The 112847-nt window shown below is 61.0% G+C and carries 115 protein-coding genes, 2 tRNA genes and 9 pseudogenes (1 of these 126 running past the window's edge); 44 read left to right on the plus strand and 82 right to left on the minus strand.

Annotated elements, in window-relative coordinates; genetic code table 11:
- The 4 genes from IHE30_RS10910 to IHE30_RS10925 form a co-directional block, all read right to left on the minus strand.
- On the minus strand, positions 1-576 hold a 576-nt coding region (locus tag IHE30_RS10910), incomplete at its 3' end, for an FAD-dependent oxidoreductase (RefSeq protein WP_337690564.1).
- Positions 577-594: 18 nt separating this feature from the next.
- On the minus strand, positions 595-2142 hold the full coding sequence (locus tag IHE30_RS10915; protein WP_337690566.1) for an FGGY family carbohydrate kinase: 1548 nt from the start codon (positions 2140-2142) through the stop codon (positions 595-597).
- The gene (locus IHE30_RS10920) at positions 2139-3602 is read right to left on the minus strand and encodes an MFS transporter (RefSeq protein ID WP_337690567.1); all 1464 of its coding nucleotides are present in this window, start codon (positions 3600-3602) and stop codon (positions 2139-2141) included. The genes IHE30_RS10915 and IHE30_RS10920 overlap by 4 nt, the downstream gene beginning before the upstream one ends.
- 148 nt (positions 3603-3750) lie before the next feature.
- Positions 3751-4155: a hypothetical protein gene (locus tag IHE30_RS10925; RefSeq protein ID WP_337690569.1), complete on the minus strand. Its 405-nt coding sequence runs from the start codon at positions 4153-4155 to the stop codon at positions 3751-3753.
- 754 nt (positions 4156-4909) lie between these two features.
- Between IHE30_RS10925 and IHE30_RS10930 the strand changes: the two genes are divergently transcribed.
- Positions 4910-5785, plus strand: coding sequence for a helix-turn-helix domain-containing protein (locus IHE30_RS10930; protein ID WP_337690571.1), 876 nt, complete (start codon positions 4910-4912; stop codon positions 5783-5785).
- Here IHE30_RS10930 and IHE30_RS10935 read toward each other — a convergent pair.
- From IHE30_RS10935 to IHE30_RS10960, 6 genes and pseudogenes are all read right to left on the minus strand, one after another.
- Complete coding sequence (locus IHE30_RS10935) at positions 5782-6561, minus strand: SDR family oxidoreductase (RefSeq protein WP_337690572.1); 780 nt, start codon at positions 6559-6561, stop codon at positions 5782-5784. The genes IHE30_RS10930 and IHE30_RS10935 overlap by 4 nt on opposite strands.
- On the minus strand, positions 6558-8264 hold the full coding sequence (locus IHE30_RS10940; protein ID WP_337690754.1) for an ATP-binding response regulator: 1707 nt from the start codon (positions 8262-8264) through the stop codon (positions 6558-6560). The genes IHE30_RS10935 and IHE30_RS10940 overlap by 4 nt, the downstream gene beginning before the upstream one ends.
- A gap of 118 nt (positions 8265-8382) precedes the next feature.
- The gene (locus IHE30_RS10945) at positions 8383-8883 is read right to left on the minus strand and encodes a molybdopterin-dependent oxidoreductase (protein WP_337690573.1); all 501 of its coding nucleotides are present in this window, start codon (positions 8881-8883) and stop codon (positions 8383-8385) included.
- Entirely contained in the window at positions 8880-9674 is a 795-nt protein-coding gene (locus IHE30_RS10950) for a class I SAM-dependent methyltransferase (protein WP_337690575.1), read from the minus strand. The genes IHE30_RS10945 and IHE30_RS10950 overlap by 4 nt, the downstream gene beginning before the upstream one ends.
- Positions 9675-9937: 263 nt before the next feature.
- Positions 9938-10258, minus strand: a pseudogene (locus IHE30_RS10955) (transposase); the annotation flags it as partial.
- 173 nt (positions 10259-10431) lie between these two features.
- On the minus strand, positions 10432-10695 hold the full coding sequence (locus IHE30_RS10960) for a type II toxin-antitoxin system RelB/DinJ family antitoxin (protein ID WP_337690576.1): 264 nt from the start codon (positions 10693-10695) through the stop codon (positions 10432-10434).
- Between the two features lie 84 nt (positions 10696-10779).
- On the opposite strand from IHE30_RS10960, the gene IHE30_RS10965 reads away from it, so the two are divergent.
- Together IHE30_RS10965 and IHE30_RS10970 are read left to right on the plus strand one after the other, a co-directional pair.
- Complete coding sequence (locus IHE30_RS10965; RefSeq protein WP_337690577.1) at positions 10780-11595, plus strand: DUF6216 family protein; 816 nt, start codon at positions 10780-10782, stop codon at positions 11593-11595.
- Between the two features lie 431 nt (positions 11596-12026).
- Positions 12027-12140: pseudogene (locus IHE30_RS10970) on the plus strand (integrase core domain-containing protein); the annotation flags it as partial.
- Between the two features lie 194 nt (positions 12141-12334).
- Here IHE30_RS10970 and gyrB read toward each other — a convergent pair.
- The 3 genes from gyrB to dnaA form a co-directional block, all read right to left on the minus strand.
- Entirely contained in the window at positions 12335-14818 is a 2484-nt protein-coding gene (gene gyrB / locus IHE30_RS10975) for a DNA topoisomerase (ATP-hydrolyzing) subunit B (protein WP_337690578.1), read from the minus strand.
- Between the two features lie 99 nt (positions 14819-14917).
- Positions 14918-16024 carry a DNA polymerase III subunit beta gene (dnaN, locus tag IHE30_RS10980; protein WP_337690579.1) on the minus strand — a complete coding sequence of 369 codons (1107 nt, stop codon included), beginning with the start codon at positions 16022-16024 and terminating at the stop codon, positions 14918-14920.
- A 367-nt stretch (positions 16025-16391) separates the two neighbouring features.
- Positions 16392-17945 carry a chromosomal replication initiator protein DnaA gene (gene dnaA, locus IHE30_RS10985; protein WP_337690580.1) on the minus strand — a complete coding sequence of 518 codons (1554 nt, stop codon included), beginning with the start codon at positions 17943-17945 and terminating at the stop codon, positions 16392-16394.
- A 424-nt stretch (positions 17946-18369) separates the two neighbouring features.
- On the opposite strand from dnaA, the gene rpmH reads away from it, so the two are divergent.
- The 8 genes and pseudogenes from rpmH to IHE30_RS11025 all read left to right on the plus strand — a co-directional run bounded on the left by rpmH (position 18370) and on the right by IHE30_RS11025 (position 24291).
- Positions 18370-18504 carry a 50S ribosomal protein L34 gene (gene rpmH / locus IHE30_RS10990; RefSeq protein ID WP_006998755.1) on the plus strand — a complete coding sequence of 45 codons (135 nt, stop codon included), beginning with the start codon at positions 18370-18372 and terminating at the stop codon, positions 18502-18504.
- A 98-nt stretch (positions 18505-18602) separates the two neighbouring features.
- A pseudogene (gene rnpA, locus IHE30_RS10995) lies at positions 18603-19031 on the plus strand (ribonuclease P protein component); the annotation flags it as partial.
- A 178-nt stretch (positions 19032-19209) separates the two neighbouring features.
- Complete coding sequence (yidD, locus tag IHE30_RS11000; protein WP_337690603.1) at positions 19210-19440, plus strand: membrane protein insertion efficiency factor YidD; 231 nt, start codon at positions 19210-19212, stop codon at positions 19438-19440.
- Positions 19441-19470: 30 nt separating this feature from the next.
- Entirely contained in the window at positions 19471-21135 is a 1665-nt protein-coding gene (yidC, locus tag IHE30_RS11005) for a membrane protein insertase YidC (RefSeq protein WP_337690605.1), read from the plus strand.
- A 442-nt stretch (positions 21136-21577) separates the two neighbouring features.
- Positions 21578-22969: a tRNA uridine-5-carboxymethylaminomethyl(34) synthesis GTPase MnmE gene (mnmE, locus tag IHE30_RS11010; protein ID WP_337690756.1), complete on the plus strand. Its 1392-nt coding sequence runs from the start codon at positions 21578-21580 to the stop codon at positions 22967-22969.
- Between the two features lie 385 nt (positions 22970-23354).
- Positions 23355-23687: a DUF4148 domain-containing protein gene (locus IHE30_RS11015; protein WP_337690607.1), complete on the plus strand. Its 333-nt coding sequence runs from the start codon at positions 23355-23357 to the stop codon at positions 23685-23687.
- Positions 23688-23886: 199 nt separating this feature from the next.
- Positions 23887-24021 (plus strand): hypothetical protein, encoded by a 135-nt coding sequence (locus tag IHE30_RS11020; protein WP_443193654.1) that lies wholly within the window; start codon positions 23887-23889, stop codon positions 24019-24021.
- A 96-nt stretch (positions 24022-24117) separates the two neighbouring features.
- Positions 24118-24291: a hypothetical protein gene (locus IHE30_RS11025; RefSeq protein WP_337690608.1), complete on the plus strand. Its 174-nt coding sequence runs from the start codon at positions 24118-24120 to the stop codon at positions 24289-24291.
- Here the strand turns inward: IHE30_RS11025 and IHE30_RS11030 are convergent.
- A complete protein-coding gene (locus IHE30_RS11030; protein WP_337690765.1) occupies positions 24285-24533 on the minus strand; it encodes a hypothetical protein in 249 nt (82 codons plus the stop codon). The two genes, IHE30_RS11025 and IHE30_RS11030, sit on opposite strands and share 7 nt — an antisense overlap.
- A gap of 643 nt (positions 24534-25176) precedes the next feature.
- On the opposite strand from IHE30_RS11030, the gene sap1 reads away from it, so the two are divergent.
- Complete coding sequence (gene sap1, locus IHE30_RS11035; protein WP_337690609.1) at positions 25177-25527, plus strand: surface attachment protein Sap1; 351 nt, start codon at positions 25177-25179, stop codon at positions 25525-25527.
- Positions 25528-25696: 169 nt separating this feature from the next.
- Here sap1 and IHE30_RS11040 read toward each other — a convergent pair.
- Positions 25697-25772: transfer RNA gene (locus IHE30_RS11040), tRNA-Lys, on the minus strand.
- 394 nt (positions 25773-26166) lie between these two features.
- Between IHE30_RS11040 and IHE30_RS11045 the strand changes: the two genes are divergently transcribed.
- Positions 26167-26313, plus strand: a complete 147-nt coding sequence (locus tag IHE30_RS11045; protein ID WP_337690610.1) for a hypothetical protein — start codon at positions 26167-26169, stop codon at positions 26311-26313.
- Positions 26314-26548: 235 nt separating this feature from the next.
- On the opposite strand, the pseudogene IHE30_RS11050 reads toward IHE30_RS11045, so the two are convergent.
- Positions 26549-26635 (minus strand): annotated as a pseudogene (locus IHE30_RS11050) (IS6 family transposase); the annotation flags it as partial.
- A 190-nt stretch (positions 26636-26825) separates the two neighbouring features.
- Between IHE30_RS11050 and IHE30_RS11055 the strand changes: the two are divergent.
- Positions 26826-27836, plus strand: a complete 1011-nt coding sequence (locus IHE30_RS11055) for a DMT family transporter (protein ID WP_337690613.1) — start codon at positions 26826-26828, stop codon at positions 27834-27836.
- Between the two features lie 391 nt (positions 27837-28227).
- Here the strand turns inward: IHE30_RS11055 and IHE30_RS11060 are convergent, their stop codons facing one another.
- Complete coding sequence (locus IHE30_RS11060) at positions 28228-29241, minus strand: D-2-hydroxyacid dehydrogenase family protein (protein ID WP_337690615.1); 1014 nt, start codon at positions 29239-29241, stop codon at positions 28228-28230.
- Between the two features lie 369 nt (positions 29242-29610).
- Here IHE30_RS11060 and IHE30_RS11065 point away from each other — a divergent pair, with 369 nt between their 5' ends.
- Together IHE30_RS11065 and IHE30_RS11070 are read left to right on the plus strand one after the other, a co-directional pair.
- On the plus strand, positions 29611-31473 hold the full coding sequence (locus IHE30_RS11065; protein WP_337690616.1) for a phosphoenolpyruvate carboxykinase (GTP): 1863 nt from the start codon (positions 29611-29613) through the stop codon (positions 31471-31473).
- 213 nt (positions 31474-31686) lie between these two features.
- Positions 31687-32844: a LysR family transcriptional regulator gene (locus tag IHE30_RS11070; protein ID WP_337690617.1), complete on the plus strand. Its 1158-nt coding sequence runs from the start codon at positions 31687-31689 to the stop codon at positions 32842-32844.
- 309 nt (positions 32845-33153) lie between these two features.
- Here the strand turns inward: IHE30_RS11070 and IHE30_RS11075 are convergent, their stop codons facing one another.
- The 3 genes from IHE30_RS11075 to dprA all read right to left on the minus strand — a co-directional run bounded on the left by IHE30_RS11075 (position 33154) and on the right by dprA (position 38274).
- Entirely contained in the window at positions 33154-35832 is a 2679-nt protein-coding gene (locus IHE30_RS11075; RefSeq protein ID WP_337690619.1) for a DNA topoisomerase III, read from the minus strand.
- Between the two features lie 217 nt (positions 35833-36049).
- A complete protein-coding gene (locus IHE30_RS11080) occupies positions 36050-36427 on the minus strand; it encodes a thioredoxin family protein (protein ID WP_337690621.1) in 378 nt (125 codons plus the stop codon).
- 152 nt (positions 36428-36579) lie between these two features.
- Complete coding sequence (dprA, locus tag IHE30_RS11085; protein WP_337690623.1) at positions 36580-38274, minus strand: DNA-processing protein DprA; 1695 nt, start codon at positions 38272-38274, stop codon at positions 36580-36582.
- A 74-nt stretch (positions 38275-38348) separates the two neighbouring features.
- Here dprA and IHE30_RS11090 point away from each other — a divergent pair, with 74 nt between their 5' ends.
- The 10 genes and pseudogenes from IHE30_RS11090 (at position 38349) to IHE30_RS11135 (ending at position 46910) form a co-directional block, all read left to right on the plus strand.
- Complete coding sequence (locus IHE30_RS11090) at positions 38349-38507, plus strand: hypothetical protein (RefSeq protein WP_337690625.1); 159 nt, start codon at positions 38349-38351, stop codon at positions 38505-38507.
- 6 nt (positions 38508-38513) lie between these two features.
- Entirely contained in the window at positions 38514-39017 is a 504-nt protein-coding gene (gene def / locus IHE30_RS11095; protein WP_337690627.1) for a peptide deformylase, read from the plus strand.
- 8 nt (positions 39018-39025) lie between these two features.
- On the plus strand, positions 39026-40039 hold the full coding sequence (gene fmt / locus IHE30_RS11100; protein WP_337690629.1) for a methionyl-tRNA formyltransferase: 1014 nt from the start codon (positions 39026-39028) through the stop codon (positions 40037-40039).
- A gap of 9 nt (positions 40040-40048) precedes the next feature.
- Positions 40049-40691: pseudogene (locus IHE30_RS11105) on the plus strand (LysE family translocator).
- 81 nt (positions 40692-40772) lie between these two features.
- Positions 40773-41630: a zinc metalloprotease HtpX gene (gene htpX, locus IHE30_RS11110; RefSeq protein ID WP_041753928.1), complete on the plus strand. Its 858-nt coding sequence runs from the start codon at positions 40773-40775 to the stop codon at positions 41628-41630.
- Between the two features lie 9 nt (positions 41631-41639).
- The gene (gene rsmB / locus IHE30_RS11115) at positions 41640-43010 is read left to right on the plus strand and encodes a 16S rRNA (cytosine(967)-C(5))-methyltransferase RsmB (RefSeq protein ID WP_443193646.1); all 1371 of its coding nucleotides are present in this window, start codon (positions 41640-41642) and stop codon (positions 43008-43010) included.
- A complete protein-coding gene (locus IHE30_RS11120) occupies positions 43007-43600 on the plus strand; it encodes a DUF4390 domain-containing protein (RefSeq protein ID WP_337690632.1) in 594 nt (197 codons plus the stop codon). Before rsmB ends, IHE30_RS11120 begins: the two co-directional genes overlap by 4 nt.
- A complete protein-coding gene (locus IHE30_RS11125; protein WP_337690634.1) occupies positions 43590-46034 on the plus strand; it encodes a sensor histidine kinase in 2445 nt (814 codons plus the stop codon). The genes IHE30_RS11120 and IHE30_RS11125 overlap by 11 nt, the downstream gene beginning before the upstream one ends.
- Positions 46035-46721 carry a response regulator transcription factor EsaR gene (gene esaR / locus IHE30_RS11130; RefSeq protein ID WP_337690635.1) on the plus strand — a complete coding sequence of 229 codons (687 nt, stop codon included), beginning with the start codon at positions 46035-46037 and terminating at the stop codon, positions 46719-46721.
- A gap of 113 nt (positions 46722-46834) precedes the next feature.
- Positions 46835-46910: transfer RNA gene (locus tag IHE30_RS11135), tRNA-Phe, on the plus strand.
- 124 nt (positions 46911-47034) lie between these two features.
- Here the strand turns inward: IHE30_RS11135 and IHE30_RS15185 are convergent.
- From IHE30_RS15185 to IHE30_RS11170, 8 genes and pseudogenes are all read right to left on the minus strand, one after another.
- A pseudogene (locus IHE30_RS15185) lies at positions 47035-48087 on the minus strand (tyrosine-type recombinase/integrase); the annotation flags it as partial.
- A 743-nt stretch (positions 48088-48830) separates the two neighbouring features.
- Complete coding sequence (locus IHE30_RS11140) at positions 48831-51623, minus strand: toprim domain-containing protein (RefSeq protein ID WP_337690638.1); 2793 nt, start codon at positions 51621-51623, stop codon at positions 48831-48833.
- A 251-nt stretch (positions 51624-51874) separates the two neighbouring features.
- Positions 51875-52066 (minus strand): hypothetical protein, encoded by a 192-nt coding sequence (locus tag IHE30_RS11145; protein ID WP_337690640.1) that lies wholly within the window; start codon positions 52064-52066, stop codon positions 51875-51877.
- 43 nt (positions 52067-52109) lie between these two features.
- Positions 52110-52313 (minus strand): hypothetical protein, encoded by a 204-nt coding sequence (locus IHE30_RS11150; RefSeq protein ID WP_337690641.1) that lies wholly within the window; start codon positions 52311-52313, stop codon positions 52110-52112.
- 5 nt (positions 52314-52318) lie between these two features.
- Positions 52319-52537 (minus strand): hypothetical protein, encoded by a 219-nt coding sequence (locus IHE30_RS11155; protein WP_337690642.1) that lies wholly within the window; start codon positions 52535-52537, stop codon positions 52319-52321.
- 86 nt (positions 52538-52623) lie between these two features.
- Positions 52624-52862: pseudogene (locus IHE30_RS11160) on the minus strand (ogr/Delta-like zinc finger family protein).
- Positions 52863-53092: 230 nt separating this feature from the next.
- The gene (locus IHE30_RS11165; RefSeq protein ID WP_337690643.1) at positions 53093-53290 is read right to left on the minus strand and encodes a hypothetical protein; all 198 of its coding nucleotides are present in this window, start codon (positions 53288-53290) and stop codon (positions 53093-53095) included.
- A gap of 14 nt (positions 53291-53304) precedes the next feature.
- Positions 53305-53520, minus strand: a complete 216-nt coding sequence (locus IHE30_RS11170) for a hypothetical protein (protein ID WP_337690645.1) — start codon at positions 53518-53520, stop codon at positions 53305-53307.
- Positions 53521-53581: 61 nt separating this feature from the next.
- Between IHE30_RS11170 and IHE30_RS11175 the strand changes: the two genes are divergently transcribed.
- Together IHE30_RS11175 and IHE30_RS11180 are read left to right on the plus strand one after the other, a co-directional pair.
- The gene (locus IHE30_RS11175; RefSeq protein WP_337690646.1) at positions 53582-54091 is read left to right on the plus strand and encodes a helix-turn-helix domain-containing protein; all 510 of its coding nucleotides are present in this window, start codon (positions 53582-53584) and stop codon (positions 54089-54091) included.
- A 555-nt stretch (positions 54092-54646) separates the two neighbouring features.
- Positions 54647-54940 (plus strand): hypothetical protein, encoded by a 294-nt coding sequence (locus IHE30_RS11180; protein ID WP_337690647.1) that lies wholly within the window; start codon positions 54647-54649, stop codon positions 54938-54940.
- Between the two features lie 3 nt (positions 54941-54943).
- Here IHE30_RS11180 and IHE30_RS11185 read toward each other — a convergent pair whose 3' ends face one another.
- Entirely contained in the window at positions 54944-55144 is a 201-nt protein-coding gene (locus IHE30_RS11185) for a hypothetical protein (RefSeq protein WP_337690648.1), read from the minus strand.
- A gap of 191 nt (positions 55145-55335) precedes the next feature.
- Between IHE30_RS11185 and IHE30_RS11190 the strand changes: the two genes are divergently transcribed.
- Together IHE30_RS11190 and IHE30_RS11195 are read left to right on the plus strand one after the other, a co-directional pair.
- Positions 55336-55800 (plus strand): helix-turn-helix domain-containing protein, encoded by a 465-nt coding sequence (locus IHE30_RS11190; protein WP_337690650.1) that lies wholly within the window; start codon positions 55336-55338, stop codon positions 55798-55800.
- Positions 55801-56099: 299 nt separating this feature from the next.
- Positions 56100-56597 (plus strand): helix-turn-helix domain-containing protein, encoded by a 498-nt coding sequence (locus IHE30_RS11195; RefSeq protein ID WP_337690651.1) that lies wholly within the window; start codon positions 56100-56102, stop codon positions 56595-56597.
- Positions 56598-56821: 224 nt separating this feature from the next.
- Here the strand turns inward: IHE30_RS11195 and IHE30_RS11200 are convergent, their stop codons facing one another.
- The 16 genes from IHE30_RS11200 to IHE30_RS11280 all read right to left on the minus strand — a co-directional run bounded on the left by IHE30_RS11200 (position 56822) and on the right by IHE30_RS11280 (position 69452).
- Positions 56822-57097, minus strand: a complete 276-nt coding sequence (locus IHE30_RS11200; RefSeq protein WP_337690653.1) for a BrnA antitoxin family protein — start codon at positions 57095-57097, stop codon at positions 56822-56824.
- Positions 57069-57350 (minus strand): BrnT family toxin, encoded by a 282-nt coding sequence (locus IHE30_RS11205; RefSeq protein ID WP_337690655.1) that lies wholly within the window; start codon positions 57348-57350, stop codon positions 57069-57071. Before IHE30_RS11205 ends, IHE30_RS11200 begins: the two co-directional genes overlap by 29 nt.
- A gap of 349 nt (positions 57351-57699) precedes the next feature.
- On the minus strand, positions 57700-58776 hold the full coding sequence (locus tag IHE30_RS11215) for a phage late control D family protein (protein ID WP_337690657.1): 1077 nt from the start codon (positions 58774-58776) through the stop codon (positions 57700-57702).
- Positions 58773-59204: a phage tail protein gene (locus tag IHE30_RS11220; RefSeq protein ID WP_337690658.1), complete on the minus strand. Its 432-nt coding sequence runs from the start codon at positions 59202-59204 to the stop codon at positions 58773-58775. Before IHE30_RS11220 ends, IHE30_RS11215 begins: the two co-directional genes overlap by 4 nt.
- A 7-nt stretch (positions 59205-59211) precedes the next feature.
- Positions 59212-59745 carry a hypothetical protein gene (locus tag IHE30_RS11225; RefSeq protein WP_337690659.1) on the minus strand — a complete coding sequence of 178 codons (534 nt, stop codon included), beginning with the start codon at positions 59743-59745 and terminating at the stop codon, positions 59212-59214.
- A complete protein-coding gene (locus tag IHE30_RS11230) occupies positions 59717-61927 on the minus strand; it encodes a hypothetical protein (RefSeq protein ID WP_443193647.1) in 2211 nt (736 codons plus the stop codon). Before IHE30_RS11230 ends, IHE30_RS11225 begins: the two co-directional genes overlap by 29 nt.
- Positions 61924-62037 (minus strand): GpE family phage tail protein, encoded by a 114-nt coding sequence (locus tag IHE30_RS11235; protein ID WP_337690661.1) that lies wholly within the window; start codon positions 62035-62037, stop codon positions 61924-61926. Before IHE30_RS11235 ends, IHE30_RS11230 begins: the two co-directional genes overlap by 4 nt.
- A gap of 8 nt (positions 62038-62045) precedes the next feature.
- A complete protein-coding gene (locus tag IHE30_RS11240; protein ID WP_337690662.1) occupies positions 62046-62417 on the minus strand; it encodes a phage tail assembly protein in 372 nt (123 codons plus the stop codon).
- 60 nt (positions 62418-62477) lie between these two features.
- Positions 62478-62987 carry a phage major tail tube protein gene (locus IHE30_RS11245; protein ID WP_337690663.1) on the minus strand — a complete coding sequence of 170 codons (510 nt, stop codon included), beginning with the start codon at positions 62985-62987 and terminating at the stop codon, positions 62478-62480.
- A 15-nt stretch (positions 62988-63002) separates the two neighbouring features.
- Positions 63003-64175: a phage tail sheath protein gene (locus tag IHE30_RS11250; protein WP_337690664.1), complete on the minus strand. Its 1173-nt coding sequence runs from the start codon at positions 64173-64175 to the stop codon at positions 63003-63005.
- A gap of 45 nt (positions 64176-64220) precedes the next feature.
- Positions 64221-64964 (minus strand): tail fiber assembly protein, encoded by a 744-nt coding sequence (locus IHE30_RS11255; RefSeq protein WP_337690665.1) that lies wholly within the window; start codon positions 64962-64964, stop codon positions 64221-64223.
- A 21-nt stretch (positions 64965-64985) separates the two neighbouring features.
- Entirely contained in the window at positions 64986-66947 is a 1962-nt protein-coding gene (locus IHE30_RS11260; protein WP_337690666.1) for a hypothetical protein, read from the minus strand.
- A gap of 1 nt (position 66948) precedes the next feature.
- A complete protein-coding gene (locus IHE30_RS11265) occupies positions 66949-67491 on the minus strand; it encodes a phage tail protein I (protein WP_337690667.1) in 543 nt (180 codons plus the stop codon).
- On the minus strand, positions 67484-68389 hold the full coding sequence (locus IHE30_RS11270; RefSeq protein ID WP_337690668.1) for a baseplate J/gp47 family protein: 906 nt from the start codon (positions 68387-68389) through the stop codon (positions 67484-67486). Before IHE30_RS11270 ends, IHE30_RS11265 begins: the two co-directional genes overlap by 8 nt.
- Positions 68386-68757 carry a GPW/gp25 family protein gene (locus IHE30_RS11275; protein ID WP_337690670.1) on the minus strand — a complete coding sequence of 124 codons (372 nt, stop codon included), beginning with the start codon at positions 68755-68757 and terminating at the stop codon, positions 68386-68388. The genes IHE30_RS11270 and IHE30_RS11275 overlap by 4 nt, the downstream gene beginning before the upstream one ends.
- On the minus strand, positions 68754-69452 hold the full coding sequence (locus IHE30_RS11280) for a phage baseplate assembly protein V (protein WP_337690671.1): 699 nt from the start codon (positions 69450-69452) through the stop codon (positions 68754-68756). The genes IHE30_RS11275 and IHE30_RS11280 overlap by 4 nt, the downstream gene beginning before the upstream one ends.
- A 139-nt stretch (positions 69453-69591) precedes the next feature.
- Here IHE30_RS11280 and IHE30_RS11285 point away from each other — a divergent pair, with 139 nt between their 5' ends.
- Positions 69592-70335 carry a DNA-methyltransferase gene (locus IHE30_RS11285; RefSeq protein ID WP_337690672.1) on the plus strand — a complete coding sequence of 248 codons (744 nt, stop codon included), beginning with the start codon at positions 69592-69594 and terminating at the stop codon, positions 70333-70335.
- Between the two features lie 17 nt (positions 70336-70352).
- Here the strand turns inward: IHE30_RS11285 and IHE30_RS11290 are convergent, their stop codons facing one another.
- Complete coding sequence (locus tag IHE30_RS11290) at positions 70353-70601, minus strand: phage virion morphogenesis protein (protein ID WP_337690759.1); 249 nt, start codon at positions 70599-70601, stop codon at positions 70353-70355.
- Between the two features lie 152 nt (positions 70602-70753).
- On the minus strand, positions 70754-71335 hold the full coding sequence (locus tag IHE30_RS11295; RefSeq protein ID WP_337690674.1) for a hypothetical protein: 582 nt from the start codon (positions 71333-71335) through the stop codon (positions 70754-70756).
- Between the two features lie 105 nt (positions 71336-71440).
- Here IHE30_RS11295 and IHE30_RS11300 point away from each other — a divergent pair.
- A protein-coding gene (locus IHE30_RS11300; RefSeq protein WP_337688634.1) for an IS3 family transposase occupies positions 71441-72561 on the plus strand; the annotation gives its coding sequence in 2 pieces (ribosomal slippage) (positions 71441-71699 and positions 71699-72561; 1122 coding nt in all).
- 586 nt (positions 72562-73147) lie between these two features.
- Here IHE30_RS11300 and IHE30_RS11305 read toward each other — a convergent pair.
- The 15 genes and pseudogenes from IHE30_RS11305 to IHE30_RS11375 all read right to left on the minus strand — a co-directional run bounded on the left by IHE30_RS11305 (position 73148) and on the right by IHE30_RS11375 (position 83194).
- On the minus strand, positions 73148-74560 hold the full coding sequence (locus IHE30_RS11305) for a hypothetical protein (RefSeq protein WP_337690675.1): 1413 nt from the start codon (positions 74558-74560) through the stop codon (positions 73148-73150).
- 166 nt (positions 74561-74726) lie between these two features.
- Positions 74727-75200, minus strand: coding sequence for a phage virion morphogenesis protein (locus tag IHE30_RS11310; protein WP_443193648.1), 474 nt, complete (start codon positions 75198-75200; stop codon positions 74727-74729).
- Positions 75188-75637, minus strand: coding sequence for a phage tail protein (locus IHE30_RS11315; RefSeq protein WP_337690677.1), 450 nt, complete (start codon positions 75635-75637; stop codon positions 75188-75190). Before IHE30_RS11315 ends, IHE30_RS11310 begins: the two co-directional genes overlap by 13 nt.
- Positions 75630-75893, minus strand: a complete 264-nt coding sequence (gene lysC, locus IHE30_RS11320; RefSeq protein ID WP_337690680.1) for an Rz1-like lysis system protein LysC — start codon at positions 75891-75893, stop codon at positions 75630-75632. The genes IHE30_RS11315 and lysC overlap by 8 nt, the downstream gene beginning before the upstream one ends.
- A pseudogene (locus tag IHE30_RS11325) lies at positions 75817-76170 on the minus strand (Rz-like lysis system protein LysB); the annotation flags it as partial. The gene lysC and the pseudogene IHE30_RS11325, both read right to left, overlap by 77 nt.
- Before the next feature lie 24 nt (positions 76171-76194).
- The gene (locus IHE30_RS11330; RefSeq protein WP_337690681.1) at positions 76195-77001 is read right to left on the minus strand and encodes an N-acetylmuramidase family protein; all 807 of its coding nucleotides are present in this window, start codon (positions 76999-77001) and stop codon (positions 76195-76197) included.
- The gene (locus tag IHE30_RS11335; protein WP_323073191.1) at positions 76998-77273 is read right to left on the minus strand and encodes a phage holin family protein; all 276 of its coding nucleotides are present in this window, start codon (positions 77271-77273) and stop codon (positions 76998-77000) included. Before IHE30_RS11335 ends, IHE30_RS11330 begins: the two co-directional genes overlap by 4 nt.
- Before the next feature lie 2 nt (positions 77274-77275).
- Positions 77276-77620, minus strand: a complete 345-nt coding sequence (locus IHE30_RS11340; protein ID WP_337690684.1) for a putative holin — start codon at positions 77618-77620, stop codon at positions 77276-77278.
- 18 nt (positions 77621-77638) lie between these two features.
- Positions 77639-77845, minus strand: coding sequence for a tail protein X (locus IHE30_RS11345; RefSeq protein ID WP_337690686.1), 207 nt, complete (start codon positions 77843-77845; stop codon positions 77639-77641).
- Positions 77845-78336 (minus strand): head completion/stabilization protein, encoded by a 492-nt coding sequence (locus tag IHE30_RS11350; protein WP_337690687.1) that lies wholly within the window; start codon positions 78334-78336, stop codon positions 77845-77847. The genes IHE30_RS11345 and IHE30_RS11350 overlap by 1 nt, the downstream gene beginning before the upstream one ends.
- Positions 78337-78669: 333 nt before the next feature.
- The gene (gene istB, locus IHE30_RS11355) at positions 78670-79476 is read right to left on the minus strand and encodes an IS21-like element ISRme20 family helper ATPase IstB (RefSeq protein WP_337690689.1); all 807 of its coding nucleotides are present in this window, start codon (positions 79474-79476) and stop codon (positions 78670-78672) included.
- On the minus strand, positions 79476-80507 hold the full coding sequence (gene istA, locus IHE30_RS11360; protein WP_443193649.1) for an IS21 family transposase: 1032 nt from the start codon (positions 80505-80507) through the stop codon (positions 79476-79478). Before istA ends, istB begins: the two co-directional genes overlap by 1 nt.
- Positions 80508-80543: 36 nt before the next feature.
- Positions 80544-81245 (minus strand): phage terminase small subunit, encoded by a 702-nt coding sequence (gene gpM, locus IHE30_RS11365; protein ID WP_337690692.1) that lies wholly within the window; start codon positions 81243-81245, stop codon positions 80544-80546.
- Complete coding sequence (locus IHE30_RS11370; RefSeq protein WP_337690694.1) at positions 81242-82303, minus strand: phage major capsid protein, P2 family; 1062 nt, start codon at positions 82301-82303, stop codon at positions 81242-81244. Before IHE30_RS11370 ends, gpM begins: the two co-directional genes overlap by 4 nt.
- A 36-nt stretch (positions 82304-82339) precedes the next feature.
- Positions 82340-83194, minus strand: a complete 855-nt coding sequence (locus tag IHE30_RS11375) for a GPO family capsid scaffolding protein (protein ID WP_337690697.1) — start codon at positions 83192-83194, stop codon at positions 82340-82342.
- Between the two features lie 151 nt (positions 83195-83345).
- Between IHE30_RS11375 and IHE30_RS11380 the strand changes: the two genes are divergently transcribed.
- Together IHE30_RS11380 and IHE30_RS11385 are read left to right on the plus strand one after the other, a co-directional pair.
- On the plus strand, positions 83346-85112 hold the full coding sequence (locus IHE30_RS11380) for a terminase ATPase subunit family protein (RefSeq protein WP_337690699.1): 1767 nt from the start codon (positions 83346-83348) through the stop codon (positions 85110-85112).
- Positions 85112-86179 (plus strand): phage portal protein, encoded by a 1068-nt coding sequence (locus tag IHE30_RS11385; RefSeq protein WP_443193655.1) that lies wholly within the window; start codon positions 85112-85114, stop codon positions 86177-86179. Before IHE30_RS11380 ends, IHE30_RS11385 begins: the two co-directional genes overlap by 1 nt.
- On the opposite strand, the gene IHE30_RS11390 is transcribed toward IHE30_RS11385, so the two are convergent.
- The 9 genes and pseudogenes from IHE30_RS11390 to IHE30_RS11425 form a co-directional block, all read right to left on the minus strand.
- Positions 86176-86448 (minus strand): BrnA antitoxin family protein, encoded by a 273-nt coding sequence (locus IHE30_RS11390; protein ID WP_337690703.1) that lies wholly within the window; start codon positions 86446-86448, stop codon positions 86176-86178. The two genes, IHE30_RS11385 and IHE30_RS11390, sit on opposite strands and share 4 nt — an antisense overlap.
- Positions 86435-86713 carry a BrnT family toxin gene (locus tag IHE30_RS11395; RefSeq protein ID WP_337690704.1) on the minus strand — a complete coding sequence of 93 codons (279 nt, stop codon included), beginning with the start codon at positions 86711-86713 and terminating at the stop codon, positions 86435-86437. Before IHE30_RS11395 ends, IHE30_RS11390 begins: the two co-directional genes overlap by 14 nt.
- A 471-nt stretch (positions 86714-87184) precedes the next feature.
- Entirely contained in the window at positions 87185-87544 is a 360-nt protein-coding gene (locus IHE30_RS11400; RefSeq protein ID WP_337690707.1) for an addiction module antidote protein, read from the minus strand.
- Between the two features lie 2 nt (positions 87545-87546).
- Positions 87547-87843: pseudogene (locus tag IHE30_RS11405) on the minus strand (type II toxin-antitoxin system RelE/ParE family toxin).
- A gap of 1101 nt (positions 87844-88944) precedes the next feature.
- On the minus strand, positions 88945-89226 hold the full coding sequence (locus IHE30_RS15190) for an ImmA/IrrE family metallo-endopeptidase (protein WP_443193650.1): 282 nt from the start codon (positions 89224-89226) through the stop codon (positions 88945-88947).
- Positions 89108-89800, minus strand: coding sequence for a hypothetical protein (locus IHE30_RS11410; protein ID WP_337690708.1), 693 nt, complete (start codon positions 89798-89800; stop codon positions 89108-89110). The genes IHE30_RS15190 and IHE30_RS11410 overlap by 119 nt, the downstream gene beginning before the upstream one ends.
- A 328-nt stretch (positions 89801-90128) precedes the next feature.
- Positions 90129-91472 (minus strand): hypothetical protein, encoded by a 1344-nt coding sequence (locus IHE30_RS11415; RefSeq protein WP_337690710.1) that lies wholly within the window; start codon positions 91470-91472, stop codon positions 90129-90131.
- A 665-nt stretch (positions 91473-92137) separates the two neighbouring features.
- A complete protein-coding gene (locus IHE30_RS11420; protein WP_337690711.1) occupies positions 92138-92518 on the minus strand; it encodes a type II toxin-antitoxin system VapC family toxin in 381 nt (126 codons plus the stop codon).
- Positions 92515-92721, minus strand: coding sequence for a type II toxin-antitoxin system VapB family antitoxin (locus IHE30_RS11425; RefSeq protein ID WP_235091378.1), 207 nt, complete (start codon positions 92719-92721; stop codon positions 92515-92517). The genes IHE30_RS11420 and IHE30_RS11425 overlap by 4 nt, the downstream gene beginning before the upstream one ends.
- Before the next feature lie 202 nt (positions 92722-92923).
- On the opposite strand from IHE30_RS11425, the gene IHE30_RS11430 reads away from it, so the two are divergent.
- The 6 genes from IHE30_RS11430 to IHE30_RS15195 all read left to right on the plus strand — a co-directional run bounded on the left by IHE30_RS11430 (position 92924) and on the right by IHE30_RS15195 (position 96923).
- Entirely contained in the window at positions 92924-93136 is a 213-nt protein-coding gene (locus tag IHE30_RS11430; protein ID WP_337690716.1) for a transposase, read from the plus strand.
- Between the two features lie 314 nt (positions 93137-93450).
- A complete protein-coding gene (locus IHE30_RS11435; RefSeq protein WP_337690718.1) occupies positions 93451-94716 on the plus strand; it encodes a glycosyltransferase in 1266 nt (421 codons plus the stop codon).
- 122 nt (positions 94717-94838) lie between these two features.
- Positions 94839-95573 (plus strand): 7-cyano-7-deazaguanine synthase QueC, encoded by a 735-nt coding sequence (queC, locus tag IHE30_RS11440; protein ID WP_337690720.1) that lies wholly within the window; start codon positions 94839-94841, stop codon positions 95571-95573.
- Positions 95574-95595: 22 nt separating this feature from the next.
- Complete coding sequence (gene queE / locus IHE30_RS11445; RefSeq protein ID WP_337690721.1) at positions 95596-96237, plus strand: 7-carboxy-7-deazaguanine synthase; 642 nt, start codon at positions 95596-95598, stop codon at positions 96235-96237.
- Positions 96238-96255: 18 nt separating this feature from the next.
- Positions 96256-96702, plus strand: a complete 447-nt coding sequence (gene queD, locus IHE30_RS11450; protein ID WP_337690722.1) for a 6-carboxytetrahydropterin synthase QueD — start codon at positions 96256-96258, stop codon at positions 96700-96702.
- Positions 96703-96740: 38 nt separating this feature from the next.
- On the plus strand, positions 96741-96923 hold the full coding sequence (locus tag IHE30_RS15195) for a hypothetical protein (RefSeq protein ID WP_443193651.1): 183 nt from the start codon (positions 96741-96743) through the stop codon (positions 96921-96923).
- Here IHE30_RS15195 and rodA read toward each other — a convergent pair.
- From rodA to IHE30_RS11480, 5 genes are read right to left on the minus strand one after another with little or no spacing between them, the layout of a single operon-like run.
- Positions 96909-98057: a rod shape-determining protein RodA gene (gene rodA / locus IHE30_RS11460; RefSeq protein ID WP_337690723.1), complete on the minus strand. Its 1149-nt coding sequence runs from the start codon at positions 98055-98057 to the stop codon at positions 96909-96911. The two genes, IHE30_RS15195 and rodA, sit on opposite strands and share 15 nt — an antisense overlap.
- An 8-nt stretch (positions 98058-98065) precedes the next feature.
- The gene (gene mrdA, locus IHE30_RS11465; protein ID WP_337690724.1) at positions 98066-100468 is read right to left on the minus strand and encodes a penicillin-binding protein 2; all 2403 of its coding nucleotides are present in this window, start codon (positions 100466-100468) and stop codon (positions 98066-98068) included.
- A 16-nt stretch (positions 100469-100484) separates the two neighbouring features.
- Positions 100485-100997, minus strand: coding sequence for a rod shape-determining protein MreD (gene mreD / locus IHE30_RS11470; protein WP_337690725.1), 513 nt, complete (start codon positions 100995-100997; stop codon positions 100485-100487).
- Positions 100994-102004, minus strand: coding sequence for a rod shape-determining protein MreC (gene mreC / locus IHE30_RS11475; protein ID WP_337690726.1), 1011 nt, complete (start codon positions 102002-102004; stop codon positions 100994-100996). Before mreC ends, mreD begins: the two co-directional genes overlap by 4 nt.
- Positions 102005-102039: 35 nt before the next feature.
- Positions 102040-103083: a rod shape-determining protein gene (locus IHE30_RS11480; protein ID WP_076785893.1), complete on the minus strand. Its 1044-nt coding sequence runs from the start codon at positions 103081-103083 to the stop codon at positions 102040-102042.
- A gap of 333 nt (positions 103084-103416) precedes the next feature.
- Between IHE30_RS11480 and gatC the strand changes: the two genes are divergently transcribed.
- The 4 genes from gatC (at position 103417) to IHE30_RS11500 (ending at position 107724) form a co-directional block, all read left to right on the plus strand.
- Positions 103417-103716 carry an Asp-tRNA(Asn)/Glu-tRNA(Gln) amidotransferase subunit GatC gene (gatC, locus tag IHE30_RS11485; protein ID WP_337690729.1) on the plus strand — a complete coding sequence of 100 codons (300 nt, stop codon included), beginning with the start codon at positions 103417-103419 and terminating at the stop codon, positions 103714-103716.
- Between the two features lie 22 nt (positions 103717-103738).
- Entirely contained in the window at positions 103739-105232 is a 1494-nt protein-coding gene (gene gatA / locus IHE30_RS11490) for an Asp-tRNA(Asn)/Glu-tRNA(Gln) amidotransferase subunit GatA (RefSeq protein WP_337690731.1), read from the plus strand.
- 2 nt (positions 105233-105234) lie between these two features.
- The gene (gatB, locus tag IHE30_RS11495; RefSeq protein ID WP_443193652.1) at positions 105235-106704 is read left to right on the plus strand and encodes an Asp-tRNA(Asn)/Glu-tRNA(Gln) amidotransferase subunit GatB; all 1470 of its coding nucleotides are present in this window, start codon (positions 105235-105237) and stop codon (positions 106702-106704) included.
- Positions 106705-106935: 231 nt separating this feature from the next.
- Positions 106936-107724, plus strand: a complete 789-nt coding sequence (locus tag IHE30_RS11500; protein ID WP_337690733.1) for an exodeoxyribonuclease III — start codon at positions 106936-106938, stop codon at positions 107722-107724.
- A gap of 40 nt (positions 107725-107764) precedes the next feature.
- Here IHE30_RS11500 and IHE30_RS11505 read toward each other — a convergent pair whose 3' ends face one another.
- From IHE30_RS11505 to argB, 6 genes are all read right to left on the minus strand, one after another.
- Positions 107765-108733, minus strand: coding sequence for a M48 family metallopeptidase (locus IHE30_RS11505; protein WP_337690735.1), 969 nt, complete (start codon positions 108731-108733; stop codon positions 107765-107767).
- Positions 108718-110001 carry an AmpG family muropeptide MFS transporter gene (locus IHE30_RS11510; RefSeq protein ID WP_337690737.1) on the minus strand — a complete coding sequence of 428 codons (1284 nt, stop codon included), beginning with the start codon at positions 109999-110001 and terminating at the stop codon, positions 108718-108720. Before IHE30_RS11510 ends, IHE30_RS11505 begins: the two co-directional genes overlap by 16 nt.
- 26 nt (positions 110002-110027) lie before the next feature.
- Complete coding sequence (gene metW / locus IHE30_RS11515) at positions 110028-110636, minus strand: methionine biosynthesis protein MetW (protein WP_337690738.1); 609 nt, start codon at positions 110634-110636, stop codon at positions 110028-110030.
- Positions 110633-111778: a homoserine O-succinyltransferase MetX gene (metX, locus tag IHE30_RS11520; protein WP_337690739.1), complete on the minus strand. Its 1146-nt coding sequence runs from the start codon at positions 111776-111778 to the stop codon at positions 110633-110635. Before metX ends, metW begins: the two co-directional genes overlap by 4 nt.
- Positions 111779-112051: 273 nt before the next feature.
- Complete coding sequence (locus IHE30_RS11525) at positions 112052-112780, minus strand: pyrimidine 5'-nucleotidase (protein ID WP_337690740.1); 729 nt, start codon at positions 112778-112780, stop codon at positions 112052-112054.
- A gap of 2 nt (positions 112781-112782) precedes the next feature.
- Positions 112783-112847, minus strand: the 3' end of a protein-coding gene (gene argB / locus IHE30_RS11530) for an acetylglutamate kinase (RefSeq protein ID WP_337690743.1). 835 nt of this gene lie beyond the right edge of the window; 65 of the gene's 900 nt are visible here — the last part of the coding sequence; its start codon lies off the right edge, out of view; the stop codon is at positions 112783-112785.

Below are 112847 nucleotides of genomic sequence, written 5' to 3' on the forward strand. Positions count from 1 at the left end.
ATCGTCCACGCGCGCATCGAAATACAGGAAGCCGCCGGTCAGATACGCTTCGTTGAACGTTGGGCAGTGCGACAGCACTTCGGCCTTGGTTAGTTTCTGGTGCAGGATGCCTTCGCGCCAGCCGCCAGCGAGGTCATACGTCCACAACAGGCTCTCGAAGGCCTTCGCCAGGCGCTTGTCGAACACGCCGTCGCGCTCCATCACCGGGAACAGGAACGGCAGCCGTTGCACCAGGTGGCGCGCATTGCGGCGCAGGCGCTGCCGCTCCAGCAGCGAGTGGCGTACCAGGCTAAGGTTGCCCTGCTCGATGTAGCGCAGGCCGCCGTGAACCATCTTCGAGGATTTGGACGACGTCCCGGATGCAAAGTCGCTCTTCTCGACTAACGCGACGCGATAGCCGCGCAGGCTCGCGTCCAGTGCCGCGTAGGCGCCGGTGACGCCGCCCCCGACGATCAACATGTCGAATGTGTCATCGCTTAGGCGCGCGAGCTGTTCCTCGCGTACCACGCGCAGTGGCGACGTGGTCGTCATCGCAGCCCGATCCTGCCTGGGCCGTCTGGATGGCAAGAAAATCATACTGGAGAATCTCCGTACTCAACCGTGATCGAAATCGGCTGCATGAGCAAGCTCAGATTGGATGCGCGCGTGCCATTTCGCGCGCCGCTGTTGCCGCAAGCCGGTGTCGGGCGACGGCTCGAACACCGCGTCGGTGACCAGCGTGGCACGGGCCGCGTCCAGCGAGCCCCACAGCAGGCCCGAGGCGCCGGCTAGAAACGCCGCGCCGCGCAGGCTCGCGCGGTCGCTCTCGCGGATACGCCGCACCGGCAGGCCGCTCAGATCCGCCTGGATCTGCAGCAGCACGTCGCTGCCCGACAGGCCGCCGCCGACCACCAACTCATGCACGTCGATACGTGCCAGTGCCTGGTTCGCCTCCATGCATGACGCCACCGAATGGCCAATGCCCTCGAGAAGGGCGAATGCGATCTCTTCCCGCGTGGTTGCAATCGATACCCCGGACAGCGATGCGCGGGCGCGAGGCTCCATCCGCGGCACGCGCAACCCGGTCAAGGCGGGAACGAACAGCACGCCGTGCGCCGACGATACGGTGCGGGCCAGGGCGCTGATTTGCTCCGGATGATCGAACCAGCGCAACGTGTCGCAAACCCAATTCAGCGCGGAGCCCGTCGTGGCGACGAAGTTTTCGAGCGAATAGTGGGAAACGCCGCCATGGCGGCGCGCTGTCATGGCCAGCGTTGCGCCGTATGATGGCGGGTGCTCATGCTCATCCACGCGCGTGGTGCACGGTAAGGCCGGGCCCGTTAGCAGATCGACGAAGCTGCCCGTGCCGTGCACGCACATCGATTGCCCACGGTCGAGACACCCGAGTCCGACCGCGCCGGCAAGCTGATCGCCCGCGCAGGCCAGGATCGGCACGTCGAGCCCGAGTAACTCGGGCTGGGTGCGGCCGAACGTGTCCGCGTCCTCGCGCAACGCCGGCAACAACTCACGCGGAAAGCCCAGCGCATCGACCCAGGCGTCAAAATACCGGTGCTCGGCCAGTAGATAGGCACCAGCCGAAGTCGCATTAGTCGGCGTGGTCACGCATGTGCGTTCGGTGGACAGGTGCCACAGCAGCCAAGTGTCGATCGTGCCGAACGCGAGGCGGCGTGCGCGGAACGCGTCGGCGACCGCTGGCACCGTGCGCAGTTGATGAGCGGCCCATCGATACGGCGAGCGCACGCCGGCGGGCCGGCCCACGCCCGCCATCAACCTGCGGTCCCAGGTGGTGGCTAGGCGGTCAAGCTCGGCCGCATGACGCGTGTCCTGCCAGACCATCGCAGGGACCAGTGCCCGTCCCGTATGCGTGTCCCATAGCACGGCCGTCGCCCGCTGGGTGGCGAGGGCCGCCGCGACGACACGTACCCTCTGCTGTGCGGCCTGTGCCAGCGTCGCGCGGCAGACCGCGACGGTCTTGTCCAGGATCGCATTCGCATCCTGCTCGACGACCCCTGGCTGCGGGCTGTCCACGCGCAGTGGCAGATATTCGAGGCAAGAGACGTGTCCACTGGCGTCGACTAGCGCGGCCCGTGTGCCAGACGTGCCTTCGTCGATCGCAAGGATGGCGTTTCGATACGCGGTCATGGCTGGGTTTTCTCAATGGCAGGGTTCGTGAGCGCCGGCTTGGGCGATGGGACGTCCTTGAACTGGGGGGCGTTTGGCTCGTTATCCGGGTTGATCGTCGTACGCGTGGGATCCCAGCGAATTGCAAAACAGATCGCGCTAGCGGCAAGCGGCACGACGGCCAGAATCAGAAAGGTCTGCTCCAGGCCGTAGCGTTCCAGGAGCAGCGGGAAGACGAGCAGTCCCAGCGCCGCACCGATCGAGCCGATCGCGCCAACAACGCCGTTGGCGCTGGCGCGCAGCTCGCCGCGGAACGACAGCGACGACAGACTCTTGCCATTCGCCCCCGGCCCGCCGGAATGAAACAGAATGAACAACGATGGAATGACCACGCACGCCCACAGCGGCATCCGGGCATGAAATAGGCCCAGTATCAGCAACATCGCAAAGACCGCTACAAATCCGATGGCCGACGCGTGCCGCAAGCCCAGCCGGCGTGCGATCAGCGGCGAGGCGAAGCCGCCCACGATACCGAATACGTTGAACACCAGTGCGCCGAGCGTCGCGTACACAAAATCCTTGCCGAACAGCGCCGCGCTGATCAGCGGTAAATACCAACCGATGGCGAAGTACTCGATCGATTGTCCGATCTGTACGGTGGCCGCCAGGACCGTGCGCGGCAGGTACACGCCGCGAAAGATCAACAGCACGTTGGCCAGCCCGCGCGTTGCCGGGTTGACCAGCGGCACGCGCTCATGTAGCGGCGCAGCGACGAATGGGCGAGCATAGATTTTCGCCATCGCACGGGCCGCATCATCCAGTCTGTTCCTGCGGGCGAGCCAAATCGGGCTTTCAACCAGGAATGCAAACTGCATGAGCAGAATGGCGAAGCCGAAGACGGCAGTGGCCGCCACCGAGTAGCGCCAGATCGCCTCCCCGACATTCCATGAGTGGAACAGCAACGCCAGCAACAAGTTCGTGCATACCGCCGTGTACCACATGCCTTGCCACACGTTCAGACGGCTTTTTAAGCGTGCTGGCGTGAACTCGGCCAGCATCGCCATGGCGATCGCGAAATCGATGCCGTATGCCATGCCGACGAAAAAGCGTCCCAGCAGGATCACTTCGAAGCGCGGCGCGAACACCACCAGCACCGCGCCGAGTACTGACAGCAGCTTCGCGATGATGAGGGGACGGATTCGGCCCCAGCGGTCCGCCATCCAACCGCCGACTGGATTGAACGCAATCGCCACCCACGATGCGAACGACGTCATCAGCGCCACCTGCGCCGCCGTCAAATGAAGCTCGTGCGTCATCGACCCGAGGCCCGCGCTCAGCGCTGAATTGGCGAATGCGTCGAGAAACAACCCACCGAGCGACAGCCACCAAATGAGGCCGGCTCTGCCCGCGATGCCGGACCGTGAGTCGAGGAACGATATGATGTCTTCAATGCCACGAATCTTGATCGCGATTGCTTGCACTGCCGGCCTCCATTCTCATGTTTCTGTAAGAGGCCTGAACAGACAACGCGATCGATGCGCGCAAGAGACCATCTTACAGATAGTCTCTTATCTAAATCTGTGCGCCCACTTTAAGGCGAGTGTGGGCGGCGTGTCAAGCGCGGCTGAACTAGCTGGGTCCCGCGCCCATGGATTGACGATAGTGCCGCAAAACGTCGATGTCGTGGCCCGTCAACGCACGTGGCTCGTCCTGGATGGCCTGGCAGTAGGCCATGACTTGCGCATCGTGCCGCATCCCCTCCAGCAGCAGCGTGGCAGTCGGTTCGTCATCCCTGCTCAGCGGCTGATATCGATTGCTGCGCATTGCGCGCAAAATGGCCCAGAGCACGGCTAGATGGCCGATCAACAACGCCGCGGCGATTTTCCACTGGCCGCCGCGACCCGCGTCGATATCCTGCAGCGCGCGGTAGATAATCATCATGCACAGCAGTACGGTCAACGCCGCCGCGCCGATATGCAGCCATTTGGTCACCTCAAATGCGATGGCACGGCGGTTGAGCTCGTCACGTGTCAACGGCCGTTCCAAGACGGCGCTCGCTCGTGTACCTGATTCGAAGCTCATGCCGCCACCCCCGATGCCGCTATATCCCGCCTTCGGCATCCATGGCGCCCGACCCGCAAAGGCGGGGCCGGTCCGTTCGTGTCTCGCTGTACTGTCGCCTGCTGTCCAGGCCTGCCTGCACTACGCTCGTTCATTGTCAGCGTTGTTGCCTCCACGTTAAGGGGAACGGCCACGTGGCTTTTGCTTTCACATTGGCCAGCATGCTCGAACCGTAAAGATAGGGTTGCGTCCATCGGGAGCGGTTCGATGTCGTAGACGCGCCTCGTGGTTTGGATGAACCCGGCGGCGCAACGCGGCGATTACTGCCATGCAACGAATTGCATGGCCCTTTGCGTTATCAATCGTTTGGATTGCATAAGATTCGTCAATTGAGGGCAGTAGGCTGCACAGTCCATTCAGGCATACGTCCTACTGCTGCACTATCGGCTCATCGAGTCTGCGGCGGGCCACGCTGAATCGACGCGAGCACGGGCCATTCGATCCATCATGGTCAACTGCATCTAGGCAGCCATGTCGGATTGCGTTGCATTTCTGTCTAATATCTTGTGTGTCCAGCAATAACACATCAAATCGTTGTACGGAATGCAAGTATTAAGGCCTAAATCTCGTGTGTCAAGCAATATATTGTTGAATTTCTTAAGATGTCATTGCATGGGATGCACGTTTTCTTCTAAAGTGCGGGGCGAGCAGACGAACCAGACATTACATGTTTTCAAGCGAAGACAAGGTTTCAGAAGAGTCGCTGGCGATTGCCATGCGAATCCATGATTTGCTGAACCGGCATGGTGTGGGCAAACGCCAGCACGCGGTGGAGATTCAGCGCATTCTCGGGCTGAGCTATTCGCAGGCCCACCGGAAAATGAAGGGGGCCAATCCGTGGACCATTGCGCAGGTCAAGGCGGTGGCGCAAGCGTATGGCGAATCGGCGGCGATGCTGCTCGACGGTATCGACTCGAGCGAGCCGGTTGGCGCCATAGCCGCGAAGATGCAAGAAGCGGTGTTTTATGTTGGCGAGGCTGTCTATCGTTGCCTAGCCGAGATTGGAGAGCGGGCGCATGACGTGTCGGGGCTGGAGTTCGTGGCGCTCAAGGAGGGCAATCGATGGAAGGTGTTTCCACTCGAGTCGGCGCCTGGGGGCGACTATTTCGTGGTCGAGCAGATCTTGATACGCCCTCGAGGCGCGCCCGAGTCGAGCCCGGTCATTGCGATACTCGATGACGATGCGCTATTGACTGCCGAGATGTGCTCGTATTTCCACTCTCATGGCTATGTTGCGCGGCCGTACAACACGGAGGCGACGTTTCGCGCGGCGCTTCGCGAGAACGTGTTCGATGGCTTCATTGTTGACTGGCTACTGGAAAGCGGCACGGCAGAGCAGACCATTCAATCGATCCGGCAGTCGCGCCACGGCGACGCGCCCATTTTGCTGCTGACCGGCAAGCTCGTGACGGGCGAGGCGAACGAGGACGATGTGGCGCGGGTGATCCAGCAATACGATGTGAAGCCCTTTGAGAAGCCGGCGCGACTGAACTGGGTGGCGGTGGAGCTGGCGCGGCGGCTCAAGGCGGGGGCGCCCGGCTAGGACCGTGGAGCGCGATGCAGATAGATGACGTCTTGCTGCACGGGTATCAGGTTCTGGCCGCTATCGACGACGAAATCGGTGCCGTTGTAGGCCGGGGAAGCCAGCAGCAGGACCGCCGCTGCGACATCGGCCGGGCCGGCCACTCTGCCCAGCAAGTTGGACTGGTGGGCCGCGTACTGAAAGTCTGCATCGGTCTGGCTGTCGCTGGGCAACATCAGCCCGGGAAAAACCGCGTTAATGCGTAAAACCGGCGCAGCCGAGATCGCAAGCATTTGCGTCAGGTTGCCGAGCGCGGTCTTTCCGACCGTATAAGTGAAGTGGTCGCGGTGAAAGTTGCCTTTCACCTTTTGGTCCACGACATTGACCACTGCGCCGGTTGCACCCGCGGCCTTCGCGCAGTCGTGGAAGGCCCGCGTCAGCAGGATCGGCGCTCTGCAGTTCACCGCCCATGCCTGATCCAGCGCTTGCACGGAGAAGTCGCTGAAATCGTCTTGCCAAAAAACCGCTGCGTTGTTGACCAGCAGGTCCAGCCGGCCGAAGTGCGCGAAGACATCTTGGATGAGCGAGTCGATCTGAGCGGCGTCCTGCAGGTCAGCGTTGAAGGCAAGTGCGTCATATCCGGCATGCTGCAGCGCCAATGCGGCCGTTTCCGCCTCGTCGCGCGCTGTGTGCGCGTGCACCGCCAAGCGATACCCGTTTTTTGCGAGATGCTCCAGGATTTCCCTGCCCGCCCGTTTGGCCGAACCGGTCACCAGTGCTACCTTACCGACGCTCATGAAGGTTCTCCATCCAGCAGTTTTCCGAATGCGGTGCGCAGCGCGTCAATCCGGATCGGTTTCATCAAAAGATCGTCGAACATGGCCAATTGCGTTTCACTGAGCAGCTCCGGCGCCGATGCGCTCACGCCAATCAGCTTTGAATGAGGCGCGCCGGTTTTCCGGATCCATCGTGCCAACGAAGCGCCGTCTTCCCCCGGCATCTGCAGGTCAATGAGCGCGACATCCACTTCCCGCTGGCTGAGCATGACTCTGGCTTCCCACGCCGAGTCCACGGCGGTAACGGCCAGGCCCAAGCTGCGCATGAGCGCGGCCAGCGCGTCCCGCATCTGGGGCTGGTCATCTACCACCAGCGCCTGCTTGCCGCTCAGCGGCGTGTCCGGCAGCGCGCTTTGCCTGTCGTCGTTGGACTGCCCGCGACGTATCAACGAGTCGGTCGGTTCGCGAAACGTGACTTCGAACGTTGATCCAACGCCGAGCGCCGACGTAACGGTAATATGGCCGCCGAGCAGTCGCACCAGCCCCTCGACAATGGCCAGACCCATGCCGATGCCCGTGTGGCTGCGCGCGTTGCCGTCGTCAAGCTGCACGAACGGCTCAAACAACTTTTCCTTAGCCTGCTCCGGGATGCCGATGCCGTGGTCGGTTACCGCGATCCGCGTGATGCACTCCGATGCAGCAATGTGCTGCGTCGCACGGATTAGCACGTCGCCTTGAGTCGAATACTTGATTGCGTTGTCGACTAGGTTGAGCAGGATCTGCCGTATCCGTTGCTGATCGGAGTGAATCAACCATACGATGCCGCACGTGTCGATCTGCACAGACAGCTGTTTGAGCGCGGCCATTGGCCGCATCTGTGTGGCGACCTGCTGCACAATATCGATTAAATCCACCGGCGCGATGCGCAACTTGAGCTTGCCCGCGTCAAGCCTTGCATAATCAGCCAGGTCGCGCAATTGCGCGTCGATCTGTTCGGCCGCCTGCTCCATTCGCAACACGGCGCGCATGCTCCTTGTCGACAGTTCGGCATCCGCAAGACTCGAAAGACCGGCCGATATCGTTTGTAACGGCGTGCGGATCTCGTGCCCGATCGCTCCCAGGAACGCACTCTTGGCTTTCAATGACGCATTGGCCGCCGCCGTCGCGCTTTGCTCAGCGATTCTCCAGGTCCGCTCCCGCCGGGCGGCGCGCATGCCACGATACGTGGCGATGGTCAATGCGATTAAGAACGAGCTCGTCAACGAAGCTGCAACGATACTGCTCGCCCACAGTACCCGGCGCTTGTGTCGAAAATCCTCCAGCGCAATGTCGCGACGTTTGTTTTCCGCTTCGCCAATGCCTTGCGCAAATTGAAGGGTTGACTCGTCCAGCGCGTGCAGGTGGTCGGCGATGACGCGCGCCGTCGACCTGTCGCCCGGCTGCAGATTGACGATGAGCGGATCGATCGTTTGCAGGCAATGTTGGATGGCCGCTATGGCCTGCACGTAGTCCGGCACGCTCAGTTGTACCTGGGTGGTATCCGACGGCTTCGAAATAAGCGAAAACTTTGACACCAGGATCTCATAGGAACGCTGGATCTCGTCCAGGTCCTGGCTGTCGCCGCTCGCATACCGCAAAAGCAGGTTTTCCAGGCGGTCTGCGTTGAACTTAAACTGGGCGGGCGCCCAGTAGTAGTTTTCCTGCGGACCGGCCAGTTTGTACACGGACAAGGGTTCCGTGCTGGTCCACTGAAGTGCCGTATAGCCCCATGCCGCTATCACCAGCGCGAGCGCCACCCCCAACAAGGTGCCTACCCGCGACCAGCGAAGCCCTTGGCACGTATCATCTGACCTCAATCGACTTCACCTGCCACACGAACCGCCCGGCGACTTCTGAGCGATTCAACTCCTTTGGGAACTTGTCGCGGGGGTAGACAAGGAACAGTGGGCCAAAATCCCTGAGCGTCAGCTGTTTGCCGTTGATTTGGTCGGCTAGAATCACGCCGTACCGGTGCGCGTCGCTGAGCGGGACCGCATACGATATATAGCCATCGTGTGCCGTCACCCGAAGCGTCGTTCCCTTTGCGCCCACCTTGGATAGCACGTCGCTGAGCAGCACGCCGGAAAATTGCGACGAGGGCGTCCAGTTCGTGGCCGTGGTGAACTGGGCACGCGGCATCGACCGCCATTCCTGCTCCGTGAAACGGTATACGTGAGTACCTGGCACATTCGTGTGTTGGATATTGCCCGTGACGTCCAGTTGTATCGGCGTGGCCTGTGCGAGGCCGCCGACGACAAACAAGATGAGCGCGAGGCCTCTCGCGAGTGTTGCGAACTTGTTCATGCGGGTTCTCCTGACGAGCTGATCGGCTCAAGCGGTATCTCGGGATTGGCATGCCAGATAAGCGGTTGCGCAGGCAGCCACGATGGCAGTCTGTGAAACGCGATATGCAAGCCGTCGCTCAAATGGCGTACCGACCACCCGTACCCAGAGAACAGTTGGGCAAGCGCGCGCCGCGTGTAGATCGTCACATGGCCGTTGCGCGGCGCGACGTACCAGTGGCCGACATCGTGTGCCAGGATGTTGTCGCTCGTGTAAGTCGAGAAAAGGCACACCCCTTGTGGTTTCGCGAAGCTCAGCATCTGTGCGACCGTATCGCGCGGCGTGGGCGTATGCTCCAGCACTTCGAATGCCGTGACCATGTCATGGGAAATCTTTGCATGCCCTTCGCGCGCCTGTCCAATCGGCTCGAAGCCATGCGCGTGCACGCCCCACTGCCGAAGCAGCTCGGGCATTCTTCCGCTGCCCGTGCCATAGTCCATGACCTTGGCGGTCGGGAAATGCTGAAGCAGGTCCCGAACGAGCAATGCATTTTGCGTGGGCCTGCGCTCGACGACATCCGGATCGACGCTAACGTAGTCCTCGTTGTAGACGTGAGACAAAAATTGGTGGCTTGACCATTGATCGAGCGCTTTCGTGAACAGCAGGCCGCATTGGCTGCAGCGCATATAGGGTATCGGCAGTGGGTTTGCTTGCTCGTCCGTCGTGGCGGGATCGACGCAGCTTTTCGAAAAATCAGCGTACCCGTCCAGGTCAGCCGGTGCGTCGCACACCTTGCAGTAGCAAACGGCCACATCACTACCGATAGCAGATAGGTAGATCCTCGGTGCAGCCATTAAATAATAGACAGATCTGTCTGGACGAGGTTGGCGATTGAGGAAGCATATCGCCGGTGCCCGTGCGTCGCAATGCTTGTGTCCGTCCTTTTTATAAAAAGACGAAAGGCTTGTTTTTTATGACAAAGTGGTGAGTTGTGGCAGTGGCCAGTCCATGCTATACCAGCCCTTTTACGTGCTAGCTGAGGCTGGCGTATCGGTGAAACGTTCAGCGAAGCGTTCACCTGTTTCAGGCTCGAGGTCTTGATGACGTGGGCATGCTTAGCCGCTTCGATCGTCTCAGTCAGCAGCGCTTCAACGCCGGCTTCGCCCAGCCGCTTGCGCCAGCGCGTCAGGCTCGACGGATTGATTGGCGGCTTCGTCTGCAAGTGCGTCTGGCCGGTGAGCACTTGTTAATACGGGTTCTCGAGCCATTGCCAGAGCACGCTCTCGTCTGACAGGTTAAAGGCGTGCTGCAAGTCCAGCGGCCCTGTGATTAAGCGTGGCGGGCTGGCCGCTCGGCCCCGGTGCGACACGAAACTTGCGCGCATCGCTGTGCCCAACGATCCTAACCTTTATATAAAGGGATGCGCGATCGTCAGACCGTTTTCCAGAATGTGGCCGTGGTTCATACCCCACGATTACCAGGCCCTGCTGCCGTGACGGCTCTCCGCCTCAACACACTGACGCATGGCAGAGCGCCCGCGCAAACCATGTCGTCTACTGAAAGCTTACCTCAATCCTGCGCATGCAGGTCCACCATTAGCGCTTCAACGCTATTGAAGCGCTTGAGGTTGCCTACGCGTGCCTCGCGCATAGCCGCGATAGTGATTTCGTTCGGCACCAGCGGCTCAGATGGAAGCGTCTTTTCGCGGACGGCGCAGGTCAGCATGATGCGAAAGGCGTCCGACACAGTAAGGCTCGTCACCGCCAGTACGATCGCCGCCTCTTCTTTGGTACGCTCGTCGAGGCGGGCGGGAGCAACCGCGTTTGCAGACATCCCGCAGGCTAGACGCTTGCATGTGCAGTTTCCTATCTTCATTGCCATTCGCTAAACTCATCAAAGCACCCAGGAATCGACAACGTGGAATCTCTTTCAACATTTGTCCATAGTCCACTTTTTTCACAACTATCTATCATCATCGGCGGGCTGATTATGGTCGGCCTATTTTGGTGGCGTGCCGGCTCGATTCATTCCGTGCTGGACCGGCTTTGGCAACTGTTCGCCGGCAAGGCCGACGTGCATGATCCAGTACTGAAAGCGCTCCTGCTGGAAAGCCGCGACATTGAAAAATTTAAATATACCTACCGGTTGAAGGTAGAGACCATGGCTGCAATCCACATGCTCGACAAATGGAGAAGAACACACGAAATTAGCATGTCTCAGCTTCAAAGAATGCGCTCTTGGATTGATACTACATTGCCCGAGGTGGTGCGTCAGCCATCTAGGCACTATGTTTTGATCCATTTCGCGTCGGCTTGCTTAGCGCTGCTGCTAATGTTAGGTATCGGTCAACTCGCCGCGTCGGGCAATGCCTACCTTCAAATGCGCGTATCCAAAGTATTATTCAAGACTGACGCTGTCACGGTTAAGGCACCGCTGGAAGGTTGGTCCTTCGATTCGGCAAGATGTGCGGCCGACAAAGCTGGCCTCGCGCAACTGACCGGCTTCAATGCTTCCGAGACCGACGCAATTTGCAATGCTTTGAAAGACAATAGTTTGAAAGCGCTGGTCAAACAAACCCTGAAATGCCAAGCATGGGTTGCAATTGCTGCCGTTCTGGTTGCCGTCGTCGTAGCTTTGAGCAATATCCTGGCTGTGCGTTCAGCAAAAGAAGCCTTGCGCCTTAGAAAGCGGCTGTATCTATCCAGTGAAGATGACGGTAAGGAGGAGGACTAGGCCGTGCAGCCTGAATCGCCAAAATCTAAGTCCTCGCGTTTTAAGGGCCGAATGAAGGCTGTGCTGGATGGCGTGGAGGTTGATCACCCATTCGAACCGCACGGCCAGTGAAGTTCGTCTCCAAGGTTACCAGCTTGATATCGAACTCTGCGCGTTGTCTCGCCATCTCAAGTATCACTTTAAGTCGGTAGTCGATGAGGTACCGTTGTAGCTACGGCAAGGCATTCTTCAACGCCTCGCTTGTCGCCTGGCTCATACAGAGAAGGCTTTTGCCAAGCTACGGGAACATCGCCGCTCGTAAAGTACGCAGGCGGGTCAGGCCTCAAGCCACTGTTCCCCTTCGTGCAGCCGTGGCTGAATACCGAATGTGACTTGCGCGCTGGCCCACAAGCTGTTCCAGCGCACTAAGAAATCTGGCAGGCTTTCGCCGTGTCGAACTGGATTTCAGCCGACTTGACAAGTCGACCGACAATGCACGTATCGAATCCTTCAACGGACGGCGGCGCCAGGCGTGCGTGAACTCCCACTGGTTCTTGTCGTTGGCGTGATGCGGCGAGTCCATGCCTGCCACGACGGATTCAAAGGAGCCGAACATTCCTGGTTCTGAATCGGACTAATACTGGAGCAGGCTTAATATTCCAAAACCCGAAGCCCGAGCTTTTAGAAAAGCGGACCCATAAGTTAAAAGACTTATGGGTCCGTTTTTTCGGGCGAGGTGTCCGGCTATCTACAGCAATGCTCAAACATCAATATTTCCGGCCCGCAACGCATTGCTCTCGATAAACGCCCGTCGTGGCTCGACCTCGTCACCCATCAACGTCGTGAAGATCCCATCGGCAGCGATCGCATCCTCGATCTGTACCCGCAGTAACCGACGCACGGCTGGGTCCATCGTGGTCTCCCACAGCTGTTCCGGATTCATTTCGCCGAGCCCCTTGTAGCGCTGCTTTGACACATTGCGCTCCGCATCCGCAAGCAGCCACTTCATTGCGCTCTTGAAATCCGTCACGGCCATGGTCCGCTCGCCGCGCTTGATCATCGCGCCGGTGCCAATCAGCCCCTTGAACGTATTGGCGGTATTCGTCAGCTGCTGGAAGTCCGCGGTCAGCAGAAACTCTTCGTCGATGACCGAGACCCTGATATTGCCGTGATGTCGCCGCTCGATGCGCAGCGAACGCAACTCGCGCACGGCGTCATATTGCGGCAAGACCGATACGTCCGGTTTGAGCGCGCTATCGCGCAGCTTGTTCTGCAGGGCTTGCGCGGATTGCCGCGCCGCGTCCTCGGACGTCAGGTCGATGGGCACGCCGTCCATGACCGCTTCGAGCGAAGCCTCGTCATAGAGCTTGCTGAGCCGGTCCACCACCGCCTGCGCAAGCAGGTACGAGCGAGCGAGCTCGCCCAGCGCGTCGCCGACGATCGGCGCCACGCCTTCCGACGGCACCAGCTCCGCGCCATGTAGCGCCAGCTTTAGCATGTGCTGGTTCAACTCGTGCTGGTCCTTCAGGTAACGCTCCTCTTTGCCGGCCTTCAGCTTGAATAGCGGCGGCTGTGCAATGTAGACATACCCGCGCTCGATCATTTCGGGCATCTGCCGATAGAAGAATGTCAGCAGCAGCGTGCGGATATGCGCGCCGTCCACGTCCGCATCGGTCATGATGATGATGCGGTGGTAGCGCAGCTTCTCCAGATTGTAGTCGTCCTTGCCGATGCCGCAACCGAGGGCGGTAATTAATGTGACGATCTGCTCGGACGACAGCAGCTTGTCGTACCGCGCTTTCTCGACGTTCAGCACCTTGCCGCGTAGCGGCAGGATCGCCTGGAATTTACGGTCGCGTCCTTGCTTCGCGGAACCGCCCGCGGAGTCGCCCTCGACGATGTAGATTTCCGATTTCGCCGGGTCTTTTTCTTGGCAATCGGCCAGCTTGCCGGGTAGCCCGACGCCATCCAGCACACCCTTGCGGCGCGTCATCTCACGCGCCTTGCGCGCCGCGTCGCGCGCCCGCGCGGCATCGACGATCTTGCCGCAGATGACCTTCGCGTCGTTCGGGGTCTCGAGTAGGTATTGCTCGAGCGCTTTTGCCACGACTTCTTCGACCGGTGCGCGCACTTCCGAGGACACCAGTTTGTCCTTCGTCTGTGAGCTGAACTTGGGCTCCGGCACCTTGACGCTGAGTACGCATGACAGCCCTTCACGCATGTCGTCGCCGGTCGTCTCGATCTTCGCCTTTTTCGCGATCTCGGTGTCGGTGATGTATTTGTTGATCACGCGCGTCATCGCCGCGCGCAGCCCGGTCAGGTGTGTGCCGCCGTCCCGCTGCGGAATGTTGTTTGTGAAGCACAGGACGTTTTCGTTGAAGCTGTCGTTCCACTGCATCGCGACTTCGACGCCGACGCCGTCCTTTTCGCCGACGACATGGAAGATGTTCTGGTGCAATGTCTGCTTGGTCTTATTGATGTATTCGACGAAACCCTTTACGCCGCCCGCGAAGGCGAAATCGTCTTCCTTGCCGGTGCGCTGGTCGGTCAGCCGGATCCGTACGCCATTGTTTAGGAACGACAACTCGCGCATGCGCTTGGCGAGAATGTCGTAGTGGTACTCAACCGTGCCAAAGATCGTGTCGTCGGCCAGAAAGTGCACTTCGGTGCCGCGGTTCTCGGTGTCCCCGATAAGCAACATGGGCGAGACTGGCTCACCGTCGCGCTGCTCGAGCACACGCTCCTGCACGACGCCGCGATGAAATTCTAGAAAATGCTTCTTGCCCCCACGGCGCACGGTGAGCCGCAGCCATTTGGAGAGTGCGTTGACGCACGACACGCCGACGCCGTGCAGCCCGCCGGACACCTTGTAGCTGTTCTGGTCGAACTTGCCGCCGGCGTGCAGCTCGGTCATCACAATTTCGGCCGCGCTGCGCTTCGGTTCGTGCTTGTCGTCGCGCTTGATGTCGGTCGGGATCCCCCGGCCGTTGTCGGTCACGGAGATCGAGTTATCCGCGTGAATCACCACATGGATGTCGTTGCAGTGTCCGGCGAGTGCCTCGTCAATCGAGTTGTCGAGTACTTCGAATACAAGATGGTGCAGACCGGTGCCGTCGGAGGTGTCCCCGATATACATGCCTGGGCGCTTGCGTACAGCTTCGAGACCTTCGAGGATCTGGATTGACGACTCGCCATAGCTGTTATCCGCGCTCGAATTCGCTTGCAGATTGTGCTGTTCAGTCATGAATTTCTTCCGGTTCTGCGTACTGCTTAAACACCCAATAAACATCAAAGGGGCCGGGATGGTTCCCTAGGCCCCTTGGTCATCGCTCTGCTTTGCGGGTCATATCCGCATTGGCATCACCACGTATTTAAATTGTTCGTTCTCAGGGATCGTGATCAACGCGCTCGATGTCGCATCGCTGCCCAGCGCGACCTGGATCATGTCGACTTTCAGGTTTGCGAGCACGTCCAGTAGATACGTGACGTTGAAGCCCACGTCCAGCGTATCGCCCTGGTACGCGATCTCTAGCTCTTCCTGTGCCTCTTCCTGATCGGCATTAGTCGACATAATTTTCAGCTGGCCGGGCGCGACGATGCACCGTACGCCCTTAAACTTATCCGACGTCAGGATCGCCGCCCGTTGTAACGAATGCTGCAATTCGTCACGGCCGATCACGAACGAGTTCTTGTAGCCCTTCGGGATCACGCGTTGGAAGTCCGGAAACTTGCCCTCGACGAGCTTGGACACCAGTTCCACCTGGCCGAATGTGAATTTCACTTGCGTGGACGCGATATCGATGCTCAGCGGGTCGTCGATGTCTTCCAGCAGCCGCTGTAGCTCGAGGATCGTCTTACGCGGGATGATCACCTCTTGGCGTGCAAATGCGCCATCCGTCTTCATCGATGAGAACGCGAGGCGGTGGCCGTCGGTCGCCACAGCCATCAACTGATCGCCGTCGACTACCAGAAGCATGCCGTTCAAGTAATAGCGGATGTCCTGCTGCGCCATCGCGAAATGGACCATTCCAAGCAATTGCTTGAACGTCTTCTGCGGCACCGATAGGTTCGCGCCGAAGTCCTTTGCCTGCGCTAACGTCGGGAACTCGTCGGCCGCTAGCGTTTGTAGCGCGAACCGGCTTTTGCCGGACTGAACGGTCAGCCGCTTGTCGGACAACGTCAGCGTGACGTCGCCGATGGGCATCGCGCGCAAGATGTCGACGAGCTTGCGTGCAGCTACCGTCGTGGCGACTTGCTCGTTGCCGATGCCAAAGTCGGCACGCGTGGTGATCTGCAATTCGAGGTCGGTGGACAGGAACGACACGTCCGGGCCGTTTTTGGAGATCAGCAGATTGGCGAGGATCGGCAGCGTATGGCGGCGTTCGACAATACCGCTGACCGTCTGTAACGGACGTAGCAGGGTGTCTCGTTCGGTCTTGACCAATTGCATAGAATTCCTTCGTTGATATGACGGCTCATCCGCCCCCATCGCCATTGCCGTGCGTAGCGCCCGGTGCGGGGCGGCCCCGGGCCCCGCGCCGCAGGGCATATGGCGGTCGATCAAACAGGCGTTTGAACAAGGCGTTGCGCCCGGCTGTCGGCCCGCCGGCCATAAACCCGTATTGTGCCTGAAAAACACCCAAGTTTGTCCGACCCCTATGGGGGTGATCATGCCGGCTTCCTAGGCGGCGCTTGCGGCGGCGTATGGGTTCTGTGCTGCACGGCGCCCCCCGAGGGCCGCTACCGGCCATGCGGGGTGGGGGCAGCCAGCGCCGCGACGCGGCACCGTGGGCCGCCGTCCCGGACCGTCAGGGCGGCTATCCCTTCAGGGTTTGCTCGAGCACGTGCAACTCGTGGTTCAACTGCGCATCCTTGCCGCGCTCGTCGGAGATCTTGCGCACCGCGTGCAGCACGGTTGTATGGTCGCGACCGCCAAACAGTTCGCCGATCTCGGGCAGGCTTTTCTGCGTCAGCTCCTTGGCCAGGTACATCGCGATCTGGCGCGGCCGCGCAATGTTGGCGGGGCGCTTCTTCGAGTACATGTCGGCGACCTTGATGTTGTAGAAGTCGGCGACGGTCTTCTGGATGTTCTCGACCGAGATCTGGCGGTTCTGCACCGTCAGCAGATCCTTGAGCGCTTCCTTGGTCAGCTCGATCGTGATTTCGCGTCCGTGGAACTTCGAGTACGCGAGAATCTTGCGTAGGGCCCCTTCAAGCTCGCGCACGTTCGAGCGCAGGTGCTTCGCGACGAAGAACGCGACGTCCTCGTTCAGTACGACGCCCTCGGACTGCGCCTTGCGCATTAGGATCGCGACACGCATCTCTAGCTCGGGCGGCTCGATCGCCACCGTCAGGCCGGAGTCAAAGCGCGAGATCAACCGGTCATCGATGCCGGAAATCTCCTTCGGATACGTATCGCTAGTGATGATCACCTGCGCCTTGTTCGCAACCAGCGCCTCGAACGCGTAGAAGAATTCCTCTTGCGTGCGCGACTTGCCGGAGAAGAACTGAATATCGTCGATTAGCAGTAAGTCCAGCGAATGGTAGTAACGCTTGAACTCGTCGAACGCCTTGCGCTGGTACGCCTTGACGACGTCGGACACGTACTGCTCCGCATGGATGTAGCGGATGCGCGCATTGGCCTTGTCCTGCAGCAGTTGGTTGCCGATCGCGTGGATCAAGTGCGTCTTGCCCAGGCCGACGCCGCCGTACAGGAACAGCGGGTTGTACGATACGCCGGGGTTGTCGGCAACCTGGATCGCCGCGGCGCGCGCGAGCTGGTTCGCCTTGCCGGTGACGAAGTTTTCGAACGTGAGGACCGGATTGAGCTTGGAGCGCTCGTATGCGGAATCGGCCTCGGGCGACGGCGTGGGCGTGCCGGCGCGAAAATTGCGCCGCGCTGCCGCGGCTTCGTTCGCGTCTAGGTTCGGCAAGTCCAGTTCTGCGTTGCCGTCCGCGGTCGCGGCGCTGGCCGTGCTGAGCGCCTGAGCCATCGTTGGGTGAGGCGGTGAGCCATTGGCCAGCGCGGCGGCCGACGTGCCCGAGGCCGCGGCAATGACCGCGTCCACGGCGTTGGCGAGCGGGCTGCCGCTGGCGCGCCGCGCCGGCTGTGCCTTCATGCCGGCTTTCGGATCGAGGACGAACTGAACGTGCACCGGATGCTGCCAAAAGTCCCGCGCCAGGTCGGTGATGCGCCCCGAAAATTGGCTTTTCACCCAGTCAAGCTTGAAGCGGTTTGGCGCGGCAATGCGCACCGTGCTGGCTTCAGCATCGAAGTCGACCAGCGTGAGCGGTTTGATCCACGTCGCGTACTGCTGAGGCGTCAGCTCACGCGCCAGCAGTGTCGAGCAGTGTTGCCAGAAATCGTTCATGTGGTCTGTTGTGGTGTCGCGACGTCGTATCGGCCGCACCGCTGGACGCGAACGGCACGGTTTCCCTCAGGATTCTTCATAGGCTTGCATTCGAAGCTGTGGGACGCACTCAGCCGCAGATGCGACAACGCATTGCGGCGGCCGAAGCGGCGTACTGGATTCTTGGGATAGCCGGAATTCTACCGCCAAACGCGTCAGGCAGGGCGAGTTATCCACAGGGTCGGTTCGCCGCCGTTGTCGCGGATGCTCGGCGCGGCGGCATGCGCCGGTGAACGTAAGATATTGACGCCGCAAAGAAAAGCGGTTTAAATAGCGGGTTCCGCGAAAACCAAATTTTTCGGCTCGGCGTCGCATTGCCGTTGTGCTGGCGCGTCAGTTCCTTGCAAAGCACGCCGCGGCCCATCCTCCAACGAGTGAGAGCAACATGAAACGTACCTATCAACCGTCCGTGACGCGCCGCAAGCGCACCCATGGCTTCCGTGTTCGCATGAAGACCGCGGGCGGCCGCAAAGTCATCAACGCTCGCCGCGCGAAGGGCCGTAAGCGCCTGGCCGTCTAAGGCCGGCGTGACGCTGGGTAGCGACAGTCGGCGGCCGAGCAGCGCGGTTCGTGTGCGTCGATGCCGGGCAATGCCCGCCATGGGCGGTATGCCGAGCGGTGCGACGGGCCGGCCCACTAGACGAGAGGCCTGAGCGCGTGCGCACGACACCTGCTGGTTTCCCGAAGGCCGCAAGGCTGCTGAAAACGGATGAGTTCTCATCCGTTTTTCGTTTGCGCCCATGGGCGCGCTCCGCTCACTTCGTGCTGTACGGCCGCCCCACCGGGCAGGCTGCGCGGCTCGGCGTGGTTGTCGGCAAGAAGCAGGCGCCGCGCGCGGTCACGCGCAACCTGGTCAAGCGGCTGGTTCGCGAGGCGTTTCGCGTGCGACGCCTGGAGTTGACTGGCTGGGACGTGCTGATCCGGCTGTCGGGCAAGATCGACCGTGCGCGGTTCCCGAGTGCCGAGTCTGCAGCGCTCACGCAGATGCTGCAAGCGCAGATCGAGGGGCTGGTCGGGCGCGCGGTGCGTGAGGCTGCACGTCGCGCGGGCGGCGAACGGCCTGTGCAGGCCCAGGCGTCGGTGCTCGCGCCGTGCCGAGGGCCAGCGGCGGCCTCGGCTTCGTCGGGCACGGCGCCGGGTGATGGCCGGCCGGTTTCGGCCTCGTCGAGTACGGTGCCGGTTGACAGCCCGCCGGACCGGGCATCCACCGACACGCAGCGATGACATGCAAACGGTGCTGATCGCGCTTCTGCGCTTTTACAAGCTCGCCGTGAGCCCTTATCTCGGCGATCGGTGCCGTTTTTACCCCTCATGTTCGGACTACGCGCGCGAGGCAATCCAGTATCATGGCGCCGCGCACGGGACCTATCTGGCAGTGAAGCGACTGTGCCGCTGCCATCCGCTTTCGGCGGGCGGCGTCGACCCGGTGCCACCGGTCCGTGCCGACAGGCGCTAGTCGCTCAGCTTATTTACCACGAGACAACGCATGGACATTAAACGTACCGTCCTATGGGTCATCTTCTTCATGTCAGTCGTCATGCTCTACGACAACTGGCAACGGGACCATGGACGTCCGTCGCTGTTCTTCCCGAACACGACACCGACCCAGACGGCTGCTTCGGCGGCGCTGGGCACGACCCCACCGGGCACGCAGTTGGCAGATCTGCCGCAGGCCACGGAGCCGAGCAGCGCGCCTGGCACGGCGTCCGCCATGCAGCCCGTGGTGAAGGGCCAGCAGATCCACTTTAAGACGGACGTGTATGACGGTGATATCAGCACGGTGGGCGGCACATTGTCGCGGCTGTCGCTGCTCAAGGAGGGTGACGGCAAGCAGCCCAACCTGTACATCACGCTGTTCGACCAGACGGCCAACCATACGTACCTGGCGCGCACTGGCTTGATTGGCGGTGATTTCCCAAACCACAACGATGTGTTTACCGTCGTGCCGGGACCGACGTCGCTGACGGACAGCGCGAACACCGTGTCGATCAGCCTTGAATCGCCCGTCAAGGGCGGCGTAAAGATTGTGAAGACTTATACGTTCACGCGCGGCAGCTATGTGATCGGCGTGGATACGAAGATCGAGAACGTTGGCGCTGCGCCGGTGAAGCCGACGTTATACATGGAGCTGGTGCGCGACGACACGCCGGTCGAGACGCCGCGGTTCTCGCATACGTTCATCGGCCCGGCTGTCTACACTGAGCAGCACAAGTTCCAGAAGATGAGCTTTTCGGATCTGGACAAGGGTAAGCAGGACTATGCGCCGTCGGCCGACAACGGCTGGGTCGCGATGGTGCAGCACTACTTCGCCTCTGCGTGGATTCCGAAGGAAGGCGCGCAGCGCCAGTTCTATGCGGACAAGTTTAGCCAAGCGCTGTACCGCGTCGGCATGAAGGAGCCGGTGCAGAGCATCGCGCCGGGTCAAAGCGTGAACGTGGCCGCGCGCCTGTTCGCCGGCCCGCAGGAGGAGCGCAAGCTGGAGAAGATCGCGCCGGGCCTGGAACTGGTCAAGGACTACGGCTGGGTGACGATCATCGCGAAGCCGCTGTTCTGGCTGCTTGAGAAGATTCACGGTTATGTTGGCAACTGGGGTTGGGCAATCGTGTTGCTGACGTTGCTGATCAAGGCGGTATTTTTCCCGCTGTCGGCTGCCAGCTACAAGTCGATGGCGCGGATGAAGGAGATTACGCCGCGCATGCAGCAGATCCGCGAGCGCTTCAAGAGCGATCCGCAGAAGATGAACGCGGCGCTAATGGAGTTGTACAAATCCGAGAAGGTGAATCCGTTTGGCGGCTGTCTGCCAATCTTGATCCAGATCCCGGTGTTCATCTCGCTGTACTGGGTGCTGCTCTCGTCAGTCGAGATGCGCGGCGCGCCATGGGTGCTGTGGATCCATGATCTGTCGCAGCAGGATCCCTATTTCATCTTGCCGGTGCTGATGGCGGTCTCGATGTTTGTGCAGACCAAGCTGAACCCGACGCCGCCCGATCCTGTGCAAGCGAAGATGATGATGTTCATGCCGATCGCGTTCTCGGTGATGTTCTTCTTCTTCCCGGCCGGACTGGTACTGTACTACGTCGTGAACAACGTGCTGTCGATCGCCCAGCAGTACTACATCACGCGGATGATCGGCAAGGGCAAGCAGGCCTGAGCCTGTGAGGGTGGGGGCGGGCAGCTTGACGAAGTGCCCGCCGCCGGCATAGGCTGTCGCGGTATCCTACGCGAATCGCCGGGCCGTCTGGCGTCGCTTTACCGCTCGGCGTTGCCCCACCGCCTGGCGTTGTTGGACCACTTAACATCGCTTGACCGCCTGGCGTTGTCAGACCCACCTGACATCGCTCCACCGCCTGGCGTTGCTCGATCGCCTGGCGTCGCTCCACCGCTTGGTGCTGCCCGACCGCTTGACGTCGCTCTACCACCTGGCGTTGCTTGACCGCTGACGCCGTGACAATGCCTGACGTCTCGTGACCCAGCGGCCTTGGGTGGACCGCCGGATGACACGTTTGCGCATCTTCGCGAACGCATATCGCGCGATACAATGGACGCCAGTCGTTATCGGCGGCCACCCGTATTGCCGCACCTATTTATTCGAGTTGATGCAAACCGATTTTGATCCAATCGTCGCGATTGCCACCGCGCCGGGACGTGGTGGCATAGGCGTGGTGCGTGTCTCGTTCGGCGCGGCCGGGGCCGACGCGGCTGCACGGCTGATGGATGCGTTGTTCCATGACCAGCTTGCGCCCCGCCGTGCCGTCTATGTGCCGTTTTTCGATGCCGCCGGCGTGCCACTGGATCGCGGCATCGGCCTGTATTTCCCGGCGCCCCATTCGTACACCGGCGAGCACGTCATCGAGCTGCAGGGGCATGGTGGGCCAGTCGTATTGCAACTCGTGCTGCAGCGATGCCTCGATGCCGGCCATGACATCGGCCTGCGGCTCGCGCAGCCCGGCGAATTCACGCGACGCGCGTTCTTGAACGACAAACTCGATCTCGCGCAGGCCGAAGCCGTGGCGGACCTAATCGAAGCCAGTACCGAGGCGGCCGCGCGCTCGGCCGGTCGTTCGTTGGAAGGCGCATTCTCACGCGACATCCATCTGCTGGTTGACGAGGTCGTCGGCCTGCGGATGCTAGTCGAGGCCACCCTCGATTTCCCAGAGGAGGAAATCGACTTTCTGGAGGCTGCCGACGCGCGCGGCAAGCTGGCGCGTATCCGCGATGCATTGGCGGTCGTGCAGCGCGATGCGAAACAAGGTGCATTGTTGCGCGAGGGGCTGTCCGTCGTACTGGCCGGGCAGCCGAACGTCGGCAAGTCCTCGCTGCTTAATGCGCTGGCGGGTGCCGAACTGGCGATTGTGACCCCGATTGCCGGCACGACGCGAGATAAGGTGGCGCAGACCATCCAGATCGAAGGCATACCGCTGCACGTGATCGATACCGCCGGCCTGCGCGATACGCAGGACGAAGTGGAGCGGCTCGGTATCGCACGGTCATGGAACGAGATCGCGCAAGCGGATGTTGTGCTGCACCTGCTGGATGTGTGTGATGCGATGAGCGTGGAGGATCACGCGATCGCCGCACGGTTTCCCGCCGGCGTGCCGGTGGTGCGGATCTTCAACAAGATTGACCTGGTAGGCATCGAGCCGGAGGTGCGCGATGCCGGGGATGGCACGGCGCGCGAGGTCAGATTATCTGCAAAGGCGGCGCTTGGTATTGACCTGCTGCGTGCCGAACTGCTGCGCATTGCCGGATGGCGGGCAGGCGCGGAAAGTGTCTATCTGGCGCGTGAGCGTCATTTGTGTGCATTACGCGCAGCGGGCGAGCATTTGGCGACGGCTGCGGAGCACGCGGCGCACAATGCGCAGGCGCTCGATCTATTTGCCGAGGAGTTGCGACTGACGCAGGAGCAATTGAACGCGATCACCGGTGAGTTCACGTCGGATGATTTGCTGGGTGTGATTTTCAGCCGGTTCTGTATTGGGAAGTAATGCCGGGTCCATAGACATCCGTTGGCAAATTTTAATGTCTTGAATTTTTGCCTGGGTCGACTCGGGGACTCGTCAATTCCGGTCTGTCTCCATTGGGTGTCACACCGCAAAACGACCCGTTTTGCTGCGGTGTTGCGCGCATGCCTGGATCCCATGTCAACGGATCATCGGGTGTCGTAGCGCGTGCCTAAGTCGGCTGGCGACGGGGCGCAATGGTCGGAGTGCGTTGAGACGTTGCACCCATCTCGATTGTTCTTTTTTTGATAACAGTGAATTCGGGAATTAAATATTTACCCTTATTGGTCCGGCTCCTACACTGCATTTGTCGGCTACGAACCTTGACGTTTGTAGCTTCAATGTGAAACGAATAATCGGAGGTTGTGTCATGAATGCGCTGATCAAAGCTGTTGTCATTACCACTGTTGCTGCCGCTGCTGCGGTGCCGCTGACCTCGTTTGCGCAAACGAACGCACCGCTCACGCACGCCCAAGTGCGGGCCGAGTTGATTGAACTCGAGCAAGTTGGCTACAACCCCGCCACGGCCAACGACTACGATTATCCGAACAACATCCAAGCAGCTGAGGCCCGCGTGGCAGCGAAGCATGCCGCCGAACAGCGCGTCGCCGCACAAGCAGTGGGCGGCGTGGCCAGCGGTTCGACGCAGGCGGGCAGCTCGACCGTGGCGCATGCATCTCAATCCGTCTATATGGGTCACTGAGCCCGCCACTTAGAGGAGCCTGCCAGGGCGCCAACGGTATTCGCAAGTGCACCCAATGTGCAAGATGCGTGAGGGTAGCGCCGGAGTGCTGCGTTGGCAGGCGATTCAACAGACTCGGATGGACAACGCCACATCGTCGCCTAGCGGCGTGGACAAGTAGCCCTTCGCAGGCGAGCGCACGCGCGCCAGATCCTCCCGGATCTCGACCAGGTCGCTCAGGGCAGCAGGAAAGCAGTTTTCGGAAAGTCCCCGTACTCCCGCTCAGATCAACGCCTACGCGGACGCGATGGCGGACATGTTTTGTGCGTACCTGCGCGCGCTCAATGGCGACTGAGTCAACTGGCCGCGCGCAGGCGCGTGTCTTTGCCCCTTTTCGTCGCTGTCCGATTGCCTACAATAAAGTGATGAGTGTTCCCAATGGAGGGCAATCATGGAAGGCGAAACGGTCGCGGGCCTGATCGGTGGGGGATTAGGCCTTCTGATTCTATTGTCACTATGGGGGTTTGAACTCCTATCACGCTGGCGCGAGCATCCGGAACGCAATCGTGTGCTTCATTGGATGGAGGCTCACCATCTGGCGGAATGGTTGCGCCGCCGTCATTGATTCGACGCCGCGCGTGCGATGTGCCGATGCGCAGGCGCGGCGTCATTCATAAGCGACGCCCCGAAGTCGGCGGATGATCGTGGTGAATCGCGTCCCGCATCCGTCGAGGGATAAGGCCCCACGCGCTCGGCACGGCCATGACTGTGCAACCGGTGCTCCTGCCATAGTTCGTCAATGAAAAGAAACGCAACGATCACCAATGGCAGTAAGAGAAATGCGTCTAGGATAATCTGCTCGACCATGATCGAATCCCTGCGTTAATCCTAATTTCATTTTAGGTCGCTGGGCACTTCCCAGCAGCATACCAACTGGCTCGCTAGCATTCCAGCTAGCCGGCCTGCACCAGCATGCCATCTTGCGACCCACCTTGGCATCCAGTTGGCCCGCCAGGACGGGCATTCTGGCCGGCGGCGGGAGTGTGACTAGCGTGGAGGCTTATCAATAGGGCGCCTATCTACCCGGGCCGATCCGTGCGATCCATCGTGCGGTGTGATTCGGATTACCACGCTCAACGTATCCCGGCTCGGGGCATGGATTGCGCCCCTCCTCCGGCGGTTCTTTACTCATTAAGCGTTTCAGCGCCTCATCGATTTTTGGTGAGATGGCGCCAATGGCCTACCCGCTGAGCGGGCTGATTTTTATGTAGTCGTTATGCAACAAATCACGCGCCATTTCGGCCGCATGTTGTGACGCAATATGTGCAGTGCGTCAAAACGCCGCAATGCGTGTGGCAGGTGTGTTGCCGAAGGGTGCGGCATTTTGGCCTATTGCGGCTGCACACAAGTTCTGCTTGTGCTTCGCGGGCATTGGTCTACGATGGAGCAGCTGCGGCTGTCTTCAGGTAATGTCATACCAAAGTGCGCGCAGCCCACAGGAGAGAGATCCATGATGAAACGTACCGGGATGGTTATTGCTTTTGTCACGCTCGTCGCTGCATTGTCCGCGGCGCAAGCCCAGGACAAAGTCGTCAAGCTGGCGCCGGACCAAACGTTCCGGTTCAAGGCAAATGCCTATGGATGCTTGTCGCGCGATAAGCTGGACGCGGCTGATCAGCATGCGTTGGCCGGTGAACAAGGAAAAATGCAAGAGCTGTTTAATGGGTACCAATGCCTGTCGACGCCGGAAAATGACGAATTTAGGATCATCCGGGTAGTCGGGCATGCGATTGAATTTCAGAACGCGGGCAATCGCGATCCGAACGGCTTATGGACTTCGGACCGCTTTATCAAGCAATAGTTAAAAACGCTTGCATGGCGGCAGCCAAAGATCAACTTGGACACACCAAAGAACAGATGACCCGCCAGTATGTACGGCACCGAAAAGGCAAGCGGGTGGCACCCGCTCGATAGCGCCAATTGCAGAACAAACAAAAGGGCTTCGATTGTTCGAAACGCTTGGGGAATTTTGGTGGGGCGTGAGTGACTCGAACACTCGACCTACGGATTAAGAGTCCGCTGCTCTACCAACTGAGCTAACGCCCCAACAGAAGGGAAATTATAGCAGACTTTCCGTGATGTGCAAATCCTCTTGGGGGCGGGACGTGGGGAGGATTGGATAGGCTCGGTGTCGAGTAGCACACTGGGACCGTACCCGCACGTTCTCATCGATCTAGACGCGAACCTTTCGATTCTCCGACTCCTATGACGCCTATCGTCCAACCGTGGTTTCCATGGCGCACTATGCGAGCAGGCCAGGCTGCCCAAATTTAGCAAACTTTAGCCAAGCCGTTGCGCGCACCTAAAAACATCTTAATATCGAATCCAACCGTAGGCGTAATTTGAAGCTTGCAATTACCCTTATCTCGTTAGTGTTCCACAATGCTTGAATATAAAATTGAAAAATTTGCTCCTTTGTGAGGTGCATGGAAAATGAGACATGAGATCGCTTCCTCGCGAGGCGCGTGAAGAGCGGCGCCGGCGGGTGATCGAGCTGCATGAGCGTGGTTGGACCTACAACGAAATCGCCGACTATACGGACCTGTTCCGCACGGGCGTGCTCGAAACTTGCAAACGCTATGCGTGATAAATTGAGTGCGCATTCGGTAAATCGAGGTCGTGCCTGAATGGGCAGCAGAAAGTAGAAATTGGCGTACTGCTGCGCGACCAGATGCCGGAGCAAATAAAGATGCCCTGGGTGTAGTGGAATCGATCCGCTGTGCGGAACTCAACCGGCAGCGGTACGGTTTGGGTGCCGACATGGCAGGACGTTGGCCTGTATTGGGTGTGCTGGGGCTTTACGCCGCAAAAGCCGATTTGTGCAAACTCAACGAGTACGCCGTGTACCAGCGCACACCTATCAGGATTTCACCCAACGGATAAGGTAGGGGCTTCAGTATTTTGGCCATGTCAGCAGGTAGCGTTCTCTTCGTCTGTCACAGGGTGCCCGTCAATAGGCGATAAGCAACAAATCTTAACCTATTGCCTTAATGCGACGGAATCATATAAACGCTTGATTTATTCGCTCTCTGAATATACGGGCAGACATTTGAATCTGGCTTTGATATGATATTTTGCCAAGAGTGCGTAAATTGCTCCATGTTGGATTATAAAGATGGGGATTTGGTGAAAAACATAGCAAGAAAATTGAAAAATATGCTGCCATTAAATAAGCAAGTGTTTAAATTAATCGATAATTGGGGTCTGCGTGGGATTGCGCTAATGTTTTGTGCAGTCTTCTTTTTTTCTTTGGTCGGTGTTATTGCGAAATTTATTGCAGCGCAGTATCCGCCCAATGAAATCGCATTTTTCCGTATGCTGTTCGGGATAATCCCCGCCATGCTTGTCTTGCGCCGTCTTGGATTGAATAAAAAGGAATTTACACTGAGTCGGTTCGGAGGACATTTTCTCAGGGCGGCGATGGCGCTAGGCTCGATGGGCACCTTTCTTTCAAGCTTGCTCTACCTACCCTTGTCTACCGCTGTGACTTTGCATTACTTGGAGACTATTTTCGTTGCCGTGTTCGCGGTGGTGTGCTTAGGTGAACGGTTACGAATTGGTGTGATAGGAGGGCTCGTAGTAGGGTTGAGTGGCGTGACATTGATTTCACCGTTGACTGGCGAATATGCATCAGTACTGGGAACGGGACTGGGTGTACTGAGCGCCGTCTTTGGCGCGGGTGCTGTCATTCAAATTAAAAGGCTTTCCCGTACTGAGGAGCCGACAGCCATTGTTTTGTATTTTACGTTGATCGGTACAATTGTAAGTGGATTATCGCTATGGGTTTCATGGACAGCTCCAAGCATGAAAGATTTAGCGCTGATGGCGCTGCTTGGTTTAACGGCTGGCACGGGGCAGCTACTGCTGACGACGGCGTTTAAAAATGCTCCCGCGTCGTTGCTTGCGCCGTTAAGTTATTTCGGCGTTGTATGGTCGATTCTTTTTGAGTATTTGATCTGGGGTGAGCTTATCGGACTACAAGCAGCGCTAGGCGTAGTGTTGATTGTTGGAAGTGCACTTTGTGTAAGTTTGTCGGGCAGACGTGCCGATTCTTGCGCGAGTGTGTCCACCGTGAGGCCTGCTCATCAACTTGCAAAGAAGTCAATTTGACGTCTAGCTGAACGCGCTTTGTGGATAAAGAAGGGGCCGCGCACAATCGGACAGCTTGATAAGTGGGCCGGCCGGGGCCTGAGGTTGCCTGTTTTGCCGCAGCCCGGCTGGTCGGCATCGCGAGATCGAGCACGTATTACCGACCACGGCCAATGAGTGAAGCCAATCAGTTGCTGATGCGACGGATCGATGAACTGCACAGGAGGTTTGCGTTTGCCAGAACACGGATGCTGGCGCCCCTACTGCGCCGCGAGGGACACGAGATCGGCTGCCGGCGCGTGTGCACGTTGCTTCATGCGTGCAGTCCGCCCTGGCGATATGCTGATCACTGCCCGGATCTTGCGGGTCGGGCGCAATCTCATTTCCCATGCGGCCGCGACGCGCGTGCGCGTCAACGCCGCACCCGCGTCGTAAGTGATTCTGGGTTGACGACGTTTTGCGTATCGCCGCCCAAATACGCAAGGATGTTGTTGAACGCCGCGCCAAAATACAGTTCATAGCTCTCGCGTTCCACGTAGCCGATGTGCGGCGTGCAAATCGCATTTTCCATGCGCAGTAACGGATAGCCCTGTAGGATCGGCTCGCTTTCGAATACGTCCACCGCGACCATGCCCGGCCGCCCTTGATGAAGGGCTGATACAAGCGCGTTTTCCTCGAGCAACTCGGCGCGACTCGTGTTGACGAACAATGCCGTCGGCTTCATCTGCACGAGGTCATTGACAGTCACGATGCCGCGGGTCTCGTCGTGCAGCCGTAGATGCAGGCTCAACACGTCGCTTTCGGCAAAGAGCTGCTCGCGCGTCTGCGTCACTTCAAAACCATCGTTTTTTGCCGCGTGCAATGAATGTTCGCGTCCGTGGACCAATACGGTCATGCCGAATGCGCGCCCGTAATGGGCGACGATCTTGCCAATTTTCCCGTAGCCCCAGATGCCCAGCGTCTGCCCGCGCAGTACCTGGCCGAGCCCAAAATTCGGTGGAAGCGCGGCGGTGCGCAAGCCTGATTGCTGCCAGGCACCTTGCTTGAGGTTCGCGACGTATTGAGGAATGCGACGCTGCGCCGCCATGATCAGCGCCCACGTCAGTTCGGCAGGCGCAACGGGCGAGCCCGTGCCCTCAAGCACCGGGATGCCGCGCTCGGTACACGCCTGTAGGTCCAGGTGGCTGGATACACGGCCTGTTTGGCTAATGACGTTCAGTCGCGGTAGCTTGTCCAGTAATTGCGGCGTGATGCGCGTACGCTCACGGATTAATACGAGCGCTTCGACTTCCGCGAGTCGGCTGACGAGTTGCCCGAGCCCGCGCACCGTGTTGTTGAACACCTTGACGTCATGCCCGGCGAGCAGTTGAAAACAGTCGAGTTTGCGGACGGCGTCTTGGTAGTCATCGAGGATGGCAATCTTCATGGGGACTTAAAACAGTGCGGTCTTTTGCGGTGCACCACTTGCACCGCGGATGAGGTGCTATGCTTGACGCTCCAACCGGCAATGCAGCGATCGGCGGCGCCAATGCGCCGAGGCCGGGGAACCGCTTTCATGCGTGCCAGCGCACCTATGCCGTGCCGAAAATCAAGCGGCCTTTTCAACTTTTAACAGCTTGTCGAGCGCCGATGCAAGCCACGTTACAAGATGGTACAAGCTGGCAAGCTGCAATGTCCGCGACGTCTGCTTTGCACGCGCCCCCGTTGGCGCGCCCCTCTCATAGCCAGCATCGTCGGACTCATACCGTTTCTTTCTTGTCAAAACGGAGACAGCTTCATGAACGGAGACAGCTCCATGAATCAACCTGCCCAAGGAGGCGCCCTTACCGTTGATCTCGACATTCCGACATACGTTAGGCACCGCAAGCTAATCGAGTGGGTCGAGCAAATCGCGACGTTGACGCGGCCGGACCGCGTCGTCTGGTGCGATGGCTCTCAACAGGAATATGACCGGCTGTGCGACCAGATGGTTCGGCACGGAACGCTCAAGAAGCTCAACGACGCGAAGCGCCCGAACAGTTACCTTGCCTGCTCGGATCCGTCCGACGTCGCGCGAGTTGAGGACCGCACGTTCATCTGTTCGCAGCACAAGGAAGATGCGGGGCCGACGAACAACTGGATCGATCCTGGCCAAATGCGCACGACGCTTGGACGGCTTTTCGATGGCTCGATGGCTGGGCGCACGATGTACGTCGTGCCGTTCTCGATGGGGCCGCTCGGCTCGCCGATTGCGCACATCGGCGTCGAGCTGACCGATAGCCCGTATGTGGTCGTGAACATGCGAATCATGACCCGGATGGGGCGGCCGGTCTACGACATACTCGGCGAGCACAGCCAGTTCGTGCCGTGCGTGCACTCGGTCGGCGCGCCGCTCGCCCCGGGGCAGTCCGATGTGCGCTGGCCGTGCAGCGAGACGAAATACATCGTGCACTTCCCGGAGACCCGCGAGATATGGAGTTATGGCTCGGGCTATGGCGGCAACGCATTGCTCGGCAAAAAGTGTTTCGCGCTGCGTATCGCGTCGACGATGGGCCGCGACGAAGGGTGGCTTGCCGAACACATGCTGATCCTGGGCGTGACTTCGCCACAGGGGCGCAAGTACCATGTCGCTGCCGCGTTCCCGTCGGCCTGCGGCAAGACGAATTTCGCGATGCTGATTCCTCCGCAGGAGATGAACGGCTGGCGTGTGTCGACGATCGGCGACGACATCGCATGGATCAAGCCGGGCCAAGACGGCCGGCTGTACGCAATCAATCCGGAGGCCGGCTATTTCGGCGTCGCGCCGGGTACCAGCGAAAAGACTAATCTCAACGCGATGGCCACATTGCGCGAGAACGTGATCTTCACGAATGTCGCGCTGACCGATGACGGCGATGTCTGGTGGGAGGGCATGACGGACACGCCGCCCGCGCACCTGATCGATTGGCAAGGTCAGGACTGGACGCCGCAGATCGCGCAGAAAACCGGCCGCAAGGCCGCGCATCCGAACGCGCGCTTCACCGCACCTGCATCACAGTGTCCGTCGATCGATCCTGATTGGGAAAACCCGCAGGGTGTGGCGATCGACGCCTTCATCTTCGGCGGCCGCCGCTCTAGTACCGTGCCCCTGGTAACCGAAGCGCGTAACTGGGTGGAAGGCGTCTATATGGCCGCGACGATGGGTTCCGAGACGACGGCCGCCGCGGCGGGCCAACAAGGCGTCGTGCGACGCGACCCATTTGCGATGCTGCCGTTCTGCGGCTACAACATGAGTGACTACTTCGCGCATTGGCTCGACATCAGTGCTCGGCTGCAAGCGCAAGGCGCGACGTTGCCCAGGATCTATTGCGTGAACTGGTTCCGCAAGGGCGCCGACGGCAAGTTCATCTGGCCGGGTTTCGGCGACAACATGCGCGTACTGCGGTGGATACTCGGGCGCATTGACGGGCAGGCGCGCGGTGTCGAACATGTGTTTGGCGTCTCTCCACGCTATGAAGATATCGATTGGACCGGCCTGGCGTTTTCACGTCAGCAGTTCGAGCAGGTCATGTCAGTCGACGTCGGCGCGTGGCGCGAGGAGTTGGTACTGCACGGGGAATGGTTTGCCAAGTTGGAATGCCGGCTGCCCGAGGCATTGAGCCGGATCAAGGACCAGATCGAGCAGCAACTTGCGGTATAGTTTGAGTGCACCAATTTGGTGCAGTCGAGCATTTTGTGCTGTGTGACCCGTTACCCCAGCATTACGCCGACCCCCTACGGGGTTTCGGCGGTTTTTTGGAAAATGACGTGTCGCAGTGCCGCAACTTCTGCAGACTTTCACAAGTCATAGGACAATCCCGCATTGCAATTGTGCAGCAACGCCATTTTGGTTGCACGCAGTAGGAGTTTCCTTATGGATCATTTGCAGTCGATGCGCGTTTTCGTCAAGGTGGCAGACCTAGGCAGCTTTGCCAAGGCTGCCGCCATGATGGACATGTCGAATGCTGTCGTCACCCGGCACGTCGCCGACCTGGAAAGCCGGTTGGGGACTCGTCTGCTGAATCGGACCACGCGTTCGCTTTCGTTGACCGAGTCCGGCCAAGTCTACCTTGAGCGTGCCCGCCAGATCCTGGACGAGTTGGAAGATGTCGAGCAGATGGTGGTGGCGCGCAATCACGAGCCGGTCGGCACGTTGCGCATCGTCGCGCCGGTGGTGTTCGGGCTGCACAATTTGGCGCCCGTGCTACACTCGTACGCGCAGCGGTTTCCGCAGGTCATCCCGAACGTCACACTGGTGGATCGGGAAGTCGATATGGTGGAGGAGGGGTTCGACGTCGGCGTCGTGATTGCGCACAACGTGCGCAGCGCCAGTGTTGTGATGCGTCGGCTGACGACCGGCTGCATCACCGTCTGCGCCACGCCTGAGTACATCGCCAAGCGTGGCGCGCCGCAGCGACCCGAAGACTTGCTCGAGCATCACTGCCTGTCATTGCCCGCAGACTATTGGGGCGACGAGCGCGTATTCACCGGTCCGGATGGCCAAGAGGTCCGAGTGCGGCCCACCAATGTGATGATCGCGAACAATACCGAGATGCTGCGTCAACTCGCGTTGCTCGGCAATGGCATTGCGTTGTTGCCGAGCTACCTGATTGGCCGCGACATGGCTGAGGGGCGCTTGATGCGCTTGCTGCCTCACTATCACCTGCCGCGGGTCGATATCAACATCGCCTATCCCAGCCGGCACTATCTGCCGGCCAAGGTGCGCACGTTCATCGATCACCTTGTCGAGCACTTCAGCCAGACACCGAACAGCATGCTCGGTGAGCAATGGTCTGGCGCCGATGGCGCACACACAAAGGCCGCCAGCGGCTCACCGGGGCCGGCCGATGCGGCGGCGCACTCGGCTCCGGCACCCCGGCACCTGGAACAAGGGCATGGCGAGAGTGAGTTGGGCCAGCTTGATGAACAATTGCGCGCCAACGGTATCGAACGCAAAGGGACGCGCCGTGCGCCGGTGGCGCCACGTCGATATCCGGGCAACGCTGAACGTCGCACGTACGAACCGGCATAGGCAGCGGGGTATGTCTAGGCGGCGCGATCTGCCGCCGCCGGCACGCCGCGCCTCCTCCGTCGGTACGCTGAGCCTCCTTCGCCGACACGCCGGGCTTCTTCCGCCGGTATGCCGAGCCTCCAGCGCTGTTGCGCCACCTCGCGGCCACGGCAATGCACGTGCGGATAGTCGTAACGCCGCATGACCGGTGCATGAGGTGGCATATTGCGTGATGTATCGATCGTCCGGTGTCTTCCCGGTCATTCCCCGCCTCATGCTCGGCCCGTGCTCGCCGGGGCGTCGGCCTGCGCTCGTTGCTCGCCGGCGCAATTAGCCCGCGGCGCGCTTGCGTGCCGGCGTTTTGCGCGCGGTGGTTTTTGCGGCAGGACCCGCCGTTGCCGTGCTAGTTCGGGCAGCCCGTTTGGCTGCGGGCTTGAGCGACGTCGCGTGGTTGCTGTCGCCACGTTGCCTTGTATTGGGCACGGCCTCCCCGGCTTCGCTGTTTGTCTTCGCGCCACGCGCTGAGGACTTCGCTGCGGTTTTTGCCGCCGGTTCCTTCTTCTCGAACTCGAAGCCAATCGAGCCGTCTTTCTGCTTGACGAGGAATGCCTTGAAGTTGCGTCCGGTGCGGGACGACTTGAAATTCGTCAGCAGGTCGGTGCGCCCCTGGTCGAGCAGCTTTGCCATTTGCTCGCGCGTGATTTCCTGCTGCAGGATCACCTTTCCGGAGCGAAAGTCACAGGTCTTCGGATGGGCGACCTGGTTTTCGCAAACATAGCTCATGCCGTGCTCGAACACACGAGCATGGCACTTCGGGCATTGGCCAACGGGTTCCTGTGAGGAGAAGTCGGGTGCTTCACCCTCGTCTCCCGCCGTATCCTGACCGAAGTCAAACTCCAGCTTGTAATTGTTTGCCTCTTCGTCGCGCGCGAGCTTTAGAATGGCAGAGAAGGGTCGGCCCATCTTCGAGCGGAAGCCCGACAGCGGGCCGATCAATTTCTCCGATAACAACTGCTCGACCTCGTCGATCTCGAACTGTCGGCTGCCCGGTATCTTCGAGATCGAGAAGTCGCATTTCGCGCACGCGAAGCGACGGTAGTTCTCCTTGACTTCGCCGCCGCAGTTCGGGCAGGGTGTCTTTAACGTCGCGTAATCACCCGGGATCGTGTCCGAATCATATTCCTTCGCACGTTTAACGATCGTTTGAGTCATGCGCGCGATCTCGCGCATGAACGCTTCGCGCTCCAGACGGCCGCGCTCCATCTGCGACAGCTTGTGTTCCCACTCACCGGTCAGTTCGGGCGCGGTAAGCTCTTCGACGCCCAGGCCGCGCAGCAGCGTCATCAGCTGGAATGCCTTGGCCGTCGGGATTAATTCTCGGCCCTCGCGGAGCAAATATTTTTCACCAAGCAACCCCTCGATAATCGCCGCGCGCGTGGCGGGCGTGCCCAGGCCCTTGGCCGCCATGGCCTCGCGCAATTCGTCGTCCTCGACCAGCTTGCCCGCCCCTTCCATCGCCGAGAGCAGCGTCGCTTCGTTGTAGCGGGCGGGTGGCTTGGTGGTCAATTGCTGGGCTGCGATTTTGTCCGTCTGGACCTTCTCGTCTTTGGCGACCGGCGCGAGGTTCGCATCCTCGCTCGATGTCTCACGGCCGTACACTTGCAACCAGCCCGGCGCGACCAATACCTTGCCTTCGGTCTTGAAATGATGGCCTACCACTTCCGTGATCCGGGTCGTCACCTTGTACTCGGCGGCTGGGAAAAATACGGCCAGGAAACGCTTGACCACCAAGTCGTACAGCTTCTGCTCCGGCTCGGACAGGTTCTTGGGCGCTTGCAGCGTCGGAATGATTGCAAAGTGATCGCTGATCTTGGTGTTATCGAAGATCCGCTTGTTTGGCCTGACCCAGCCCTTGTCCAGCACCTGCTTGGCGAACGGCAGGTAGTTGTTGCTTTCCTTGAGCACCTCGAGCGTATCGCGGACCGCGGCCATGTAGTCTTCGGGCAGCGCGCGCGCATCGGTACGCGGATAGGTCAGCACCTTGTGCCGCTCGTACAGCGCCTGGGCCAGCGCGAGTGTGTTCTTAGCCGAGAAACCGAAGCGCCCGTTCGCCTCGCGTTGTAAGCTGGTCAGGTCAAACAGCAACGGCGAGAGCTGCGTCGACGGTTTCGATTCCTCGCTGACCGTGCCTATCTGCCCACGGCATGCCGCAACGATCGTTTCGGCCGCGGCCGCGCTCCAAAGTCGGGAGTCGCGCTGCTCGGGATCGAACTCGTTTTTCTTGAATTTCGGATCGAACCAGCGCCCTTCGTAGTATCCCGTCGCGCAAACGAATTCAGCCTTGACTTCCCAGTAGTCGCGCGGCACGAAGCGACGGATCTTTTCTTCGCGCTCCACGACGATCGACAGCGTCGGCGTCTGCACGCGTCCGACTGTGGTCAGGAAAAAGCCGCCGCCCTTGCTATTGAACGCCGTCATCGCCCGCGTGCCGTTGATGCCCACAAGCCAATCGGCCTCGGAGCGGCAGCGCGCCGCGTCGGCCAGCGGTTGCATCTCCTGGTCGTTGCGCAATTGCGCGAAGCCGTCTCGGATCGCTGCCGGCGTCATCGACTGGAGCCACAAGCGCTGCACCGGCTGCTTGGCTTTGGCGTGCTGCACGATCAGTCGGAAGATCAACTCGCCTTCGCGGCCCGCGTCACATGCGTTGATCAGCCGGTCGACGTCCTTGCGCTTGATCAGTCGGGTCAGCAGCTTCAGCCGAGACTCGCTCTTGGCGATCGGTTGAAGGTCGAAATGAGGCGGAATAACGGGCAGATGCGCGAAGCTCCATTTGCCGCGCTTGACCTCATACTCCTGCGGCGCCGCGATCTCTACTAAGTGGCCAACAGCCGACGACAACACATAGTCATCGCTCTCGTAGTACTCGTCATGCTTTGTGAAGCCGCCTAACGCGCGCGCGATATCGTTCGCGACAGACGGCTTTTCGGCGATGATCAGGGCTTTTGACATGACTATTGGAAAGTACGGATGCGCAGAATCGAACGCTTTATAGCATATCGGCCGCAAACACATCGCGGCTCGAGCGCAGCAAGCGGCTTGCGGCAACAGTTCAGCCGCGCATGATAAGCGCGTGCCATGGCCAGCCGCAAGCGTTCAGCGCAATTGCGTGCAAGCGCGGCGCGAGACGGCCATAGCCGGAGAACAGGCAATTTGCGTGCCGCCTCGCTCACGCGTCAACGAGCGCCGGACGTAATTTTGGTGCGTGCTCCACGCCGGGCAGCGAGGACAAGTCGACCAGCATCCGCGCAACGATCTGCGGATGGGGCAATACGGTGCCGAAAAAGCGCGTGGCGTGCGCATCCTCGATTAGGATGGTTGGAAAGTTCTCTACATCGAGGTCATCGAGCCGGTCGGCATGCGTCTCGATGTCGATCCAAGCAAAACACGCCTCCGGATGCGCGTCCGCGAGTGCGTCGAAACCGGCCCGATATTCGCGGCACGAGCCGCACCATTCGGCGCACAGGCAGGCGACAAACAGCGTGTCAGCGGATGACAGACGCGTGGCGATGGCGTCGGCGTCGTGGTCAAGGTCGAGGGCAGGCATGATCGGAAGATCCTGGCAACGCATCGTGGCGACGTGGGCGTGCGGCATGGATCGCCCGGAGGATGCTGCCGTGGCGCCACGCCGCTGCTGATGCAATTTAATTTTGGATTGGGACTGTAGCATGGTCGCCAGGCGACCGGCCCGCAATCCGCTCAAACGCGCTGAAAGCGCCCGCCTGGCAGCGCAACGATCGTACCGGCCAATTCCAGTTCCAGCAATATCGCTTGTAGTATCGCGCAGTCCAAATGGGTACGCTGTACCAAGATTTCAAGCGTGACGGGATCGTGTCCGATCGCTTCTAGTGCCGCTTGCCACGCTGCGTTTGCGGCGTGGCTGGCTTGAGTGTCCTGTGCAGCGGCGAGGTACGCTGGGCGGCGGCGGGCGCTCGACCAGGGCCCGATTGCGCGACGTCGGGTCGGGGCGCGCGCCGCAGCGGTGCCGCGCTGTGCGTCACTGGGTGTGACGGAGTGGCGCTGCCGCGGCCGCGCACGGTGGCCCGTCACCAACGGATCGGCCGGTACGACGGTCTTGGCGGCGGTCCAATCGGTTGACGTTGCGTCAGCCGATTGGACTGCTCCAGCGCGCGCCGGCCGGGTGGCGGCGCGCTCGGCCGGGCAGGTTGTCGAAGCCCCGGCCGTATCGAGTATCGAAGCATTGGATAGGTGGGCCGCCGAAGCATCTGGTGTGCAGGCCATCGAAGCATTGGGTGGGTGGGCCGTCAAAGCCTCGGGTGGGGCCGCTGAAGTATCCGGTGTATGGGCCGTCAAAGCATCCGACGTGTGGGTTGCCGAAGCATCCGAAGCAGGGATTGCCGCCTGAGGCCGATGGGTTGCCGCCGGCTCGGGCGGATGGGCTGTCGGCACATTGGACGTACAGATGGCCGATGGGGCGGCTTGCGCGCTGGCCGAGGCGGTGCCGGGTGCCGCCTCGACGCCGGGCTCTAGCAATCGAAGTTCGGTCAGCACGTCGTGCGGTGTCTCGACCAGCTTGGCGCCGTCTTTGATTAGCCGGTGACAGCCACGGGACATTGGCGAATGGATGGAGCCGGGAATGGCAAAGACGTCGCGGCCGATGTCGTTGGCCAGTCGCGCAGTGATCAATGAGCCGGAATAGGGGGCGGCCTCCACGACGAGCACGCCCCGTACCATCGCGGCGATGAGTCGATTGCGTTGCGGGAAGTGCTGGCGCAGCGGCACGGCGCCCAACGGCCATTCGCTCAGGATTGCACCGCCACGCTCGACGATTTCAGCCGCCAGGTCGGTGTGACGTTGCGGGTAGATAATATCCGCGCCAGAGCCGGTGATCGCCACTGTCACGCCACTGCTGTCCAGCGCGCCGCGATGCGCGGCACCGTCGATACCCAGCGCCAGTCCCGATACGATGCATACCCCCTGTGCAGCTAGCGCCTGCGCGAACAAGCGCGCATTGTCATTGCCCTGCGGTGTCGGATTGCGGCTGCCGACGATCGCCAGCGCGGGTCGATGCAGCGCGCCGATCGCGCCATGCACGTAAAGCAGCGGCGGCGGATCGTACAATGTCAGCAGCGCGGGCGGATACGCCGGGTGGCCAAACGGCACGATCAGTCGTGCCCCCCCAGCGGCCCACGCAAGCGCTGCCTCCACGCGTGGCGCCACCGCGTCGCGGCTTTGCAGCAACGCCTGCGCGGCAACGGCGCCGACTACACGCTCCAGGCCCGCGGCCGTCTCGGTCATGATGGGGCGCGGTGAGCCAAATGCCGCGAGCAGCGCGAGCGCCGCCGATGCCGGCACGCGCGGCGTATGCGCAAGCGTTAACCAGGCGGCGAGTTCGTCTGCCGCAAGCAGCGGTGGCTGAATCGTGGTATTCATCGCGTGATAAAATTTTGTCAGTCCAGTAGGTTGGTTTCCGGCATTCCCGGTCCGCGTCGCAGGACCTGCGCGCCGTGTCCACCAGTGCAAGCGCCAAGCGGCCTTTGCGCGCCCGCGGCTTGATTCGGGGGGCGCTGCGTCCTGACTTAACTATTACCGAAGACGAAGAGGTAGGCGATTCGGCCGATTGGCCGACGCTTGCGCGCGAATACGAGTCCGCTCGAGAGGACTGATTGATCATGGCTTTGCTCAATATCCTGCATTACCCCGATAAGCGCTTGCACAAGGTCGCCAAGCCCGTCGAACGTGTCGACGAGCGCATCCGCAAGCTGGTGGCCGACATGGCCGAGACGATGTATGCGGCGCCCGGCGTTGGGTTAGCGGCCACGCAGGTGGATGTCCACGAGCGCGTCGTGGTCATCGACGTGTCAGATACTCGCGATGCGCTGCGCGTGTTCATCAACCCGGAGATCGTCTGGTCGAGCGATGAGCATCAGGTCAATGAAGAGGGCTGCCTGTCGGTGCCAGGCATCTATGACAGCGTCGAACGCGCCGAGCGGGTCCGCGTGCGCGCATTGAACGAGAACGGCGAGCCTTTTGAGCTGGAGTGCGAAGGATTGCTGGCGATTTGCATTCAGCACGAGATGGACCACCTGCTCGGCAAGGTATTCGTTGAGTACCTGTCGCCGCTCAAGCAGATGCGGATCAAGACGAAGATGAAGAAGCTCGAACACGCGATGTGACGGCCGCGATGACGTCTACCCTTCGCGTAATCTTTGCCGGTACGCCACAGTTCGCGGCGACCGCGCTGCAGGCGATCCACGACGCGGGCTTCGCGGTGCCGCTCGTGTTGACGCAACCCGATCGTGCGGCGGGACGCGGAATGAAGGCCTCGTCGAGTCCGGTCAAACAGCTCGCGCTGGCGCGGGAGTTGGCGCTTGCGCAGCCGCCCTCATTGCGATGCGACGGCAAGTATCCTACTGAGGCGGCCGACGCGTTGGCGCGATTGCGCGCCACGCCGCACGACGTGATGGTGGTGGCTGCATACGGGCTGCTGTTGCCGCAAGCGGTGCTCGATATTGCACCGCATGGCTGTATCAATATCCATGCGTCGTTGTTGCCGCGCTGGCGCGGCGCGGCGCCAATCCACCGTGCGATCGAGGCCGGTGACCGGGTCACGGGCGTCACGTTGATGCAGATGGACGCGGGTTTGGACACGGGCCCGATGCTCATGCGCGAAGCCGTGGCGATCGAGCCGACGGACACAACAGGCACGCTGCATGACAAGCTGGCCGCCACCGGCGCGCGGCTTATCGTCGCCGGGCTGCGCGAGTTGGGGCGTACCGGCTCGTTGCCGGTCACGCCGCAGCCAAGCGAAGGCGTCACGTACGCGCACAAGCTATTGAAGCAGGAGGCGGCCCTAGATTGGCGTTTGCCAGCCGACGTGCTCGCATGCAAGGTACGCGCTTTTGATCCGTTTCCAGCCGCGCATGGAACACTGGATGGCACGCCACTGAAGATCTGGGCCGCCGAGCCGGTACGTGCCGACGGGCCTGACCTGGCGCCGGGTACTATTCTGGCCGTGGACAGCGCCGGCGTGACGATCGCCTGTGGCGAACACGCATTGCGTGCTACCCAACTGCAAAAACCGGGAGGCAAGCGGCTTGCCGCTCGGGAATTCGTTGCGGGCTTCCCACTGCGCGTGGGCCAGTGCTTCGAGACCGGGCCGAACGATCGGCCACGGGCTGCGCTACCGTCGCAATAGAAGATGACCATGCTGGGAATCACGCATTTTCCGCTCTTCATCGCCGCGGTGTTCCTGCTCAATCTCACGCCGGGCCCCGACACCGCGTACATCGTCGGGCGCAGTATCGCGCAGAGGCGCAAGGCCCGGGGTATTGTCTGCGCTCGGCGTGTCCACTTGCGCCTGCGTGCACACGCTGGCGAGCGCGTTCGGCCTGACCGCGCTGCTCGCTGCGTCGGCGGTGGCATTTTTGGTGATCAAGTTTGCGGGTGCGGTGTACCTTGTTTATTTAGGTATTCGGTTGCTGCTGGCCAAGCCACAGTCCGGTGGCGTGGCGACGGCGGATGCCGCCGCGGGCGTGCCCAGGCCGTGGCGCGCGGTGTATCTGCAGGGTTTCTGGACGAACATGCTGAATCCGAAGGTTATGCTGTTTTTCGTGTTGTTCTTTCCGCAATTCGTATCGACGCAAAGCGACTTCAAGCTGCTGGCGTTCCTGGTACTCGGCGGGATAGTTGTCGCGATGAGCTTGGCTTGGTCCTGCTTCGTGGCTTGGATCGCCGGCACCGCGACACAGCGGCTGTCGGGGCGGGCGCGGTTCAGGCAGTGGCTGGAGCGCGGTGTGGGCAGCGCTTTCATCGGGCTCGGCATCAAGCTGGCGATGACGACACGCTGATGGTGCGGGCATTGAATTTTTGAGGCACCCCCCTATCTAACACATTCCTTACGATAGGTCGTTGGGTTCGGAGTAGCTAATATGTTTAACTGGTTCAAGACCGCGCTGCTAATGGCCGCGATCACCGCGCTGTTCATTGTGATTGGCGGCATGATCGGCGGCACGCGCGGCATGACGATCGCGCTGGTGTTCGCGCTGGCCATGAATTTCTTCTCATACTGGTTTTCGGACCAGATGGTGCTGAAGATGTACAACGCGCAGGAGGTCGACGAAACTAGCGCGCCACAGTTCTATCGAATGGTTCGCGAACTGGCTACGCGCGCTGGGCTGCCGATGCCGCGCGTGTACTTGATCGACGAAGACCAGCCGAATGCGTTTGCAACCGGCCGCAACCCGGAGCACGCAGCGGTCGCGGCGACCACCGGTATCCTGCGCGTGCTGTCCGAGCGCGAGATGCGCGGCGTGATGGCGCACGAGCTTGCGCACGTCAAGCACCGCGACATCCTGATCTCGACGATTTCGGCGACGATGGCGGGAGCCATCTCCGCGCTAGCCAACTTCGCGATGTTCTTTGGCGGCCGGGACGAGCAGGGTCGGCCGACCAACCCGATCGCTGGTATCGCGGTCGCGCTGTTGGCGCCGTTGGCCGCCGGTCTGATCCAGATGGCGATCTCGCGTTCGCGGGAGTTTGAGGCGGACCGCGGCGGCGCGCAGATCAGCGGTGATCCGCAAGCGTTGGCGGCAGCACTCGACAAAATCCATCGGTATGCGGCGGGCATCCCGTTCGCTGCTGCGCAGGCGCACCCGGCGACCGCTCAGATGATGATCATGAACCCGTTGGCTGGTGGCGCGATCCAGAACCTGTTCTCGACCCACCCAGCGACCGAGGAGCGGATCGCGCGGCTGATGGCGATGGCGCGCACGGGGCGCTACAGCTGAGTGAGCCACGTGTCCCAGAAACGGCTTGTCTCTGGCGCCGCCACGCTGCGGCCGGATTCGCTCGCGTTTGCGCTGGACGGCGCGGCGCGCGCCCTCGCGCGGCTGCGGGCCGGGACTGCGCTGCCGGACGCGCTAGCCACCATCCATGCGGGCATTGTGTCGGCGCAGGCTCGCGGCGCGATTCAAGATCTTGCCTATCGCGCGACGCGGCAACTGGCACGGGCTGACGCGTGGCTGGCCGCGCTGGTTCGCAGGACGCCTGATGAGCACGTAGCGAATGTGCTGCGCTGTGCATTCGCGTTGCTTGCCGAACCCGATGCGACGCGCGCGTACCCTGACTTCACGGTGGTCAATCAGGCGGTCGACGCGATCGCGGCCCGCGCGCACGTCGCGCATGCGAAGGGACTGGTCAATGCCGTGCTGCGCAATATGGTCCGTTCACGGCCCGCCTTGCTTGCCGAAGCGATGCTTGATCCGGTTACTCGCTGGAACTATCCCCGATGGTGGATCGACGCACTGCAGCGCACGTGGCCCGACCACGCGCAGCGTTTGCTTGAAGTGGGCAACGCGCGTGCGCCGATGACGCTGCGGGTGAACCGTCGTCAGACGGATGTGGCGGCCTATCTCGAGAGGCTACGAGCAAGCGGCATCGACGCGTTGCGCAACCCAGCCTGCCCGGATACCGCGCTCACGCTGCGCGAGCCGATGCCGGTCGAACGATTGCCCGGTTTCGCGCAAGGCACGGTTTCAGTGCAGGATGCGGGTGCGCAGCGTGCCGCCGCGCTACTCGACGTGCGCGACCGAATGCGTGTGTTGGACGCGTGTGCGGCGCCCGGCGGCAAGACCGGGCATCTTCTCGAGTACGCCGACATCGAACTGGTGGCGCTCGACAGTGATGCGGCGCGGGCCGCGCGCATCAATGAGAACCTCGCGCGGTTGAAGCTGCGCGCCAGCGTTCAGATCGGTGATGCGGGTGAGCCAGGCCAGTGGCACGACGGCCGGCGATTCGACCGTATCCTGGCCGACGTGCCGTGCTCCGCGTCAGGCATCGTTCGGCGTCATCCGGATATTCGCTGGCTGCGACGTTCCACCGACATCATCGCATTGGTCGCCGAGCAGCGCCGCATCGTGCAGGCGCTCTGGCCGCTGCTGGAGCGCGGTGGGCAATTGCTGTATGTGACATGCTCGATCTTCCCGGAAGAAGGCGAGCAACAAGCCGCATGGTTTGAACACGCGCTCGAAGATGCGGTACGATTGGACGCGCCGGGCCAGATCCTGCCCACGGCGGCGTGCCCGGGTGATCATTGCGATGCTCACCGTGACGCCCGATCGGACCTCGACCAAGACGGATTCTTCTACGCGCGCTTTCAGAAACGGTGACCCAATCACGCTTTTTCTCGTCACGGCTCGTCGCCGTTTTCGGTCTGGTGCTGGCGGTCTGGTTCGCGACATTCGCCTCGGGCGCGCGCGCGGATACGTTCTCGGTGCAACGGGCGTCGTTACAGGCCGACGGCAGCGGTTGGAGCCTGGACGTGCGGTTTGACTTCCAACTCAACAGCAGTCTTGAAGACGCCGTCAACCGGGGCATCCCACTGTATTTCACGACGGAGTTCCAGTTGAGTCGCGCACGCTGGTATTGGTTCGATGAGCAGCCGGTCAGCGTGTCGCAAAGTCTGAGGCTGTCGTTCCAGCCGCTCACGCGCGAGTATCGCGTGTCCACCGGCGGGTTGCAACTGGGCTTTCCGACATTGGAGGACGCGTTGGCGGTGATTCGCCATGTCACATCGTGGCATGTGATCGACCGCTCGCAGGTCAAGCCCGACGAGACCTATACGGCGTCGGTACGCATGCAGCTCGATACCGCGCTGATGCCCAAGCCGTTCCAGATCGACGCGGTCAACAATCGCGACTGGAACCTGGCCTCGGACTGGAAGCGGTTCACATTCACGGCGGGCGAGCATGGCAAATAGCGCGAGACTCAAGAGCCTGCTGGTCAGGCTGCTGATCGGGACGTTCGTGCTGACCGCGCTGCTGCTGTTGGGGTTGCTGGCGCTCGCCAGCGCGAACACCGAGTTCTTCGACCGCTATTATTCGTGGCTGTACACGGCGAACTTCGTCGTCGCGCTGATCTTCATGCTGATCGTCGGGGGATTGGTGTGGATCATCGTCAGCCGGCTCCGGCAGGGACGTTTCGGCACGCGGCTGCTCGCCAAGCTGGCGGTGTTCTTCGCGCTGGTTGGTGTGCTGCCGGGCGGTATCATCTACCTGGTGTCGCTGCAGTTCGTGTCGCGCAGCATTGAATCGTGGTTCGACGTCAATATCGAGACGGCGCTGACCTCCGGGCTGAACCTTGGGCGCGGCATGCTCGATGCGTCATTGTCAGACCTGCAAAATAAAGGCCGGCTGATGGCGGATCAGCTTGCCAATACCGATCCGTCCAACATGACGCTGACGTTGCTGCGGCTGTGCGACCAGTTCGGTGTGCATGATGCGACGATTGTCGAGCCGGCGCGCAGCGTATCCGGTGCGGCCGGCGAGATGCGCGTCATCGCGCAGGCGTCGTCCAATTTTGCGGCGCTTGTGCCGGATGACCTGCCCACACCACTGATGCTCGGCCAGGCGCGCGAGCGTGGCTATGCGGCCGTGGAGGGCGAGGTTGACAACAGCGGCGCGGGGGCGCATACCGCCGCCAAGGACGTGTTGCGGCTGCGTGTGGTGGTCCGCATCCCGAGCACGGACACGAGCGCGCTGCAACCGAGCGAGCGCTTTGTGCAACTCGCGCAGCCTGTGCCGTCGTCGCTGGCGCACAATGCCGACGCAGTGCAGCGCGCGTACCGCGAATATCAGGAGAAGGCGTTCGGCAGGACCGGCCTGCGCAAGATGTATATCGGTACGCTGACGCTTGCGTTGTTTCTCGCGACATTTACCGCGATGATGCTGGCGCTGGCGTTGGGCAACCAGTTGGCGCGTCCGCTATTTCTGCTGGCCCAGGGCACCAAGGAGGTGGCGCGCGGGGATTACACGCCCAAGCGCGAAATCAAGACAAACGATGAACTGGGCTTCCTGACCCAATCGTTCAACGCAATGACGCGCCAGCTCTCCGATGCGCGCGCTGCAGTCGAGCGCAACCAGATCGAGCTTGAACATTCGAAGGCGTATCTGGAAAGTATCCTCGCGAATCTGACGGCGGGGGTGTTCGTATTCGACCACCAGTTCCGGCTGACCACGGCGAATCGCGGCGCGGAGCGGATTTTCCGGCAACCTTTTGACGCCCTGCTCGGCGTGCCCCTGGAGCAGATCACCGTGTTGGCTGCGTTCGGCGTGATGATCCGCAAGGCGTTTGCCGAACGTGATGCGGCGCGCTCCCCTGAGCAAGGCTTGCCGCCCGACACGGGGCATTGGCAACAGCAGATTGCGATCGAGGTACCCGATGAAAGCGACCCGCTGACGCTGCTCGTGCGCGGCAGCCGCCTCGCGCAGCCCGGCCTGACTCATGCGCTGCAGATGGGCACCGCGGGCTATGTGGTGGTGTTCGACGATATCTCTGACTTGATCTCGGCACAGCGCTCGATTGCGTGGGGCGAAGTCGCCCGGCGGCTCGCGCATGAGATCAAGAATCCGCTCACGCCGATCCAGTTGTCGGCCGAGCGGCTGCAAATGAAACTCGGCGACAAGCTCGCGTCGGAAGACGCAGGCTTTTTAAAGCGCAGCGCGACGACGATTGTCAATCAAGTCGCCGCTATGAAGCGCATGGTCGACGATTTCCGCGAATACGCGCGCACACCGCCGGCGGTGCTCGTGAACTTACAATTGAACGAGCTGGTCACCGAAGTGTTGACGCTGTATGGGATCGAGGACGGCAAGGGCCCGTTGAAGGTAGCGCTGTCGGTATTGCCGGTGATCAAGGGCGATCCGACGCAGTTGCGGCAGGTCGTGCACAACCTATTGCAGAACGCGCTGGATGCGGTCGCGGATGTTCCGAGCCCGTATATCCTGCTTGAGACCAAGACAGTAGAATACGGCGAGCCCGATGCGCAAGGGCAATCGCGCGTCGCAGTCCGGCTTGCTGTATCGGACAATGGTCCAGGCTTTCCCGCGCGTATCCTGACACGCGCGTTCGAGCCCTATGTCACGACCAAGGCTAAGGGGACAGGTCTCGGGCTTGCTACGGTGAAGAAAATCATCGATGAGCATGGTGCGCGTATCGACATCCGCAATCGCACGAAGTCGGCAGAGGGAGGCGTGGCCGGTGCGCAGATATCGATTTTGTTCCTGCAGTTGGCCGACGGCGTCGATGCACCGGACCCTTCAGGCGGCGCGCGCACGCCGCAGTCCGCGGCAGTGGCGAAGGACACGGCGCATACAAAAGCAATAGCGGCAACAGCGCAGACAAAGGTAGCGTAAATGGCAACCATCCTGGTGGTAGACGACGAAATGGGTATCCGGGAATTGCTCTCGGAGATCCTGAGCGACGAAGGACATGCTGTCGACGTCGCCGAAAACGCACAACAGGCGCGGGAGTATCGGCAGCAATCGATGCCGGACCTTGTGCTGCTCGATATTTGGATGCCGGATACCGACGGCGTGACGCTGCTCAAGGAATGGGCTGCGCAGGGTCAACTGACGATGCCGGTCATCATGATGTCAGGGCATGCGACGATCGACACCGCAGTCGAGGCGACGAAGATTGGTGCGCTAAATTTCCTCGAAAAACCGATTGCGCTGCAGAAGCTGTTGAGTGCGGTCGAACAAGGGCTGGCACACGGGGAGGCCGCGCCGTCGGCGACGGCGGCCAGCAAGCCGTCCCTGCCGACGACGCAAACGGTCGCTGGGGCGGCGGCGTTGCCGGTCGCGGACGCATGGGGTGCCGCGTCCAATGGCGTGGCAGGCGTGCCGACCACGGCCATCTCGTTCGACATTCCGCTGCGCGATGCGCGCGACGCGTTCGAGCGCGCGTACTTCGAATATCATCTCACGCGTGAGAATGGCAGCATGACGCGCGTCGCGGAAAAGACCGGTCTGGAGCGTACCCATCTGTATCGCAAGCTCAAGCAGCTTGGCGTCGAATTGGGCAAGAACAAGGCGGAATGATGGCGCCGCGGGCCGCCCGCAAGCTTTTTGTCGGAGCGACCCGTGCCACGTGTGCCACACCGACAAAAAACTTGAGACCTGCAGCCGACCTTGATATAATCCTTGCTTCGCGTGGCCCGGTAGCTCAGTTGGTAGAGCAGCGGATTGAAAATCCGCGTGTCGGTGGTTCGATTCCGCCCCAGGCCACCAAGTCTGACAAGGGTTCCGAGCAATCGGAACCCTTTTGCATTTCTGGCGGTGTGCCAGATTTGTGCCTTAATGTGCCAATGTTCGCCGCATACGCTGCAACATGGTCCCGCCCCAGGTGCGCGTAGCGCAGCACCATCTGATAGCTGGCCCATCCTCCCAGCTGCTGAAGGATAGGCAGCGGCGTGCCGGCTTGCACGTGCCAGCTGGCCCACGTATGCCGTAAATCGTGAAACCGTAGCCCTGCCACCCCCGCACGAACACATGCCTTTTGCCAGGCGTGATTGTAGATGCGGCCGATGGGCGCCTCCCTATACACGAACACGTAGCGCTTGTGCTGCCCTTGTTGCTCGCTCAATACAGCCAAGGCATCGTCGTTCAGCGGCACGGAAATCACCTTGCCAGCTTTGGCCTGGTCGGCGTAAATCCAAGCCAACGCCTGCGCTCGATCAACCTGCGTCCATTCCAACAGTCGCACGTTCGATTCCCGTAGCCCCGTGGCCAACGCGAACCGCGCCATCTGGCGCAGGTGCGCTGGCAGTTCGGCGAGTAGCCGCTGTGCCTGTGCACGCGTAAGCCACGTCAGGCGCGCGCTGCGCTCCGGCAGCTTGCGAATCGGAGGAACCGCGTCAATCCACCCCTGCGCATGGCAGTGATGCAGGATGACCGAGAGCGCGGCTATATGCCGATTCACCGTCGCGCACGCTACCGGCTTACCCCGGTAATTTTCCGCTGCCTTCGTCTCAATCAGCGCCTGAATGCGCTCCCGATCGATGTCGCGCACGCACTCCCCTTTCAACTGACCGGTCAGCCAGCGCAGGCGCTGCTTTGTAGTCTCGAGCGAGCGCTGGTGCTGGTTCTGCTTGAGCCAATGCACGACAGCCGCTTCCCATGTCACGGCCGGTCGCTCGCCGAGCTTTTTTTGCCGCCAGTAATCGCTCGCAACCTTGGCGGCAAATTCTTCCGCCTCCCGGCGGTCCGAGGTGCCAGAAGATCGTCTAATTCGCGAGCCGTCGAGGCTGAGGTCAAACCACCAAGGCCCATTTTTTTGCCGTTTGTAGAACCGCATGTCCCGCCTGCTTTTTCGTATTGCCGTCTGAGCCAATCTATCACGTCGACGTCCACGAGTACCCACGCTCGGCCAATCTTTGCGGCCGGTAGACCGTGGTGCCTGATGCATTCGGACACCGTCTCGGGCGTGGTGAACAGCCACGCTGCTGCGTCTTCCAGGCTCATTGTGCGCATCATGATTGCCTCGTTTTCAGACCGTGCGGGAGGGGGGACAGGCAGCGCAACTCATGGAATGATGGATGAGACAGTTTTTCATATTTAACCTTTTGATTTTAAACAAATTTCTTTGCCATCAATTGCCATCATTCAGGCATGGCAAGGGTCAAAAACTCGTGGCCTAAAAAATAGGCAGCGTCCGTAACTAATGGCAAAACGCGCATGACTCGTGGCAGCGCGTTGGAGTTGATTTCTTGCCTTCTTTGTATTCTTTCTTCTTATTTTTCAATAAGTTAGAGAGAGAGAAGACAGGGGCGAGGAGGGCCGGCACAAAAACTAGACTCGTGGCAAAAACGGCCCAACTCGTGGCAAATCGAGCGTGACTCATGGCACCACTCTTCTCAAGAATCAAAGACTTACGAGCACACACCCTCCAAAACCACGACTCGCGTGCGCTGCCTGTGTACTTCCCGTGCGGCAAAACCCGTGAGCGGTCCCGCACCCGCGCCGCTCGCGATGTTGTTCCGTTGTTTCGGCTCGCTAGGGAGTGGGGCGAAGCGAACCGAGTAGCGCTCGCGTGACAGCGCATGCCAATGGCTGCGCGCACTGGACAGCGCAATCTACGGCCACTATGCGATTGGGTGAAATGAAGAAAGCGGCTACCGTCGCACGGTGGTTGCAAGGGCTGAAAGCGGTTCATACGTGCCCCCTTGCGAGTGCGTCAGTTGCTAAGTCTTCGCGAATGGACACATGCAGGCCAAAGCCGGTTAAGCGTTTGAGCGAGATCGGTGTCAAATACGGCACACGACGGGTATAGATGCGGCGCTCCACTTCTTTGTCGCCGACGACGACACCGGCGTGCTTGAGCTGCGCTTTGAACACGCGGTCGGATTTTACTGGTAGGCCGTTCCACTTATCCCGTAGGCTGCTCGTGTGCGCGATGTGGTCCATCACGTGACCGGTACGCAGCAACAGACAGAACTCACCATCGACAGTGTCGAACGTGAACGGGTGCTTGTAATTGCCGCCGTCAATCTCGGACAGCACGGTTTCCATGATCCAGACCCACGGCTCGCGGTCGGCGCTCGTCTCGGCGATGTGGCCGTTCATCTCGGTGAGCAGGTCGCGCGGGAAGTCGCCTTCGCTCGGGTCCATGCCGGCGAACTCGGTCAGGTAGCGCCAGGCGAGCGCGACGGCCGCGTAGTTACCGGCCATGCGCTTGGCGCCGTCGTCCTCGCCGCTCGCGCGGCAGTGGGCCAGCGCCATGTCGCGCAGCGTCGCGTATTGCTCAAGCACGGCCCGCTTGTTCAGGCTGGCGAGAAATTCGAGCCACTGCCGGAGCGGGAAGCGCGGTAGCTCGTCGGGTAGCAGCGGGCCGCGCTTGCCGGTCAATGTGGTGCGCACGAGTTTGCCGAGCAGACTGCGCACCGGTACGTCCTCGCCGGCCAGCATCACCGGCGCGCACAGCAGGTATTCAGTCATATCGGTGCCGCGGCGCGTGACGGTGTACTGGTAGTTCTCCTGCAATAGCCCAACTGCCTTATCGATCACGTCCTGCCGGCGCGCGGACAGCTCTTCCCATCCGACCGGATGGCTCGTGTGGCTAATGCTGGTCAGCAGGCGAAATTCCGTTTGTAACGACTGCCCAGAGAACATCGTGAACGCGAGCGAGCGTTCGAGCCGCTTGATTAGCGTTGGCTTACCCGCGCCTTTGTTCGCCTGAATCGTGATATGTGGCCAGAAGCCGAGCAGTGCTTTCAGGTGGCCGCCGAGTGCCCACACGAGCGGGATCGTCGCGGCGTTCTGCTTAAACGTCGTTTGGTAGGCGGTGATGACGCGGCGCGCGTCGCTGACCGGGCCGCTGGGGAACGTCAGGTTGTGATACGGACATTGTTTGTCCGCTTCGGTGAAATAGCAGTCTGGGCCTTCGTTGACGATCAGGCGGCCGTCGCGCCATGCGAGCCCGACGAAGTTTGCCGCCTGGCGCGCGCCAAGGTTGGCGCCGCGCTCCAGGATGTTCACCATGCGCTTGAACGGCGCCGGCGCCCAGATCGGGCCGAACTTGCCCCACTGGTCGACGTTGTGCAGTTGGTCGTCGAGCATCACGCGGCGGATCAGCGTCGCGCCGTGCCGCGGCGCCTGCACGGACACGGCGAAGTAGACGGTCGGCGCCTGGTCGGTGTCACCGGTCATCGTTGATGTTGCGCTTGCGACCGACACGCGGCTGATACCGGCGATGCGAAAGCCGCACAGATCCGTCATCATGGGCGTTTCAACGCCGGATTCCTCATTGCGGTCCATCTTCGTGATGTAGCTGGTGAAGTCCGGGCGCACGCGAAAGCGCCAGTATTGCGCGAAGTCGTGCGACGGCAGAAAGATGCGTGGCCGGCCGCGGCGCGTGGCGTCGCCGGCGAGACCCGCGATCAGCCAAGGCTCGAGTTGCTCAAGCGCGCGTGCCAGCTCGGCCGGGCCGCGCAGTTGCAGGTAGTCGTTCACATCGTTGATTGGCTTGTGCATCGTCTCGCCATCCGCGAGGTCGGCGAGCCAGCCGGCCTGGTCAACGAGCACAGCACTGATGTTTAGGCTCGTGAGCCGCTCGTAGAGCGCCCACGCCGCTTCGGGGCCAGGGCGGTGGCCGGCGCGCGGGTGGCCTTCCGAGAACGGCTCGTCGTTGTCCAGGCAGATCACGACTTGTTTGCTGCGCAGGAACGCAAAGTCAATGTCGTTGACGTTAGCGAGGCCGCGCAGCGCGAGCGCGGCTGTACCAGACATCGCGCAGGTATCGATCGACAGTGCATTGATTGCGCTTTCGACGATGAACACGCGCTTTGCCTTGTCGAGCTGGCGAGGATCAGCGCTCCAGCCGTAACCGGCTTTATCGCCCTGCGTCTGCGTCTTGACGCCACCGTTGAGCGCGGGATCGACATAGCGCATGTCGATGGCAACGACGCGGCCGTCGCCCGGCGCGCGCACGATGAACGCGGCGGCCGGGCCGGCGTGGCCGACTTCGCCGACGGCCACCTTCGAGCTTGTCCAGCTGTTGAAGCCGAGGGTGCGTGCGGCGATCGCCGCCTCAATGGCTGCGGCAGAGATACCGCGGCCACCAAGGTAGTCGCGCACGCGATCGCGTTCGGCCAAGCACCGATCGGCAATGTATTCGACGGTCGATTTCTCGCGGCGCTCGGCCGGCATCGGCCGCTCGAGCGGGAGGCCGTAGGCGTCGTGCAGGTAGCGCACGGCGTCGGCGACGGTGCCGCCACGGGCATGGATCACCAAGTCGATGCACGAGCCGCCGGCGTCGGCGCTGTGGTCGCGCCAGCCGGTGCCGTGTTTGGGGTGGTTTACGTAGATCGACAGGGACGGGCTCTTGTCCTCGTGCTGCGGGGAGTGGTAGAGCGCCTTGTCGCCGCCGCGACCGCGCCTCAGGCCGAGCCGATCGGCGAGGTCGTGTAGGTCGATGCGTTGTTTCAGTTCGTCGATCGAGGCCATCGTGATGGTTGCTCAAGTAGTTGCATGGGAGAGCGGCTCGGTTTGAATGGCTCGCCATGGCGGGGAGCCAAGCCGCGTGCACAGCGTGTTGGCAAGTTGCTCAAATGGCGTAGCGAGGCGAGCGCGTGGCGCCGCGTCGCACGGCGCCGCGCCGGTCAGACGTTCATGCGCGAGCCTGCGTCGAAGGGGCAAGCCGGTTGCACTCGATTGGATACGCCGCGCGTTGCAGATTGGCACGCGCAGCACTCGCCTCATCGAGCCGGAACCGACCATGCCAGCGCGGCGATGAGGGCGCAGAGTGTAAAGATGCTGGCGGTGAATGCGAGCATCGGACCGAGTAGCGGGTCGAGGCGACGCAGGAGGCTGTTAAGTGGGAGGTACAGCCCGGTCAATGAAAAGAGCAGCATAAGGAGTACTGCCGTGCAGAAAACGTAGAATTTCATGGTGGGGTTCCTTGTGAGTGCGCCGGCGGCCGATGCGGTTGCGTTACTCGTCGTGGTCCTTGGCGGTCGTGCGTCGGCGGTGGGCAGTAGGCCGCTTGCGGTCAGTCGAGCGAGCCCGCATGGCACGCGCGGCGCTTTCCACTACACGACGAACAGTGGTGTGGCGCATGGCGGTATCGAAGTCCCCGACCATGCGAAGGCGTTGCCATGCGCGTCGCAGCTCGCTTTCTGAGAGAGACGTATGCATCGGTATCAATGCAGCGTGGCCACCATTGGCAGCAAAATGGGCATGCCGGCGGCGATGTCCCACTGGCAATGGATCACATAGCCGAGCCTGCGCGCAGTACCCGCGAACACGAAGGGGTCGATATCGGCGTCCCAAAGGGTGCGCAGGTACTGCCGGCGCTGCTCCATGGGTAGCGAGGCTGGATCGAAGGGAAGAACGAGCGGAGCAGAAGCGAGGGTGGCCATGCGGATCTCCTTTTTGTAGGCAAAAAAAGTCCCTCACGCCGGCGCAGGCGCGATGCGAGGGAAAACGGGTTGAGTGAGTTGGGCCGCTAAGCCAACAGTTCTAGCTGTTGCGCGAGCTGGTCACGCACGTGTGGTGACAGCGGCAGGTTCAATGACAAGTTGGGCGTTGCAGACGGAGAAAGCGTGCGGGCGAACTCCATATTCACGACATAAGTGTGGCCACACTGCGCGTTGGTGCACTGATAAGTAACTTCACGAAAGGTCAACGACATTTCGCGACTACTGCGCGCGTGCGGCAATGTGGGCAACGATTCAGGATCCGCATGTCGCCTTACTCCGGACGAGATACAGGGCGCGGCCCCGGCCGTTCGTTTGCTTTGCGGTGCGACGCAAGCGTCGTTTCACGAGCCATTCGACGGTGGCGTCGATCGATGGCAGGCCGTGATGTTGGCGTACGCGTTCCAGCACGTCGCGGTCTGCATCGGGGATAAAAATGTCCGTGCTGGTATCCGGCATCGTAGGAGCTACTCATGGTGGGCGGTTAGGTGCCTTCGTTCAGGCACTGGCGTGGTCAAAAATGGAGGTTTGGCGTTCAGCCAGCAGTGCTGCGGCTTCGCGCATGGCCATTTCGCGGATCATCACCGCAAGCTGCTCACCTTGGTAGTTCGCCAGGGCGAGCAGCAGCGCCTGTTCGTAGTCGTCGAAGCGAATGGTGTGTTTGTGGTTGCGAACGCGTTTGGGATCGGGATACATGCGTGCTCCTCAATTCAACTGCGAACGGTGGTTTGAGATGAGGCGGAAGCGGCATTGAAATGGCGTTTGCCGACGGAAATGAGCTCGCGTGCCATGCTCGAAATTGAGCGGTGGTGGTCTGCGGCGATTTGTTCGAGTTCGGCGCGTTCGGCGGACGTCAATCCAACGTAGACGAACCTGCCCGATAGCATGCCGCGCGGCGTGCGGCGTGGGCCTGTGGTGATGGTCATGGCCGGTATACTTTTACAGTTACTCTTGCGTTACGGTCAGCCCAGTTTGACGTCCATTTTTATGGATTTCAATAAGTTTGATGGAATTTTAATGGATGGCATAGGGAAGCGGTTACGTAGCGAGCGGATGAGGTTGGGCCTAAGCCAGCCAGAATTTGCGGCGCTAGGTGGGCTGAAACACAAAACTCAGCTCAATTACGAAGCGGACGTCAGTGTGCCGGACGCGCGGTACCTGCTCGCGTTGCGCGAAGTAGGTGTTGATATTTGGTATGTACTAACGGGCGAGGTAAGCAGTTCATCACTTGCCGAAGAAGAAAGCGACGTCGTTGATGGCTATCGAAAGCTGAACGAAGCGGGAAAAGCTGCAGTTCAGACCTTTATTTCTAGTTGCGTCCGTACCGGATCAATGACGCTTGACGCCGACCCGACCTCGCCCGATAGACGAGTTAAACGCTTAGCCGAAAACCGGCGGGCAGCCCTTGATCAGCGCATGGCAGAAAATGTTGAGCGTGCAATGGCTGAGATCGAGCGGCAACGTAGAGAGCGTGCTGCGAAGACAAAAAAAGGTTGAATCGTTGTTCGTAATTATTAGAGGGCGATTGTACGTCCTAAGCCTCGATGCTATATGGCACCGCTGCACATGGGCTATTGATGCGCATAGCAATAGTGCAAAGCGCTCAGAGATTGAACGCTTTGCGTATTGCTCGACACACTAGCCATGCGATGGCGCGCATTGGCACAGTGTGACTGCAGCGTGTACGATAGCCGAAGTAATTTAGTGTGACTAGCAATTATTGCAGCACTGCACGAACTCAGTGTTGATTATGCGAAGCTTAAAGCTTTGCTACGTATGTGCCGATATCGTGCTGCTATGCCGTTGATAGACGATTTATGCCTTAGTACTTTCAAGTATTCTGTCTTGAGTGCACGGCACAAACCAAAATCCTATGCTAGAAGCGCCACTTACATATACTTTCAAACGCGGCATAGTACGATAAAGGATATGGGGCCATTACAGTTTACTCGCCGATTCAACTCGGCAATTAGTTAGCATTGCAATTTATGGGGCATACTTACCGCCTTGAAGCGATGCTAGGTGGTGAACGTGTAAGTAAAGGTCCAAAATATGTACACCGATATGAAGCAAATTGACGGTATGATCGGCGCGGCGACTGCGGCGGAGCGTGATGCTGGTGCTCGCCGAAGAAGGGTGTTAACTGAGCCGCGTACAGACTCGACCGCTGATACGCGTCTCGAGGTTCGCAACGCGATTGACAATGCGATGGAACTTACGACTCTTGCCCTTGAAACAGCACTCCAAGCGGTCACGTATTTGCACGTAGCGCGCGCGGCGCTGGCAGCAGAAGATGAAGGGCGTTTGCTGCGGATCTCTCACGATGCGAATAAAGGCGTTGATTAGTAATCAAGCTGAGTTGTGGTAATGCAAGCAATACTGTGAATTCTTCACAGGTCGCAAGACATCGCAGGCCGGCTTAACCGCCCACAAGGTTTCGTCTCTGAGGTCGAAAGCGGTAGTCGCCGGCTCGATGTGATTGAGCTGTTCAATTTTCTGCGTGCGCTCGAAGCCAATCCGCACGATTTCATCAAAAAGCTGATGTCCCACTCAGCGTCTTCGTTGCCGCGCTAAGGGCGGTTTTCTGCGCCTGTGGCCGCGGCGAGCGGTGTGGACCTATGACGTGAGTCATGATCAGTATACTTCAACGATAGTCTTGCGATATGCAAGGCTAGTGCAATGAGCTGAAAAAATTCATAAATGAATAAGGGGTAACTTATGTCACACAAGTAGGCAGTCGCTTGCAAGACGAGCGTTTGCGGATCGGGCTCAGTCAGGACGAGTTTGCGTCTGTTGGCGGGGTCGCGAGACGCTCGCAATCCGCGTACGAAGCGGACGAGCGTTCGCCCGATGTTGACTACCTCTTGGCTGTTCGCGAGATAGGCGTCGACATCTGTTACGTGCTGACTGGTGAGCGGCACCAAGCCGAAGACGGGAAGGTTGGGCAGGGCGACGCTGAAGAAGCCGAAGTGCTTGCGATGTATCGACAGCTCAACGAAGCAGGAAAAGCGTTGATCCACGCATTTCTGCTGAGCTGTTTTAACACGGGTTTGATGCTTCAGACGGCGACGCCGCGACGCGCGAAGCGTCTAGCAGAGAATCGCCGTGCGGTGCTTGATCAACGTACTGCTGAGAACGTCGACCGGGCGAAATTGGAAATCGAGCGCTTGCGTCGGGAGCGGGCAGCTAAAGCAAAAGGCAAGTAGCGTTGCCAACTGTGAACGATGGGCTGGGACGCGGCGGGAGGCAGTGAAATAGCGTTTGCCGACGGATATGAATTCATGTGCCATGCTTGAGATCGAGCGGTGATGATCAGCGGCGATTTGCTCGAGTTCGACTTAGGTGAGGCCAACTTAAATGAACCGCCTCTATAGCGTGCCGTGCGGCGAGCGGCGTGCGCCTGTGGGGATAGTCATGAGCGGTATACTTCAATACATAGTCTTACAGTATGTAAGGTAAGTGTAATGGCATAAAATGTGCACTTCAATAATTATTATGGGTTCCAATGAACACTGTAGGCACGCGATTACGAGAGGAACGCTTGCGCCTTGGGCTAAGCCAGGAGGAGTTTGCAGCGGTAGGGGGAGTATTGCGCGGCACGCAATCGAAATACGAATCTGACGAGCGCTCACCCGATGCCAAATATCTAAGCGCTGTGGTGGATGTGGGTGTGGATTTGCTCTACGTGTTGCGGGGAGTAAGACTGCCAAGCAGTGCATTGGCCGGAGCAGGTGCCTTGACCGAAGCTGATAGAAATGAGCAAGATCTATTTGATAGCTACCGTCAACTCAATGAAGCCGGGAAGGCCGCACTGCAAGTGTTTCTATTGACCTGTCTGGAGTTTCCCATGATGAGTGCGACGTCGACGCCACGACGCGCGAAGCGCCTAGCAAAGAATCGCCGTGCGATGTTTGATCAGCGTACTGCTGAGAACGTCGACCGGGCGAAATTGGAAATCGAACGCTTGCGTCGCGAGCGGGCAGCTAAAACAAAAAGTAAGTAGCGTTGCTTTTACGGATATAGGGTTATCGACTTCCGGATTGGTTCAGGTTCGGTTGAGAGCGGGCGCGCGGCATGCGATGACTTTTGCACTTCTGCACCCAGCTGTCGCGATACACCTGGCTCACAGCATAAAGAAAGTAAGGACAATTTACAGTTCTGCTACTGTCTGCCGCGTGCGCGCGCCGACGCACGCAAGCCGATGCGTGCAAAGCGCACCACGCTACCTCAGACTGGATGCGTTTTGAGCCACTCGCGCAGTGCATTATTCATACGAGTTTGCCAGCCGTCGCCGCTCGCCCGAAACTGCTGGAGCACGTCCGCGTCGTAACGAACCGTCACAGCGATTTTGGGCTGTTCCAGTTTCGGCCGTCCACCACGTCGCTTCATCTGCGCAAATTGTGCGTCGGTGGGCACGAACGTGTCGGTGTCAGCGGCAATGCCACGCTCGATCGCAGCTTCTTCTTGCGCAGTGTTACGAATCAACTTCGGTCGCTTGTTCATAGCGGCTAATCTCCCGGTTATTGGCTGTGCGAAAACTGATCACGCGAAACGTGTCGCCGCGCTGTGTGAACACCACGCAGTAAAGGCGCTCGTTGATTACCGCGTAACCGATCTCGCGCAACTCGCCGTAGTCGGCACGATCGTCGGCAAAACACCAGACCATTGACCAATCGATAGCGTCTGCCAGCTCCATTGAAACACCGTGTTTGCGCTTATTGACTTCATTTTTCGCGGGGTCAAAGAGGGTCTTCATTAAATTATTGTAGTAACAAAAACCGTCTGGCGCAACAGGTTTTTGTGGTTACAGATTCCCGCGGAGATGATTGGGCGGTGCTCTGGATGTGACTTTGGTGTGTCTGCGCAAGTTGCTGACTGACTTGCGTAAACAACGGGGCTTATTGTGCAACAGGATGTGGCTGACCGGCTTGACCGCCCACAAGGTTTCGTATTTAAGGTCGAAAGCGGTATTCGCCGACTCAATGTCGTCGAGATACTGGACTTCCTACGCGCGCTCGGGGCCGATCTGCATGACTTCATCGAAAAGCTGATATCTCGCTCAGCATCTTCGTTGCCGCGCTAAGGGTGGTTTTTTGCGCCCGTGGTTAGCGCTGGCCTTTGCGGAAATGCGAGCGGTGCCGGTCGGTGGTGGGATCGCCGCGCATCTCCAGTTCGAGTGCGGTGGTAAATCCGGCTTCGCCGATCGTGTGCAGGGCCTGCTTCACCAGCCAAGGCGTTTCGTCGATTTCCGGTTTAAAGCCTGACACCGTGACGGGCATCTCGGGGAATAGCTCGGCGCGGCCGTGCGCCAGCGTGTAGCTCATCGTCGCCTGACTGCGCTGCATCCGGTTAAACTCAGCTTGCGCCGCCGCGCGTGCTTCCGCTTGCGTTGTGTACTCCTCGGGCAGCACCTTGACGTTCTTGTTGTTCTGGCCGCCGACGATCACGGACTGGCGCTTTGCGTGCCCGTTTAAATGGTAGTGCGCCCGCACGGCCGCGTAGTTCTCGCGCTCGGACACGTGGTAGCGATGGCTGTCGCCACTGGCGCGTGTCAACTCGAGCACGTCGAGCGGCTTGCCGCTTGCCGTGTGTCCGCTGCCGATCGGCATGAACAGCAAGTGCAGGTCTTTGACGTTCATCACCGCGTCATAGCGCTTGGCCAAGCGCGTGAGAAACGACATGTCTGATTCGTGCGTCTGGTCAATGTGCTTGATCAAGATTTTCGCGAGCGCGTCGCCAACTGCTGGAGTCAGCGCGTAGCGCGCGGCGATGGTGCGCACGATCGAGCCGATTGTCTGTCGGTGCCAGCTTTTCTCACGCCGCTCCTGCATGCCGCTAGTCATCGCCGCGGAGCGCGCACGCACGGTGACGATGTCGGGGCTGCCGCTGTGCTCAACTTCGTTCACCACGAAGCTGCCTTTGTCGATGAGTGGCTCGCCCACCCAGCCGATCGCTACCTTGACCCGCGCGCCACGGTTGGGAATCGCCAGGTCGTTTTTTGAGTCGTCAAGCACGAGTTCGACCGTGTCGGCTTCGTCCGATCGCGACTCCGACAGGCACAGCGATACGAGCCGCGGCATGAAGCGGCGCGACAGGTCACGCCCGTCCAGCGAGATCCGATAGTCGGGTTGCGGATGATGACGCGCAATGCGCGGCGTGTGTCCGTTCGACGAAGTCGTCATCCAAATCTGCCTGGGTGTCGCGTTGTCCGGCCGCGCTGCGCACGCAGCGCGTCATCGTCGACGCGCTCGAGCGTCAACATGAATTCGATCTTGCGCGGCGTGCCGTCGGCGGCATGGTACGTCTGTGTCTCATCCAGTGCGGCGATCACGTATGCGCCGTAGACATGGCCTGCGCCGTCAACCAGCACGTAAGCCTCGCCGGTATGGGCCATGGCCGCGAGTTCGCGAATCGACGCGATGGCGCCGACCATCTCGGGCGCCACGAGTCCGTTGAGCGTGATGGTGTCCTCGCCCGCGCCGGCGAACTGGCGCGCGTTGCGCACCCCGACGCGCGAGTTTGTCGGATGCTTCCACGTGCGCCGCCGCTGCAATTCGTGAAACGGCGCGCTCGACAGGCTAAAGACGAACTGGTCAAGGGACATCAGCATGATCAAATCAATCGGAAAGGCGCGAGCCGGCGCGCGCGCGCTTGGCCCGCTCGCGGCGCTCGAGCGCCACCTCGACGGCGCGTGCGATCGCCTGCGCGTCTTGCCCCGGTTGTGCGTAAATGTTGATGGTCACGTGCGATGTCGGCTGTGGCGACGCCGGCGTCTGCGCTGTCGGGGCCGTGGCGAGCGGCGGCCGGCTGTCGATTGGCACGGTGGGCGACACGAGCGGCGCGACCGGCCTGGCGAGCGCTGCATTCACCGAGAGCGCCGGCGTGCCGAACGACGCGACGGCGGTGGTCGCCAGGCCAAGCGCGGCTTTCGCGACGTGTCGCTGCTGATTTTGTATGCCAAGCGCCGCGCCTTCGCTGACAAAGCCGCCAAGCGTCGCAAACACGCGGCTCGGGCTATGGATGCCGAGCTTGTCCTTAAACCAATCGACCGTGCTCGTGGCCACGCCCGCAATCGCGTTTCGTACTTTGCCTAGCCGGCTGGTAATACCGCCGACCAGCCCGTCAATCAAGTGTGCCCCGATTTCCGTCAAGCGCGCGCCAATGTCGCCGAACCAAGCGCCCATACCGCCTAGCTTCGATTTGATCCACGCAAGCGTTGCGTCCCATTTCGACTGAATCCAATCGAAAGCCGCACCGAATGCGCCCTTGATCGTCTGCCATAGCGCCGCGAATTTCGGCCCGAGCGTATCCCAGTTTCGCCAGATGAGGAAGGCCGCGGTGGCAAGCAGCGAGATGAAGGCGAGCAACGGGTGCGCGCGCGGCGTGGCCAAGCACCATGATGGCCCGCCCCAGCAGGGCGAAGGCTCGTGAAGCCACGGCAGCGCTTTGCACCAGCGCGCTGCGCAGCAAAGACGCCAGTGCGCCGAAGACGGTGCGTAGTACCCCACCTTGGATACCCAGCGTGGTCAGGCTGAACCGCACGACAGCCAGCGGCCCCAGTACGCCGGCTAGCACGATCGCGAACGTCCCGACGGTGGCGAGCAGCGCGGCCAGGCCCGCCGCCAGCGCGACGACCACTTTTGTCGCTTGCGGGTGCGCTTGGATTGTCTTCAGTAGCTTGTCGGCAAGTTCTCGCGTCTTGTCCAGCGCAGCGTTGTACATCGGTGCGGCGCGTTCGCCGATTTCGTTTTTAAGATCACGCAGCTTCGCATACGCGTCTAGCTCCTTGCCGCTCGTTTGCGCTTGAGCGAGCTGGTGCATGTCCTCGATGCCATACGCGCCCTGGCTAAGCTTCGCGCTTTTATGCATTTGGGCGCGCTGCAAGAACATTGTCGAGTACAGGTTGGCTGCGGTACGGTTCGTAAAAATTGAGCCGATCACGCTCAATACCTGCTTTTCTTCGGTGATGCCCTTTTTTTCTAGAGCGGGCAGCAGTGTTTGCTCTAACCATTCGAAGGGCGACGCCTTAAATTGCTCCGAATTGAGTAGCGCACCGTCAGAGAACTTCTTGACTCGCCCGAGCGGATCGTACTCGACCTTGTGCTGATCGAGCAGTCCCAACGACATCAGTTTACGCGACGCGCGCACCGTCGTGCGCCCTTCAATCAGGTTTTGGTAGCCCGACATGAGCGCTTGGCCAACCGAATCACCGCCCATTTCTTGAATCAGCGGTTCGAGCTGGTAATAAAACGCGTCCTGGCGCATCTGTTTTGCGGCGACACCGCCGCGCTGGATGACGTTGCGCCACTCGTCGCCGCCGACGCGCCCGCCTGTGGCGGACAACACTTTCTGCACGTAGTTGGCTTCGCGCTCGAATGCCGCTTGATCCTTTGTACCGCCGCGCAGTTCGATGACTTTGAGCATGTTCATGAACTGCTCTTCATTCGCGTGCGCGTCTTCGGCGCCGAATATCGCCTCGCTGGCAAACTTCATTTTTGCCAGCGTGGGCAGCGCCATCTGCGCGTGGTGTTCGTCCGCGAAGATCGACAGCGCGTCGCGCATCAGCGTCATGTTCTCCGACGTGCTCACGCCCATCATCTTCATCGAGCGCACGTACTGCTCGGCGTCCTGTGTCACCTGCTTGCCTAGGCCCAGCGCCGTGATGCGCGCTCGCTCGGTCTGCACGGTCCTCGTTTCGTTGAGGGCTTGGCGCAGCCCGCCCAGCATCGGTGTGCCCGTGGCGCGCGCGGCGTAGCCACCGATCGCCATGCCGCCGGCCGCGCTTTGCAGCGCATGCATCTTGCCACGTGCCGCGCCCAGCCGCTTCTCGCGCTCGGCGATCGCTTCAAGCTGGCGCGTTTGCGATTGCATCGCCGCAGTCGTGGACGCGATGCTTGCGCGCAGCGCCCGCTCGTGCTGCGCAAGATTGCGCGTGTGGATGCCTGTGCTGGAGAGTTCGTCGCGCAACTCGCGCACGCGTGCTGCCTGTTTTGCGTGCTCGCCGGATAGCCGTGCCGCGGCCCGCTTCGCGGCTTCGAAGTCAGCGATCATCTGGCGCGAGGGTGGGCCAAACGCGTGCAACGAAGCCGCCAGGCCTTTGGCGCGTGCCCGCGCTTGGTTGAGCTTTGACGCGGTCGCGGCTAGACCCGTGCGCATCTGGCGAAACGATGCCACGGCCTTGTGCTGCTTGCCCAGCGCGGCAAGCTCAGCGCGCGTGTGCTGGAGTGACTGCGCGAGCCCCTTGGTGCGGTTGAGCATAGTTTTCAGGGGCCGGGTGCAGTTGTCGATCATGTCGAACATGACCCGCAGTTTGAGCGCGTTGTCCATCGTCACGGGTGTGGGCTCCGTATCCGGGCGCGCTCGCGCCAGTCCATCAACTCGGCAAGGCTCAAGCTGTTCATGTCGTGCGGCGCCCAACCAAAGACTGTCGCGATGTCGGCCATCGCGTCTTCTACGCGCTCGGCGATTCCATGCTCACTTTCAGCGCCTTGGGCATTAAAAAACCGGCGAACATCCCCCCAAGCGCCACGAGGTCGGCCGGGTCCATATTGATCACGTCCATCTCGGTCAACGTCGGTGTGCTGATACGCGGCAGCACCTTGCGCAACGCGTCCACGTCCAGATTCACGAGCGCGGTGAGCGCCGTGCCGCGCAGCGCGCCGGCCGTCGGCTTGTGTAGGGTGACCTGCGTCATGCTGTGTTCGCCGCGCCTGATCGGCGTGTCAAAGGTGTGCGTGTGCTGCGTGCTCGCTTCAAGCTCGGTAGCGTTCGCCTCAAGTTTGGTGGTGTTCGTCTCGGTGTTCGTAGTGTCGATTTGGGTCATGATCGTTTCGGGTCGGTAGTGAGATCGAATGAGTGGTCCGCGCGCAGCGTGGGCAGTGTGTTATAGGCCGATCGCTTGACTCAGCCCGCTTGCCAGGTCGATGCCGTTGATGCGCTCGGCCATGTTGATGAAATCCAGCTCGATAAGCTCGCGCCCGTTCACGGCTAGCTTGTAGTAGCTCGCGTTGGTCGTCACCTTAAATTTGGTGTCTTCCTTGGCCTTTGCGCTGCCAAAGTCGATTTCCTCGTGACGCCCCTTGACGACGATTTCGACCGCGTCGTAGTCCGTGCTGTCCTCGCGTTGATAGCCGCCCGCAAAACGCAGCAGCACGCCGTCGTGCTGCATCGCGCCGAATTGCTCGAGCACTTCGACCATCAAGCCGCCGCACGTCCATTCGAGCTGGATCTCTTCATTGCCAAAGTCGATCTTGACCGGGCCGCTCATGCCGCTGCCTTGCCACGGCTCCATCTTGCGCTTGAGCTTGGGCAGCGTGATTTCTTCCACTTGGCCCACGAAGTTCGTGCCGTTGTGAAACAGGTTGAAGCCTTTAAGCTTTCGGGGCATTCCCATCGTCAATCCCTCCTATTAGGCTGCCACGCGCGCGGCGAAATCGACCAGATACCGATCGGTGATGCGCTGGCGCAGCAGTAGGTTCTCCAGTGGCGGCACCGGCGTGTAGTCGTAGTCGATGTACGCTGTGCCGGCCTTGAGCACGTCGGCCGTGTTCGGCTCGGGATCGAACCAGGACGTGCCGCCCACCAGATAGCCGGCGGCGCGCTGCGCGCGGAACCAGCCGTTGATGCTTTCGATCACGTCGCGGGGTAACGACGGATTGAGCGGGCCATCGATCACCGGCATCTGCGCTTGCGCAATCGAGTCTTTGACCACTTGCGCGGTGCGCGTGGTGTTTTCAAACGCGAACAGTGGATCGTCCGAGCACGTGCGCGAGCCCCAGAACCGGAACCCGTTGCGGTTGATCAGCGTGGTGACCTCGTGTTCGTTCAGGTAGCCGGCGTCGGTCGCGGGATCTTGAAGGTCCCAAAACACGTCATGGCTGATACCTGTGACGCCATTGACAGCGACGTTGGACAGCGTCTTGTGCCAGCCGATATTGTTGTCGATCTTTGCGCGCAGTCCGGCCGCGTAGGCCGTGGCGGGGACCACGACCGTGGCGTTCACTGTGTCGTCCCAGGCCAGAAAATCCGGCCAGATCACCATCAACTCGCGCTGGCCGAACTGACGACGGTATGCGACCGCTTCTTCCTTGCTCTTGCATCCGTGAGCCGACACATACGCAAAGCCGCGCAGCGCCTGCGCGATCGAGCCCAAGGCGGCCGCCACCGGTGCGGTATCCAAGCCTGGTGCGGCCAATATGCGCGGCTGGACGCCAAACTTCGCTTGCGCGGCGAGCAGTGCTTTCATGCCGGTGTACTGGCCGTCGTTGGTTACCGTGCCGATCACATTGCTGGTGGTTTCTGCTTCGTCGTCACCTTCGGCCACCCGCACAACGATCGTGATGGGCTGAGCTTGCTGGCTGATTGCGATGAGCGTCTTGCGTAGCGTGCCGCACTCGCCGGCTTGACCCAGCGCCGATGCGACGTGGGTGACAAGCACCGGTGTGTCGAGCGGGAACGTCGCTTCATCGGCATCGTCGGCGGTAGCGACAACGCCGACGATAGCCGTCGACATAGCGCGAATCGGGCGCGTGCCTGCGTTGATTTCAACGACGCGCACGCCGTGGTGGTAGTCCTGCGGCATGTTAAACACTCCTTCGGTGGCAGGTCATGGGGTAACGATGGTCGGCTATTCGCTATCAGAGATATCGGGCGTGGAGGCGGTGTCCGTATCGAGCTCGGGCACCGGCTCGTCGTCGAGCGACGCGTCATCGGCGTGTTGCACGGCGTAGCGCGACGCGCGATGTGCTGTTTGCTCGTGCACCTGCGCGAGCACGCGCTCCGATAGCGCTTCGGTGACAATGGCCTGCTCATCCGGGGGCGCCGGCCATTGGACGCGGGTCGGAAAGTCAGCGGCATTGACGACGCGGACGAGTTCCATCTGGTAATGGCTCCACGCTTTGAACAGGGCCACCTGCTCGTCGGACAGCAGGCCAGCCGCGTATGCATCGGCTTTGCCTGCGTTGGCCGCCTGCGCCTCGCTCATGCGCTGGTCGAATTCGCGCATTGCCGCGTCGCGCTCGCGCTGCGCGACGATGCGCGGATCGATCTGCCAGCCGTCGTCTGTCCACACGTATTCGTCACCGGGGCACGGAATCGGCGTGAGTCCCGCATCGTCGGCGGTGATGCCGGGGGCAAGGATTTCCGCCGCTGCGCCGTTGACTTTGCGAAACAGGCGCTGGCCGCGAAAGTCGGGTAGCAGCACCCATGCGCCGTCGCGAAAAAATGGCCATTGGTTGCGCTGGCGCTCGGGCAGGGGCACGTCGGTGCAGCAAGATGGGATGAGCCAACGGGTTGGATTGATTGGGTCCGGGTCAGCCAGGCGGCTGCTGACGTATTGGCCGGTTTGGTGGTCGTATTGGTGGATCAGCATAGGAGGTGACCGTTATTGCAATTAGTAGGCGCGGATCATCGCGAGCAGGGCGATGTTGCGCGGGCGCGCTTCCCTGCCGCCGTCGTGATTAATGATCACGCCATGAGTGTGCCCGCCGTCTGCGTCGAGGTGCACGGTATGGCGGTGCAGACCTGCGGGGTCGATCTGCAAACCGTGGCCATGCGCGCCGCTCCAGCTGGTCATCCCCCATACGTTGTCGCCGTCGGTACGGCCTGAGCCGATTAGATTATTGCCGCCATGATGTCCCCAGGGGGGGTTATACCAAGGGTGGTTTTCACCCCATGGCGATATGTGTTGGTGATCTCCAACAGGGTGGGCATGACCGCCATGCTGGTGATGGCCCTGTTCATCGGTTGTTCCCGTATGGTGATGTTCGCCCGCCCACGTGGCTTTTGCCATGTGGGCGTGTCGGCGGTTCTGACTGTCCTGCCACGTGCCAAGGCGCCGGCCTGGATCCATGCCGCGTCCGTCATCCCAAAAGCGTAGGTGCTCGCCGCGTACCTCGGGGATCCGAAACGTTGTCTTACCGTCCCCCCTCGAAAAGCATCCAGAGTGATTGGGCCAGGCTTCCTCGGATACAAGTTCACCGCAGAACTGTGCATAGGCCCACAGTTCTGGATAATCGTCGCGGCGAATGAGCACGCCCTCCAGCTTCAGGCAGCCCGCCCGCACGGTGGTGCGCGCCTCGATGATGATTTGACCGATGGACGCCTCACGGATCGCGTTGGCAACAAACTGTGTCGTCGCGAGCTTGCGTGACACATCTCCGACGGCAGGTGTGGCGGCGGTCGCTATACCGGCTACTTGCAGCGTGCTCGCCCCGTCGTCGGTGGCGCTTTCGCCGATCAACACGCGTCCGCCGCTGCGCGCAAGCTGCACTGTCGTGACGCTCGTGCCCGTACGATTGACCGTTAGCCAAGGGCGGATCGTGGCCCCGGTGTCATCAAGTAGGCGCGCGTCAAACGCATTGGTGCTTGTCTTCACGTCCCAAACCTGCTGGTCCGCCGGCGCGTGCGGACAGTGAAAAGCAATGCGTCCCCCGCTATTCGCACCCAATATCACGCCCGCGCGCGGCGTGGGCAGGTCGGCGAGCGTGCCATAGAACGCGCCGATGCCGCTGACCAGCACGTCAGAAGCATCATCCAATAGGCGTCGCCACGTGTTCCATACGCCGTTGTAGCGCACGCGCGTGTAATGCACACTGCTGTTAAACAGCGAATAGGTTTGGTACACGGTGCGCCCGGCCGCATACACTTGCAGCCGGCCTGGCACCGGGACAGGGTAATTTAAGGAGGCCGCCGCGTGTCCGGCCTGATACGCTTGGTGATAGATGCCCGAGGCGACGAGCGTGTTCAAATCCGCGTGCGCATCAAGCTTCCCGCGCAATGGCAGCGCATGCGTGAGCACCCAATCGCGCGGGGCGTAGCGACGCGCGGCAGTGTACGGCGTGAGCACCCGCGAGTTGTCTTGGCCGGCGTTGACCTCGGCCTGTGTCGCAAGTTCGACAACCCCGCGCGCGTCAGTCGTTGCCGGCGGGTTCAAGAATGACGCCGGTCCAAACTCGAGCATGGCCGCATCAATCGTCACGAAGCGGATATCAGTGGACAGCAGCAGCGTGGCGGCCGCGGATTTTTCCATGATCGGGCCGTGCCCGACCGGTTGACTGTAATACGCGGCGAGCGTGCCGTCCTCCAGGTAGAGCCCGAACCCATACAGTGCATACTGATCGGGCGAGTCGTCGTGCATCGTGATGTGGATCGTCGTCGCGTCGATCGGTTGCCCGCCAAACGTATCAATGCGTTTAAGCTCATAGGGCAACTGCGTCAGTGATCGGTTCGACGCATCAAACGACGCGGTGCACAGGCCAATGTGCGTGACCCGGTGCGCGGTGGTGCCCGTGTGACCGGGCGCAATCAGCGCGGCGCGAAACGCGTCGGCGACAGTAATAAGCGTGCCTGCCATGTCAAACATCAGAGAGAAAAAGACGCTGGTACAGCCCCATGCGGGTCGCCGCGACCACGCCCACGGTTCCGGCTCGCACCGTGTGCTGCGTGAACGTGTAGTGCGCGCTGCCGCGTTTGACGCGATCCACTTCGGCGATGATGTCGGCCACGTACTGCGCCGTGCAGGGCAGGTCACCGCGCTCGCCCACGGTCACGACAATCTCGAACGTGCCGGGCTTGCCCCTCGGTGTCTGCTCGAACCATTCACGCATCGCGACATGCGCGCCAAACGACGCGCACACTTGCCGCACCGCTTCGGCCGTGCCCTTTTGACGGGCGATGTGAATCGCAGCCCCCACGCGCGCGCGTTTGACCGATTCGGGCCAGTAGTCCTTCCACGTGTCAACGCCCAGGTGCCAAGCTAGCCACGGCAGCAGCGCGAGCGGCACTGAGTCGGCATTCATCAGCGTGCCCAGCGGCACTGCGATGTCCGACAGGCGCGCATTCGTTGTCGCAAGACGCCGCTCCAGTCGCGTCGCGTTCGGTGGCAGTAGCTCACTCATTGGCCACCCCACCGTCGATCAGCTCGATACCGGTGCAATAGGCCGCTTCATCGCGGGTTACGGGTACGCCGTCAGCAGGGGTGTCGAGTAACACCTTTTGGACGCCGGCCACCCGCATCGACGCATACAGCCCATCTTTCGTGACCTCACGGCCGATACGATGCATGTCGCGTGCGAATTGCGTGGTGCACCGATTTGCTTCCGCGAGCGCCACCGCGCGGTCCGGTCCGCCGAAAAACTTCAGCGTGGCGCGAATCGTGTAGGGGACAATTTTGGCGCTGCGCACGATCACTTCGTCCGTTTGTGGGCGCTTTTTTTCCAATGCTTCGCGCACGACGGCCAGCAGCGCGTCGCTGGCTGTGCCGTCACCTTCGCGCGACAGGATCGTGACGACCATCACGCACGGCGACGGGCTGTACGCGTCGGCCGACAGCACGCGGCCATCGGCCGAGCGCGCGTGGAAAACGTACGCATCAAGCGGGCCGGCGACCGAAAAGCCGCGTGGGGCCAGTTGGATACGCTCGCGGTAATCGTCGCAGTTCTCATACACCGGATCGCGGCCGGCTTGAGGGTCGCCGGCAGAAATAAGCAACCGCTTGACATCGAACAGTGCACCCAGGTGGTCTAACGTGGCACCGGTCGCGTACGCGAGCAGCAGCGCGCGCGCCGCATCGTTCACGCGCTGGCGCAGTATCAGTTCGCGGTACGCGCTTTCTTGCAGGAGCTTGACCATCGGTTCGGACTCGAGCGCGAGCGTCGCGGCGACCTGTGCTTGTTCGTCGGGCGGGTACAGCGCAATCAGCCGCGCCTTGCGCTGCGCAAGCAGCGTTTCGTAATCGAGCGGCTCGATGACATCGGGCGAAGGCAGCTGCGACAGGTCGATCGGGGTAGTGCTCACAGGCGGCTCCCCGGGCCCGAAGCGGACATCGGCACACGCACACTGAACGCTTCGTCGGTCTCGGCCGTCATGCCTTCGATATCGACCGTTTGCCTGCCCGCTTGCATGTCGGCGGACTCGCCGCTTAGCTGCACGCGCGTGAGGATCAGTCGTGGCTCCCAACGCATCAGCGCGGTAGCGATGGCCGCGTACAGCCGCGTGCGCGTCGTGCCGTTGTTGGGCGCGTCAACGTGTTCTGGCACGTCGGAGCCGAACGTGCGGCGCTGAAGACACGTACCCAGCGGCGTGGTGATGATGCGCGCAATTGACTGGTGCAAATGCGCTAAGCCGGTGACCGTTCGGCCCGTGGTTGCGTGCATGCCTGTCATTGCGGGGCGCTCACTAGTTGCCCGTCGCCCTGATCGCGGTGCGTGTGGTGTGGCAGGCTCACGCCTTGTGACGTGACGTCGCCGGTGAAGTGAGCCGGTCCATCGATGGTCATCGTTGCGCCGGATCCGCTGTCTTGATCGCCATGCCCCGTCATACCCGATTCGAACGCAAATGGGCCTTGGACGAGCAAGGCGCCGGTGCAGGTGGTTTGCTCGGCGTCGAGCGTGATGTGGTTGGCTTTGATGATCGCTGTGCTCGTGTGCACGGTGACGCAAGCGGGTGACACGATTTGCACGCAGGCGCTGTCCGGCAAGGTAGCGCTCAGTGTGTGGCTCGCATGGTCGTACACGAGCTGCGCGCCATCCGGATAGACGCGCGTGTGCACGGCTGGAGCGCGTGACGGCGTGTCAACGCAGTCGGAAAACAGCCCACGCAGCGCGACGCCTTGCGCAGGGTCGCCCATTGGGCACAGCAGCACTTGCTCGCCCTTCGTTGGTGGCAGCCACTCACGCGTGGTGCCAGCCGCAAGCGTCACCCATGGAATCCAGTTGGTCTGCAAGCCTGCACTTCCCGAATCGGTTGCGTCACCGGCGGCCACTCGGCAGGTCGGCGGGCAGCTCGCGCAATTGACGTCCAGTACCACGCCCTTGCGGATCAGGTTGACGATCAGGCGACACATCTCGTTGGCATCCATGTCGCCTATGTTGCCGGGCACGCGAGCGCGGTGCACGTATTGGCCTATGTCGCGGCTGCCCACACAGCCGGCGCATTGTGCCGCGGCACGCAAACCGATCAGACAATGTGGCTCCGCCGTGCTTTATCGCTTGATCCGCATGAGTGCTACGCCTACCTGTTCCAACGCGCTGTCCGAGATCGTGAATCGACTGCATCCGAGCGACGCGCTGCACTTCGCACGCGAATTACCCGGTCAGTCGATCGATATGGTCTTCACTGATCCGCCGTATTCGTCGGGCGGCTTACATGCGAGCACGCGTGCACAGCCGCCAATGCAAAAATACATCCACGATGGCACAAAGGCGGTCTATGAGGATTTCGAGTGTGACAACATGGACCAGCGCGCGTGGGCGTTTTGGTGCCATGCATGGCTCACTGAGAGTCGCCGGGCACTGAAGCCCGGTGGGCTGCTCGTTTGCTTTATCGACTGGCGACAATTGCCCACGATCACGGACGTGGTACAGGCCGCCGGGTTTATCCACCGTGGTATTGCGGTGTGGGACAAGACGCCATCGCGCGCACGTCCGCGGCGCGGCGGCTTCAAGCAACAGGCTGAGTTCATCGTATGGGCGAGCAATGGACCAATACGTCAGCGCGACGTCTATCTGCCGGGTGTGTTTCCGTGTGCGCTCGGTTTGCCCAAGCGGCATCTGACCGAAAAGCCGCTTGAACTCGCGCGCCAAATTGTGCGGTTGGTCCCTGCGGATGGCATCGTGTGTGATCTGTTCGCCGGCAGTGGCACATTTCTGGTGGCGGCCAAAGAGGCTGGTCTAGCCTGGATAGGCTGTGAAACTAATGCACGGTACCGCGATGTTGCGATGCGACGCCGATCACAGGCATAGCAGATGCGGGTTGCTCGTTACGCTAGTACGTGGGCGAGCAGCCGCTCGCGAATCAACCTTCGCTTGGCGTCGGTCAAGCCAAGTAGCCGGCGCGCCGGATAGCGATAGTACGGTCCACGCGGTGCAACCCGCTCGCGCTCACCGAACTGATGCACGCGGGCGATGCGCGAGACACGGCCAACGAATCCGACGGCCAGTTCGTGTTCGCTGGTTTCGGTGCGCATTAGCCGCGTAGTGCGCAGTTGGCAGCCGTTTACAACCGAGATTGGAACGCAGCCTGCAAATTGTTCTTAGGGTGTCGGAAAAAAATCCGGGCATCGGCTCGGCTTTCCAATCCGCACTTCAGCGAGACCATACAGCCCGTGTGGCAAGGCAAGCTACGCAGCTTGCCTTGAGTGAGCCATGCGTCATTCGGTCATCACGCTTGTGCTGATGTGGAGGCTTCGTTGCTCGGTTGCGCGGAGGTAGAGGCTTGGCCGCTCGGTTGCGCCGATGAAGGAATTTTGCCGATTTCGCTGATGGGCCGATGGGCGAGAACTAACTTTTGGGGAGTGACTTCACCGTTTTCTGTCCATTGCCCTTTAAAAAGCTCAACCAGATCAATCTCTGTAGTATCCGCCAACTCCTCCATCTTGTTAGGATCGTTGACAAGGCAGCCATTTCCGCGCCCGATGGCCTTGCCTTCGCCGCTGCTGATCATCACGTGAATAAGTTGGTGTTCCTCCTGGCGTTTGAGATTGAAAAAGCCGATGACATCGCCGGGCTTCACTGCTTTAAGCGCTTCAGCGCTGTCGACCTTGGAGTCGTCCAATGAGATCAAATCAAATGAACCACTCATGTTGCCCATCGACTTGCTCGCGGCCTCGGAAATAATCCCCGCTCGGACCGCACAGTGTCTGGGCACACTCCAACACAGCCCCTCGTTCATTTTCTTGAGGTCATGTATAGCCCGTTCGTCATCCGCTTGCTCGCTTGCTAAGGCGTTTTTTGCGATGTCCAAGGCATGCTGGGAGTGGGTGCGATGCTCTCCTTCTGACTGACCTGCCCCCGGCAAACAGGGCCGGCCGGAGTTTAGTAAAGTTCGTTTTCGGAGAAGAAGACGAACATGAAGAAGCGCTTTACGGAAGAACAGATCATCGGTTTTCTGAAGGAAGCCGAGGCCGGCAGGCCGGTCAAAGAGTTGTGCAGGCAATACGGGTTCAGTGACGCGTCGTTCTACACGTGGCGCGCGAAGTTTGGCGGCATGCAGGTGTCAGAAGCGCGCCGGCTCAAGGAGCTGGAAACCGAGAACGCGCGGCTGAAGAAGCTGCTGGCCGAGGCGATGCTCGATATGCAAGCGTTAAAGGTTGTCGTCAAGGGAAAGCCCTGAGCCCGCAAGCCAAGCGCGAAGCAGTCGCGGCGATTCGCAAGAAGGTGAATATCTCCGAGCGCCGCGCCTGCCGGCTTGTCGGGCTTTCTCGCAGCGTGTTGCATTACGAAGCGAAGCTGGACCACGAGAATGATGTGTTGAGGGCTCGCCTGGTGGAACTGGCGCACGAGCGTCGGCGGTTCGGTTATCGGCGATTACACGCGATGATGGAGCGCGAGGGTATCCAGGCGAACCATAAGCGCGTGCATCGCCTTTATCGTGAAGCGGGGCTTGCCGTACGGCGCCGTCGACGGCGCCACGGCGTCATGATTGAGCGCGAGCAGTTGGCGTTGCCAAGCGGACCAAACCAGGTGTGGTCAATCGATTTTGTGATGGACGCGCTGTCCAATGGGCGGCGTCTGAAGTGCCTGACCATCGTGGACGATTTCACCAAAGAGGCCGTGGATATCGTGGTGGACTACGGCATGTGCGGCTTGTATGTCGCGCGAGTGTTGGAGCGCGCCGCGCGTTTCCGAGGCTATCCAAAAGCACTGCGAACGGACCAGGGACCGGAATTTACGGGCCGGGCGCTTGATCAATGGGCGTATGCTAACGGGGTGAGCTTAAAATTGATTCAGCCGGGCAAGCCGACGCAGAATGCTTACATCGAATCGTTCAACGGCAAGTTCCGCGATGAATGCCTTAACGAACACTGGTTCACGAGTCTCGCGCACGCTCGCGCGCTTATTGCCGCGTGGCGCCAGGACTACAACGAGCAACGGCCGCACAGCGCACTGAATTACCTTTCGCCCGCACAGTTTGCGGCGAAATATCGGGCAACAGCGGATGCTCCTGCCGCTTTCCAGGAGCTGGTTTAAAAGGACTTTGCTAGAAGCCGGCTGGCCCTAACCAAGGGGGCAGGTCATGACCATTGAGACCGAGTCGTTTGGTAACTTTTTAGAGGATTTTCCCCATCGCTGCTGAGCAGGTTTGAAATTATGAATGAACGTGGTATGGGTTGAATCTCCAATGGCCTATTTTCTCCCTCCGAGCCGGAGCTGGAGCTTGGGCAAAGTGGCAAGCAACAATTTGCCATCGCTGCACCTGCATTTGATACGGTTTCTGATGCGACTTCGCGTACCTTGGAAGAGAATGCGGCCAGATTGGAGATCGGCCCGGATGCAGCTTGCTGGGTCGCTTGCGGGGGCCGGCGCAGGGGAGCACTCGAACTGCCTGTCTGTACGGATGGCGGGTAAGAAACATTCGGAGTCGAAATGCGTGACGATGACGGATCCATTGAAGCACCTCCAAAGAAAGGTTCACAGCTCCAATGTATCCACCCGAGTGGCGCAACAAACCGGCAACGCGAAAAGTCAACCGCCTAGCCGAAATCAACGCACGTGCCACCGGTGTCAAGGACACTTATGAGGCGAACACCACAGCCTGCCTTCCATGCCGTCGCCGTTAAGATGGCTCATATCTAAGCCATGACTCTTGCCACCACGGTACACTGTCCAGAATGCGGGCACGCGCTGCCTCGGAAAATCGATTGGCTTCCATAAAGCGGATGACCTCACGCCTGGCAAATCGCCATTGGTGATGCAGGTAATACGGCGGTATTCCGGTGAGTAAACTCGATAATGCCGCCTCCCCCCGGCCATTGAACAAACTCAACACTTGCAGCCACACCCGCTGTGACTGCGCCTTATCCAGGTAATGGGTGCTTGACAGCAGTCCGTGCGCCACCCTCTCACGCTGCGCCTCCGGCACACGCGCTAAATGGCGCTCAAATAAGGCCAACTCTTGTGTACGTTGCTCGGGCGGCAACATGTCGAGGCCTGCAGGCAGACGGCGCAATGCGAGGCCCCACTGATCGTCCGGTAGCGATAAGGCCAGGTCGCGCATTTGCGCGTAACGGATAAGCCGCTCCGATTCGGGCAAGAGCTTTGCGGAGACCGCCAGCGTGCCGACTGCATCGCCTTGGCAAGACGGAGGAAGGCGCAAGGCATGGTCGCGCAAGACCGCATGCAGCGTGGACAGGCTCGGGTTTGTTCTGACTCTATCATCAAAACGCCACAGTAGACCGGACAAGCTCAGGATCAGCTCTGCTTGCTCGGCCACGCTCAACGATGGCAGCCGCGCTAGAAGTACCTGATAACGCTCGATGAGCGCCGGCGAGCCAGTTAGCAAAGAACACAGCGCGATCGCCAATTCCCTCCAGACGTTGTCTTGCCCGGGGCCGCGCTGTTCGGCCAACGCGTGAGCGAAGTCGAATGCTTCAGCACGCTGGAGCCCAAGCAATTCACGAAACATGCATAACATCGCCTTTTGTATTCGCACGCCGTCCTTCGGAATGCGCTGCGCGGCCGCGTACACGCGTTTGAAGGCTTCGCTTTGCTCGTCCCACGGCAACGCTTTCAACCGCTGGCGCAGCGCCTCAAGCGGTTCGACGTGCTGCGCCGGATCTTTCAGCACGCTGTCCATCTCTTCCAGAATGCGGTTGATCGACTCAAGGCTCGTGACCTGATTGGCTCGTTGCCAGTAACGGTAGACTAGGCGCCGACTTTGCATCGTATGATACGTACGACGATCGACTGCTGAAAAATTGCTCACCTCTTGCACGGGCACGTAGTCACCGATTCGCTCAATCAGTTCGGGCGGCAGGTCTTGGTATGTTGTTGGCCTGCTGGCCGACGTGTTAATCAACGCACCGCTGGCCGACGGCTGTCGTGGCGGCGCTGACGCGGCGGGTTGTGGGCACGATTCCAACGCGCAGATGTAGGCCCGGTAGTCGTTCAAAGCGGCATTCAGATCAAAGTCCATCGGCAGGCTGGGCAAAAGATTAGACGCACGCAACGTGAAGTGATGCTGCGCCATAGCGTAGCTGAAAGCCGGCGGATAAGCGTAGCGATATGCCGCGATCGCTAAATTTCCGGCGGTTACCACATTGTCGATCAGAACGTCAGAAGCAGCTGTGACGGGGCACAGTTATCGGTGTACGGGGCAGGGGCGGCCGATTGACACAGCTAGAAGGCATAGCATGCTATGCGCTCAGTGACTCACATACATAGGCCAGCAGCCGCTCACGAATCAGCCTTCGATCGGTGTCAGTCAAGCCGAGCAGCACGCGCACCGGATATCGGTAGTACGGTCCGCGCGGTGCAACCCGCTCGCGCTCACCGAACTGGTGTACGCGGGCAATGCGCGAGACACGGCCAACGAATCCGACGGCCAGTTCGTGTTCGCTGACTTCGGTGCGCATCAGCCGCGCGGTGCGCAGCTTCGCGAACATCGTGCGCTTGATTCGTTCGCGCTTGTTACGCAGCCGCTTAGGGCCAGCGCGTGCCTTACGTGGTGCGTATGGGGTGCCATCGGAGTTGCGCTGCGCAGCAATCCGGGCTTTTTGCGCCTGCCGCAGTGCGCGCGCCACGTCGCGCATCACGTTGCGCCGGCCTGCCGGCGACAGCCGTGCGAGCAGCGTGCTGGCCCATTGTTCGAATGCGGTTAGATCGTCCATGATTGGTCGGACCAGGTTATCGCTTCGCCTGCATTCATCTGCGTGTCGGCGACATGCTCAATCACGCGTCGGCCCGATGCATCGGTGCGCACCACGACGCTCTCGGTGAGTTTAAGCTTGATTGATAAATCTGCCGTTTCGTGATTCAGTAGATCCACCTCGAACGTGATGCCGTCCTCGCGTGCCTCAGCGTGGGTGACCAGATCGGGCTGGTTCGCGCGTACCCATTCGATAATCGCCACCATCACCGCATCGGCGTCGCCTGCATAGTCCAGGAGCAGCACATTAAGTACATACCGATACTCAAACGATAGCGAGCGCGTACCGGTGGCCACTAGCGTGCCGTGGTCGATGAATACGCTCAACGCGTCGGGTGCCGACTGCAGGGGTGGAAGGGCGGCCACGAGAGCAGCGCGTAAGCTCGCGGGCTTATTCATCGCGATGGGCACCCTGACACTCGACGATCATGTCAACCTGTGCAGCACAGGCGGCCCACGCGGCGCGGGCCGCGCTCAGCGACTCAGCCAATTCACCGTTCGTGCGCGGCGCCATTGACGGCATCGTGCACGGCCACACGCGTGCGCATGCGTTCAGTGTAATGCTTGGCACCGGTAATGGCGGGGCAGCTGTGCAGGCGCACAACATCGTCAGGCAGAGCAGTACCGGCCCAGGTGCGAACGGTCTTGTTTTCATCGATCAATCTCCGAAAGGCCTTTTGGTAGGCTGCGAGCGTTGAGTCGATTGCTGCGCGCATGCGTTCGAGTTGCGCACGCTGCGCGTCCTTCTCGCGTGCATCGCGCAACAATCGCTCGATAATCGCGTCACGCTCGATGCTCATTTGGAGGGCGCGCCGCTCAGCGGTGCGCGCCCCATCCAGTTGCACGTGCAATGTACGGATGACATGCCACTCGGTAACCATCGCCAGCAGCGCGGCGGCTGCCAGCGTCCAGCGAAAAGGCGCCCATCTCATGCAGTTTCCTTCATGCGGTCTCTTTCAGGCGGCAAGCTCGGTGGCCCGCGCGTATTTGCGATAGGCCTGGGCAAGCTTGGTGTCATACAGATTGCGGCTATAACCGGGGCCGTTGTAGAGTCGCGCAAGCTGCGCCCATCGACGCCCACGCAACGCGGCGAGCAGCCGGCGGTCCGCCGCTACGAAGCGCACGAATGCGTCTAGCTGCTCGGCCTCGTTTGCCTGCATGCGATCGACGAAGTCGTCGACGCTCGCGTAGCCGAGCCGTGCCCAATGCTGACCCAGTATCTGAAACGCGCCCCAGCTGGCCGACTCATGCGCGGCGACTGACTCGATTTGAGCGGCGATTGCCAGCCGCGTATATTCCGCCGCGCCGCCGTGGTAGCCGCCGCGCACCGGGGCGACGATGTTTGGGTGTTGCACGGCGAGCGGCACTGGATCGAGATCGCGCGCCTTCAGTCGTTGCCAAAACACATGTCGCTCGAACAGGATCGTGGGTCTGCCGTCAGGCAAAAAACCGGCGCCGTGCGACTCGACCTCATTGACTGCACGGATGCTCGCAATCGGCACACCAAGCGTTTCTGCCGCGCATAGGAGATCCGCGTCGGTCAGGTGCTTGGGGTCTGGCTTGCCGCGTGCAAGTGCAACCATGGTCTTGGGTCCGACGATGCCGTCAACCACGAGGCCGGTGTGAATCTGCAAGGCCGTGACGGCCGCCTCGGTTGCCGCGTCGTACACATGCGTGAGCTGCGGCCCGTAGCCGGCGCGGATCAGCCGCCGCTGTAGCAGTGCGACGTCTTGACCTTGATCGCCCAGGCGCAGCGGCTTCATCGCGTATGCGCTCCAGCGCCGAGCAGCCGCGCGACGTTGCCGCGCACGGCCCACGTGAACGCGGCAAGCAAGACGGCCGTGGCCGCGTCAAACCAATCCGCCGGACGCTCTTGCAGCAGCCGATCGATGATCGAGCCGCCTAGGGCGACTGCGAGCGTCCACGCCAGCCATGCGATGCCCGGCCGATGTCGGGCGCCCACGCGGCGATAGGTCAGCACGCGCAGTAGCGCGGCACCATGCGCGGCGAGTGTAATTAGCGCAAGCGTTGGCATGCCTAGCGCTCCTTGCGCAAAAACGCGAACAAGTCCGCTGAGCGGATCCGCTCGATCAATTGCAGCGTCACGACGATGACCAGTGCCGCAGCGAAGAACGCGGCCACGCCGCTTGAGCGGATCGGCGTCGCTTGCACGATCTCCGGCGCGGCGAGGTACCCCATTACCAGCGAGATGAGCAGATACGCCGCACGCTTGAGTAGCCCCATGTCCCTGGACGACACTACGACAAGCGCCGCGCCGGTGAACGCGCCAATCAGTGCATTGCCATCCACGCCGGGCAGCACACTGGCCACGCTAATGGCGCTAGAGAGCGCCGCGGCGGTGGTCAGATTCGGTTCGGTCATCGGGGCAACTCCTTTAGGTCAGTCAAACAGTTGCACAAGTGGCGCGGTGCTCGCGATTGCGCTTGCGTCGGGCAGCTCGACGACGGTGCCGATCGGCAATATCACGCCCAGCTCCGCCAATCCCGGATTGGCTTGCAGCGCGGCTTCGACGGTGCCGTCGGTGCGTCTGTAATGGCGCCAGCACAGCGCGTCGAGCGTGTCGCCTTGGCGTGAGATGACTTTCATTAGATCAACTCGATCGTTGACAGAGGGATGCCGCGAATCGCGTTGATCGCCCATCGCACATTGCGCCGCGCTTCGCTGACCGCGTCCGTGACATCTTCAGCGCGGCTGGCGCCTGCCTTGGTCGTGTCGTAGCCGCGATACTGCTCGAGCACATCCGCTCGCACGCGGTGATAGATCGCCCGGCGATAACGCACGATGTGCACACTGACACCATCGACGTGCGGTGCTGGCACACTGGCTAGATCGGTGTGGCCGTCCGCGACCTGGGCAGCCTGCCATGTTGCCAATTCGTCATTGACGCTGGCGAGCGCGTCCAGTGTGGCCAGGCGCAGCCGTTCGTCCGTGACGGTGCCATCGAGCCGCATCGCGTCGCGCAGGCCGGCAAGATCGATATCAGGAAACCACCCATCGTTGGCGACGGTGCCTGGTGTAGCGGGCGGGCGCGCAGGCGCGCGGCCGGGCGTATCGGGGATGGCAAAAAAGCCGCTCATGGTTTCGAGGTCGGTAGATGGCGGTGGACCGACGTTCGCATCGCGTTGCCGTCAGGTGTGGCGAAGGAACGCCGGTGCCGCCATGGCCGTAGGGGCTCGTCACAAACGCGCGGCTGAGCCGTGCGCGGCGCTCAACATCGATTCGAGTCGAGCGATGGTCTGTTGTCAACAGCAACTTAGAAGTGACCCATTTGCTTTCGTATGCAGCACATTAGATTTGACCCACCCGGTTCACCAAGTTGATGCCCAGCAGGTTGTCTGACCATGGTCAGCCTAGATTGCTGGTCATCGGTTTCGCCTGACCCAGGGTCAAGCGATGTTGCTGCTCACCACTTACGCGTGCATCTGAAGCTGCTGTTCAGCACTTTCGGATGCGTGGGAGCGGATCACCCCGGCTTTACGTTTGTCCTTCAGCCGGTAGCTCTCGCCTTTGATCTGCAGAACATGGCTGTGGTGTAGTAGTCGATCGAGCAGCGCGGCCGTAAGCGTTTGGTCGCCAGCGAATGTCTGGTCCCATTGCCCGAACGGCAAGTTGCTCGTTACGATCACGGACCCTTTCTCGTAGCGCTTGGCGATCACCTGGAAGAACAGATTGGCTTCGTCCCGGCCCAGCGGAAGGTAACCGACCTCATCAATAACCAACAGCCGTGGGTTCATGATGTTGCGCTTCAGGAAGTCGGCCAGTCGATCCTGTCGAGCCGCTGCGACCAGTGCAATAACGAGATCTGCCGCGCAGATGAAGCGCGTCTTGATCCCCATCTGCGTCGCGATATAACCGAGCGCGATCGCCAGATGCGTTTTGCCCAGCCCGCTTGGCCCGAGCAGTACGATATTCTCGGCGCGTTCCACGAAGGCCATTGACGAGAGCTCCATCACCGATTTCTTTGTGACGCCGTGGGCGAACGTAAAGTCGAACTCCTCCAGTGTCTTCAGAACAGGCAAGCCTGCCGTGCGTAGCAACATGGATTTGGTCCGCGTGTGCTTCGCGTCCATCGCGGCTTTCAACAGCGCCTCGAAGAAGTCAGCAAACGTAAGCTGGTTGGCAGCCGCCCGAGCTGCCAACATGCTGTACTGCTCTGCCATCGTATCGATACGCAGTTGCCGGCAGGCTTCGAGGATTCGCTCGTGCTGGATGTCCATCAGCGGGCCTCCATCAGCAAAGCCTGATAAACCGACAGTTGATGCTGCAGCGGCGTATCATCAAATCGTGATGGCGGCGGCATCGTTGGCGCAGAGGCACAGGGCAAGCTCGCGCGCCACGGCTGCGGCAAAGGCTGCAGCTTCGGCTGCTCGAGCAGGAGTCGATCCAGCGGCGGCTGTCCGGTCGTGCCGTGGATGCGCACATTGGCCACGTCCCTCAACCAGCGCACGAGCTCGGTATTGGCCGTGGTCGCGTCAAGCAAGAGTCGATCCTGGGCCAGCCGGCTCGCCAGCGGATTGTAGAAGCTTCGGCGAAGGTAACCGTTGAAGCGTTCCACCTTGCCCTTGGTCTTTGCCCGGTAGGGTTTGCACAGTCGCGGCACGAATCCATAATGCCGGGCGAAGTCGAGGAAGGCCGGCTGATAGCGGTGCAGGCCGGGGCCGTAGGCGTCGCGGCCGATCACGACTGTCTTGACGTTGTCGTACAGGACCTCGCGCGCAACGCCGCCGAAGAAGTCGAACGCGCGTTCATGACAACCCAACAACGTCGGCAATCGCTCGTCCGTCACAAACTCGACGTAACTTGCCCGACTGTAACCCAGTGTCGCGACGAAAGCCGACAGTGGCAGCTTGCCGCGTCGGAACACGATCCAGTCCACTTGCATCTGCTGGCCCGGATCGGTCTCGAAACGCACCAGTGGCTCGGGCGCTTTGACCGACTTCAGCGATCGCAGATAGGCCCGAAGCCTCGTTAGTCCACCATCGTAGCCCATTGCGCGAATCTCGATCAGCAGTGCCGTCGCCGGCAGCCACGCGGGATATGCCCCTCGAACTCGATCATGCAGATAGGCTTTGAACGGATCGAGCTTGTGCACGCGCCCTGATCGAACAACGCGTTCCTGTTCGGCACAGCTACGTAAGTACTTGCGCACGGTGTTCCTCGACAGCCCCAGTTCCCGCGAGATCTCCCTTATTCCCATTCCTTGGCGGGCCAACACACGTATTTCCACGATTACCTCCCTTGTAAGCACTGGCCCTCCAAAAAGGGCCCATCCTAACCGGGTGGGTCAAATCCAATGTGCTGGCAATGGGTCATTTTCAACGTGCTGCTGACACTGTTTTACGCCGGATCGTGCGTCGAGCCGCAATGCCTCGCGCAGACTCGCCAAGGCCGCCTGCGCTCGTGCTCGATCGCTGGCGTCATCCAGGCTGTCGCGACCGATGGCTCGCATGTCCAGCAGCCCCAACGCTTTGTGCAGCTTCGCACGGATCGGATCGTGCATGTCGCACGACTGCGTGAGTGCGTGCACCTCAGCCAGCTGCGTCGCATCGAACGGGCCACCCTCGCGCAGTGCGGCCAGTGCCGCATCTGCGAATTCTTCGGCGATGGCGGCAGCCGTCGAGCGCTCATACTGGTCGGGTAGCGTCAAGCCATGCCGCAGCGCGTACCGCGCGATGTTCAGTGCGCCGGCATAATCGCCGGCGTCGATGCGCCAAATCATGACGGTCATCAGCACATCGTCCTGCGCACCGCGCCCACCTGCAAGGGCACCGTCCACATAGGCGGCATAGTCAGGCAGCACCTCGCGCTTCACGTCGATTTTGCGGGCCATGGACTGAATCGCCTTCAAGCGCCGCTTGTCACTGGCGAGCTTAGCCAGCATCAACTCATAGTGACTTGCCCCGACGAGCGATTCGCCCGATTGCGCCAGCGTGGCCGTCTTGGCAGCCCGCACGCGCTCGATGTGACGTTTGGCCAGACTGGTCACGGCGTATCCTTCGCGCGGGCCCGGCTTGTGTCGTCGGCCGCATCGTGCTTGGCGGCAATCTCGATGTTTTCCACGAGACAGCCCGAGCCAAAGTCCTCGACCACGTAGGCGTCGTTCGACGACTCGTAGTTCTCGATGCGGTCGCGCTTCGGATTGTCGGTGACTGCACGGCGCCGCGCGCCTTCCTGCCAGTAGATCGACAAGTGGTCCAGCCGCTGAATCAAGAACGCGTTGGCGGGGAAGTACGGCACCGACACGGCTGGCAGCCCACCGATGCGCTTTTGGCCCACAATCATGTCGGCGGCCATTTGCTCGCTGGGCACATTCTGCGTGTTCAGAATGGGGAAGTACTTGTCGTGCAGCAGGCCTCGACCGCAGATGACCACCAACGCCGTGTCGTCCTGGTACCACGGCTCGACCAGATTGGATAGCGCATCGTAGACGGCCGCATCAAGCGTGGCAAAGTCAGCGCCCGCGCCACCAATGGCAATTTTGCCCGATGCCTTGCCTTCACCAAGCACGCGCTCCGGGGCCTGTTCGCGGTACTTTTGCAACCAGCCCTTGTTGACGTCCTGCAATAGCGGGTGTTGCTGGCGATCGGAGGTCGCCGCGCGGCTCGTGCCATTGAACCCGATGCAAATGCGATCGAGCGCTTGGCGCTTGACGATGGCATCGCGCACGCGGATTTGAAAATCGTCGAACTTGGCCCATGCATCCAGCTTCGCGTAAGTCAGGTGCGTATCGAAGTCGGTCTTTGTGCAAAAGTACCCACTCGGATCTAGGTCCGTGACATCGACCGTCGTGCGGTCTTTCACCGACGTGTCGGTCGTGCTGGCGATGGGTGAACCCACTCCCAGGCCTAGTTTTTGGCCTTGCTGCTCGGCCACGCCAATCACGTTGATGCGTTGCAGGAATTCGCTCGATTCGGTCAGCCGATTCTCAAGCGTTTGCTGCACGCTGGGCTCGACCGTGAACTTTTCGGCTGCGTTTGGCACGCCATTGAGTTCGGCAAGCTGGGCGGTGAGCGCGTTGAACTTTTGCCGAGTGGTGTTGCGCATGGAGTCGGTCTCCGGAAAACGTAAAAGAGGAGCGGGTTAGCAATCGGTGGCGATTGGGCCACGCTGACCCAGTGCCACCGGGCGCGGCGCGCTGTTTTGCTTGGACAGTGCCGTGGTCAGGTCAGCCAGGGCATGTGCGGTCGCCGCATGCGCGTCGCGCTCGGCGGCCAAGTCGGCGCTCAACTGATCGAGGCGCGTGGCCAAGTGCTCGACACGTGTATGTTGGTCGCCGCTGTGTTGGGCGATCGCCTCGATCGCACACGCGAGGTCGGTCAAGCGTACGTCGTCGCTTTGCTCCTTCTTTTTGACCAGCCCCAAAATGTCGGCGATTTTTGAAAAAACAGACTCATTGCGCTCCTGTGATAGGGCGGTTGGCTCAAATTCGATGGCAGTTTCAATCGCTTCGGAAAACACGTTCTGTGGCGATTGCTTACGCGGCGCAAGCGGGTTCGCTTGCGCGCTGGCGGCGAACGTGAGCATCTCGGTACCCAGACTCGCTGGACTGTCGGTCACCGCCAGGCCCACTAGATACGCTTGCTTGGTGTCGGCAAACGAGGGGTCCACCTCGCACGACGTATAAATCTTTTGCTTGGCGCGCGTAAGCTCGACCAGATTAGGCGTCGGTTCAATCTGCGCATACAGCCCCACCTTGCCGGCAAACTCGCCGGTCTCATCGCGCGCTTCAAGTGCGAGCACGTCGCCATACGCGTTGAATGGTCCATCGGGCAGCACACCGCGAATGTGTTCGAGATTCACACGTGCACCGTACAACGTGCGGCTGTAGTTCTTCGCCATCTGCGCAATCCACTCCCGCGAGATGGTGCGCCCATCGGTGGTCGCGCCTTCGACGGCGATGCGAAACCACTTCGACTTGCTGGGAGGGTGTTCCAAGGTTGGCATGGGAGGCGTAACGGACGGTAGGTAGCGTGGAGGAGATGGTCGCGGTTTGCGCATGCACATTCAACGATTCGCGTCGGTGTGTGCACCGGGCACGTAGCGCCGCCGCTGCGCGTGCGCGCGTGTCGCGGGTACGCTGTGCGGCATGCCGGACATTGCCTATCGCCCGCTTTCTGTTGACCCTCGCAAGCAAGCCTGTGCGCTGTACTGGCAGGGCTGGCGCGTGTCGTCCATCGCGCGCCATCTAAATCTCAAACGGGCGACCGTCGAGTCATGGAAGCGACGTGACGGCTGGCATAACGCGTCGCCGATCGATACGGTCGAGTTTACGACTGAGATGCGTGTCAACACGCTGATTGCCAAGGATAAGAAGGACGGCGCCGATTACAAGGAAATTGACCTACTCATGCGCCAACTGGAGCGCATTGCGCGCGTGCGCAAGTACGGCGAAAGTGGCAGGGAAGCGGATCTCAATCCCCATATCGCGGCACGTAACGCCGCGCTGAAGAGAAAGCCAACGCGTAACGATTTCAGTGACGAGCAACGCGACCGCCTGGTTGACGCGTTTCGTGCGTCACTGTTCGACTACCAAAAGATGTGGTGGCGAGCCGGGCAGCACCGCACGCGCAACATTTTGAAGTCACGGCAGATCGGCGCGACGTGGTATTTCGCACGCGAGGCGCTCATCGATGCGCTCGACACCGGACGCAACCAGATTTTTTTGTCCGCCAGTCGCGCGCAGGCGCACGTGTTCCGCCAGTACATCACGCAGTTCGCGCGCGAAGCGGCCGACGTTGATTTAACGGGCGATCCGATCGTGCTGCCGAACGAAGCGATACTGTATTTCCTCGGCACCAACGCGCGTACCGCTCAGAGTTATCACGGCAACTTCTATTTCGACGAGTATTTTTGGGTGCCGCGCTTTCGCGAACTGAACAAAGTCGCTTCCGGCATGGCGATGCATCAGCACTGGCGCAAGACCTACTGTTCGACGCCATCGAGCATGAGCCATGAGGCGTATCCGTTTTGGAGTGGCGAGCACCGCAACCGCGGACGGGCAAAGGCCGAGCACCTCCACCTAGACATCTCACATCAAGCGCTGTCCGGTGGCCGACTGTGCGAGGACCGGCAGTGGCGTCAGATCGTCACCGTCGAGGATGCGGCGGCGGCCGGCTGCACGCTCTTTGACTTGGCTGAGCTGCGTGATGAGTACAGTGCCGACGAGTATGCGAACTTGCTAATGTGCCAGTTCATCGACGACACCGCGTCGATTTTCAGGCTCGCCGACTTGCAGCGCTGCATGGTCGATTCATGGCAGGCGTGGGCAGACGACTTCAAACCGCTCGCGGCGCGCCCGGTCGGTGACCGCCCGGTGTGGGTGGGCTACGATCCGGCGCTGTCGGGGGATTCGGCCGGGTGCGTCGTCGTGGCGCCGCCGCTCGTCGCCGACGGCCCGTTCCGTGTGCTGGAAAAGCACCAGTGGCGCGGCCTGGACTTCGAAGCCCAAGCGCGCAGCATTGAGCAGATCACGCAGCGCTACACCGTCACGTATATGGCGATTGATACGACCGGCATCGGGCAGGGTGTCTATCAGCTCGTGCGTCAGTTTTACCCGCGTGTGGTTGCGTTCAATTACTCGCCGGAAGTGAAGGGCCGGCTCGTGCTGAAGGGGCTGTCGGTGGTGGGCCATGCCCGGTTGCAGTTTGATGCGGGGTGGACCGACCTAGCGCAGTCGTTCATGGCCATTCGCAAGACGATCACCCCCAGCGGCCGGCACGTGACGTATGAGGCTAGTCGCAGCGAGCAAACCGGTCACGCAGATCTTGCCTGGGCGGTGCTGCACGCGATATCGAACGAGCCGCTCGAAGGCATGGCGGCTCGTCATGCTGGATTTATGGAGATCTGTTCATGATGGGAAAAAACGAGCGGCAAAGGCGCGCTCACAACATGTTGGCTCGACGCCGTCCTGGCTGGGCGAGCGCCTTCACGTTTGGCGATCCCGTGCCGGTGCTCAATCGCGCCGAGCTGCTCGACTATACGGAGTTGGCGACCATCAATGGCTGGTACGAGCCGCCGGTGAGCTGGTCGGGCTTAGCGAAGTCGTTCCGGGCTGGCACGCATCACGCGTCGGCGCTGTACTTCAAGCGCAACGTACTCGCGTCCACGTTCGTGCCGCATCGGCTGCTGTCGCGTGATACGTTCCGCCGCTGGGCGCTCGATTTCTTAATGTTCGGCAACGGGTATATCGAGCGGCAAAGGAACCGGCTGGGCGGCACGCTCAAATTTGAAGCGGTGCCAGCCAAGTACGTGCGTCGCGCAACGGACCTGGGGCGGTATGCACAGACAGATGGATGGCGGCCCGTGCACGAATTTGCGCCCGGCACAATCCACCATTTGATCGAGCCGGACGTGAATCAGGAGGTGTACGGCTTGCCCGAGTACCTCGGCGCGTTGCACGCGGCGTGGCTTAACGAGTCATCGACGCTGTTTCGCCGCCGCTACTATGAGAACGGCAGTCACGCCGGCTTTATTCTGTACGTGACCGATCCGGCACAGAATCAGGACGACATCGACGACATGCGCGCCGCGCTCAAAAGCGCGAAGGGGCCGGGCAATTTCCGTAACCTTTTTTACTACGCGCCTCATGGCAAAAAAGACGGGATCCAGCTGATTCCGGTGTCGGAAGTGGCCGCCAAAGACGAGTTCTTCAATATTAAGAACGTCACACGCGACGATTTGCTCGCTGCGCACCGCGTGCCGCCACAGTTGTTGGGGATCGTGCCGGGCAACACCGGCGGCTTTGGCGCAGCGGACACCGCCGCGAAGGTGTTTGGCCGCAATGAAATTGCGCCATTGCAGGCGCAGTTCCTCGCGTTCAACGCGTGGGCGGGTGACGAAATCGTGCAGTTTGTGCCGTATGTGATCGATATGCCTGCCGCGAGTGGCACCGCGTCAGCCATCAGCGCAGCATCGGCCTAACGCATCATGCCGTGGCTCTTCGCCCAGTCGCGCAGGGCCTCATTCATGCGGGTCTGCCAGCCTTCGCCCTGTGCCTTATAGGCTTCGATCACGTCCAGGTCGATGCGCAGGTTCATCTGCTGCTTCTTTGATCCTGCTGGCCGGCCCCGACCACGTTTCATGAGCATGCCTGCGCGGTGTTCGTCCGCTTGCTCGAAGAACTCGTCACCGAGTTCTGGGATTTCCTCATAATCGGCTGGCTTGACGCCGCGCGCGTCAGCCTTTGCCAAGTCGCTGCTCAAAGCGCTTTTTCTCGCGTTCATTTGCCTTTCTCATCGATATAACGTGCCGGGCACCGCCTCGTGCTGTCCACACTACGATCATCATCCGGCCATCGAGATGGCCAACCGTGACGATCCACTCTTCGCCATAGTCGAACCGGTCATCGACCATATCAAGCGTTCTGCCCTCAAAGATTACTGCCGCGTCTTCGAAGGCGATCCCCCGCTCAGCAAGCGTGGCGTCCCGCTTCGTCTGGTCAAAGGTTATTTTCATCGAGATTATTGTATCCCCAAAAATATACGTCGCAACGATTTTTTGTATCCTCAAAAAATTCGAGCGCTCGTTGCTGGCGGCTGTTTAAGCGACAGGCAGCGTTTGAGGGTAGTTTCACGAGCTGCTGTGCTATTGCGGCGCGCGAGGTTCTCTGGACCCATACGGATCGAAGGCCATGTAGGCTCTTTCTGGTCATGTCAGTACCACTTGGCGAAGCACCCCTGCTAGGGGCAGATGCGTCCGTCGCGGCCGCCGTCGCGCAGTCCCCTCCTCGCCTGCCCGCTTCGCTTGACCCGGTGGTTCTAATGCGTCCGCTCGACCAGCCGTCGGGCCTTGTGTGGTGGGTTACCGGGCGGTTTCCAGGGCGCGGAGCGGGCTCGCTTCGGTCCATACGCCATTGCGCCGGCGACACCGGCTGCATAGTTGCGCTTGGGCCGACGCGACACCGATCGCATTCGGCCGCCAATGACGTTATGCGTGCGCGGCGGTACGCGCGCGCGCCCGAGTTGGCGTCGGCGCGGGCGCAGGTTCCGCCGCATGCACGGGCGATGCAGTGATGGTCAGATGCAGTCCCAACGCGCGCACAACCTTCATGACTGTTGCGAACTCCGCGTTTCCGCCTTCTGACAGAGCGCGATAGAGCGCTTCCCGCTTCACACCGGACTCGCGCGCGAGCGCCGTCATCCCGCGCGTCTTCGCGACGTTCCCGAGCGCGGCTTGAATCAGGCGCGGATCCCCATCTTCGAACGCTTGCGCCAGATAGTGACGAACCGTTTCTTCGTCCTTCAGGTACTTCGAGCCGTCGAATTCAGTCAGTTCGCTGATTTTCATACTTAATCCTCCAGTTCGCCGGCGAGCTTTTTCGCCAGTTTGATGTCTTTTTTCTGCGTCGATTTGTCACCACCGCATAGCAGCACGACGATGATTTTGCCCCGTCGCACGAAGTAGGCGCGGTAGCCTAGACCAACGTCGATCTTCATCTCGCAGACGCCTTCGCCGACAGCACGCCAGTATCCAAGATTGCCGAGCTTTGCACGCTCGATGCGAACGTTAATCGCCGCGCTTGCGATCGGGTCGCGAACCTCGTCGAGCCACTCGTCGAATTAGGGGGTGGTCAGAACTTTGAACATGACGCTATTGTAACCTATGGGGGACGCTGTGGCGACTGCTTGTTCGCGCTTGTCCCCGTTCCGTGGGCTGAGGGACGCGAGCCGCGGCGCCTGCGGCGGCCGTCAGCAGTGCATGATCGTCGTACTGGTTTTCATGATATTCGGCACGGCGCGCTCGCGTGCCCGCGCGCTGTCTATGTGCCGTCGCCTTTTTATTGCCTTGCGGGGACAGGGTCAGCCGGCCCGCGCGAGGCCGCTGCGGAGCCTGCTGTCGCGTCGCAGTGGCCATTTCAGCGGGACGAGGGGGACGCACCTGCGAGCGCTGTAGCCGTCGTCGCGCAGTCCCCTCCTCGCCTGCCCGCTTCGCTTGTCACAGCACTTTTAATGCATTCGGGATGTGGCGGGAAGGCCCGCAATGTGCGGGCCTGAGGGCATTTGAGCGTGCAACAAAATGATGCGTTTTGATGCGCGAATGGTGCACTTTAATGCGCATGATGCCCCTCGCGGTGGCAAGGGGCGGCAAAGCTCACAGTATGTCGTCTAGATCACTCGATGCGCTTATCAACTGACGGCGCAACGGGTCCAGTGATAGATAAACCGACTGTGCATGTACCTGTCCAGTATCAGTCTTGCCAAGCAACTCGCACAATGCATCGATTCCGTGACTGGCATTGGCGATGGTCTCGGATACCTGGCGTAGGGGGGCAGTGGTCGGGTGAGCGACATATCACACCTCCGACGGCAATTGCGCCATGGCTTGGCCAAGTAGCGCCAAATTCGGCGTCGGCCAGACGGCTAGCCGACTTTTCGTCGCGTGAGGAATGCCGTTGAGGTGGACAATTTGGAAAAGGCTAATACTGCCCCATTGAAAGGACTGGAGAGAGAGGGCGGACATAGGGACTTCCTGTGAATTTATTCAATTCGCCTCCTGTTCAGAGAGGCGGCCGGGCACTTGAACACGGTCACAGGGCCGCCCGCAGATTTCCCCTTACGGGTCTTGTATAGCTGCGCGCCACCCGGCCATAAGCAAGTGTTGCCTACGCAACTAGGACAACACGAAACCTATGGACGCAAAAAAGCCGCTTAACTGACGGGAGCGGTTTTCCGCCTGTGATGGTGTGTTCAGCACCTCGTAGTAGCTTGCCATCGATTCGGAAGAGCGTCAACTTTGATATTCGCGGGCAGCTTCTCCTCGCGCGTGGAGTGACCGAGTTCCTGGGCAACCGTGAAGCCTTGACGCAGCGTCGGTTCGCTTGCGTTGAATGCGATTAACTTATGTCTGCTCCTAGTTGGGCGTTCGACCGATGTCGCTAATTGGTCGATAGGTGAGTACGAGAGGCTTGTACTCGGGTTCACCGCTCTGCAGATTACGGCCCACCGGAGCGAGCACATGGCCGTCACCATTCCATTTTAGTTTGTTCAAGTCCAGCTCTTCCCAGCCGACCGGATTGCCAATGCCAACACAGTCATTTTTGTTTCCGGCAGCTTTACCTTCAGTGGTAGTGAGCATCACGTGCCAGGTTGTGTCGCCGTCGAAAAAGCCGAGGGTGCGCCCAGGCGGCACAGTTCTCAGCTCATTGGCATTGCTTATCCGTGTGTCGGATGGTGTGATCAAATCGGTTTTGCCACTCATCGATTCGAACTGATCCTCCGTGATGATTTCCGCTTTGAGTGCACAGTACTTGACTGCATCCCAGCACATCTTGCCAGACAAGGCAGTGTATTCCTTGTTATTCGACGTTCTATTGTTCGAGCCAAGTTTTGCGGATGTCACTGCGTACTCGACTGCCTTGTTACAGAGCTGCTCTGGCGTCAGCTTGGGTTTAAAACATGGCAGGCAACTTTGCAACGGCGAGAGTATCGAGGCACAGGATATTTCCACTGAATCGGATTCGTTGCTTTGAATGCTGGCGCGGCTATTGCGGCGACGCAATCCCGCAAGCGGCGAGGATGTGGAAGGCGGATTTGCCTGTAACAAGGCAGTATTCGAATGTTGCGAAATGCTGGGTGACGTGGTCGATATACTGGGCGTGCTTGTATTAATCGAGGAAGGGCGAGACGTCGAGTTTGGGTTTATGGGAAAATCCTCTTCGAGACGGCTAACGACTCAAATGTATCCACGCGGCTTGTATAACAAGCTTGGCATCACGAAAGACTGCGCGGGGAAACAAAGCATTGGCGTGAGCCACGCTATCCGATGGCTCCGGGACGAGGGCTGGGATCGTCAGGCGGTCCCAGCCGTGGTGCTAAACAGGCGTGCCGGACAGGCCTTATGGGGTGGTCGGCACGCTCTTGGTGAATGGCCGTTAAGAGGGGCGGCTTTTCAGCCATGCAGAACTGTCCTGGATTTTTTTACGGAAGGTTTTGGAAAACCCATTGGTTTTCATAAATCGTTTGATTTCGACTATCGCCAAGCGCCAATGATCCGGCCCCAACGAAAACAGAATCCACTTTTCGCGAAGCTCGCTCAGCACATCCCAGAATGCGGCTTCGTCCGCGCCATTCAGTAGGCTCAGCGCCTGCCGCCAGACCTGTTTGGATAGCGTCTCGTCCATAAATTGAATGCATTGGAGTAATCCGACCGCCACGTGTGTGCGCTGTGCCTCAGGCACGCGCGCTAAGTGCCTTTCAAGCAACGTGAGCTCCCGCACTTGTTGATTGGGCAGCAGCTCATCGAGTCCTTTAGGCAAATATCGCAGTGCGATGGCCCACTGCTCGTCGGGCAATGCCAACGCCCGATCGCGCATCTGGATGTATTGTGCGTGCCGCTCTGCCTTTGGCAAAACCCACGTGTCGCCTGCCAACGCACCGACTGGAGCACCCTGATGAGATGGGGGCAGCCGCAAGGCGTGTTCGTGTAAAACCGCATACAGTCCAGAGATGCGTGGATCCCCCTCATTAAAGTGAAATAGCAGCCCAGACAATTCTGGGATCAACTCCGCTTGCTCTGCCACGCTCAATAACGGCAGCCGAGCCAAAAGCACTTGATAACGCTCGACGAACGGAGAGGTGCCGAACGGTAAGGCCCACAAGCCGGACGTCAGACTCGTCCAAATGTTATCCTGCCCGGGCGAGCGCTGTTCCGCCATTGCGTACACGAAGTCGAACAGCTCAGCACGTCGGTGCCATGGAAAATCTCGCAACGTGGGCAACATCGCCTTTTGTATACGTACGCCATCCTGTGGGATATGTTGGGCGGTGGCGAACACACGCTTGAAAGCATCGACCTGCTCGTTTTCCGGTAATGCTTGCAGCCGCTGGCGCAGCGCGTCGAGGGGTTCGGCATGCGGTGCTAGATTTTTAAGCGCGCCGCCCATCTCGTCCAGCAGTTGGTTCATCGACTCGAGACTCACGGTCTGCCTGGCCTGTTGCCAATAGCGGTAGATTTCCCGCTTAGCCTCCATCGCACGATACGTGCGCCAATCGACTGTGGAGAACGACATTACGTCTTGAACAGGCAGATGCTCACCAATGCGCGCGATCAACTCGGGTGGTAGGTCGCGATACGTCGTAAGTTGTCTGGTCGGCAGGTTCGTCAACACACCGCTTGATGGTGGCGGCGGTGCCGATGCGGCGGGTTTGGGGCGAGTATCCACCACGTATGTATGGCTTTGGAAGAGATTCAAGAGCGCATTCAAATCAAAGTCCATGAACCAGCTCAAAAGAAGAGGAAAGATGTCGTACCACGCGATGCTGCGCGGCAGGGTAACCGAAGGCGTGCGCGTGAATACAGCCATGAGTAATAGTTGGCTATAGTTTTGGCGGATAATGGATTGCTTACCGTAGCACCACACAATTGCTCAAATTGAATAAAGGCGGCAGAGTATGTCGCGAATGCGCATCGAGTTGTGGAATGCACGCACTGATGTGAGGCACGGGTAAAACTTCGGAGGCAGCGTTCGCTTGATAGAGGTGGCCTCGCTCGTTCGGACATTTTTCTAAGTTTTTTAAGTGAAACGTCCGGGGCAGTCATACTGCCAATTTAGTCGCGGGCAGCGTTGCGAAGTATGCTTGATCCGGCGTCTGATCCGCCAGGCTCGACGCCCTTGACTGCCGCCAGGGCCACTTTGGCTTTGAACGCTGCTGAGTGCGTGCGTCAGGTTCGTTTCGTCATTTCTCCGGTTCCTTTGCTTGCATTATCGCTGGCTCAGGCCTCGGCCGTTTTACTTATCCGACTGTCTGAATTCGCGCGACCACTTCTGTAGTCGAGGAAAAAAACTGCGCGGCGACCGGTTGAGAAGATGCCCACGCGAGCACGTTGATGTCGGCTCGCTTCGGAGTCATACTTTGACGCCCCAATCGTCGAACCCCTTTTCTAGTGCAATTTGGAATGATGTGCCACACCAAAACGTGCCGACAAATCGGCAAGGCGCTTGTCCAGTGTCCATAGTTGCGCGCCTGGCGTGATCAACGTTGAAGCGAGCAATGCCACGTCAACTAGCCCGCAGCCAAGCCCATGCAGCTTTTCGTGTTCGATGAACGCCATCACTTCTGTCAAGCTCGCTTGATTGGCGGGCTGCAACAACCCGATATCGTTGAGTGTCTGGGTACGTGGAGCCGGGGGTGTCCCGCAGGCAAGCTCAATCAAGACCATAGGGTGAGTCAGTGCCAAGTCGGCTTCGATCAAGTCGATCAAAGCATTGTTGCGGCTCCTGAAGTGGCTCACCCATACCGAAGTATCGACGAGTACGCTCATCTTTCGCCTGGCTCCGTACGGCGGCGTGGCACGTCTTGCATATCTGTCATCGTACCGCCCAGCGCAGCTAAACGCTTGGCTGCTTGTACCCTCACGAAAGTCTTGATGGCTTCACGAAAGATGTCCGATTTGTCCATGTTGGGATCGGCGATTTCCAGCGCCTTTTGGTAAAGAGCATCGTCAATGGTGACAGTGGTTCGCATGAAGACTTCTCCTCTAATTTTGATGCAATTTAGCATCGATTTTAGCATCTTTTCAATCGCAGCGCTTCCTCCACCCTACGTCGCCCCTCGCGGGGGGCTTGACCGTATGCCGGTGACTGCGTCATTCAGCTTTCGGTGCGCCCGGTGTCGGCCCGCAGTGAACCGACCCCGAAAAGTTGGACGCTAACCTCTCGGGGGCTTCATGAGCAGGTACACCGAGCAGCAGAAGCTGCGAGTAGTTAAAGATTATTTGTCGGGTCAGTCGGGCCTGAAGACTGTCGCCAAGCGGCATGATGTCGATATTTCTGCGGTGCGCAGCTGGGTGGCGGCATATCGCGAGCATGGGTGCGCCGGGCTCATGACAACCGAGGCCACTTCTGGCTTTTGTTACAATGCCGACGACAGGCGGGGCTAATCGGCTAAACCAGCGTGTGCCAAAAATGAACCGAGCTGTGTCAGGATTGTGCCGAGTTATATAGTATTTCAGGCCGCTTTTCGCTTCTTGGAAGGCCGCGAGGCCTTGTCTGACAAGGGTGTGGTTCTTGCGGGACGTTTTAAAAATCCGCGTGTCGGTGGTTCGATTCCGCCCTAGGCCACCACTGATTGATTGACAAAAACCCAAGAGCCGAAAGGTTCTTGGGTTTTTCGTTTGTCCAACGCATGATCCATGCAGTGCCGGTTGTGCCACAATACGTTCGGCGTTTTAAGTAACGGAGAAGCAGGACCCGGATGGCCATGCAACACGACATGTACGCGGCGTGCACGCCGGATCTGAAGCCGTTTCGTATCGCGTTTTATATCGACCACTTCGGACATGGCGGTACCGAGACCGCACTGATCGGATGGCTGCACGCATTGGACCGTAGCATGTTTGCGATCGATTTGATCGTCGGATTTTCTACGGACGCATTTGAACAGCATTTTCGGGCCCGTTTGCCAGACGATGTGCGCGTACACTTTCTCGCCGATCGGCGATGGCAATACCATCTGGAGGTGCTGCGGCTGCGTGGCCGGCTCAGTCGAGCTGGCCGGCTCGTGCAGCAACTATTGCTGCGTCCATGCTTGCGCTTGATGTTTGCACGCAAGATCGGTGCGCTTGCCGTCCACTATGATTTGATCTGCGACTTCGATTTATCGTTACGGCAGCATGCCGGAGCGGGAGGCAAGCCTTGGATCGGTGTTAGCCACTTTAGTCTGGCAGCGCGGCTCAGTGACCGGCCAGCGAAGGTCAGACGCCTTGCGCGCCAATACGCACGCTACGCATGCTTGGCCACGCTCAACGCTGGTATGGCGGCCGAGGCGCGACAGATGTTCGGTGCACAGTTGCGTGGTGTTGTCGAATTGCCGAACGTTGTGGACGCGACGGTGATTCGTGCGCTTTCGCAGGCCCCTTCCGACGTGCCGGACTGCTCGTACATCGTATCGGTTGCGCGGCTTGATGGCGATCAAAAAGATTATGAAACGTTATTGGACGCGTACGCACGGATGCGCGAGCGCGGCCATGGCGACGCGATGCTCGTGCTGGTTGGTGAGGGTCCTTACCGACCGGTATTGGAGCAGCGGGTTAGCCGTCTTGGGCTGGCCGATAGCGTCATGTTTGCCGGCTTTCGTGCGAATCCGTTTCCGCTCATGCGACATGCGCGCGTGTTGGTCCTAAGTAGCCGTTCCGAGGGTTTTGGGATGGTGCTGCTCGAGGCAATGGCCCTTGGTACGCCGGTCGTGTCAAGCGATTGCCCGAGCGGTCCTCGGGAAGTGCTTGCTGACGGCGAAGCGGGAGTGCTGGTGCCGGTCGGTGACGCGGCCGCGATGGCAGAGGGGTTGCAGCGCGTACTGACGGATGATGCGTTACGCAGGGATTTGATATCACGCGGGCTTGCGCGCGCACAAGAATACGGCCCCCAGGCGGCGAATCGCCGCTTCCTGGAACTGGTCTCGCGCTTGTGCAAGCGCGGTGCCAGATTGGCCGACGTGCCTGCGTCCAGCGGATCCGCATGATAAAATCCACTGTTGCCGCCCTCCGGCAGTTCCGGTAGGCCGATGGCCGGTATCACACTCGCGCGTCGTGGCCTGCACGGCGCCGGCCTATACCGCCTGCATCTCATCGAAGGAGTACCACGGTGACTCGGACAGACGCCCAACGCGGCGCGCTCGTATTGTTTTCCGGTGGGCAGGACTCGGCCACTTGCATGGCATGGGCGCTTTCGCGCTACGATCGCGTCGAAACCATCGGCTTCGACTATGGGCAGCGGCACTGCGTCGAACTGGAATGCCGCGATGGGTTCCGCGATGCGTTGATCCGCGCGTTTCCTCAATGGAAACAGACGCTCAGCGACGACCATCGCGTCGACTTGTCAGTGCTGGGCGCAATCAGCGACACGGCAATGACGCGCGAAATCCAGATCGAGACCCAGGCCAACGGGTTGCCAAACACATTCGTGCCAGGCCGCAACTTGATGTTTATGACGATCGCGGCAGCGGTTGCGTACCGGCGCGGGCTTGATGTGCTGGTGGGCGGCATGTGTGAAACTGATTTTTCCGGATATCCAGATTGTCGTGATGACACGATGAAGGCGCTGCAAGTGGCGCTGAATCTGGGCATGGACCAGCGTTTCGTGCTCGAAACCCCGCTGATGTGGCTGGATAAGGCGGACACATGGCGGCTTGCGGAATCGATCGGCGGCGAAGCGCTGGTCGAGCTGATCCGCGTTGAGACGCATACATGCTATGTCGGCGAGCGGGCTGAATTGCACGATTGGGGCTTCGGTTGTGGCGTGTGTCCGGCATGCAGATTGCGTGCACGCGGCTACCACGCGTTTCGGCATGGCGGGCGCGTCGATCCCGCGTCGCTTTAACGCTTTAGGGACAGGCAGTGAGATGACGTACGCGGTCAAGGAAATCTTCTACACGTTGCAGGGAGAGGGCGCCAATGCCGGTCGGCCGGCGGTGTTTTGCCGCTTTGCGGGCTGCAACCTGTGGTCGGGCCGCGAACAGGACCGCGCGGATGCGGTATGCCGCTTTTGCGACACCGATTTTGTCGGCACCGACGGCGAGAACGGCGGCAAATATCGCGATGCCGATGTGCTTGTGGCGAAGATCGCGTCGCTGTGGCCGCCTGGCGAGGCTGCGGCACAATACCGTTTTGTCGTTTGTACTGGCGGCGAGCCGATGTTGCAGCTCGATGCGGCGTTGATCGACGCGCTGCACCGCGAGCGATTCGTCATCGCGGTTGAGACCAACGGCACCCTGCCGGTGCTACCCGGCATCGATTGGGTCTGCGTGAGCCCGAAGGCCGGCTCGTCCGTCGTCGTGACGCGCGGCAATGAACTGAAGGTCGTGATCCCGCAGGACAACCAGCCGTTATCGGAATACGCGCGGCTGGATTTCGAGCATTTTCTCGTGCAACCGATGGACGGTCCGTCGCGCGAACTGAACACGAAGCTGGCCGTGGATTGGTGCAAGCGGCATCCGCAATGGCGCCTGTCGATGCAGACGCATAAGTACTTGAACATTCCCTGAACCAGGCGCTGGACCACCGTGCTAACCATTACGCGCAAACTCGAATTCGACGCAGGCCACCGTATTCCGGATCACCGCAGCCAGTGCAGGAACCTGCACGGCCACCGGTATGTGCTGGAAATCACGCTACAGGGCGATCTCGTCGACACGGAAGGCGCGCCGGATCGCGGCATGGTGATGGACTTTGCCGACGTGAAGCGGCTGGCGATAGAGCACTTGGTGAACGTGTGGGATCACGCGTTCATCGTCTATGAGCAGGACGTGGCGGTCCGTTCGTTCCTCGATACGCTGCCCGGCCACAAGACGGTCGTGCTGGACCGAATCCCGACCGTCGAGAATCTGGCGGCCAAGGCGTTCGAGATCCTGGCCCACGTCTATGATGCGCATTACGGCATCAATCTGCGGCTGGCTAAGGTACGCTTGTACGAGACACCCAATTGCTGGGCCGATATCACCCGCGACTGAGCGGGCATAGGTCGTGCCCTCTGCACTGGAGTGGCACGATGAGCATGCTGACCCATTGGCTGAAACCCCGTCTTCGCGTGGCCGAACCGTTGTTCGACCCGTTCCTGGACGGGCGCGGCACGGTGTGCGAGAACGCGCAGTCGTCCTATTCGTACAAGGCCGCCGAGGTCGGTGACATGACTGCGCAGTACGTCGCCCGCCGGTCGTCAGCTTTGCATTAGGCGCTTTTGTCGCGCCACGCTCATGATCATCCCGATCGCGATGCCCAGCGTGATCAGCGCGGTGCCGCCGTAGCTCATGAACGGCAGCGGTACGCCGACCACGGGCAGAATGCCGCTGACCATGCCGATATTGACGAATGCATAGATGAAGAGGGACAGTGACAGCGCCCCGGCCAGCAGCCGGCCGAATAGCGTGGCGCCGTTGGTCGCGATGTACAGACCACGCGCGACGAGCAGCAGGTACAGGAACAGCAGCACGAGCCCGCCGGCCAGGCCGAACTCTTCGGAGAACACGGCGAAAATAAAGTCCGTATGTTTTTCCGGGATGAATTCCAAGTGTGCCTGTGTTCCCTTGAGCCAGCCTTTGCCGAAGGTCCCGCCGGAGCCGATCGCGATGACCGCCTGGATCGTGTGAAATCCTTTGCCAAGCGGGTCTGAGCTTGGATCGAGCAGCGTGCAGACGCGGTGCTTTTGGTAGTCGTGCAGCAGAACCCATTGCACGTCCGGCTGACAGATCCGGTCCTCGGTTGCGATCAATGAGCCGATGCCGATCACCAGTGCCAGCAACAGCGGCACGATGAGCTTGAAGCTCAGGCCCGCAAAGTAGATTACGAACAGCCCCGTGGACAGCACCAGTATCGCAGTACCCAAGTCGGGCTGTTTGGCGATCAGCCCGACCGGCACAGCCAGGATGATCAGGCCGACCAGGTAGTCGTACCACCGTATCACGCCCTCGCGTCGCTGGTAGTACCACGCGAGCATCAGCGGCATGGCAATTTTCAGGATTTCAGACGGCTGGATCACGATGCCGACATTGATCCAGCGCTTGGCGCCTTTCTTAGTCAAGCCGAACAGCGCCACGGCGATCAGCAGTGCCACGCCGAACGAGTAGGCGGGCACGGCAAAGCGCATCAGCGTCTGCGGCGGCACGTTCGCGATTGCCCACATCAGTACGAACGTGAGCAGGATATTGCGGACCTGGTCCTCGACGCGTCCGGGTACGTCCATGCTGGCGCTGTACAGCGTGAACAGGCCTACGCATAGCAACAAGAAGACGATCAACGCAAGTGGCTTGTCAAAGCCGGCGAACATCCGTTTTGCGCGTCCGAATAGCACGCGGGGCTCGATGGGCATGGCGACTCCTAGTGCGCCGGGGCAGCGATGTGCGTGTTCCCGGATCGATTCAACGTGACCCGCGCGCGTTGCGGCGCGCCGGTCAGCGTGTCGGCCGGCGCACGTGGCCCCTGATCCGATGGGGGCTCATACGGATCGGGTAGGGGTTGTTGGACGGGGGGCATGTCGTCGCCGCTGCCGGTATACGGACTGCCCGAAGTGGCGGTGCTATCGCCCACGGCGCCTGCCGCTGACGCGCCCGCGGCGCTCGTAGCACTCGTAGCGCTCGCCTCGCTGCATGACAGACCGCCGCGAGTCCTCTTGCACGCGGCATCCGCAAGTGCTGACGCAGATGACCCCGCCGCTGCGACGGCCGGGCTCGATGCGGCCTGTGGCGCGAATGCGGCGCTGCTACGGGCCACCGACGCTGGCAGCGCGGCTTGCATCGGGGTCTGTGCGCCGCCGATCACCGGCGCGCTGCCGAGGTCGGTCGCCGATGCCGCCATTGCGACGGCGGCGGCTTCGGCACCGGGCTTGACGCGGTCGATCAGGTAATAGTCAAGCACTTTACGGGCAATCGGGCCGGCCGTCCGGGCTCCCCAGCCGCCATTCTCGACGATCAATGCGAGCGCGATCTGCGGGCGCTCGACCGGCGCGAACGCGATGAACAGCGCGTGGTCACGCAGGTGCTCGGCCAGCGCATGCGCACGGTATTTCTGGCCCTGCAGCGAAAATACCTGCGCCGTACCGGTCTTGCCGGCCGACGTATAGGGCGCGTTACCAAAGATCTTGTACGCGGTGCCTGAAGCGCTGTCCATCACGCCTTTCATCGCGTGCTTGACGACGTCGATGTCCGCCTGCGTGATGCCTTGGATGCGGCCGCTGGGCTTGGGCACCGTCAGCCGGCATTCGCGCGTGATCGGGTTCTCGACATCCTTGACCAAGTGAGGTTTCATGATCACGCCGTTGTTCGCCAGCGTCGCGACAGCGTGCGCGAGTTGTAGGATCGTATACGAATTGTAGCCCTGGCCGATGCCGAGGCTGATCGTCTCGCCGTCGTACCAGCGCTGCTGCTCGGGCTTGCGATAGGCGCGCTTCTTCCAGTCGGTGGACGGCAGCACGCCGCGCGCCTCGCCCTCGACGTCGATGCCGGTCTGCTGGCCAAACCCCCACTGCTTCATAAAATTCGCAATCGAGTTGACGCCCAGATCGTGCGCGAGCATGTAGTAATACGTGTCGTTGGATACGACGATCGAGCGGTACATGTCGACCCAGCCTTGCCCCTGAGGCACGTCGTTGCGGAACGTGTGGCCGCCGAATGTGTACGAGCCCGGATCCTGGAAGCCCCAGTTCGGCGTACGCTTGTGTGCGGCGAGTGCGGCCAGTGCCATGAACGGCTTGTATGTCGAGCCAGGCGGATAGGTGCCGCGCAGTGGCCGGTTCAGCAGCGGCCGCTCGGGTGACGTGTTTAGCTCGTCCCAGGTTGGCTGATCGATGCCCTCGACGAACAGGTTCGGGTCGAAGCTGGGCGACGACACGAACGCAAGCACGTCGCCCGTCGATGGCTCGATTGCGACCAGCGCGCCGCGCTTGCCTGCAAATGCCTGTTCCGCACTTTGCTGCAGGCCGATATCGAGTGACAGCCGCAGATTGTTGCCGGGCTTGGCCTGGGTGCGCGACAGCGTGCGCACCGGGCGTCCGCCCGCGGTGACCTCGACTTCTTCGAAGCCCGTTACGCCGTGCAACTCGGTCTCGTAGCTCTGCTCGACGCCAATCTTGCCGATATAGTCGGTGCCGTTGTAGTTGTTCGCATCGAGCCGCGGATCGTAGTGCTCCGGATCACTGTCGTTTTTTTCGCTGGTCGCGTCGATGCGCTCCTGGTCGCGCTGCGAAATACGGCCAATGTAGCCGATTACGTGCGCTGCGGTCGTACCGAGCGGGTATTGCCGGAACAGCCGCGCGCGCACTTCCACGCCCGGAAACCGGTAGCGCTGCGCGGTGAAGCGGGCCACTTCGTCGTCGGTCAGCCGCGTGCGGATCGGTAAGCTCTCAAAGTTTTTTGAGTCCTCCTGCAGCTTCTTGAAGCGGCGGCGGTCGCGCGCATCGATATGGACTACGCCCGACAGCTGCTCGATGACCTCATCCAGCGTGCCGTCAAGCTTTGATGGCGTGATCTCCAGCGTGTAGGCCGAGTAGTTCTTCGCGAGCACCACGCCGTTGCGGTCGATGATGATGCCGCGATTCGGCACGATCGGCGCGACCGAGATGCGGTTTTCGTCAGCCTGCAGCGAATATTTATTGTAGTTCCAGACCTGCAGGTACAGAAAGCGACAGCCGATCAGCGCGAAGCACGCGAACATGAACACGCCCGCGGCGGCCACGCGAAGCTTGAAGTGCGCCAGTGCCTGCCGGGGATTGTTAAACTCTGTCATCTACGAGCGGGCCCGGTCAAATCGGTCGCGTGTCGTCGGGGTCGGCCGCGCGTTTCTGCGGCAACAGCAGCAGCGCGCTTGCAATCGGCCACAGCAGCGCGCCGACGAAGCCATCCAGCAAGTAGCCCCAGCCCGGGAATGCGCCGCCAGCAATCAGCCGAATCACGAACGGCACAACCTGCGCGACCACCAGCAGCGGCATCACGACGAAGACCTGCGCGCCCAGCGCTAGCCACAGCACGCGCCGGTGCACCATGATGGCTCCGTACGACAGCAGCGTGTAGGCGAGTGCGTGCTCGCCGAACAGGCTCGCATCGTGCACGTCGATTAGTAGTCCAAGCAGGAACGCGATGCCCATGCCGACCTTGCGTGGCTGATGCACGTTCCAAAACAGCAGCACGATCGCGACGAAATCGGGCACGCCGATCCACTTGCCCCATGGCAGCAGATTCAAAAAAAACGCGGTGGCCAGGCTAAATGCAATGAAGTACGGATTAACCGGCAGCAGGATGTGATGGGGTCGATTCATTGCCGGGCTCCGGTTACCGTGGCCGGCGCCGCTCGGGCGGGCGTGGCGGCCGGTTTCGCGGTGCTGTTGCCGGCGGCCGCCTTCGCGTCCTTCCTGGTCTTTGCCTTGCCGGCAGCCTTGGCCGCGCCGGTGCTGGCCGCGCCGGTGTCCGTGTCGGTGGGACGCGGCGGCGTGCGCGCATCGTAGCGCAGTACCAGCAACTGGCGAGCGCCTCGCACCGGCGCGAGCGGCTCGCAGACCACCCGGGCGAACGTGGTGTCCGTCTGGCGGTCAACTTGAATGACCTTGGCCACCGGCAGTCCCGGCGGGTAGATGCCGTCCAGCCCGCTTGTCACCAGTTCGTCGCCGGTTTTCACATCGGCGCTAGTCGGCACGAACCTCAGATCCAGTACGTCACCCTTGGGGGTGCCGTAGATTATGCTGCGAATGCCGGTGCGCACCACCTGCACCGGCACCGCCTGGTCCTTGTCGGTCAGCAGCGTGACTTCAGACTGCAGCGGGAAGACGCGCGTGACTTGCCCGATTACGCCATTTTCGTTGACCACCGGTGCGCCTGCCTGCACATCCTGCCGGCTGCCGCCGGCGATGATGACCTTCTGCGTGAACGGGTCGCGCGTGTCGTACTGAATCTCAGTGGGCGTTGTCTGTATCGTTGAATGCTGCTGCAACTGCAGCAGCCGGCGCAGATGTTCGTTCTCGGCCAGCAGTTGGGCCGCTTGCGACGCATGTACCGACAATTGCAGATTCTTGTCGCGCAGCGCCTGATTTTCGCTGCGCAATGAATGGATGGTGACGAACAGGTCGGCGCCACCGACGATCAGATCGCGCGGCACCAACGCCGCGCGTTGCAAAGGATAAAGCCCCGTGCCGATCACTTCGCGCACGACCTCGAGCGTCTGGAAACGCGCGTCGGTCATCAGCAGCACGAGCGCGAGACCGACAAACGTGAACAGACGCGCGAGCGCCGAAGGACCTTGCTTGAACAGGGGCGGCGGACTGTATTCCATGGTCGACGCCCGAAACCGCGCTTACTTCAGCCTGATCACTCGTACGAGAAGATGCTGCCGAGCTTGTCCATCCGCTCGAGCGCCATGCCGGATCCGCGCACTACGCACGTGAGCGGATCCTCGGCTACCAGCACCGGCAGCCCCGTTTCTTCCGCGAGCAGCCGATCCAGGTCGCGCAGCAGGGCGCCGCCGCCGGTCAGCATCATGCCGCGCTCGGCGATATCGGCGCCGAGTTCCGGCGGCGTCTGCTCCAGTGCGATCTTGACCGACGAGACGATCTGGTTCAATGGGTCCGTCAGCGCTTCTAGGATCTCATTGCTCGAGATCGTGAAGCTGCGCGGGATCCCCTCGGACAGGTTGCGGCCCTTAACCTCCATTTCCTTCACTTCGGAGCCGGGGAACGCCGAGCCAATTTCCTTTTTGATCGCCTCGGCGGTCTGCTCGCCGATCAACATGCCGTAGTTGCGGCGGATGTAATTGACGATCGCCTCATCGAACTTGTCGCCGCCGACCCGTACCGAGCCTTTGTATACGATACCGCCGAGCGAAATCACGCCCACTTCGGTCGTGCCGCCGCCGATGTCCACGACCATCGAGCCGGTCGCCTCCGACACGGGCAGACCGGCGCCAATCGCTGCGGCCATCGGTTCCTCGATCAGGTAGACCTGCGATGCGCCGGCGCCGAGCGCGGCCTCGCGGATCGCCCGGCGCTCGACCTGTGTCGAGCCACACGGCACGCAGATGATGATCCGTGGCGACGGCGAGAACATCCTCGACTCGTGCGCGGTCTTGATGAACTGCTTGATCATCTGCTCGGTGACGCGGAAGTCGGCGATCACGCCATCCTTCATCGGGCGGATCGCCTCGATGTTGCCCGGCACCTTGCCGAGCATCTGCTTTGCTTCTCTGCCCACGGCTTGGATCGTCTTTTTTCCATTGGGCCCGCCTTCCTGGCGGATCGACACAACCGACGGCTCATCGAGCACGATACCCTTGCCGCGCATGTAGATCAGTGTGTTGGCGGTGCCCAAGTCGATCGCCAGATCGTTCGAGAAATAGCTGCGGAGAAAACCGAACATTAAAAATCCTGTCTCGCGGGTGCCGGTCGCGGGAAACGTGCGCATGCGCCGGCGGCGGGTAAAACAACAGCTTCGGCAGAGGTCCGGAAGGCGGCCGCCGCGCAGTCACGAAGCTGCGGGAACAAAAATTTTACCGGCGCAGGCGGTGCGCGCATCCGGGCAACGCGAATGCCGCAGCGACGGGAGTGCGCGCGTGCGGAGGACATTGCTAAAAGATGACGGTAAAACCGGCCGGGTTTGGGGCGAACGCGTAATGATACCTTATAATTTCAGCTTATTCGAAGAAAAGCAGGGGCGTTTTCGCCCGCTTTCCCCTCCATCCTTGGTGACCGCATGGCCTTAACCCCCACTGACGTAAACCGCATTGCGCACCTGGCGCGCATCGAGCTCGGGCAACGCGAGGCCGAGCACGCGCTCGAGCAACTGAACCAGTTCTTCGATCTGGTCGAGCAGATGCAGGCCGTGGACACGACAGGCATCGCGCCACTCGCGCATCCGACCGAGCAGATCGAGGACGTCGCGCTGAGGCTGCGCGAGGACGCCGTGACCGAGCACGTACAGCGCGAGGACAACCAGCGCTGCGCGCCGGCGGTGCAAGACGGTTTGTATTTGGTACCGAAAGTGATCGAATAACGCGACGCAGGAAAACCGCACGATGCATCAGAAAAGCCTTACTGAATTGCGCGCCGCGCTCGATACAAAGCAGGTATCGGCGCTCGAGCTTGCGCAGCACTTCCTGCAGCGTATCGAGGCCGCATGCGAGTTGAACGCGTTTATCGACGTGAATCCGCAACTGACGTTGGACGCGGCACGCGCGGCCGACCAGCGGCTCGCGCGCGGCGAGCGCGGGCCGCTGCTCGGCCTGCCGGTTGCGCACAAGGACGTGTTCGTGACCCGCGGCTGGAAGTCCAGCGCCGGCTCCCGGATGCTGGCCGACTACGTGAGTGCGTTTGACGCGACGCTCGTCGAGCGGCTGGCGGCGGCGGGCATGGTTACGCTGGGCAAGACCAACATGGACGAGTTCGCGATGGGCTCGTCCAACGAGAATTCATTTTTCGGCCCGGTACGCAACCCGTGGGACCGTAGCGCGGTGTCGGGCGGCTCTTCGGGCGGCTCGGCCGCGGCGGTGGCCGCTGGACTGGCGCCCGTGGCCACTGGCACTGACACCGGTGGCTCGATTCGCCAGCCGGCGGCGCTGACCGGGATCACCGGCATCAAGCCGACCTACGGTCGTGTTTCCCGCTACGGGATGATCGCGTTCGCGTCGTCGCTCGACCAGGGCGGGCCGATGGCGCGCTCGGCAGCTGACTGCGCGCTCGTGTTAGGTGCGATGAGCGGTTTTGACCCGCGCGATTCGACGAGCCTGCAACGCGACGCGGAAGACTACACGCGCTGGCTCGGCAAGCCGTGGCAGGATGCTGGCGCGGGCGCCGTCCGCCCGCTCGCCGGGCTGCGCATCGGGTTGCCGCGCGAGTACTTCGGCGCGGGGCTGTCGGGCGACGTGCAAACGGCGATCGATGCGGCACTGCGGCAATACGAAGAGCTGGGCGCGACGCTGGTGGACGTATCGCTGCCTAAGACGGAGCTGTCGATCCCGGTCTACTATGTGATCGCGCCAGCTGAGGCGTCGTCGAACCTGTCGCGCTTTGACGGCGTGCGCTATGGCCATCGCGCGAGCGAGTACCGCGACCTGCTCGACATGTACAAGAAGAGCCGCTCGGAAGGCTTTGGTGCGGAGGTCAAGCGCCGGATCCTGGTCGGCACGTACGTGTTGTCGCACGGTTACTACGACGCGTACTATCTGCAAGCGCAGAAGATTCGCCGAATCATTGCGCAGGACTTTCAAAACGCGTTTGCGCAGTGTGACGTCATCATGGGGCCGGTATCGCCGAGCGTCGCATGGAATCTGGGCGAGAAGACCGACGACCCGATACAGATGTATCTAGCGGACATCTACACGTTGTCCACGAGTCTAGCTGGCCTGCCGGGCATGAGCGTGCCGTGCGGCTTTGGCGCGGGGGCGAACGCGACGCGGCCGGTCGGGCTGCAGATCATCGGCAACTATTTCAACGAAGCGCGGATGCTGCAAGTCGCCGATGCGTTCCAGCGCGTCACCGACTGGCACAAGCGAGCGCCGGCGGGAGTCTGACTATGCAGTGGGAAGTGGTGATTGGGCTGGAGACACATGTGCAGTTGTCGACCCAGTCGAAGATTTTCTCTGGCGCAGCGACGCGCTTCGGCGCAGAACCGAACACGCAGGCGTGCGCGCTCGACCTGGCGCTGCCAGGCACGCTGCCGGTGGTCAACCGCGGTGCTGTGGAGCGCGCGATACGCTTCGGGCTGGCGATCGGCGCAACGATCGCGCCGCGCAGCGTATTTGCGCGCAAGAATTACTTTTATCCGGATTTGCCCAAGGGCTACCAGATCAGCCAGTATGAGTTGCCGGTCGTGCAAGGCGGCTCGATCACGATCCAAGTGGAGGCAAACGAAAAGGCCGGCCGCGACGCGTACGAGAAGACTATCCGGTTGACCCGCGCGCACCTGGAGGAGGACGCTGGCAAGTCGTTGCACGAGGATTTCGCCGGGATGACCGGCATCGACTTGAACCGTGCCGGCACACCGCTGCTAGAGATTGTGACCGAGCCGGACATGCGCAGCGCCGCCGAGGCGGTGGCCTATGCAAAGGCGTTGCATTCGCTGGTCGTTTGGCTGGGTATTTGCGACGGGAACATGCAGGAAGGCTCGTTTCGCTGCGACGCGAACGTGTCGGTGCGCCGGCTCGGTGAGCAGGCATTGGGCACACGCGCCGAGATCAAGAACTTGAACTCGTTCCGCTTTCTGGAGGAGGCTATCCAATACGAGGTGCGCCGCCAGATCGAGCTGATCGAGGACGGCGGCACCGTCGTGCAAGAAACCCGGCTGTACGACCCGGACCGCGGCGAGACGCGCTCGATGCGCAGCAAGGAGGACGCGCATGACTACCGTTACTTCCCCGACCCGGACCTGATGCCGCTCGTGATCGACAGCGAGTGGATCGCCGAGGTCGGCCGCACATTGCCGGAATTGCCGGGCGCGATGAAGCGCCGCTTTACCGAGCAGTACGGCTTGCCCGGCTATGACGCGGGCGTGCTCACGACGTCACAGGCGCTTGCCGCGTACTACGAGCAAGTGGTGTCCAAGGCGGGCGTGGCGAATGCGAAGATGGCGGCGAACTGGGTGATAGGCGAGCTTGCATCGCAACTGAACCGCGATGGGTTGGACATCACGCAGTCGCCGGTATCGGCCGCGCAATTGGCGCTGGTTCTCGTGCGGATCGCCGACGGCACGATCTCGAATAAGATTGGCAAGGCGATTTTTGGAGCGATCTGGGACGAGAAGGCCACCGACGACGCGGCGGCCGACCGCCTCATTGACGCTAAGGGGCTCAGGCAGATCTCGGACAGCGGCGCGCTCGAGGCCATCCTGGACGAGGTACTTGCCGCCAATCCGAAGTCCGTCGAGGAATACCGCGCGGGCAAGGACAAGGCGTTCAACGCGCTGGTCGGCCAGGCGATGAAGGCCACGAAGGGGCGGGCAAATCCGCAACAGGTCAACGAACTGCTGAAGAAAAAGCTGTCCTAATCATGTGCGGTAGAGGCGTGGGCATGCCGCGGGCATCGCGGATATCCAGGCTCGTAAGCAGTGGGATGACGATTAGCGTGCCTACGAGGAGCGGCTCGCCGTGACGTTGGCTGACCCTGCGCTATCCCCCGGCTAAGGCATCGCTCAACGTCAGCGCCGTCAAGTCATCCGTGGAGGCCGCCGCGCCCCGCCGGCTTCCGCGATCGTGCGTCAACCAGGAAACAACAAACCATGCTGCGAGTCATCACCGCCAATCTGAACGGCATACGTTCCGCCGCGAAGAAAGGCTTCTTCGACTGGTTCGGCGAGCAGAGCGCCGACATTGTCTGCGTGCAGGAAATCAAGTGCTCGCAGGATGACATGACGCCCGAATTTCTTGCGCCGCACGGCTTCACCGGCTATTTCCAGCATGCGCAGAAGAAGGGTTACAGTGGTGCCGGGATCTATACGAGGTATGAACCAGACGAGTTCATCGCCGGCTTTGGCAGCAAGGCGTTCGACCACGAGGGACGCTATGTCGAGCTGCGCTACGGCGACCTGTCGCTGGTATCGGTCTATGTGCCGTCGGGCTCGAGCGGTGAGGAGCGGCAGGCGGTCAAGTACCGCTTCATGGACGATTTCTATGCGCATCTGGATGCGCTTCGGCGCGAGCGCGAAGTGATTTTCTGCGGCGACATCAACATCGTGCACAAGGAAATCGACATCAAGAATTGGAAAAGCAACCAGAAGAACTCAGGGTGCCTGCCCGAAGAGCGCGCATGGTTAAGCAAGGTATTCGACGAACTCGGCTATGTGGACGTCTTTCGCGCGCTGGATCCGCGGCCCGAGCAATACACATGGTGGAGCAATCGCGGCCAGGCCTATGCGAAAAACGTCGGGTGGCGGATCGACTACCAGATCGCGACTGCGGGCCTCGCCTCGACGGCTAGGCGTACGTCGATCTTCCGCGACATCAAGTTCAGCGACCATGCGCCGCTGACGATCGACTACGATTACACGCTGCGCCGCCGCGCAGGGTGATACGGCACGCGTCGCGTCCGCTGCTGCGGCGCCATCTGGCTCAACGGTTGCGTCGGTAGCGCGGCAATGCGTCGGGGGTCGTGCCGAGCGCCTTTGCGTACAGGGGCAGCATGTCGGGCAAGCGCTTGCGCAGGTCGCCGGCGCGCTGTGGTGTCATCGGATGGGTCGCGATGAAGCTCGTTTTGCTGGCACCTGGCAGGGCGGCGGCCCGGCTCCATACCGTCAGCGCGGCCCTTGGGTCAAAACCGGCGCGCGATGCGATCTCATCGCCGATCACGTCAGCCTCGGTCTCGTCGGCCGCATCGTAGCGTAAGTGTGCGAGTTGCGTGCTGATGCCTAACGGCGCGGACCCGAGATCGGCCGGCCCGAACAACGGCGGGATTGCGCTGGCGCCCAATTGCATGGCCTGTTGCCGACCCAAGCGCTCGCGCGCGTGTTCGCGCAACGCGTGAGCCACCATGTGGCCCATCAGCATCGCCAGTTCGTCGTCGTTCGGCCGCAGACGCGTGAGCAGCGCGCTGTCGATCAGCAGTTTGCCGCCGGGCAGGCAGCGGATCATCACGTGCTGCGAGCGCACCACATAGATTTCCCATTGCCACTGTTTCGCGCGTTCATTCCATTTCAGCGCATACGGGATGAGCCTTTGCAGCATCGCGCGGACCCGTTTGACCTGTGGGTCGCTGTCGGGTAGCAATTGTCCTCGCTGCTGGGCGCTGCGCACCCCTTGCCGGTATTCGCTGCTGGCCTGTTGCTCAAGCATCGACGGCGAAACCAGGTTGCGGAATGCCGCCGAGTTGCCAAAGCGCACTGCTTGAGCCGGATTATATGACCCGGCGTTGTCGGTGCTCGGCTGCGCGCCGGACAGCGGCGCGACGGCGCCGCCGATCAGCAGCGCCACGCCGGCTAGTCGTCTGGCGGGCGCCAAGGCGCCCGCCCGGGGCAGCCGCGGGCACCGAGCGCGCCCAGCGTGCCAACCGACATACGGGCGCCGCATCAGCGTGCTCTCCATGGTGCGATCCGCGGCAGTAGCAGCAGGCCCGGGATCGCTAGCACGGCGCACAGCAGAAAGAACTCGAACCAGCCGATCTGCGCGACGATATAGCCGGCGCCGGCATTGGCGAACGTGCGAGGTACCGATGAGAGACTGGTGAACAACGCAAACTGCGTTGCGGTATAGCGCGGGTCAGTAGTGCTAGCGATGTACGCGGTGAACGCGGCCGTACCCAGGCCTGTGCCGAACGCCTCGAGGCCGATGACCACGGCTAGCCCAGGCAGCGTATGGCCCATGTGGGCGAGCGCCGCGAAGCCGAGCACCGCGACCATCTGCGCGACGCCGAAAATCCACAAGCCGCGCGTCGTGCCGATGCGCATTAGCCACACGCCGCCGAGGATGCCGCCGGCAATACTCCCCCAAAAGCTGCTGGTCTTAGACACCAGTCCGATCTCAGTCTTCGTAAAGCCGATGTCCAGGTAGAACGACGTCGCCAGCGACGTCGCCATGCTGTCGCCGAGCTTGTACAGAAAGACGAACGCCAGCACGATCAGCGCTTGCTTGGCACCGTCGCGCGCGATGAATTCGCGAAACGGCATCACCACGGCTTCTTCTAACGTGCGTGGCAGTGTGCCTTGCACCTGCGGCTCGCGCACCACGAACGCCGTCGCCACGCCAGGCAGCATGAACATCGCAGTGACCGCAAAGACCGTTGACCACGCGAAGTGGTCCGCGAGGATGAGCGACAGCGAACCGGGTACGAGGGCGGCCAGCTTGTATGCGTTGACGTGGATCGCCGTGCCGAGGCCCTGCTCGGTATCTTTCAGCAACTCGCGTCGGTACGCGTCGAGCACGATGTCCAGGCTTGCGCTGGCGAATGCAAGGGCGGCTGCGAGCACGGCCACCGTGCGGATCGAGTTGCTCGGCGACACGAAGCCCATGGCGGCGACCAGCGCCAGCACGCCGAACTGAGTCAGTAACATCCAGCCGCGCCGGCGCCCAGGGCGCCAGCGGCCAAACCTGGGCACGAAACGGTCCATTAACGGCGCCCACACGAATTTCCACGTGTAGGGAAACTGCAGCAGCGCAAACAGGCCGATGGTCTTGATATCGACGCCGCCGCTGCACAGCCACGCCTGCACCAGATTCATCAGTGTAAACAGCGGCAGGCCTGACGTGAATCCAAGAAGCACGCAGATCAGCATGCGTGTGTTGAAGTAGGCTCGCCAGCCCGAGCGGGGGTCGTGTGCGGCCAGTGGGCGGGCTTCGTGAGGCGGAGTAGACATGGATCTGCGGTAAGCGAACGGGGCGGTCAGCTTTTCTTGACGCGATAGACTGCAAGACTACCACGCCAGTTCGTCCCCCAGCGGATCGCGCGGCCGCCGTGCAGTACGACCCGGTCTAGGATCCGGATGCCAGCCTCCGGGGCGAGGGCGTCGAAGTCGTGGATCGTCAGCACGCGCACGTTCGGCGTGTTGTGCCACTGGTATGGCAGCGACTTGGAAACCGGCATGCGGCCGTTGAGCACCGCGAGCCGATGCCGCCAGTAGCCGAAATTCGGAAACGACACGATGCATTCCCTGCCGACCCGCACGGTCTCGCGCAGGATCGCCGCGGTTTGGTGAAGGGTCTGCAGCGTTTGAGACAGGATCACAAAATCGAAGCTTTGGTCTTCGAACAGCCGCAGGCCGTCCTCCAGATTCTGCTGGATCACGTTCACGCTCTTTTGTGCGCAGCCGAGCACGCCTGCATCAGTGATTTCGATTCCGTAGCCCTGCACGCCCAATTCCTCGGCAAGGATGGTCAGCAGCGAGCCATCCGCGCAGCCGGCATCGAGTACGCTCGCACGCGGCTCAATCCAGCGCGCGATCATGCGGAAATCGGCGCGGTTGGACAGGGTATGGAAGGCTTGTTGATTCATGCGCCGATCTCCGTGGCGATGCGTTCGTAATAGGCGCGTACCAGGTTGTGATAGCGCGCGTCGTCAAGCAGGAATGCGTCGTGGCCGTGCGGTGCATCGATTTCGCCATAGGACACGTTGCGCTTGTGGTCGAGCAGCGCCTTGACGATCTCGCGCGAGCGCGCCGGCGCAAAACGCCAGTCTGTCGAAAAGCTGATCACGAGGTAGTTGGCCTGCGTCTGCGCGAGCGCCGCGGTCAGGTCGCCGTCGTACGCCTTGGCGGGATCGAAGTAGTCCAATGCGCGCGTGATCAGCAGGTAGGTATTGGCGTCGAAATAGTCGGCGAACTTGTCGCCCTGGTACCGCAGGTACGACTCAACTTCGAATTCGACGTCGAAATTGAAGTTGTATGCATCCAGCGCCCCGTCCGCGCGACGCAGTGCACGGCCGAACTTTGCGGCCATGTCGTCGTCGGACAGATACGTGATGTGCCCGATCATGCGCGCGACCCTGAGACCGCGGCGCGGCTTGACGCCGTGCGCATAATAGTCGCCGCCATGGAAATCCGGATCCGACAGGATCGCCGAGCGAGCGACCTCGTTAAACGCGATGTTTTGTGCCGACAGTTTGGGTGTCGAGGCGATGACTACGCAGTGCGCGACGCGCTGCGGATACATGATGCTCCAGGCGAGCGCCTGCATGCCACCGAGCGAGCCGCCCATCACCGCGGCGAAACGCTCGATGCCGAAATAATCAGCGACGCGCGCCTGCGCATTGACCCAGTCCTCTACGGTGACCACTGGAAAGCGCGCGCCGTAGGGCAGGCCGGTGGCCGGTTCGATGCTCATCGGACCGGTGGAGCCGAAGCACGAGCCGAGATTGTTCACGCCGATCACGAAGAAGCGGTCTGTGTCAAGTGGCTTGCCCGGGCCCACCATGTTGTCCCACCAGCCGAGGCTCTTGGGCTCATGCTCATACACGCCAGCCACATGGTGTGACGCGTTTAGCGCGTGACAGACGAGCACCGCGTTGGAGCGCGCGGCGTTGAGCGTGCCATAGGTTTCAATCGTCAGATCGTAGCCGGCGAGTGACAGGCCGCTTTGCAGATGCAGCGGTGTGGCGAAGTGAAGCGTTTGTGGAACGACGATGCCGATCGAACTCATACCCTTGCCTGTGTTGTTGTCCGCTTGCGCGGGCGTGCGGACAGCAAGTCGGCGAAGGGTCAAAGGCGCGGCGTGTACGGGCGCACGCATGAACCGCTGACGACCGCTTTAGCCGGATTTGTACTGAACCGCATGGGTTCGCGCGCCCGCAATCGAGTCAGCAAATCGGCGCGCAGAGGAAAGCTAGTGACTGACAAGTATAAACGAAATCGTTCCGCTGACGCAGGTGCAGTAAGGCTCCCAAGCGCTCAGTGAGTGGGTTCATGCGTGCGCTTAGCGGCGCGTGAGTCGTAACGATTTTATCGAACGTACACGGCAGTCGATATAGTGCGCACGTCCAGTGCCCGCCAGCGCCGGCGTGCCACCCGAAGCCCTGGGCACGGGTGGTAAGTGCCCAACCATCCATACGGTGCGTATTCCCAGGCGCTTGTAGCGTTTCAAGTGCGAGCGGGTGTCCTCGACCAGCGTTGCGTCGCGCGCCCGCACCCGCACGTGGTGCAACGTGCGTCGCAGCACGCCGGCATCGGGTTTGGCGTGCCAGCGGCCGCGGTACCGCATCTGCTCGATGGCGATGACCTGCTCGAACAGCTCAGTGATGCCCAGCGCGTCGAGCACGGCCTGCGCGTAACGGCGTGGGCCGTTGGTCAGCAGAATCCGGCGCCCGGGCAGCGCACGCAACAGCCGGGCGAGCCCGCGCTCAGCGCGCAGCATCGAATGCAGGTCGTGGAATCGGTGGACCTGCGCGAGGAAATCGTCGGGATCGAGTGGATGGTGCCGCGCGAGTCCCAGCAGTGCCGCACCGTAGCGCTGCGTGTAGTGCTCGCGCAGCCGGTCCGCTTCGTCCCGGCTGACCTGCAGCGCACGCTCGATGTAGTCAGTCATCGCCTGATTGATCTGCGGAAACACTGCGTGCGACGCGTGATGCAGCGTATTATCCAGGTCGAACAGCCAGACCGGGCCGCGCGGATGAGCAATGCGCCGCCGGCGCGCGCGCGCGGCCATGATCAGTGTGACCGGATCATTGTGCCGAACGGCTGCTCGGTCAGGATCTCGAGCAGCACCGAGTGCT

The organism is Mycetohabitans sp. B46, assembly GCF_037389205.1.
Lineage (GTDB): Bacteria > Pseudomonadota > Gammaproteobacteria > Burkholderiales > Burkholderiaceae > Mycetohabitans.

Coding starts and splice junctions, on each gene's coding strand:
- IHE30_RS10915 (WP_337690566.1), bottom strand. CDS start 2,142: ATGACCGCGTATCGAAACGCCATCCTTGCGATCGACGAAGGCACGTCT.
- IHE30_RS10930 (WP_337690571.1), top strand. CDS start 4,910: ATGTTTTCAAGCGAAGACAAGGTTTCAGAAGAGTCGCTGGCGATTGCC.
- IHE30_RS10935 (WP_337690572.1), bottom strand. CDS start 6,561: ATGAGCGTCGGTAAGGTAGCACTGGTGACCGGTTCGGCCAAACGGGCG.
- IHE30_RS10945 (WP_337690573.1), bottom strand. CDS start 8,883: ATGAACAAGTTCGCAACACTCGCGAGAGGCCTCGCGCTCATCTTGTTT.
- IHE30_RS10960 (WP_337690576.1), bottom strand. CDS start 10,695: ATGTCTGCAAACGCGGTTGCTCCCGCCCGCCTCGACGAGCGTACCAAA.
- gyrB (WP_337690578.1), bottom strand. CDS start 14,818: ATGACTGAACAGCACAATCTGCAAGCGAATTCGAGCGCGGATAACAGC.
- dnaN (WP_337690579.1), bottom strand. CDS start 16,024: ATGCAATTGGTCAAGACCGAACGAGACACCCTGCTACGTCCGTTACAG.
- dnaA (WP_337690580.1), bottom strand. CDS start 17,945: ATGAACGATTTCTGGCAACACTGCTCGACACTGCTGGCGCGTGAGCTG.
- rpmH (WP_006998755.1), top strand. CDS start 18,370: ATGAAACGTACCTATCAACCGTCCGTGACGCGCCGCAAGCGCACCCAT.
- yidD (WP_337690603.1), top strand. CDS start 19,210: ATGCAAACGGTGCTGATCGCGCTTCTGCGCTTTTACAAGCTCGCCGTG.
- yidC (WP_337690605.1), top strand. CDS start 19,471: ATGGACATTAAACGTACCGTCCTATGGGTCATCTTCTTCATGTCAGTC.
- IHE30_RS11015 (WP_337690607.1), top strand. CDS start 23,355: ATGAATGCGCTGATCAAAGCTGTTGTCATTACCACTGTTGCTGCCGCT.
- IHE30_RS11025 (WP_337690608.1), top strand. CDS start 24,118: ATGGAAGGCGAAACGGTCGCGGGCCTGATCGGTGGGGGATTAGGCCTT.
- IHE30_RS11030 (WP_337690765.1), bottom strand. CDS start 24,533: ATGGTCGAGCAGATTATCCTAGACGCATTTCTCTTACTGCCATTGGTG.
- sap1 (WP_337690609.1), top strand. CDS start 25,177: ATGATGAAACGTACCGGGATGGTTATTGCTTTTGTCACGCTCGTCGCT.
- IHE30_RS11045 (WP_337690610.1), top strand. CDS start 26,167: ATGAGATCGCTTCCTCGCGAGGCGCGTGAAGAGCGGCGCCGGCGGGTG.
- IHE30_RS11055 (WP_337690613.1), top strand. CDS start 26,826: ATGTTGGATTATAAAGATGGGGATTTGGTGAAAAACATAGCAAGAAAA.
- IHE30_RS11060 (WP_337690615.1), bottom strand. CDS start 29,241: ATGAAGATTGCCATCCTCGATGACTACCAAGACGCCGTCCGCAAACTC.
- IHE30_RS11065 (WP_337690616.1), top strand. CDS start 29,611: ATGAATCAACCTGCCCAAGGAGGCGCCCTTACCGTTGATCTCGACATT.
- IHE30_RS11070 (WP_337690617.1), top strand. CDS start 31,687: ATGGATCATTTGCAGTCGATGCGCGTTTTCGTCAAGGTGGCAGACCTA.
- IHE30_RS11075 (WP_337690619.1), bottom strand. CDS start 35,832: ATGTCAAAAGCCCTGATCATCGCCGAAAAGCCGTCTGTCGCGAACGAT.
- IHE30_RS11080 (WP_337690621.1), bottom strand. CDS start 36,427: ATGCCTGCCCTCGACCTTGACCACGACGCCGACGCCATCGCCACGCGT.
- dprA (WP_337690623.1), bottom strand. CDS start 38,274: ATGAATACCACGATTCAGCCACCGCTGCTTGCGGCAGACGAACTCGCC.
- def (WP_337690627.1), top strand. CDS start 38,514: ATGGCTTTGCTCAATATCCTGCATTACCCCGATAAGCGCTTGCACAAG.
- fmt (WP_337690629.1), top strand. CDS start 39,026: ATGACGTCTACCCTTCGCGTAATCTTTGCCGGTACGCCACAGTTCGCG.
- htpX (WP_041753928.1), top strand. CDS start 40,773: ATGTTTAACTGGTTCAAGACCGCGCTGCTAATGGCCGCGATCACCGCG.
- IHE30_RS11125 (WP_337690634.1), top strand. CDS start 43,590: ATGGCAAATAGCGCGAGACTCAAGAGCCTGCTGGTCAGGCTGCTGATC.
- esaR (WP_337690635.1), top strand. CDS start 46,035: ATGGCAACCATCCTGGTGGTAGACGACGAAATGGGTATCCGGGAATTG.
- IHE30_RS11140 (WP_337690638.1), bottom strand. CDS start 51,623: ATGGCCTCGATCGACGAACTGAAACAACGCATCGACCTACACGACCTC.
- IHE30_RS11145 (WP_337690640.1), bottom strand. CDS start 52,066: ATGAAATTCTACGTTTTCTGCACGGCAGTACTCCTTATGCTGCTCTTT.
- IHE30_RS11150 (WP_337690641.1), bottom strand. CDS start 52,313: ATGCATACGTCTCTCTCAGAAAGCGAGCTGCGACGCGCATGGCAACGC.
- IHE30_RS11155 (WP_337690642.1), bottom strand. CDS start 52,537: ATGGCCACCCTCGCTTCTGCTCCGCTCGTTCTTCCCTTCGATCCAGCC.
- IHE30_RS11165 (WP_337690643.1), bottom strand. CDS start 53,290: ATGTATCCCGATCCCAAACGCGTTCGCAACCACAAACACACCATTCGC.
- IHE30_RS11170 (WP_337690645.1), bottom strand. CDS start 53,520: ATGACCATCACCACAGGCCCACGCCGCACGCCGCGCGGCATGCTATCG.
- IHE30_RS11175 (WP_337690646.1), top strand. CDS start 53,582: ATGGATTTCAATAAGTTTGATGGAATTTTAATGGATGGCATAGGGAAG.
- IHE30_RS11180 (WP_337690647.1), top strand. CDS start 54,647: ATGTACACCGATATGAAGCAAATTGACGGTATGATCGGCGCGGCGACT.
- IHE30_RS11195 (WP_337690651.1), top strand. CDS start 56,100: ATGAACACTGTAGGCACGCGATTACGAGAGGAACGCTTGCGCCTTGGG.
- IHE30_RS11200 (WP_337690653.1), bottom strand. CDS start 57,097: ATGAACAAGCGACCGAAGTTGATTCGTAACACTGCGCAAGAAGAAGCT.
- IHE30_RS11205 (WP_337690655.1), bottom strand. CDS start 57,350: ATGAAGACCCTCTTTGACCCCGCGAAAAATGAAGTCAATAAGCGCAAA.
- IHE30_RS11215 (WP_337690657.1), bottom strand. CDS start 58,776: ATGACGACTTCGTCGAACGGACACACGCCGCGCATTGCGCGTCATCAT.
- IHE30_RS11220 (WP_337690658.1), bottom strand. CDS start 59,204: ATGCTGATGTCCCTTGACCAGTTCGTCTTTAGCCTGTCGAGCGCGCCG.
- IHE30_RS11235 (WP_337690661.1), bottom strand. CDS start 62,037: ATGGCCGACATCGCGACAGTCTTTGGTTGGGCGCCGCACGACATGAAC.
- IHE30_RS11240 (WP_337690662.1), bottom strand. CDS start 62,417: ATGACCCAAATCGACACTACGAACACCGAGACGAACACCACCAAACTT.
- IHE30_RS11245 (WP_337690663.1), bottom strand. CDS start 62,987: ATGGGAATGCCCCGAAAGCTTAAAGGCTTCAACCTGTTTCACAACGGC.
- IHE30_RS11250 (WP_337690664.1), bottom strand. CDS start 64,175: ATGCCGCAGGACTACCACCACGGCGTGCGCGTCGTTGAAATCAACGCA.
- IHE30_RS11255 (WP_337690665.1), bottom strand. CDS start 64,964: ATGCTGATCCACCAATACGACCACCAAACCGGCCAATACGTCAGCAGC.
- IHE30_RS11260 (WP_337690666.1), bottom strand. CDS start 66,947: ATGGCAGGCACGCTTATTACTGTCGCCGACGCGTTTCGCGCCGCGCTG.
- IHE30_RS11265 (WP_337690667.1), bottom strand. CDS start 67,491: ATGAGTGAGCTACTGCCACCGAACGCGACGCGACTGGAGCGGCGTCTT.
- IHE30_RS11275 (WP_337690670.1), bottom strand. CDS start 68,757: ATGACAGGCATGCACGCAACCACGGGCCGAACGGTCACCGGCTTAGCG.
- IHE30_RS11280 (WP_337690671.1), bottom strand. CDS start 69,452: ATGGATGCCAACGAGATGTGTCGCCTGATCGTCAACCTGATCCGCAAG.
- IHE30_RS11285 (WP_337690672.1), top strand. CDS start 69,592: ATGAGTGCTACGCCTACCTGTTCCAACGCGCTGTCCGAGATCGTGAAT.
- IHE30_RS11305 (WP_337690675.1), bottom strand. CDS start 74,560: ATGGCGCAGCATCACTTCACGTTGCGTGCGTCTAATCTTTTGCCCAGC.
- IHE30_RS11310 (WP_443193648.1), bottom strand. CDS start 75,200: ATGGACGATCTAACCGCATTCGAACAATGGGCCAGCACGCTGCTCGCA.
- IHE30_RS11315 (WP_337690677.1), bottom strand. CDS start 75,637: ATGAATAAGCCCGCGAGCTTACGCGCTGCTCTCGTGGCCGCCCTTCCA.
- lysC (WP_337690680.1), bottom strand. CDS start 75,893: ATGAAAACAAGACCGTTCGCACCTGGGCCGGTACTGCTCTGCCTGACG.
- IHE30_RS11330 (WP_337690681.1), bottom strand. CDS start 77,001: ATGAAGCCGCTGCGCCTGGGCGATCAAGGTCAAGACGTCGCACTGCTA.
- IHE30_RS11335 (WP_323073191.1), bottom strand. CDS start 77,273: ATGCCAACGCTTGCGCTAATTACACTCGCCGCGCATGGTGCCGCGCTA.
- IHE30_RS11340 (WP_337690684.1), bottom strand. CDS start 77,620: ATGACCGAACCGAATCTGACCACCGCCGCGGCGCTCTCTAGCGCCATT.
- IHE30_RS11345 (WP_337690686.1), bottom strand. CDS start 77,845: ATGAAAGTCATCTCACGCCAAGGCGACACGCTCGACGCGCTGTGCTGG.
- IHE30_RS11350 (WP_337690687.1), bottom strand. CDS start 78,336: ATGAGCGGCTTTTTTGCCATCCCCGATACGCCCGGCCGCGCGCCTGCG.
- istB (WP_337690689.1), bottom strand. CDS start 79,476: ATGGACATCCAGCACGAGCGAATCCTCGAAGCCTGCCGGCAACTGCGT.
- IHE30_RS11370 (WP_337690694.1), bottom strand. CDS start 82,303: ATGCGCAACACCACTCGGCAAAAGTTCAACGCGCTCACCGCCCAGCTT.
- IHE30_RS11380 (WP_337690699.1), top strand. CDS start 83,346: ATGCCGGACATTGCCTATCGCCCGCTTTCTGTTGACCCTCGCAAGCAA.
- IHE30_RS11385 (WP_443193655.1), top strand. CDS start 85,112: ATGGGAAAAAACGAGCGGCAAAGGCGCGCTCACAACATGTTGGCTCGA.
- IHE30_RS11395 (WP_337690704.1), bottom strand. CDS start 86,713: ATGAAAATAACCTTTGACCAGACGAAGCGGGACGCCACGCTTGCTGAG.
- IHE30_RS11400 (WP_337690707.1), bottom strand. CDS start 87,544: ATGAAAATCAGCGAACTGACTGAATTCGACGGCTCGAAGTACCTGAAG.
- IHE30_RS15190 (WP_443193650.1), bottom strand. CDS start 89,226: ATGGTGACGGCCATGTGCTCGCTCCGGTGGGCCGTAATCTGCAGAGCG.
- IHE30_RS11415 (WP_337690710.1), bottom strand. CDS start 91,472: ATGGACTTTGATTTGAATGCGCTCTTGAATCTCTTCCAAAGCCATACA.
- IHE30_RS11420 (WP_337690711.1), bottom strand. CDS start 92,518: ATGAGCGTACTCGTCGATACTTCGGTATGGGTGAGCCACTTCAGGAGC.
- IHE30_RS11425 (WP_235091378.1), bottom strand. CDS start 92,721: ATGCGAACCACTGTCACCATTGACGATGCTCTTTACCAAAAGGCGCTG.
- IHE30_RS11430 (WP_337690716.1), top strand. CDS start 92,924: ATGAGCAGGTACACCGAGCAGCAGAAGCTGCGAGTAGTTAAAGATTAT.
- IHE30_RS11435 (WP_337690718.1), top strand. CDS start 93,451: ATGGCCATGCAACACGACATGTACGCGGCGTGCACGCCGGATCTGAAG.
- queE (WP_337690721.1), top strand. CDS start 95,596: ATGACGTACGCGGTCAAGGAAATCTTCTACACGTTGCAGGGAGAGGGC.
- IHE30_RS15195 (WP_443193651.1), top strand. CDS start 96,741: ATGAGCATGCTGACCCATTGGCTGAAACCCCGTCTTCGCGTGGCCGAA.
- rodA (WP_337690723.1), bottom strand. CDS start 98,057: ATGCCCATCGAGCCCCGCGTGCTATTCGGACGCGCAAAACGGATGTTC.
- mrdA (WP_337690724.1), bottom strand. CDS start 100,468: ATGACAGAGTTTAACAATCCCCGGCAGGCACTGGCGCACTTCAAGCTT.
- mreD (WP_337690725.1), bottom strand. CDS start 100,997: ATGAATCGACCCCATCACATCCTGCTGCCGGTTAATCCGTACTTCATT.
- mreC (WP_337690726.1), bottom strand. CDS start 102,004: ATGGAATACAGTCCGCCGCCCCTGTTCAAGCAAGGTCCTTCGGCGCTC.
- IHE30_RS11480 (WP_076785893.1), bottom strand. CDS start 103,083: ATGTTCGGTTTTCTCCGCAGCTATTTCTCGAACGATCTGGCGATCGAC.
- gatC (WP_337690729.1), top strand. CDS start 103,417: ATGGCCTTAACCCCCACTGACGTAAACCGCATTGCGCACCTGGCGCGC.
- gatA (WP_337690731.1), top strand. CDS start 103,739: ATGCATCAGAAAAGCCTTACTGAATTGCGCGCCGCGCTCGATACAAAG.
- gatB (WP_443193652.1), top strand. CDS start 105,235: ATGCAGTGGGAAGTGGTGATTGGGCTGGAGACACATGTGCAGTTGTCG.
- IHE30_RS11500 (WP_337690733.1), top strand. CDS start 106,936: ATGCTGCGAGTCATCACCGCCAATCTGAACGGCATACGTTCCGCCGCG.
- IHE30_RS11505 (WP_337690735.1), bottom strand. CDS start 108,733: ATGGAGAGCACGCTGATGCGGCGCCCGTATGTCGGTTGGCACGCTGGG.
- IHE30_RS11510 (WP_337690737.1), bottom strand. CDS start 110,001: ATGTCTACTCCGCCTCACGAAGCCCGCCCACTGGCCGCACACGACCCC.
- metW (WP_337690738.1), bottom strand. CDS start 110,636: ATGAATCAACAAGCCTTCCATACCCTGTCCAACCGCGCCGATTTCCGC.
- metX (WP_337690739.1), bottom strand. CDS start 111,778: ATGAGTTCGATCGGCATCGTCGTTCCACAAACGCTTCACTTCGCCACA.
- IHE30_RS11525 (WP_337690740.1), bottom strand. CDS start 112,780: ATGGCCGCGCGCGCGCGCCGGCGGCGCATTGCTCATCCGCGCGGCCCG.